At 73.5% G+C, this 115,343-nt stretch carries 87 protein-coding genes and 1 pseudogene; 48 read left to right on the forward strand and 40 right to left on the reverse strand.

What is annotated here, in order from left to right:
- The 4 genes from ACGFYQ_RS07645 to ACGFYQ_RS07660 all read right to left on the reverse strand — a co-directional run.
- On the reverse strand, positions 1 to 1,073 hold a 1,073-nt coding region (locus tag ACGFYQ_RS07645; protein WP_393741028.1), incomplete at its 3' end, for a DUF6777 domain-containing protein.
- Positions 1,074 to 1,543: 470 nt separating this feature from the next.
- Positions 1,544 to 2,800, reverse strand: coding sequence for a tryptophan 2,3-dioxygenase family protein (locus ACGFYQ_RS07650; protein ID WP_393741030.1), 1,257 nt, complete (start codon positions 2,798 to 2,800; stop codon positions 1,544 to 1,546).
- A gap of 450 nt (positions 2,801 to 3,250) precedes the next feature.
- A complete protein-coding gene (locus ACGFYQ_RS07655; RefSeq protein WP_393741032.1) occupies positions 3,251 to 3,808 on the reverse strand; it encodes a DUF4232 domain-containing protein in 558 nt (185 codons plus the stop codon).
- Between the two features lie 189 nt (positions 3,809 to 3,997).
- Entirely contained in the window at positions 3,998 to 4,432 is a 435-nt protein-coding gene (locus ACGFYQ_RS07660) for a hypothetical protein (RefSeq protein WP_393741034.1), read from the reverse strand.
- Positions 4,433 to 4,977: 545 nt separating this feature from the next.
- On the opposite strand from ACGFYQ_RS07660, the gene ACGFYQ_RS07665 reads away from it, so the two are divergent.
- Positions 4,978 to 5,718 carry a hypothetical protein gene (locus ACGFYQ_RS07665; RefSeq protein WP_393741036.1) on the forward strand — a complete coding sequence of 247 codons (741 nt, stop codon included), beginning with the start codon at positions 4,978 to 4,980 and terminating at the stop codon, positions 5,716 to 5,718.
- Between the two features lie 138 nt (positions 5,719 to 5,856).
- Here ACGFYQ_RS07665 and ACGFYQ_RS07670 read toward each other — a convergent pair whose 3' ends face one another.
- Positions 5,857 to 6,291: a hypothetical protein gene (locus tag ACGFYQ_RS07670; protein WP_393741038.1), complete on the reverse strand. Its 435-nt coding sequence runs from the start codon at positions 6,289 to 6,291 to the stop codon at positions 5,857 to 5,859.
- Positions 6,292 to 6,619: 328 nt separating this feature from the next.
- On the opposite strand from ACGFYQ_RS07670, the gene ACGFYQ_RS07675 reads away from it, so the two are divergent.
- The 4 genes from ACGFYQ_RS07675 to ACGFYQ_RS07690 all read left to right on the forward strand — a co-directional run bounded on the left by ACGFYQ_RS07675 (position 6,620) and on the right by ACGFYQ_RS07690 (position 17,138).
- Positions 6,620 to 8,950, forward strand: coding sequence for an MMPL family transporter (locus ACGFYQ_RS07675; RefSeq protein ID WP_393741040.1), 2,331 nt, complete (start codon positions 6,620 to 6,622; stop codon positions 8,948 to 8,950).
- Entirely contained in the window at positions 8,947 to 13,857 is a 4,911-nt protein-coding gene (locus ACGFYQ_RS07680) for a type I polyketide synthase (protein WP_393741042.1), read from the forward strand. Before ACGFYQ_RS07675 ends, ACGFYQ_RS07680 begins: the two co-directional genes overlap by 4 nt.
- Before the next feature lie 11 nt (positions 13,858 to 13,868).
- Positions 13,869 to 14,561 (forward strand): 4'-phosphopantetheinyl transferase family protein, encoded by a 693-nt coding sequence (locus ACGFYQ_RS07685; protein ID WP_393741044.1) that lies wholly within the window; start codon positions 13,869 to 13,871, stop codon positions 14,559 to 14,561.
- Positions 14,562 to 14,699: 138 nt separating this feature from the next.
- The gene (locus tag ACGFYQ_RS07690) at positions 14,700 to 17,138 is read left to right on the forward strand and encodes a SpoIIE family protein phosphatase (RefSeq protein WP_393741046.1); all 2,439 of its coding nucleotides are present in this window, start codon (positions 14,700 to 14,702) and stop codon (positions 17,136 to 17,138) included.
- A gap of 39 nt (positions 17,139 to 17,177) precedes the next feature.
- Here the strand turns inward: ACGFYQ_RS07690 and ACGFYQ_RS07695 are convergent, their stop codons facing one another.
- Positions 17,178 to 18,197, reverse strand: coding sequence for a serine/threonine-protein kinase (locus tag ACGFYQ_RS07695; RefSeq protein ID WP_393741048.1), 1,020 nt, complete (start codon positions 18,195 to 18,197; stop codon positions 17,178 to 17,180).
- Positions 18,198 to 18,601: 404 nt separating this feature from the next.
- On the opposite strand from ACGFYQ_RS07695, the gene ACGFYQ_RS07700 reads away from it, so the two are divergent.
- Complete coding sequence (locus ACGFYQ_RS07700) at positions 18,602 to 19,036, forward strand: hypothetical protein (protein WP_393741050.1); 435 nt, start codon at positions 18,602 to 18,604, stop codon at positions 19,034 to 19,036.
- 338 nt (positions 19,037 to 19,374) lie between these two features.
- Positions 19,375 to 19,887, forward strand: a complete 513-nt coding sequence (locus ACGFYQ_RS07705) for a hypothetical protein (protein ID WP_393741052.1) — start codon at positions 19,375 to 19,377, stop codon at positions 19,885 to 19,887.
- Here ACGFYQ_RS07705 and galK read toward each other — a convergent pair.
- On the reverse strand, positions 19,866 to 21,155 hold the full coding sequence (galK, locus tag ACGFYQ_RS07710; protein ID WP_393741054.1) for a galactokinase: 1,290 nt from the start codon (positions 21,153 to 21,155) through the stop codon (positions 19,866 to 19,868). The genes ACGFYQ_RS07705 and galK overlap by 22 nt on opposite strands.
- Entirely contained in the window at positions 21,152 to 22,195 is a 1,044-nt protein-coding gene (gene galT, locus ACGFYQ_RS07715) for a galactose-1-phosphate uridylyltransferase (protein ID WP_393741056.1), read from the reverse strand. Before galT ends, galK begins: the two co-directional genes overlap by 4 nt.
- A 137-nt stretch (positions 22,196 to 22,332) precedes the next feature.
- Between galT and ACGFYQ_RS07720 the strand changes: the two genes are divergently transcribed.
- From ACGFYQ_RS07720 to ACGFYQ_RS07740, 5 genes are all read left to right on the forward strand, one after another.
- Positions 22,333 to 23,142, forward strand: a complete 810-nt coding sequence (locus ACGFYQ_RS07720) for a DeoR/GlpR family DNA-binding transcription regulator (RefSeq protein ID WP_393741058.1) — start codon at positions 22,333 to 22,335, stop codon at positions 23,140 to 23,142.
- 231 nt (positions 23,143 to 23,373) lie between these two features.
- Entirely contained in the window at positions 23,374 to 24,033 is a 660-nt protein-coding gene (locus tag ACGFYQ_RS07725; protein ID WP_393741060.1) for a DUF2278 family protein, read from the forward strand.
- Between the two features lie 167 nt (positions 24,034 to 24,200).
- Positions 24,201 to 24,836 carry an ATP-binding cassette domain-containing protein gene (locus ACGFYQ_RS07730; protein ID WP_393741062.1) on the forward strand — a complete coding sequence of 212 codons (636 nt, stop codon included), beginning with the start codon at positions 24,201 to 24,203 and terminating at the stop codon, positions 24,834 to 24,836.
- On the forward strand, positions 24,833 to 25,699 hold the full coding sequence (locus tag ACGFYQ_RS07735) for a metal ABC transporter permease (RefSeq protein WP_393741064.1): 867 nt from the start codon (positions 24,833 to 24,835) through the stop codon (positions 25,697 to 25,699). The genes ACGFYQ_RS07730 and ACGFYQ_RS07735 overlap by 4 nt, the downstream gene beginning before the upstream one ends.
- Positions 25,657 to 26,454 (forward strand): ABC transporter substrate-binding protein, encoded by a 798-nt coding sequence (locus tag ACGFYQ_RS07740; RefSeq protein ID WP_393741066.1) that lies wholly within the window; start codon positions 25,657 to 25,659, stop codon positions 26,452 to 26,454. The genes ACGFYQ_RS07735 and ACGFYQ_RS07740 overlap by 43 nt, the downstream gene beginning before the upstream one ends.
- 55 nt (positions 26,455 to 26,509) lie before the next feature.
- Here ACGFYQ_RS07740 and ACGFYQ_RS07745 read toward each other — a convergent pair whose 3' ends face one another.
- Both ACGFYQ_RS07745 and ACGFYQ_RS07750 read right to left on the reverse strand, forming a co-directional pair.
- Positions 26,510 to 28,294, reverse strand: coding sequence for a class I adenylate-forming enzyme family protein (locus ACGFYQ_RS07745; RefSeq protein ID WP_393741068.1), 1,785 nt, complete (start codon positions 28,292 to 28,294; stop codon positions 26,510 to 26,512).
- A complete protein-coding gene (locus tag ACGFYQ_RS07750; protein ID WP_393741070.1) occupies positions 28,291 to 30,072 on the reverse strand; it encodes a CoA transferase in 1,782 nt (593 codons plus the stop codon). Before ACGFYQ_RS07750 ends, ACGFYQ_RS07745 begins: the two co-directional genes overlap by 4 nt.
- A gap of 154 nt (positions 30,073 to 30,226) precedes the next feature.
- On the opposite strand from ACGFYQ_RS07750, the gene ACGFYQ_RS07755 reads away from it, so the two are divergent.
- Complete coding sequence (locus ACGFYQ_RS07755) at positions 30,227 to 31,453, forward strand: acyl-CoA dehydrogenase family protein (RefSeq protein WP_393741072.1); 1,227 nt, start codon at positions 30,227 to 30,229, stop codon at positions 31,451 to 31,453.
- Here the strand turns inward: ACGFYQ_RS07755 and ACGFYQ_RS07760 are convergent.
- Both ACGFYQ_RS07760 and ACGFYQ_RS07765 read right to left on the reverse strand, forming a co-directional pair.
- On the reverse strand, positions 31,440 to 32,585 hold the full coding sequence (locus ACGFYQ_RS07760; RefSeq protein WP_393741074.1) for a sugar ABC transporter permease: 1,146 nt from the start codon (positions 32,583 to 32,585) through the stop codon (positions 31,440 to 31,442). The two genes, ACGFYQ_RS07755 and ACGFYQ_RS07760, sit on opposite strands and share 14 nt — an antisense overlap.
- Positions 32,582 to 33,841, reverse strand: coding sequence for an MFS transporter (locus ACGFYQ_RS07765; protein ID WP_393741076.1), 1,260 nt, complete (start codon positions 33,839 to 33,841; stop codon positions 32,582 to 32,584). Before ACGFYQ_RS07765 ends, ACGFYQ_RS07760 begins: the two co-directional genes overlap by 4 nt.
- A 174-nt stretch (positions 33,842 to 34,015) precedes the next feature.
- Here ACGFYQ_RS07765 and ACGFYQ_RS07770 point away from each other — a divergent pair, with 174 nt between their 5' ends.
- Together ACGFYQ_RS07770 and ACGFYQ_RS07775 are read left to right on the forward strand one after the other, a co-directional pair.
- The gene (locus ACGFYQ_RS07770) at positions 34,016 to 34,699 is read left to right on the forward strand and encodes a hypothetical protein (protein ID WP_393741078.1); all 684 of its coding nucleotides are present in this window, start codon (positions 34,016 to 34,018) and stop codon (positions 34,697 to 34,699) included.
- 150 nt (positions 34,700 to 34,849) lie between these two features.
- Positions 34,850 to 35,446 (forward strand): sigma-70 family RNA polymerase sigma factor, encoded by a 597-nt coding sequence (locus tag ACGFYQ_RS07775; RefSeq protein ID WP_393741080.1) that lies wholly within the window; start codon positions 34,850 to 34,852, stop codon positions 35,444 to 35,446.
- An 80-nt stretch (positions 35,447 to 35,526) separates the two neighbouring features.
- Here the strand turns inward: ACGFYQ_RS07775 and ACGFYQ_RS07780 are convergent, their stop codons facing one another.
- Positions 35,527 to 36,717: an acyltransferase family protein gene (locus tag ACGFYQ_RS07780; protein WP_393741082.1), complete on the reverse strand. Its 1,191-nt coding sequence runs from the start codon at positions 36,715 to 36,717 to the stop codon at positions 35,527 to 35,529.
- 380 nt (positions 36,718 to 37,097) lie between these two features.
- Between ACGFYQ_RS07780 and ACGFYQ_RS07785 the strand changes: the two genes are divergently transcribed.
- The 3 genes from ACGFYQ_RS07785 to ACGFYQ_RS07795 all read left to right on the forward strand — a co-directional run bounded on the left by ACGFYQ_RS07785 (position 37,098) and on the right by ACGFYQ_RS07795 (position 40,198).
- Positions 37,098 to 37,799, forward strand: coding sequence for a DUF4142 domain-containing protein (locus tag ACGFYQ_RS07785; protein ID WP_393741084.1), 702 nt, complete (start codon positions 37,098 to 37,100; stop codon positions 37,797 to 37,799).
- 14 nt (positions 37,800 to 37,813) lie between these two features.
- Entirely contained in the window at positions 37,814 to 39,208 is a 1,395-nt protein-coding gene (locus ACGFYQ_RS07790; RefSeq protein WP_393741086.1) for a DUF1996 domain-containing protein, read from the forward strand.
- A gap of 156 nt (positions 39,209 to 39,364) precedes the next feature.
- Complete coding sequence (locus ACGFYQ_RS07795; RefSeq protein ID WP_393741088.1) at positions 39,365 to 40,198, forward strand: RNA polymerase sigma factor; 834 nt, start codon at positions 39,365 to 39,367, stop codon at positions 40,196 to 40,198.
- Between the two features lie 75 nt (positions 40,199 to 40,273).
- Here ACGFYQ_RS07795 and ACGFYQ_RS07800 read toward each other — a convergent pair whose 3' ends face one another.
- On the reverse strand, positions 40,274 to 41,530 hold the full coding sequence (locus ACGFYQ_RS07800) for a PucR family transcriptional regulator (RefSeq protein ID WP_393741090.1): 1,257 nt from the start codon (positions 41,528 to 41,530) through the stop codon (positions 40,274 to 40,276).
- Between the two features lie 455 nt (positions 41,531 to 41,985).
- Between ACGFYQ_RS07800 and ACGFYQ_RS07805 the strand changes: the two genes are divergently transcribed.
- The 5 genes from ACGFYQ_RS07805 to ACGFYQ_RS07825 all read left to right on the forward strand — a co-directional run bounded on the left by ACGFYQ_RS07805 (position 41,986) and on the right by ACGFYQ_RS07825 (position 47,801).
- Entirely contained in the window at positions 41,986 to 42,867 is an 882-nt protein-coding gene (locus tag ACGFYQ_RS07805) for a hypothetical protein (protein WP_393741092.1), read from the forward strand.
- A 29-nt stretch (positions 42,868 to 42,896) separates the two neighbouring features.
- Entirely contained in the window at positions 42,897 to 44,312 is a 1,416-nt protein-coding gene (locus tag ACGFYQ_RS07810; protein ID WP_393741094.1) for an NADH-ubiquinone oxidoreductase-F iron-sulfur binding region domain-containing protein, read from the forward strand.
- A 152-nt stretch (positions 44,313 to 44,464) separates the two neighbouring features.
- Entirely contained in the window at positions 44,465 to 45,445 is a 981-nt protein-coding gene (locus ACGFYQ_RS07815) for an SCO0930 family lipoprotein (protein ID WP_393742107.1), read from the forward strand.
- 144 nt (positions 45,446 to 45,589) lie between these two features.
- Positions 45,590 to 46,060 (forward strand): hypothetical protein, encoded by a 471-nt coding sequence (locus tag ACGFYQ_RS07820; protein WP_393741096.1) that lies wholly within the window; start codon positions 45,590 to 45,592, stop codon positions 46,058 to 46,060.
- A 166-nt stretch (positions 46,061 to 46,226) separates the two neighbouring features.
- Positions 46,227 to 47,801, forward strand: a complete 1,575-nt coding sequence (locus ACGFYQ_RS07825) for an alpha/beta fold hydrolase (protein ID WP_393741098.1) — start codon at positions 46,227 to 46,229, stop codon at positions 47,799 to 47,801.
- 3 nt (positions 47,802 to 47,804) lie between these two features.
- On the opposite strand, the gene ACGFYQ_RS07830 is transcribed toward ACGFYQ_RS07825, so the two are convergent.
- The 3 genes from ACGFYQ_RS07830 to ACGFYQ_RS07840 all read right to left on the reverse strand — a co-directional run bounded on the left by ACGFYQ_RS07830 (position 47,805) and on the right by ACGFYQ_RS07840 (position 50,363).
- On the reverse strand, positions 47,805 to 48,257 hold the full coding sequence (locus ACGFYQ_RS07830; protein WP_393741100.1) for an SRPBCC family protein: 453 nt from the start codon (positions 48,255 to 48,257) through the stop codon (positions 47,805 to 47,807).
- Positions 48,258 to 48,286: 29 nt separating this feature from the next.
- A complete protein-coding gene (locus tag ACGFYQ_RS07835) occupies positions 48,287 to 49,615 on the reverse strand; it encodes an MFS transporter (RefSeq protein WP_393741102.1) in 1,329 nt (442 codons plus the stop codon).
- 121 nt (positions 49,616 to 49,736) lie between these two features.
- Positions 49,737 to 50,363: a hypothetical protein gene (locus ACGFYQ_RS07840; protein ID WP_393741104.1), complete on the reverse strand. Its 627-nt coding sequence runs from the start codon at positions 50,361 to 50,363 to the stop codon at positions 49,737 to 49,739.
- 135 nt (positions 50,364 to 50,498) lie between these two features.
- Between ACGFYQ_RS07840 and ACGFYQ_RS07845 the strand changes: the two genes are divergently transcribed.
- Positions 50,499 to 51,176, forward strand: coding sequence for a response regulator transcription factor (locus ACGFYQ_RS07845; RefSeq protein ID WP_393741106.1), 678 nt, complete (start codon positions 50,499 to 50,501; stop codon positions 51,174 to 51,176).
- Between the two features lie 61 nt (positions 51,177 to 51,237).
- On the forward strand, positions 51,238 to 52,605 hold the full coding sequence (locus tag ACGFYQ_RS07850) for a sensor histidine kinase (protein WP_393742109.1): 1,368 nt from the start codon (positions 51,238 to 51,240) through the stop codon (positions 52,603 to 52,605).
- A 5-nt stretch (positions 52,606 to 52,610) separates the two neighbouring features.
- On the opposite strand, the gene ACGFYQ_RS07855 is transcribed toward ACGFYQ_RS07850, so the two are convergent.
- Positions 52,611 to 53,024 (reverse strand): PaaI family thioesterase, encoded by a 414-nt coding sequence (locus ACGFYQ_RS07855; protein WP_393741108.1) that lies wholly within the window; start codon positions 53,022 to 53,024, stop codon positions 52,611 to 52,613.
- A gap of 66 nt (positions 53,025 to 53,090) precedes the next feature.
- On the reverse strand, positions 53,091 to 55,112 hold the full coding sequence (locus ACGFYQ_RS07860) for an FAD-dependent oxidoreductase (protein WP_393741110.1): 2,022 nt from the start codon (positions 55,110 to 55,112) through the stop codon (positions 53,091 to 53,093).
- Between the two features lie 175 nt (positions 55,113 to 55,287).
- Between ACGFYQ_RS07860 and ACGFYQ_RS07865 the strand changes: the two genes are divergently transcribed.
- The gene (locus ACGFYQ_RS07865; protein ID WP_393741112.1) at positions 55,288 to 56,730 is read left to right on the forward strand and encodes an alpha/beta fold hydrolase; all 1,443 of its coding nucleotides are present in this window, start codon (positions 55,288 to 55,290) and stop codon (positions 56,728 to 56,730) included.
- Here the strand turns inward: ACGFYQ_RS07865 and ACGFYQ_RS07870 are convergent.
- The 7 genes from ACGFYQ_RS07870 to ACGFYQ_RS07900 form a co-directional block, all read right to left on the reverse strand.
- Entirely contained in the window at positions 56,705 to 59,728 is a 3,024-nt protein-coding gene (locus ACGFYQ_RS07870; protein WP_393741114.1) for an alpha-mannosidase, read from the reverse strand. The genes ACGFYQ_RS07865 and ACGFYQ_RS07870 overlap by 26 nt on opposite strands.
- Before the next feature lie 77 nt (positions 59,729 to 59,805).
- Positions 59,806 to 60,576: a carbohydrate ABC transporter permease gene (locus ACGFYQ_RS07875; RefSeq protein ID WP_393742111.1), complete on the reverse strand. Its 771-nt coding sequence runs from the start codon at positions 60,574 to 60,576 to the stop codon at positions 59,806 to 59,808.
- Positions 60,577 to 60,623: 47 nt separating this feature from the next.
- A complete protein-coding gene (locus ACGFYQ_RS07880) occupies positions 60,624 to 61,517 on the reverse strand; it encodes a carbohydrate ABC transporter permease (RefSeq protein ID WP_393742113.1) in 894 nt (297 codons plus the stop codon).
- 122 nt (positions 61,518 to 61,639) lie between these two features.
- Positions 61,640 to 62,974, reverse strand: coding sequence for an ABC transporter substrate-binding protein (locus ACGFYQ_RS07885; protein ID WP_393741116.1), 1,335 nt, complete (start codon positions 62,972 to 62,974; stop codon positions 61,640 to 61,642).
- Between the two features lie 318 nt (positions 62,975 to 63,292).
- On the reverse strand, positions 63,293 to 63,658 hold the full coding sequence (locus tag ACGFYQ_RS07890; protein ID WP_393741118.1) for a hypothetical protein: 366 nt from the start codon (positions 63,656 to 63,658) through the stop codon (positions 63,293 to 63,295).
- A gap of 122 nt (positions 63,659 to 63,780) precedes the next feature.
- Positions 63,781 to 64,722, reverse strand: coding sequence for a serine/threonine dehydratase (locus ACGFYQ_RS07895; protein ID WP_393741120.1), 942 nt, complete (start codon positions 64,720 to 64,722; stop codon positions 63,781 to 63,783).
- A gap of 15 nt (positions 64,723 to 64,737) precedes the next feature.
- On the reverse strand, positions 64,738 to 65,388 hold the full coding sequence (locus ACGFYQ_RS07900) for a TetR/AcrR family transcriptional regulator (protein ID WP_393741122.1): 651 nt from the start codon (positions 65,386 to 65,388) through the stop codon (positions 64,738 to 64,740).
- A gap of 161 nt (positions 65,389 to 65,549) precedes the next feature.
- On the opposite strand from ACGFYQ_RS07900, the gene ACGFYQ_RS07905 reads away from it, so the two are divergent.
- The 6 genes from ACGFYQ_RS07905 (at position 65,550) to ACGFYQ_RS07930 (ending at position 74,808) form a co-directional block, all read left to right on the forward strand.
- Positions 65,550 to 67,238 (forward strand): ricin-type beta-trefoil lectin domain protein, encoded by a 1,689-nt coding sequence (locus ACGFYQ_RS07905; RefSeq protein WP_393741124.1) that lies wholly within the window; start codon positions 65,550 to 65,552, stop codon positions 67,236 to 67,238.
- Between the two features lie 640 nt (positions 67,239 to 67,878).
- On the forward strand, positions 67,879 to 70,239 hold the full coding sequence (locus ACGFYQ_RS07910; RefSeq protein WP_393741126.1) for an alpha-N-acetylglucosaminidase: 2,361 nt from the start codon (positions 67,879 to 67,881) through the stop codon (positions 70,237 to 70,239).
- A 221-nt stretch (positions 70,240 to 70,460) separates the two neighbouring features.
- Entirely contained in the window at positions 70,461 to 70,814 is a 354-nt protein-coding gene (locus tag ACGFYQ_RS07915; protein WP_393741128.1) for a hypothetical protein, read from the forward strand.
- Positions 70,807 to 71,841, forward strand: a complete 1,035-nt coding sequence (locus tag ACGFYQ_RS07920; RefSeq protein ID WP_393741130.1) for a polyprenyl synthetase family protein — start codon at positions 70,807 to 70,809, stop codon at positions 71,839 to 71,841. Before ACGFYQ_RS07915 ends, ACGFYQ_RS07920 begins: the two co-directional genes overlap by 8 nt.
- A 132-nt stretch (positions 71,842 to 71,973) precedes the next feature.
- Entirely contained in the window at positions 71,974 to 73,155 is a 1,182-nt protein-coding gene (locus ACGFYQ_RS07925; protein WP_393741132.1) for an oxygenase MpaB family protein, read from the forward strand.
- Between the two features lie 72 nt (positions 73,156 to 73,227).
- A complete protein-coding gene (locus ACGFYQ_RS07930) occupies positions 73,228 to 74,808 on the forward strand; it encodes a molybdopterin-dependent oxidoreductase (protein WP_393741134.1) in 1,581 nt (526 codons plus the stop codon).
- Positions 74,809 to 74,956: 148 nt separating this feature from the next.
- On the opposite strand, the gene ACGFYQ_RS07935 is transcribed toward ACGFYQ_RS07930, so the two are convergent.
- From ACGFYQ_RS07935 to ACGFYQ_RS07945, 3 genes are all read right to left on the reverse strand, one after another.
- A complete protein-coding gene (locus ACGFYQ_RS07935) occupies positions 74,957 to 76,222 on the reverse strand; it encodes a cytochrome P450 (RefSeq protein WP_393741136.1) in 1,266 nt (421 codons plus the stop codon).
- Positions 76,223 to 76,304: 82 nt separating this feature from the next.
- Entirely contained in the window at positions 76,305 to 77,588 is a 1,284-nt protein-coding gene (locus tag ACGFYQ_RS07940; RefSeq protein ID WP_393741138.1) for a putative Ig domain-containing protein, read from the reverse strand.
- 89 nt (positions 77,589 to 77,677) lie between these two features.
- On the reverse strand, positions 77,678 to 78,571 hold the full coding sequence (locus ACGFYQ_RS07945; protein ID WP_393741140.1) for a LysR family transcriptional regulator: 894 nt from the start codon (positions 78,569 to 78,571) through the stop codon (positions 77,678 to 77,680).
- Positions 78,572 to 79,075: 504 nt separating this feature from the next.
- Between ACGFYQ_RS07945 and ACGFYQ_RS07950 the strand changes: the two genes are divergently transcribed.
- From ACGFYQ_RS07950 to ACGFYQ_RS07995, 10 genes are read left to right on the forward strand one after another with little or no spacing between them, the layout of a single operon-like run.
- Positions 79,076 to 86,644 carry an SDR family NAD(P)-dependent oxidoreductase gene (locus ACGFYQ_RS07950; protein ID WP_393741142.1) on the forward strand — a complete coding sequence of 2,523 codons (7,569 nt, stop codon included), beginning with the start codon at positions 79,076 to 79,078 and terminating at the stop codon, positions 86,642 to 86,644.
- Positions 86,637 to 91,361, forward strand: coding sequence for a beta-ketoacyl synthase N-terminal-like domain-containing protein (locus ACGFYQ_RS07955; RefSeq protein WP_393741144.1), 4,725 nt, complete (start codon positions 86,637 to 86,639; stop codon positions 91,359 to 91,361). The genes ACGFYQ_RS07950 and ACGFYQ_RS07955 overlap by 8 nt, the downstream gene beginning before the upstream one ends.
- The gene (locus ACGFYQ_RS07960) at positions 91,351 to 91,677 is read left to right on the forward strand and encodes an acyl carrier protein (RefSeq protein WP_393741146.1); all 327 of its coding nucleotides are present in this window, start codon (positions 91,351 to 91,353) and stop codon (positions 91,675 to 91,677) included. The genes ACGFYQ_RS07955 and ACGFYQ_RS07960 overlap by 11 nt, the downstream gene beginning before the upstream one ends.
- A 7-nt stretch (positions 91,678 to 91,684) precedes the next feature.
- Positions 91,685 to 92,533 carry an alpha/beta fold hydrolase gene (locus tag ACGFYQ_RS07965; protein WP_393741148.1) on the forward strand — a complete coding sequence of 283 codons (849 nt, stop codon included), beginning with the start codon at positions 91,685 to 91,687 and terminating at the stop codon, positions 92,531 to 92,533.
- On the forward strand, positions 92,530 to 93,690 hold the full coding sequence (locus ACGFYQ_RS07970) for a glycosyltransferase (RefSeq protein ID WP_393741150.1): 1,161 nt from the start codon (positions 92,530 to 92,532) through the stop codon (positions 93,688 to 93,690). The genes ACGFYQ_RS07965 and ACGFYQ_RS07970 overlap by 4 nt, the downstream gene beginning before the upstream one ends.
- A complete protein-coding gene (locus ACGFYQ_RS07975; RefSeq protein WP_393741152.1) occupies positions 93,687 to 95,546 on the forward strand; it encodes a methyltransferase domain-containing protein in 1,860 nt (619 codons plus the stop codon). Before ACGFYQ_RS07970 ends, ACGFYQ_RS07975 begins: the two co-directional genes overlap by 4 nt.
- A complete protein-coding gene (locus tag ACGFYQ_RS07980) occupies positions 95,543 to 96,649 on the forward strand; it encodes a galactokinase (protein WP_393741154.1) in 1,107 nt (368 codons plus the stop codon). Before ACGFYQ_RS07975 ends, ACGFYQ_RS07980 begins: the two co-directional genes overlap by 4 nt.
- A gap of 23 nt (positions 96,650 to 96,672) precedes the next feature.
- Complete coding sequence (locus ACGFYQ_RS07985; RefSeq protein WP_393741156.1) at positions 96,673 to 97,935, forward strand: alkaline phosphatase family protein; 1,263 nt, start codon at positions 96,673 to 96,675, stop codon at positions 97,933 to 97,935.
- Positions 97,936 to 97,987: 52 nt separating this feature from the next.
- Positions 97,988 to 99,229, forward strand: a complete 1,242-nt coding sequence (locus ACGFYQ_RS07990) for an MFS transporter (RefSeq protein ID WP_393741158.1) — start codon at positions 97,988 to 97,990, stop codon at positions 99,227 to 99,229.
- 9 nt (positions 99,230 to 99,238) lie between these two features.
- The gene (locus ACGFYQ_RS07995) at positions 99,239 to 100,162 is read left to right on the forward strand and encodes an SDR family oxidoreductase (protein WP_393741160.1); all 924 of its coding nucleotides are present in this window, start codon (positions 99,239 to 99,241) and stop codon (positions 100,160 to 100,162) included.
- Positions 100,163 to 100,200: 38 nt separating this feature from the next.
- On the opposite strand, the gene ACGFYQ_RS08000 is transcribed toward ACGFYQ_RS07995, so the two are convergent.
- The 3 genes from ACGFYQ_RS08000 to ACGFYQ_RS08010 all read right to left on the reverse strand — a co-directional run bounded on the left by ACGFYQ_RS08000 (position 100,201) and on the right by ACGFYQ_RS08010 (position 103,343).
- Complete coding sequence (locus ACGFYQ_RS08000; RefSeq protein ID WP_393741162.1) at positions 100,201 to 101,589, reverse strand: (2,3-dihydroxybenzoyl)adenylate synthase; 1,389 nt, start codon at positions 101,587 to 101,589, stop codon at positions 100,201 to 100,203.
- A 171-nt stretch (positions 101,590 to 101,760) separates the two neighbouring features.
- On the reverse strand, positions 101,761 to 102,495 hold the full coding sequence (locus tag ACGFYQ_RS08005; RefSeq protein WP_393741164.1) for a class I SAM-dependent methyltransferase: 735 nt from the start codon (positions 102,493 to 102,495) through the stop codon (positions 101,761 to 101,763).
- A 77-nt stretch (positions 102,496 to 102,572) separates the two neighbouring features.
- Positions 102,573 to 103,343 (reverse strand): TetR/AcrR family transcriptional regulator, encoded by a 771-nt coding sequence (locus ACGFYQ_RS08010; RefSeq protein WP_393741166.1) that lies wholly within the window; start codon positions 103,341 to 103,343, stop codon positions 102,573 to 102,575.
- 43 nt (positions 103,344 to 103,386) lie between these two features.
- Between ACGFYQ_RS08010 and ACGFYQ_RS08015 the strand changes: the two are divergent.
- A pseudogene (locus ACGFYQ_RS08015) lies at positions 103,387 to 103,611 on the forward strand (hypothetical protein); the annotation flags it as partial.
- Between the two features lie 244 nt (positions 103,612 to 103,855).
- On the opposite strand, the gene ACGFYQ_RS08020 reads toward ACGFYQ_RS08015, so the two are convergent.
- Positions 103,856 to 104,899: an enoyl-CoA hydratase/isomerase family protein gene (locus ACGFYQ_RS08020; RefSeq protein ID WP_393741168.1), complete on the reverse strand. Its 1,044-nt coding sequence runs from the start codon at positions 104,897 to 104,899 to the stop codon at positions 103,856 to 103,858.
- 25 nt (positions 104,900 to 104,924) lie between these two features.
- Between ACGFYQ_RS08020 and ACGFYQ_RS08025 the strand changes: the two genes are divergently transcribed.
- On the forward strand, positions 104,925 to 105,494 hold the full coding sequence (locus tag ACGFYQ_RS08025; protein WP_393741170.1) for a dihydrofolate reductase family protein: 570 nt from the start codon (positions 104,925 to 104,927) through the stop codon (positions 105,492 to 105,494).
- Here ACGFYQ_RS08025 and ACGFYQ_RS08030 read toward each other — a convergent pair.
- Positions 105,479 to 106,243, reverse strand: coding sequence for an AraC family transcriptional regulator (locus ACGFYQ_RS08030; protein ID WP_393741172.1), 765 nt, complete (start codon positions 106,241 to 106,243; stop codon positions 105,479 to 105,481). The two genes, ACGFYQ_RS08025 and ACGFYQ_RS08030, sit on opposite strands and share 16 nt — an antisense overlap.
- 54 nt (positions 106,244 to 106,297) lie before the next feature.
- On the opposite strand from ACGFYQ_RS08030, the gene ACGFYQ_RS08035 reads away from it, so the two are divergent.
- Positions 106,298 to 107,500 (forward strand): MFS transporter, encoded by a 1,203-nt coding sequence (locus ACGFYQ_RS08035; RefSeq protein WP_393741174.1) that lies wholly within the window; start codon positions 106,298 to 106,300, stop codon positions 107,498 to 107,500.
- A gap of 22 nt (positions 107,501 to 107,522) precedes the next feature.
- Here ACGFYQ_RS08035 and ACGFYQ_RS08040 read toward each other — a convergent pair whose 3' ends face one another.
- A complete protein-coding gene (locus tag ACGFYQ_RS08040) occupies positions 107,523 to 107,975 on the reverse strand; it encodes a DUF6434 domain-containing protein (protein WP_393741176.1) in 453 nt (150 codons plus the stop codon).
- Positions 107,976 to 108,141: 166 nt separating this feature from the next.
- On the opposite strand from ACGFYQ_RS08040, the gene ACGFYQ_RS08045 reads away from it, so the two are divergent.
- Positions 108,142 to 108,723, forward strand: a complete 582-nt coding sequence (locus tag ACGFYQ_RS08045) for an isochorismatase family protein (protein ID WP_393741178.1) — start codon at positions 108,142 to 108,144, stop codon at positions 108,721 to 108,723.
- Here the strand turns inward: ACGFYQ_RS08045 and ACGFYQ_RS08050 are convergent.
- Both ACGFYQ_RS08050 and ACGFYQ_RS08055 read right to left on the reverse strand, forming a co-directional pair.
- Positions 108,701 to 109,168: an ATP-binding protein gene (locus tag ACGFYQ_RS08050; RefSeq protein ID WP_393741180.1), complete on the reverse strand. Its 468-nt coding sequence runs from the start codon at positions 109,166 to 109,168 to the stop codon at positions 108,701 to 108,703. The genes ACGFYQ_RS08045 and ACGFYQ_RS08050 overlap by 23 nt on opposite strands.
- Before the next feature lie 83 nt (positions 109,169 to 109,251).
- Positions 109,252 to 109,623: an STAS domain-containing protein gene (locus ACGFYQ_RS08055; protein WP_393741182.1), complete on the reverse strand. Its 372-nt coding sequence runs from the start codon at positions 109,621 to 109,623 to the stop codon at positions 109,252 to 109,254.
- A gap of 159 nt (positions 109,624 to 109,782) precedes the next feature.
- Between ACGFYQ_RS08055 and ACGFYQ_RS08060 the strand changes: the two genes are divergently transcribed.
- Both ACGFYQ_RS08060 and ACGFYQ_RS08065 read left to right on the forward strand, forming a co-directional pair.
- Entirely contained in the window at positions 109,783 to 109,962 is a 180-nt protein-coding gene (locus ACGFYQ_RS08060) for a CsbD family protein (protein WP_393741184.1), read from the forward strand.
- Positions 109,963 to 110,190: 228 nt separating this feature from the next.
- Complete coding sequence (locus ACGFYQ_RS08065) at positions 110,191 to 111,081, forward strand: BTAD domain-containing putative transcriptional regulator (protein ID WP_393741186.1); 891 nt, start codon at positions 110,191 to 110,193, stop codon at positions 111,079 to 111,081.
- A gap of 25 nt (positions 111,082 to 111,106) precedes the next feature.
- Here ACGFYQ_RS08065 and ACGFYQ_RS08070 read toward each other — a convergent pair whose 3' ends face one another.
- The 3 genes from ACGFYQ_RS08070 to ACGFYQ_RS08080 are packed head-to-tail and all read right to left on the reverse strand — an operon-like array spanning position 111,107 to position 115,097.
- Positions 111,107 to 111,694 carry a flavin reductase family protein gene (locus ACGFYQ_RS08070; protein WP_393741188.1) on the reverse strand — a complete coding sequence of 196 codons (588 nt, stop codon included), beginning with the start codon at positions 111,692 to 111,694 and terminating at the stop codon, positions 111,107 to 111,109.
- Between the two features lie 5 nt (positions 111,695 to 111,699).
- On the reverse strand, positions 111,700 to 113,817 hold the full coding sequence (locus ACGFYQ_RS08075) for a tetratricopeptide repeat protein (RefSeq protein ID WP_393741190.1): 2,118 nt from the start codon (positions 113,815 to 113,817) through the stop codon (positions 111,700 to 111,702).
- 59 nt (positions 113,818 to 113,876) lie between these two features.
- Entirely contained in the window at positions 113,877 to 115,097 is a 1,221-nt protein-coding gene (locus ACGFYQ_RS08080) for a hypothetical protein (protein ID WP_393741192.1), read from the reverse strand.
- Positions 115,098 to 115,343 lie beyond the last annotated feature (246 nt).

Here is a 115,343-nt window from a genome sequence, read left to right on the forward strand (position 1 = left end):
TCGTTCGGCTTGACCGGCTTGACGGGCTTGTCGACCGTGCCCTCCTCCGGCTCCTTGACCGTGTTGTCGGGCTTATCGGGCTTGTCACCCGTGTTCTCGTTCGGCTTGTCGCCCGTGTTCTGGTTCGGCTTGTCGCCCGTGTTCTCGTTCGGCTTGTCGCCCGTGTTCTCATCCGGCTTGACGGGCTTGACCGGCTTGTCGACCGTGCCCTCGCGCGGCTTCTCAACCGTGCCCTTCTCCGGCTCCTTGACCGGGGGCTTCTCCACCGATCCGTCATGCGGCGGGGGCAGGACCGGGTACGGCGAGTCGGGCTTCTGGCCCTTGGGGGGTGGGACCTCGTGGTCGTGCTTGCCCTGCACGTCTCCGCTCGGGCGCTCGTACCATCCCTTGCGGTCGTGGTCGAACATCGTGACGGTCTTCACCGGCTTCTCGGCGGGCTTGACCGCGACGAGGTCGGAGGACTGGAACGACGACCACTCCTTGCCGCTGTACGTCTGCTTGCCCTTGACGGCGACGGGCGGGGCCAGGGGGTTGCCACAGGCGCACCGGACGCGAGGTACGCCTCGGTCGTCGACGAGGACGGGCGTGCCGGCCTGCAGGACCGCCTGGTAGCTGGTGGCCGCCGCGTCCTTGTACCCGTGGTTGGTGACCCGGGTGTCCCAGACCAGCCGTACGGGCGTCAGCGACCGCAGATAGGCGGCGATGTCGGGCTGCCCGATTTTCAGGGGATCGGCGAACGCCTTCCCCTTGTCCGTGTGCTGGGTGAGGAACTTGATCTGCTTCTCGACGTCGCAGCTCGCGACGTTCCGCGTGCCCCCGTACAACCCCGGGTACGCACCCTGGACCTCGAGGGTGCGCGCGTCGCTCGTGCCGCCCTTCGACTTGCCGAGGGTTGCGGGCGTGACCTCGGCGTCCTGGGACTCCGTGGCCGTCGAGGGGGTGAACGGATCGGGGCCGGCCGCCGCGGTGGCCTCGAGGAAGACCTCTCCGCCGGCTGCCTTGTTCCCGCCCATGACGGTGAAGGCGAGGACCACCGCCGTCGCCATGACCACCGCGCTGCTGGCACTCAGCACGGTCCTGCGCGACCGCCACCCGTGAGCTGACCCTCCGCCGGGCCGGCTCGGCTCACCCGGCTCACTCGACCCGCCGCTGCCGGACGGCGGACCAGGGGGAGGTCCCGGCGGGGGCGGAGGCCCTGGTGGCGGTGGCCCCGGCGGCGGAGGGTGCTCGTTCGTCGGCCGTTCGGAGAGCGGACCGGACGGAGGGCCGGTGGGGCGCTCGCCCGGAGGAGGTAGTGAACTCACGACACTCTCCCCCCGAGGTAGGACATCGGGAAAATGGTGGCTATGCGCATCTGCTCGCTCCTGACTGCCATTATGGCCTCCACGTCGTGGGGGCGTGAATGATGGAAATTCCACTCCCGCGAAAAAAGCTGAAGAAACGGCCGGACCCGGGGGCCCGCCCCTTCAAGAGTTGACGCGGGTGGGACCACTTGTTGAGCGGTGAGCCCATGTCTTGAGTAAGCCGCCGGCATCGCATCACGTCACGTCGCGACTTTTCGGGACTTGACAACGCACCCGGGCCGCTGAGCGGTGCCGGAATCAGCGGGTCGGTCGGCCGACGCGTCCGATGTGGTCGACGGGCTCGTGCCCAGCTGCCAGAACAGCCGGTTCCCCAGGCATTCCGTCAGGTACGGAACGCCATCGGTGTAACCCGAACCGTGCGCACTGCCGAGCATGCGCGCGGCAAGACTGCGGTGGGCCGACTTCCATCGCTGGTGCCTGCTTTCCAACCGGACGAGCGCCGCGTCGAGGCGACGCCACTCCGCCCGCCCCAGACCTCCCTCACCACGGAGGTCGAGATACGCCCGGGCAACGCTGTCATGGCCGGCATCCTGCACCTCGGCCCGCACGGCGGGCACGCTCGTGAAGGCCGCCGAGTGCAGGCGTGGGACGGGCGGAACACCGCACAGGCTCTCGAACCGTTTGTATTGTTCGGACTGGATGGCGCTGGCGCCTTGGGTGTACTGCCGGAAACCGGAGAAGTGTTCCGCCCGCATCGTGGCGACTATGCGGAACAGTGCGGCGGCGCGCTCGAACAAGGCAACCGCATGGTCTATTCGCTCCGCCCCTCCCTCCAGGTCTCCTGCACGCAATGCCCCGATGGCTGATCTCATGTCTGCCGCTATCGCGGTGAAGAGCATTTCGTGGGTCTGGAGGACGCGGATGAAGAAGTACTCGTCATGCAGTACGTAGACGGGCTGGACGGTGACGTCGAACCAGCGCCAGGCGTCCGTCGCCGGTGGCCGGGGGAGGTGATCGACGAGATCTTCCAGGTGGGCGGAGGGTGTGTGCGCCACCCGTGACGGCAGGTCGCCGGCGTCCGACCGGCCGAGGCCCATCGCCACGAACCGCACGGCATGCCGCAACCGCGTGCCCAGCGTCGCCGGATCCGGCCGGCCCCGGCTCGGCCCCTCACGGGACCCGCGTGCCGCCTCGATCTCGAAGCGAACGACGTCGGACATGAGCATGGTGGACATCCGGTCCGCACTCAGCCCGGAATTCCGTTCGTCCATGAGGAGCTCCAGGACGGGCAGCGCAAGATAGGTCCGGTTCCAGATACGCCCCTCGTGCTTGTCGAGCATGCAGTCGAGAAAGGCGTTGAGGAACGGGCGGTCTGTGGCATGCCGATGCCGGACATCGCTCAATCGGGCCAGCATCGGCTCCGGCAGGAAGTGCTTTCCTGTCCGCCGCACGTGCTCCGTGAGGGACCGGGCCAGGGAGATTCCGTCGGATTCCACAGGTACCTGATCGGCGGGCTCCCAGCGCCTGACCCGGCGAAGGGTGGACGTACGAGATCCGCACGCCTCACGGAGCGAGCACACGCAGCCTCTGGTCGTTTCCCGCGGGCACCGGACCGTGCTGTTCTTGGAAGTCATCGCGACCCGCCTCTCCCATGTCGTTGTGCGGCAGTTCGGCGCGGAAGCGCTTTCCCGGCCGACGGTCGGCCTCACGCGGTCCGAGTGAGGGACTGGGTTCCACTAGGCATGATCGAGAGACCGCACGTCATGTCTCGGGAATTCGTGTCTTGACAGGAGCGAGTGCGCTGCACGAACCGGCCGCTCCGCCGGTGCCGGAGCAAGAACATCGGGCCTCCGCCACCCACAAGTGGGTGGCGGAGGCCCGATGTCACGCAGGAGCCGGACGCACCAACGGCGTCCGGACGCCCGGGGGACCGTACGGGAACCGGGTCAGGAACCGCTGCCGCGGAAGGCCGTGGCGCGCACAGTGGTGCCGCAGAGCGCGAACTCCCCGCCGTCGTCAGGGGCCAGTTGGAGCCCGCCCCCTCCCACGCCCAGCACGATCGAGGGTGCGACGGTCGGCTCGGCGCCGGAAGCGCAGTACCCGTCGGCCTCACCGAGCACCGGGGTGAAGGTGAGCTGAGTCGAGGCCCGGCCGCCGACCGCCAGCGTCACGGCGCGCGCCTGGCCCTGCCGGACCACGTTCAGGGGCTTGTTGCGGTCCGGCGATCCCTGACCGGCGAGGGCCACGGTGGGGAACCCCTTCAGGACGCACGCCTTCGGACCGTCGTTGATCACGGTGATCCGTACCTGGCTGCCGCCGATCCGCTGCGCGCTGTTCGCGATGAGTTGCCTGCTCGCACAGGGCGGGGCGGGCGCCCGGCGCCCGGCCGTCTCCTGCGCCACGGCGCCCGGACTTCCGGCCAGTACAAGGCCGCAGGTCACGGCCCCCGTCACTAGCCAAAGGGACGGGGCCCGGGCCGCGCCGCCTCGCGTGGTGCCCTTCATGGGGTCTCCTCACGGTTCGCAGGACGCCCGATCACCCCGGCCGCGCACCTCGCTCCCCGTCGGCCGCATCCTCTACCCCACCGTCGCACCACCCCCGGCCGACGGCACGCGTAACGCTCTGACCTGCGTACGGCCGCAGACGCCGGAGAGCCTGTGGGCCTCTCCGGCGTCTGCGGTGTGGGGCGGGGCTCACTTACCGAGCTTTGCCTTCAGCTCCGCCTTGAGCTGCTTCTTGATCACCTGCTTGTCGACCTTGCTCACGGTGCCGCCCGTACCCGTGCCATTACCGCCCACGGAGGTGGCGTCGCCGGTGTTGACGGCGTCGGCACTCGCGTTGCCGCCGGTGGCCGCACCGGTCGTGATCGTGCACTTGCCCTTGCAGATCCCGACACCGGAGTTGGCGTTTCCGCCGGTGGCGGTACCACCGACCGTGGTGTTCTCGGCGTTGGCGTCACCGCCGGTACCGATGCCGTCGGCGCTGTCACTGGGGGCGAGGGTGACGGCCTGCTGCGGAACGGCGGCCGGTGCGGCCATCGCGGTCGCCGGCAGTGCGATACCGCCACCCACCAGCGCCAGGGAAGCTCCGGCCAGAACAACACGACGGGTCGAGAAACGCTCGAACATGGGAATTCTCCATTCGATGTAAAAGAGGCTCTGAGTACCGTCCCGCAGAACAGGCCGGGAACAATTCTTTCGACTTCACGTTCTCCGGGAATTCCCCGGTGAGGACGTACTTCAAATAAACCCTGTGAGAGCGCGTGCGTCACGCCACTCGAATACGTGGCTTGACGTCGAGAATCGATCTTGGTAAAAGCTGCCGCCGTACCGGTGGTGCGAGCCGTACGGCACCCGGCGCGCCCTTCGGCTGTATGGGCCGCCGCGCCCGCGGTATCGGATCGGGAGTCGTCAGGCGCACCGGAACCGAACCTGTTCCGGAGCGGTTGACGAGTCCTGAAAGAAGCTCAAGAAGAAGACCGGGAAGGGGAGAACACGCCGCACTTCGCCAGATCCTGCTCACAGCATGATCCACACGATAACGTCCACATCGAAATAGGCCCCGGAGCGTCCCCCGGCGTATGCATACAACCGGACGCATCCGACCGGCAGCCTCAGCGCCCGCCCGCTTGGCCACAGGCGGAGACTTCACACAAGAATCCCGGAGAATTCCGATGAACGAGCGTTCCTGGACCCGTCGTATCGTGCTGGCCGCGGCTTCCGTGACACTGGCCGGCGGCGTGGCCCTGCCGACGACCGCGATGGCCGCACCGGCAGTCCCGCTGTACGGCTACGGCAGCATCGACACCGCCGCGGGCAACGGCGCCCCCGGCGTGTGCGAGGGCCTCTGTCACGGCAGCACCAATACCTCCGCGGGCAACGGCGCCTCCGGCGTGTGCCGGGGCCTCTGCCACGACAGCACGAATACCGCCGTGGGCAACGACGCCTCCGGCGTGTGCGAGGGCCTGTGCGGCGGCAGCACCAACACCACCGTGGGGGCCGGCGCGTTCAACGAGTGCGCGGGCCTCTGTGGCACCAGCACCAACACCGCTGTGGGTGAGGGCGCCTCCAACGAGTGCAGCGGCCTTTGCTACGGGAGTGTCAACACCGCCTGGGGCGATGACGTTCTGAGCGCCGGCAGATCCGCATCCGTGACCTCGGTCGGACAAGGCGCGCGGGCCAAGGGCGCCAAGGACACGAACGGTGGCGCCAGCGCTGTCAGCGGTAACGCCAACGCCGAGAACACCACCGTCGGCGGTACCGCCACTTCCGGCTCCGCCAACTCCGGCGTCGGCACCTGCATCGGCAGGTGCACGATCGTCACGGGTGACGCGACGAGCGGCGCCGCCAGCGCCGACGCCACCAACACCGGCGATGCGATTGCCGTGAGCGGTGACGCGACGGCCACGAGCTAGGCCGGAAACGCCCCGGGAGAAACGCGGCAAGCGTCAGCACGACACAGACGCCGGAGAGGCTGTGAGCCTCTCCGGCGTCTGCTGTGTGGGGCGGCTCGCCGGGATCCGCTCCCTCGGGGCCTGCGGGGCCGTCGGCCCTCACTTGCCGAGTTTCGCCTTCAGCTCGTCCTTGACCTGGTTCTTGATCACCTTCTTGTCGACCTTGCTCACGGTGCCGCCCTTACCCGTGCCGTCACCGCCCACGGAGGTGGCGTCGCCGGTGTTGACGGCGTCAGCGCTGGCGTTGCCGCCGGTGGCCGCACCGGTGGTGATCGTGCACTTGCCCTTGCAGATACCGACACCGGAGTTGGCGTCGCCACCGGTGGCCTCACCACCGACCGTGGTGTTCTCGGCGTTGGCGTCACCACCCGTACCGATGCCGTCGGCGCTGTCGCTGGGGGCGAGGGTGACGGCGTGCTGCGGAACGGCGGCCGGCGCGGCCATCGCGGTCGCCGGCAGTGCGATACCGCCACCCACCAGCGCCAGGGAAGCTCCGGCCAGAACAACACGACGAGTCGAGAACAGCTTGTGCATGGGAATTCTCCATTCGATGTAAATAAGGGGGGTGTATTCCCTCCGGGATTCCCCGGTGAGGGCGTACTTCAAATAAACCCTGCGGGGCGACGTGCGTCACGACACTCGAATACGTGGCTTGACGCCGAAAATCGATCTTGGTAGAGGCGCGGAACGGGGCCGTCCTCGACCCCCAAGCTGTCTCGTCGGCCTGTCAAGTAACGAATAGCAGGGGCTACGGCCTCATCCCTCCTCCCGGCACGGTGGAAATCGACCGTCCTGCACAAGAGCAGGAGCGAACCGCCATCCGGATTCAGAGGAAGCCATGTCCCGTCGCTCAGGGGTCTCCGTGACCCGTCGACCCCGACTCGTCCTACTCGCCGCGCTCGTATTCCTTCTGCTGGCCGCTGTGTTCGGTGCGGAAGCGACCGGCCGGCTGAAGACGCAGGGATACGACGATCCGCGATCCGAGTCCAGCCGTGCCGCCCAGGTGGCGGCCGAGCGCCTGGGGGCGCCCCCCAACCTGGTCGTCGTCGCGCGGGCCCGCGACGGTTCCGTCGACGCCCCGAAGGCCCGGGACGCGGGCGAGGGCCTGACCAAGCGCCTCGCCGCCCAGCCGCATGTGAGCGCCGTGACCTCGTACTGGACCGGCGACGCGGCGGAGCTGCGCAGCCGGGACGGCCACGCGGCCATGGTGGTCGCGCACGTGGACGGCGAAGGGGAAGAGCTCGGAGCGCGGGTCAAGCGGCTGCGCGAGGAGCTGACCACCCCGACCGCATCCGAGTCGGCCCTGACCTTGCACGTGGGAGGGACGGCGCTCGTCGACGCCGAGCTCCAGGACATCTCGGAGTCCGACCTGAAGCGGGCCGAGTCCGTCGTCCTGCCGGGAACCCTGATCCTGCTGGTCCTGGTGTTCGGCAGTGTGGTGGCCGCTGCGCTGCCCCTCCTGATCGGGGTGCTGGCCATCGCCGGGACGATGCTGGTCCTGAGCGTTCTCGGCGCTGTCACCGATGTGTCCGTGTTCGCGCTGAACCTCACCACGGCGCTCGGCCTCGGGCTGGGCATCGACTACGGACTGCTGATCGTTTCGCGGTTCCGTGAGGAGCTCGCCAAGGGACTCAGGCCGCGCAACGCCGCCATACGGACCGTGCGCACCGCGGGCCACACGATCCTCTTCAGTGCCGCGACGGTTTCGGCCGCGCTCGCGACGCTTCTGGTGTTCCCTCCGTACTTCCTGCGCTCCTTCGCCTACGCGGGCATCGCCGTGGTGGCGATCGCGGCGGTGAGCGCCCTGACCGTACTGCCGGCTCTGCTCACGCTGCTCGGGAAGCGGGTGAACGCCTGGCCCGTGCCGTGGCGCCGCCGGGCCCACGCCGGCTCGGGGTCGCGCTTCTGGGAGAGGCTGGCGCGGATCGTCGTACGCCGCCCGCTGATCGCGGCGCTGCCGGTGATCGGCCTGCTGGTGGTGCTCGCCGCGCCGTTCGCGCACGCCGGTTTCGCCACCCCCGACGACCGGGCGCTGCCGGTGAGCTCGTCCAGCCGTCAGACCGGAGACCTGGTGCGCGGCGCGTTCGACATGAAGGGCTCCAGCGCCCTCACGGTCGTCGTCACGGGTAAGACGTCCCCGTCGGCGCAGGCGGACTACGCCCGTCGGCTGTCCGCGCTCCCGCAGGTCGCCCAGGTCGTGGGGCCCGGCGGCGGCTTCCGGTCCGGCGAGAAGGCGGTGCTCTCCGGTGCTGCCGGCTCCATGGCCAAGCCCGTCGGCGCCGGCCCGGTCCAGCTCTCCGTGGTGCCGCTGGTCGAACCCCAGTCGCGCGCCGCCCAGCAGCTCGTGCACGACATCCGCGCGACTCCCGCCCCGGCGGGCACCGACGTCCTCGTCGGCGGACAGAGCGCGGTACTGGTCGACGCCAAGGACACGGTGGGAGACCGGATTCCGCTGGCGCTCTGCCTGATCACCCTCACCACCTTCGCGCTGCTGTTCGGATTCACGCGCAGCCTGCTCCTGCCGCTGAAGGCCATCGCGCTGAACGCCCTGAGCCTGGCGGCCGTCCTCGGAGCCATGGTGTGGATCTTCCAGATGGGCCATCTGCACCACCTGCTCGACTTCACGCCCGGACCCCTCAGTACGACCATGCCGGTGCTGCTGTTCTGCATCGTCTTCGGGCTCTCGGTGGACTACGAGGTGTTCGTCCTCGCGCGCATCAAGGAGGCGTACGACGCCGGGCAGGACAACGCCGACTCGATCGTCACGGGCCTCGCCCGCACGGGCGGCATCGTCACGACCGCCGGCGCCCTGCTCGCGTTCACCCTCCTGAGCTTCGGCACCTCCCAGGTCTCGCTCCTGCAGTTCTTCGGGATCGGCGCGGGCCTCGGCGTCCTCCTCGACGCGACGCTCGTACGGGGCGTGCTCGTACCGGCGCTCATGCGCCTGGCGGGTGGCCTGAACTGGTGGGCACCGCGGCTGCCGAGACGCAAGGTGCCGCACCCCGCGACGCGTCCGCCGCCGGCCGACGCCAGGAGGTACCCGGCCGCACCGCCGTCCGTACCCCCGCCCCCGCGCGCCGCTGACCACCAGGGCGCACGCCCCGTCCCCGCCACCCCCGTCCCCGCCACCCCCGTCCCCGCCGCCCCGGTCGCCGTCGGCCCAGGGCACCACGACAAGGAAGACCCGTCATGACTGAGATCGCCATCACCGGACTCGGCTGCCGCTTTCCCGGCGCCCCCGACATCCACGCCTACTGGAAGCTCCTGATGAGCGGGGAACGGCAGTTCTCCGACGTCCCGGCGGAACGCTGGAACCACGAGACCTTCCACGACCCCGGCAACCGGTCCGCCACCCATGCCGCGTACACCGACCAGGTCGCCTTCCTGGACGACGTGGACCGCTTCGACGCCCTGCACTACGGGGTGCCGCCCTCCCGCGCCCAGGCCATGGACCCGCAGCACCGGCTGATGCTCGACGTCGCCCGCGAGGCCCTCGACGACGCGGGGCTGGGCCGCGGCGACTTCGACCGGGAGAACACCGGGGTCTTCGTCGGAATGTCGGTGTCCGACTACAAGGACCTCATGACGACCCCGCTCCGGGCCATCGCCCTGGCCGAACTGGCCGAAGGGGCGCACGCGGCGGACCACCGCGGCGGCCAGGACTCCGCCAAGGAGCAGGCGGGCCAGCTCGGCACCCTCCATTCCTTCACCCTGCCCGGGAGCCTGCTCAACATGGCGTCCGGCACCATCAGCCGGCAGTTCGACCTCGGCGGCCCCAGCTTCGTCGTCGACGCCGCGTGTTCCGGCTCGCTGGTCGCCCTCGACCAGGCGATCGCCCAACTGCGCCAAGGCACCTGCCGGATCGCCGTCGTGGGCGGGGTGTACCTCAACCTCACCCCCGACACCCTGGTCGGCTTCTCCAGGCTCCGCGCGCTGTCCGCCACCGGGGTGTGCCGCCCGTTCGACGAGGGTGCCGACGGCTTCGTCCTCGGCGAGGGGGCCGGCGCCGTCGTCATACGGCCGCTCGCCGACGCGCTCGCCGACGGCGACCGCGTCTACGCGGTGATCAAGGGCATCGGCTCGGCCAACGACGGCGCGTCTCCCGGACCGCTGGCTCCCACCCCCGAAGGCCAGCTGCGCGCCATGCGCCGGGCCTACGACGACGCGGGGGTTCCCCCCTCCTCCGTGGGCTTCCTCGAGGCCCACGGCACCGGCACCGCCGTCGGCGACCGTGCCGAGGTGGAGGCGCTGCGCCGACTCCGCACCGAGTACCCCGACGACGACCCCGCCCTGTGCTACCTCGCCTCGGGCAAGGCCCTCATCGGGCACTCCCTGTCCGCGGCGGGCATCGCGGGACTGATCAAGACGTCCCTGGTCGTCCACCACCGCACGATCGTGCCGCAGCCGGAGACCACGTCTCATCCCGACCTGGGCGTCTCCGCCGCGGGCCTGCGCTTCGCCGACACCGCGCGGCCCTTCCCGAGCGGGGGCACCCCGCGGCGTGCCGCCGTCAGCTCGTTCGGTTTCGGCGGCACGAACGTCCACGTGGTGCTGGAGGAGCAGCCCGCCCCGGCCCCCGGCGGCACCCCGGTACGCGCCGAAGGCACCGGACCTCAGCTCGTCCTGCTCTCGGCAGGCAACCCCGAGCTGCTGGACCGGCACATCGGCGAGGTACTCGACACGCTGGACCGCGCACCCCGGCCGCCGATCGGAGCACTGGCCCATACCCTGGGCGCGCGTCAGCCGCTGACGGCCCGGCTCGCGATCGTCGCCGCCGACACGGACGAATTCGTCCAGCGGCTGCGCCACGCCCGTCGGCAGCTCGCCGACGGCGCCAGGGGCGACCTCGGCGACGGCGCCTTCGCCGCCGACGCCCCCCTGCCGGCCGAGCAGCGCCGCACCGCCTTCGTGTTCCCCGGTCAGGGCAGTCAGCGGCCGGGCATGATGCGGGACCTCCACGAGAGGTTCACCGGCTTCCGGGCAACCGTCGACGCCCTCAGCGCCGTGGCCCGCCGGGGCACCGGCTTCGACCTCGCCGATCTGCTGTACGGCGAGGCCGCGACCGCCCATGGCGACGCCGGGGAGCCCGGGCAGCGGCTCGCCGCCACCGATGTGTGCCAGCCCCTGCTCGGTACCGTCCAGATCGCCGCCACCCGTCTCCTCGCCGACTGCGGGGTCGCTCCCGACCTCACCCTCGGCCACAGCCTCGGCGAGTTCGCCGCGGCCGCGGCGGCCGGAGCGCTCACCGACGAGGACACGATCCGGCTGCTGGTCCACCGGGGCGCGGCCCTCCGGCAGGCCGACACCGGCCTCCGGGGCGGGATGCTCGCCGTACAGAGCGACAAGGACACCTGCCGCCGGCTCATCGACGGCATCGACGACGTGTGGCTCGCCTGCTTCAACCAGCCGCGGCAGGTCGTGGTCAGTGGCACACCGCGAGGGCTCGCCGCCATGAAGCAGGCCTGCGCCGAGGCCGGGATCGTCACGGTGGCGCTCGAGGTGTCCAATGCCTTCCACTCGCCGCGGCTGGCCTGCGCCGACGAGACCATGCGCGCGGACCTCGCCGACCGCCGTATCAGCAGCCCCGTCGTGCCGTTCGTCTCGTCCGTGGACGCGGCGGTCTGCACCGACCCCGACCGTCTGCGCGAGCTGTGGGCCCGTCACGCGTCCGCGCCGGTCCACTTCGGCGATGCGGTCCGCACCGCCTACGACCAGGGGGCCCGCGTCTTCCTCCAGGTGACCGGCGGCAACTCGCTCCTCACCTCGGTCCGCCGCAACCTCCCCGGCCACGACGACGTTCTCGTCGTCCCCGCCGGAGGGGCGGAGCCCGACGGCGGACGTGGCTTCGTCCGGGCCCTCGCCCGGCTCGCGGTCCTGGGCGCGCCGGTCGACCCGCGCGCGCTCGTTCCCGAGGAGGACCGCCGTCTGCTGGACCTGCCGGTGGCGAAGCTCGGCACCCAGTCCTACTGGGTGCCGGGCAGGCGCCCCGCGAAGAAGAACGCCTCCGCCGCACCCCTCCCGCCCCAGTCCGTACCGCTCAAGGAGACCTCGATGAACCACCCGACGAACCAGCCGCCCAACGACCCGATGAACGAACTGCTCCAGCTGGTTCAGCAGCAGGTGGCGCTGCTCAGCCGCCTGAGCGAGAGGCTTCCTGGGCAGGGCTCCGCCCCCCAGAGCGTCGCCGCTCAGACCCCCGCCGCAGAGATCACCGCGCCGTCGACGTCCCGAACCGCGCCTGTGCCCGTCTCCCCGGCCGTCCCTGCCGTCCCTGCCGTCCCGGCCGTCCCTGCCGTCCCTGCCGACGATGACCCCGCCACCCCTGCCACCCCCGCTCCCCCCGCCGACTCGCCCGCCTCTCGCGCCCCGGCCGACGAGGAGCCTTCACCGACCCCGGCCGTCGACGAGGTCACCGACGCCGTGCTCGCGCATGTGGCCCGGATCAGCGCGTTCCCGGTGGGGCATCTGCGCGACGACCAGCTGCTGATCGACGATCTCGGTTTCGACTCGCTGATGCTGACCGACCTGTTCACCTCCCTGATGCGCCAGTGGCCGCAGTGGACGTTCGACGAAAGGGCTGCTGACCGGCCGACCGTCGGGAGAATCGCCGCGATGATCGCGAGCGGCTCCGCGGACGCCGCACCGGCACCCGTCCCCGGACAGCGCGCCGGCCACGGCGACGACACCCCGGCATCGACGCCCGCCGACCTGCCCACGGTCCCGCCGTCTGCCGCCCCGCGTACGGCACCGTCCGCCGATCCGCGTACGGACCTGTCGTCCGCCGATCCGCGTACGCACCTGTCGTCCGTCGGCCCGCGCACGGACCGGTCCGCGCCGGCCGTCTCCGTCACCACCCGGCTGCCCGCGGAGCACACGCGGATCGAGTGCTTCCCGGAGGTCACCGCCCTCGACGAGCGCGTCGCCTCGCTCGCCGCGATGGGGCTGCCCAATCCGTACTTCCTCGTCCACGAGGGCGGCATCACGGATACGACCGTCATCGACGGCCGGGAACTCCTCTCCTTCTCCAGCTACAACTACCTGGGCATGGCGACGCACCCTCAGGTGAACGAGGCGGCCAAGGAGGCGATCGAACGCTACGGCACGTCGGTGTCCGCCAGCCGGCTGCTGTCCGGCAACCGTCCGCTCCACCTGGAACTCGAGACGGAACTCGCCGACCTGCTCGGTTGCGAAGCCTCGCTCACCCTGGCCAACGGGCACGCCACCAACGTCACCGTGATCGGGCACCTCGTCGGACCCGGGGACCTCGTCATCCACGACTCCCTCGCCCACGACAGCATCCTGCAAGGGTGCAAGCTGTCCGGCGCCACCCGGCGGCCCTTCCCCCACAACGACGCGGCCGCCCTCGACGCCGTACTCGAACAGGTCCGCGACCAGTACCGGCGGGTACTCGTCGTCATCGAGGGCGTGTACAGCATGGACGGCGACATCGCCGACCTACCCGCCTTCATCGAGGTCAAGCGCCGGCACGGCGCGCTGCTGATGATCGACGAGGCGCACAGCATCGGAACGATCGGCGCGACGGGGCGCGGCATCGGCGAGCACTTCGGCGCCGACCGCTCAGACGTCGACCTGTGGTCGGGCACGCTGTCCAAGGCACTGGCGAGCTGCGGTGGCTACGTCGCCGGGACCCGCTCGGTCGTCGAGTACCTGCGCTACACCGTTCCGGGCTTCATCTTCAGCGCCGGTATGCCACCGGCCGACACCGCCGCGTCCCTGGCCGCCCTGCGACTGCTGCGTGCCGAGCCGCAGCGCGTGGCGCGTCTTTCGGAGAACGCCGCGCTGTTCGTCCGCCTCGCGCGCGAAGCGGGCATCGACATCGGCGACAGTCACGACACGGCGATCGTGCCGTGCGTCGTCGGGGACTCGCTGAAGACCCTACGACTGGCGGAGGCCCTGTTCCAGCAGGGCATCAGCGTCAACCCCATCCTGTACCCCGCCGTACCCGAGGAAATGGCCCGGCTGCGCTTCTTCGTCACCTGTGACCACACGCCCGACCAGATCCGTCACGCGGTGAACGTGCTGGAGCGTGAGCTGCGGCAGCTGGACACGGCCCACGCGGACACGGCCCGTGCCGCGTGACCCCCGCCGCCATGGACAGCACCTTCCCGTCGATCGCGCCGGGCCACATCCACCGATGGGGCGGAGCCGGCCTCATCGTGGCCCGGCGCTCCGACCTCGATCAGGCACCGCTCCTCACACCGGCCGAGCAGCGCGTGGTCCGCGCGCTGCCGGCCTGGCGGCAGGCCGAGTGGCTGGCCGGCCGTGTGCTCGCCAAGCGCCTGGTCAGCGAAGTCGTCGCCGCGCCGGCGAGCGACGTGGAGATCCTCCCGCGGGACGACGGCAGCCCGCACGTCGTCGTCGGCGGCAGCCCGATGCCCGCGGTGAACGTCTCCATCAGCCATACCACCCGCCACGTCGCCGCGGCCCTCGCACCGGAATCGGTCGGAGTGGACCTGTGCGAGACCGTCTCCGCCGCCGCGGTACGCCGTGTCGCGGACCACGCCCTCTCGCCCGGGGAGCTCTCCCTCATCGGTACGGACCGGCCCGAGGTCATGGCCGGCGCCTGGGCGCTGAAGGAAGCCGCGGTGAAGGCCGACCGGAGCAGCATCTTCGGCGACGCTGCGCGCCGCATCGCGATCCTCGGGCTTCGGCCTCCCGTACTCGGCGGCCGGCGCCGCGCGATGGTGTGGCAGGCGGGAGACGTCGTGCTCGCCCTTGTCCTCGCGCACCCGGCCACGCCACCGGGCCTCCCGGGGGCCCTGTCCCGCGGTCCGGCCGGCTGAGCGGCTCTCCGCCCCCCGTGGCAGCACTGCGTTGGTGCTCCTTGCCCCGCCGGATCATGCTTGTCAGTGGAGCCCCCTGGCCGTGCAGGTTCCCGTGGGACAGCGGGCAAGGAACTAGCGAGGGCGAGATGAGCGGCGATGGAGCGACTTCCCACCTCTCCTGGTGAACGGCCGGAGGAGACGAACGCCTCCCACGAGTCGGCGTACACGGCCACGGCCACCATCAGCGAGCAGGGCATCGTGACCGAGTGGAGCGAGGATGCCCGCCGATTGCTCGGCTACCTGCCCTCCGAGGTCGTGGGGATGTCCGCCGCCCAGCTTCTCGCCGATGGCGTCGACGACGCGGCGCCGCGGATCGCGCCGGGGCAGGAGCGGTGGAGCGGCACGGTGGCGCTGCGGCACCGGGACGGCCGGCGGCTGGAGCGGGGGCTGCTCGCGCACCGCTGGACGTCCACCGGCGGCACCGCCAAGTGGTTCGTGGTGTCCGCCGTGGCGGTGGCGGGTGAGCCCGGCGCGCCCTGGGGCGAACGGCTGAACGAGTGGGCGTTCACGCAGTCCCCCTGTTTCCTGGCGGTCTTCGACGAGGATGTGCGGCTGGTGCGGGCGAACGCAGGCATGGAGCACACGCTGTCCCTCACGGAGGCCGAGATGCGCGGGCTGCGTCTGCCGGAAATCGCGCCGGATCCCGTGAGCGACGAGACCGAGCGGAAGATGCGCCTGGCGTTGGAGACCGGTGAGCCGCAGTACCTGGATGCCTTCATCCGCCCCACGGGTGCGAGCGCGGAGTACGGCTGGGCGACCTCGCTGGCCCCCTTGCGGGACCCGGACGGCCGGGTGCGCGCCGTGTGCCTGGCCGCGCACGACAGGACCGGGATCGAGGTCGAGCGGCAGCAGCTGCTCCTGTCGAACGTCTCCGGCGCCCGCATCGGCACCACCATGGACATGGCCCGCACCGCGGAGGAACTGGCCGACGCCACCGTCCCCCGGCTCGCCGACTTCGCGGTCGTCGACATGCTGGAACCTCCCCCGCGCGTCGACGAGCCGTCCTCCGGCCCGCTGACGGGGCCGGTCACCGTGCGCCGTACCGCTGTGCGGTCGGTCCTCGAGGGAAGCCCGGAGTCCCGGATCGCGGTCGGGGAGACAGCCGTCCATCCGGCGCTGTCACCTCCCGTCGAGTCTCTGGCCGCGGGCCGTGGCGCCGTGTACGGGACAGCCGACCCGGCCGTCGCCCGATGGGTGGCCGAGGACCCCGGGGCCACCTGGATCAGCGAGAGCGGGACCCACTCGATGATGATGGTGCCGCTGCGTGCCGGCGGCATCACTCTCGGCTTGGCGGTCTTCGGCCGTCACCAGCGTGGGGAGCCCTTCCAGCCGGAGGACCTGTGGCTGGCCGAGGAGCTCACGACCAGAGCGGCCGTCAGCATCCACAACGCGCGCCGGTTCACCCGGGAGCACACCACCACCATGACGCTGCAGCGCAGCCTGCTCCCGCAGACGCTGCCCCATCAGACGGCACTCGAGATCGCCTCCCGCTATCTGCCCGCCGGTACCGACGCGGGCGTGGGCGGCGACTGGTTCGACGTGATCCCGCTGTCCGGCGCGCGGGTGGCCCTGGTCGTGGGCGATGTCGTCGGCCACGGCATCCGTGCCGCCGCCACCATGGGCCGGCTGCGCACCGCGGTCCGCACCCTGGCCGACGTCGACCTGCCGCCCGACGAGCTGCTCACCCACCTCGACGACCTCATCATCCACCTGTCCGCCGACGAGGCCGACCGGGACGGCGCGGGGGAAACCGCCGGGGGCATCGGCACCACCTGCCTGTACGTGGTCTACGACCCGGTCACCCGCAGCTGCACCGTGGCCCGGGCCGGCCATCCCCCGCCCGCCGTGGTCTCCCCTGAGGGCTCCGTGTACCTCCTCGATGTCCCGCCCGGCCCGCCGCTGGGCCTGGGGGGCCTGCCCTTCGAGACCGTCGAGGTCGAGCTTCCCGAGGACAGCATCCTCGCCCTGTACACCGATGGTCTGCTGCAGCCCCGCGACCACGACATCGACGACGCCCTGGACAGCATGTTCGTGGCCCTCAGCCAGCCCGCCTCCACGCTGGAAACGGTCTGTGACCGCGTACTGACAGCTCTGCTGACTCACCCTCCGGATGACGACGTCGCCCTGCTCGTCGCCCGGACCCGGGCCCTCCATTCCGACAAGGTCGTCGTCCTGGACCTGTCCTCCGACCCCTCCGTCGTCGCCCAAGCCCGACGGCACGCCACCGACCAACTGACGGCCTGGGGGCTGGAGGAGGCCTCCTTCGTCACCGAACTCCTGGTCAGCGAGCTGGTCACGAATGCCATCCGCTACGGCCAGCCACCCATCCAACTGCGGCTGATCCACGAGGACAGCACCCTGATCTGCGAAGTCTCCGACGCGAGCAATACCGCCCCGCACATGCGGCGTGCCCGGATCTTCGACGAGGGAGGGCGGGGTCTGCTGCTGGTCGCCCAGCTCGCCCAGCGCTGGGGCACCCGGCACGCCCCCATCGGCAAGACCATCTGGGCCGAGCAGTCCCTCGTCGGGTACTGAGGCCGGCAGCGTCGGGTACCGAGGCCGGCAGCCTTGGGTCTACGGGCCGCCCGGCGGGCCGCGGAAGACCGGCAGGGCCCACACCGGAGGCTCCGGAGGCGGCTCGAAGGTCTGCGAGTTCCCGGGAGACCGGGGATCCAGGGGGGAGGCGGGATCAACGCCCTCGCCGACGCCGCTCCCGGTGGCGGCGCGCAGGGCCGTCACGAATTCCAGGCAGGAGTCGTACCGGTCCTCGGGCACCTTCGCCAGGGCCTTTGCCAGGACGTCGGCGGCGGCGGGCGGGACCTCCGGCCGCCTCTCGGTCAGCGGAGGCGGCGGATCGTACTGATGCGCCCACAGCAGCGCCGCCGGGTCTCCGTCGCGCTCGAAGGGCGGACCGCCGGCGAGGGTTTCGTACACGACGCAGGCGAGGCTGTAGAGATCGCACCTGCCGTCCACCGGCCGGCCGGAGATCTGCTCCGGCGCCATGTAGTCGAGCGTGCCGACGAACTCGCCCGCGGTGGTGAACCCGGTGAGCGACAGCGCCTTCTTCGTCAGCCCGAAGTCCGTGAGATAGACGTGTTCGGGGTGCTCGCTGTCGGTACCCGCGGCGACCAGGATGTTGGCGGGTTTGACGTCCCGGTGCACCAGATCGTGCTCATGGGCCGCGTCGAGGGCGGATGCCACCTGGGCGGCTATGCGCAGGGCGGTCGGAACGGGGAGCGGGCCCTCCTGGTCCAGCAAGGCCCGCAGGTCCGGACCTGGGACGTAACGCATGGCGATGTACAGGACGCCGTCGGTCTCACCGGCTTCGAAGATCGGCACGATGTGCGGGTGGTCGATCGACGCGGCCACCCGCGATTCGTGGGTGAAGCGGCGTCGGAAGGTGTCGTCGCGGGCGCGCTCGGGGGCGATCAGCTTGAGCGCGACCGTACGGTCCAGGCGCAGGTCCTTCGCACAGTAGACGACGGCCATGCCACCGCGGCCGAGCATGCGCTCGACCTGGTAGCCCGCGATCTGCTTCCCGATCAGGCCGGAGGCCCGGCCCATGTACTCGCTCAGGTTCGATGCCGTGCCCATCAGGCGCCCCCGCACCCGGCCGGCCGGCCCGGAGACGGCTCGGCGCCGCTGCGGCGCCCGTGGGTGAAGGTGCCGATCATGCCGACCCCGTCCTCGACAGTGGCGGCTCGGACGCGCCGTCGACGCGACAGGCCGCCTTCCCTTCCTGAAAGTCTATCCAGTGATCCACACGAGTGCCCCTTCGCAACGACCTGTACATGCACGACCACGTCCGGCGAAATACCCGGAAAAACACGTCATCCGGCACGGCGACAGGGTTTACCAAGATCGATTTTCGGCGTCAAGCCACGTATTCGAGTGTCGTGACGCACGTCCCCACGCAGGGTTTATTTGAAGTACGCCCTCACCGGGGAATCCCGGAGGGAATACACCCCCCCCTTTTTTGCACCGAATGGAGAATTCCCATGCACAAGCTGTTCTCGACCCGTCGTGTTGTTCTGGCCGGAGCGTCCCTGGCGCTGGTGGGTGGCGGTATCGCGCTGCCGGCGACCGCGATGGCCGCACCGACCGCCGTTCCGCAGCAGACCGTCACCCTCGCCCCCAGTGACAGCGCCGACGGCCTCGGTACCGGCGGTGACGCCGACGCCGGGAACACGACGGTCGGTGGCACCGCCACCGGTGGCCGCGCCAACTCCGGTGTCGGCATCTGCAAGGGCGGGTGCGACATCACCACGGGTGCGGCCACCGGCGGCAACGCCAGCGCCGACGCCGTCAACACCGGCGACGCCACCTCCGTGGGCGGTGACGGCACGGGCACGGGCGGCACCGTGAGCCAGGTCGTCAAGCAGGTGATCAAGAACCAGCTCAAGGCGGACCTGAAGGCGAAGCTCGCCAACTGAGGGCCGGCAGCCCCACAGGTCCCCGAGGACCGGATCCCGGCAAACCGCCGCCCCACACAACAGACGCCGGAGAGGCCCACAGCCTCCCCGGCGCCTCTGCCGTTCACGCAAGGAATCAGAGGTCCCCCCTCCTGGAGCCCGGGTGACGGAGCTTCGACGCGGTGCGGCTGACACCAGCCCGTCAGCCCTGTCCTGACCGCACCCCGATGACCGGCGAGGTGTGAGGCCCTCTGGTCTTCACGCGTAGATGTCGGGCACCATCGCTGTGCTCGACGCACCACCTGCACCGTCCCCATCCCGGTCCCCCGAACCGGCGGTCACCCGCAGGAGGCCCTTCCGTGAAGACCCGTTCCGTCCTCACCGCTCTCGCCCTCGTCCTCGGCGCGCTCTTCGCACCCGGATTCGGCGCACTCGTCGCCACGACCGGTGCCCACGCCGCCACCACCAAGATCAGCCATGCGACCGCGACCTCGATGTTCCGGCAGGTCGGCATCACGTGGTCGTCGTCCGGCAACTGTTCCGACCGGAACAACCCGACGTGTACGTCCTTCGAGCAGCTCAACCTCGCCACCGCGCAAGGCGCGCAGACCCTCAAGCGCGCCACCGGCTGCGCCCTCAACATCACCGGCGGCACCGAGACCGGACACGCGAGCGGCACGTACTCGCACTGGAACGGCTACAAGCTCGACTACGCGAAGGGAACGTGCGTCACCAACTACATCAAGAACACCTTCACTTACATCGGTGTGCGCGGCGACGGAGCGCCGATGTGGCGGTCCGGCTCCGGGAACGTCTACGCCGACGAAGGCAGCCACTGGGACGTCCTCTACTACAACTGCGGCGGCTGCTGACGGCTTTCGGGCTTGAGGCGCCGGGCGCCCGCGGAGGGCGTGGCGGCGAGGATGCGTGGGGGGCGGTGGCCGGCGGCGGTGAACGCGGCCGTGACGGAGCCGCCCACCGTGCTCTCCCGGCCGGCCCGCACCAGGGCGATGACGGAGCCGCCGAAGCCGCCGCCCGTCATCCGGGCGCCGAGCGCCCCGGCGTCCAGCGCCGCGGTCACGGCGAGGTCGGTCTCCGGGCAGGAGACGCGATAGTCGTCGCGGAGCGAGGCGTGGCCCTCGGTGAGGATCGGGCCGAGCGCCGCCGCGTTTCCTTCCCGCAGCCGGGAGACGGCTTCACCGACCCGGGCGTTCTCGGTCACCACATGGCGGACCAGGGGGGCGAGCTCCGCCGGCAACGCGTCCAGGGCTCGCGGGAGTTCCCCGGCGGGCAGGTCGCGCAGGGCGGGCAGGCCGAGCAGGGCGGCCGCGCGTTCGCAGCCCGCGCGCAGGGCGGCGTACGCCCCGTCGCCGAGGTCGTGGCTGACCCGGGTGTCGATCACCAACAACCGCAGACCCTGGCCCCGCACGTCGAAGGGCACGTGCCGGTGGCGCTCCGGGCTCCGGGCGTCGAGGTGGAGGGCGGCCCCGGCGGTGCAGCAGACGGAAGCCATCTGGTCCATGATCCCGCAGGGGACGCCGACGAAGGCGTTCTCCGCGCGCTGCGCGATCCGGGCCAGTTCGGGCCCGGGCAGGCGCAGCCCGTACAACTCGTCGTACGCGACGGCCACCGCGCACTCCAGGGCGGCGGAGGAGGAGAGTCCGGCGCCGGTGGGCACCGTGCTGTCGAAGTGAAGGTCCGCGCCCCCGACGGGGTGTCCCGCCTCGGCGAGTGCCCAGACCACGCCGGCCGGGTAGCCGGCCCAGCCCGGTACGGTGCCGGGGGCCAGCGCGGCCACGGCCAGGTCGGTGATCCGGCCGTCACCTTGAGCGCTGTGCAGCCGCAGCCGTCCGTCCGTACGGCTCCGGGCGGCGAGCAGGGTGCTCTGCGGGAGGGCCATCGGGAGGGCGAACCCGTCGTTGTAGTCGGTGTGTTCGCCGATCAGGTTGACCCGGCCCGGCGCCGCCCAGACCCCGTCCGGGGAGCCGCCGAAGAGCCGCCGGAAGGCATCCGCGACCTGGTCCGCCGCCCGGTTGTCGTCGTCACGCCGGTCCGAGTCACACCGCTCCGAGTCACACCGGTCCGACCGGTCCGAGGGGTCCGATTGGTGCGAGGGGTCCGACTGGTCCGTCCGGTTCACGACAGGGCCTCCCGAAGTCGTCGCGCGGCCGCCTCGGGGGCCACGTCGTTGATGAACGCTTCCGTCCCGGACTCCGTCCCGGCGAGGAACTTCAGCTTGTCGGCGGTCCTGCGGACGGTGAACAGTTCCAGGTGCAGGGCCAGTTCCGCGCCATCGGTGCGGGGCGCCTGGTGCCAGGCGGAGATGTACGGCGTGGGAGCCGCCGGCTGCCCGGGTACGGGGAAGAGCCGGTCGAAGCGGCGCAGCAGGTCCAGGTAGATGCCGGGGAACTCGGCCCGCTCGGCCTCGGTGAGGCGGGTCAGGTCGGGGACGCGGCGGTGCGGGTAGAGGTGCACCTCGTACGGCCAGCGGGCGGCGTACGGCACGAAGGCGGTCCAGTGCTCCCCGGCCGTCACCACGCGCTCGGTGGCGGCCCGGGCGCCCGCCAGCAGGTCCTCGAAGAGGTTGCGGCCGGTGGCGGCGCGGTGGGCGGCCGCGGCGGCGGTCATCTTGGCGGTGCGGGGCGTGGCGAAGGGAAAGGCGTAGATCTGGCCGTGCGGGTGGGCGAGCGTCACCCCGATCTCGATCCCCCGGTTCTCGAAGCAGTACACCTGCTCGACGCCCGGGAGGGCGGAGAGCTCCGCGGTGCGGTCGGTCCACGCGTCCAGGACCAGGCGGGCGGCGGCCGGGGTCAGGTCGGCGAAGCGGGCCTCGTGGTCCGGGGTGAAGCACACGACCTCGCAGCGGCCGGCCGCGCCCGCGAGGGAGGGGAAGCGGTTCTCGAAGACGGCCACCTCGTAGTCGGCTGCGGGGATCTCGCCGAGCCGGCCGTCCCGGGAGGGGCAGAGCGGGCACTCGCCGGCCGGCGGGTGGTAGGTGCGGCCCTGCCGGTGGGAGGCGATCGTGATCCAGTCGCCGGTCGCCTCGTCCCGCCGCGGTTCCGGGTGGCTGTGCACGCGGTCCAGCGGGCGCAGGTCGGGCGCCTCGCGTACGGCGCGCTCGTCGGCGTCGAAGTAGATCAGTTCGCGGCCGTCCGCGAGTTTCGTGAGCGTTTTCTTCACCCGCCAAGAATAAACAGACCCCAACACCAATCACCAGTTCCTTGTTGATCCACCCACACACTTCCTCACACTTCAACAACATTGCTGTGCTATCTTGCTGCCTTCTGACCGGATTCGCCGATACCCGGGAGTCGACCGTGGCCGAACAGGCTGCCCAGCTGGCCCACCAGCGTCGTGCGCTCATCCTGGACGCGGTCCGGCGCGACGGCGCGGTAAGGGTGGCTGACCTGGTCGGGCAGCTCGGCGTCTCGGACATGACGATCCGCCGGGACCTGGACGCCCTCGCCCGGCGCGGCGCCGTGGAGAAGGTCTACGGCGGTGCCGTCGCCGCGGCCGGGGCCAGCGGCCACGAGCCAGGATTCGACGCCAAATCCGATCTGGAGGGTGCCGCCAAGGCCGCCATCGCGGAGACGGCCGCGGCCCTGGTGAAGCCGGGCAGCGTGGTCGCGGTCTCGGGCGGCACCACCGCGCACGCGGTCGCCGCCCGGCTGCTCGGCGTCCCTCGGCTCACGATCGTCACCAACTCCCTTCCGGTGGCGGAGCTGGTCCGGGCCGCCGGCCGCGATCCGGGAGCCGGGGCCCCGACCCTGTTGCTGACGGGCGGCTCCCCCACCCCCTCGGCCGCGCTGGTCGGCCCGCTCGCCGACCTGGTGATCGGTTCCCTTCACGTGGACCTGCTCGTCCTCGGCGCGCACGGGGTGGCGGAGGAGGCCGGCCTGACCACCCCGAATCTCATGGAGGCACAGACCAACCGGGCCCTGGTCGCCTCGGCACGACGGGTCGCCGTCGTCGCCGACCACAGCAAGTGGGGCGTGGTCGGGCTCAGCGGTTTCGCCGCACTGGACCGGGCCGACTGGTTCGTCACCGACGCCGGAATGCCCGCCCCGGCCCGCGCCGTCCTCGCGGAGAGGGTGGGCGAACTCCTCGTCGCCGGCGAGGAACACTGAGCCGCCCGCCCGGGCCGGTCCCCGGGAGCCGCCGCTCAGGCGTCTCCCAGCCCCCAGTACGGTCGCGCCCACGTGCGGAAATCAACGGGGAGGAACGGTCATGGAGTTGACGCGAGCCCGTTCACACCGCATCTCTGTCTGACGGAGCGATAGCGGCGGCCCGGCAACCCCTGCATCCGCATGGCCGAGCCCTGATGGCCGCCCGCCCGGGCCGGTGATTCACTGAGTGGCATGCCATTCGACCACTACGGCGTGCTGGCCGGGACTCTGCGGCAGCACTTCCGCGACACGCCTGACACGCAGGGAGCGTGGTTCCACGTCAACCTCCGGGTCGAAGCACCGGACGGCCGGTACAAGTGCGCCGTCGACGTGGACAGCCACGACTCCGCGACCGGTGTGCGGTGGAAGGTCCTCACCGTGGACGCCTCGGCGCTCGGTCCGGTGGCCGCGCTGACTCCCGGGTACCACGAGCTCGCCCGTACGGATGGGTCCGGCGCGCTCGACTACATCCGGCATCCGGCCCTGCGGGACCACCCGCTCCGGCCGCCGCTGCCGCTGCCCCGTCGGCTGCTGGACCTCCTCGACCGGCTGCCCAAGCCGTCCCGGCACTGGGAATCGGGGTCCAACCTCGACGCCGCCCGCGCCCTGGAGCCGATCCTCGTCGTCGGACGGCCGATCCTGGTCTTCGGCGAGCCGTTCACCGCCGGCCTGGGCATGCACAACATCCACCAGAACCAGGGCGACCCGTACGGCAGCGACTGGTGGGAGGAGAACGGCATCTGGCAGGACGGTGCGACGCTGACCCGCCGCCCCGACGGCCGGTACGACGTGTTCCTGAACAAGTTCTCCACCCAGAAGGACCACACGGACTCCGACGGCCATCCCGCCTGAGCGAGCGGGAGTCGTCAGTCGTCAGATCCCGTCAGGGTCCGCATGCGGCGCCCGTCCGAAACGGTTTCCCCTCGGCGGGAACCCGAGGCCCCCGGCATCCGACTACTGCCGCGTGGGAGGCGGAGCCCCGTCATCCCGCGCGGCAGCGGACGATCGAGGGGCGTGTGATGGGCGGGCTGGATGTGCGCATGCGGGAGGTCGCCTGCCGGCACGGCCGGGTGGAGGCCGTCGCCGACGTGGATCTGGAGATCGCCGCCGGCGAGCGCGTGGCGCTGACCGGGACCAACGGCTCCGGCAAGACCACGCTGCTGCGTGCCGTCCTCGGCCTGCACCGCCAGGTGACCGGCTCGATCCTGGTCGGCGGCCGGGACACCCGCTCGCCGGCCGAGTGGGCGTGGCGGCGCCGGGCCTGCGCCTGGATCCCGCAGAAGCCGGCCGCCGGCCGCTTCCCGCTCCTCGGCGCCGAACTGCTGGCCGCCGGTGGCGCTCCGGCGGAGGCGGCCGAAGCCGCGGACCGGCTCGGGGTGGGTCCGCTCACCGGGCGGCCCCTGCACACCCTCTCCGGTGGCCAGTTGCAGCGCATGTACCTGGCCCGGGCGATCGGCTGCGTGGCCGCCGGCGCCCAGGTGCTCCTGGCCGACGAACCCACCGCCGCCCTCGACTTCGACGGCCAGTCGGAGGCCGCGGACGTCCTCACCTCCCTGCCGGTGACCCTCGTCGTGGTCACGCACGACCGCGCGCTGGCGGAACGCTGCGACCGCGTACTGGAGATGGCCGCGGGCCGGCTGCGGGAGGTCCGGTGACCCTGGCCACCGCCGATCTCGGCACGCTCCTCCAGCTGCTGCCCGTACAGCGGGCCGGACTGTCCCTGCTGCTGGCCGCGATCGGCCTGCCGGTCATCGGGGTGGTCATCGTCGGGCTCGACATCATGCCGGTCCGGTTCGCGATGATGCACGTTGCGCTGCTGGGCATCGCCGTCGGCCTGCTCACCGGACTCGACCCCATGCTGTGCGCGCTGGTGGCCTGCGCCCTGGCCGGTGCGGGCGTCGCACCGCTCGCCCGCACCCCGGACGGGCTGTCGGGTGCGATGGGCCTGCTGATGAGCCTGGCCATCGCCGCCGCGCTGCTCGTCCTGGCCGTGTCGGGGGTCAATGCCTCCGGCGCCTTCGCCCTGTTGTGGGGGTCGATCCTGTCCGTCGCCGCCGCCGACCTCGTCGTGCTGGGCGTACTGGCCGTCGTCGTACCGGCCCTGTTCTGGTGGCGGCGGCGCGAGATCGCGCTGCTGCTGTACGACCGCGAGCTCGCCCAGTGCTCCGGCGTCCCGGTGCGGGCGCTGACCGCGGCGCTCCTGGTCCTGGTCGCCGTCGCGGTCGCCGGGGCGATCAAACTCACCGGCGCCCTGCTCGTCGACGCCCTGACCCTGCTGCCCGCACTCGCCGCGCGCCGCCTGGGCAGCTCGCTGAAGTCGATCACCCTCTGGGCGGTCGGCATCGGTGTCGCGGTGAATCTGACGGGGTTCCTGCTGGCCCTGTGGCTGGACTGGCCGCCGGGCCCGGTCCTCGTCCTGACGGCGGGGGTACTGGTCCTCGCCGTCCATCTCATACCCGAACGGAGAATCAGCTCATGGCGCGCACCCGCGGCCGTATCCCTTCCCTCCTCGCACTGAGCGCGGCGCTCTTCCTGGCCGCCGGTTGCGGGAACGACGCCTCGTCCGAGGACGGCAAGCCCCAACACGACGGGAAGCCGGTCGTGGTCGTCACCACCACCTGGGAGGGCGCCTTCGCGAAGGCGGCCGGCGCCGAGGACATCAAGGTCATCGTGCCGCAGTCCGTCCATCACGCCCCGGACTACGACCCGAAGCCCTCGGACCTCGCCGCCGTGGCCGAGGCCGACTTCGTGCTGTACGCGCCCTTCGAGCCGTACGCCGCGAAGATCAAGGAGGCGGCCGGCTCCAAGGCCAAGCTGGTCGAGGTGAACCTCGACAACGACCCCGACAAGGTGAACGCCGAAGTCGCCAAGCTGGGCGGGCTGTTCGGCACCGAGGACGCGGCCGCCCGGTGGAAGACCGGTTTCGCCACCGAGTACGCGCAGCTGAACAAGGAACTCCAGGCCGCCTGGCCCGGCGGGAAGAGCCCCTCCGTGGTGACCCAGGTCTTCACCGCGTGGTCGGCGAAGCTGTCGGGCGCCACCGCCGTGGGCACGTACGGGCCCGAGGCCGTGACCCCGGCGCAGCTCGCCGAGCTCTCCGCGAAGAAGCCCGCGCTCGTGCTGGACAACGCGCACATGTCCACAGGCACGGTCCTGCCCGACTCGGGCGCCAGGCAGGTGAAGATCGTCAACTACCCGGGCGAGGACCTCGACCTGCTGCCGGTCTACCGCAATGCGGCGGCCGAGCTGAAGAAGGCCATGGGAACCTCCTGAGCGGACGGCACCACGGGAAAGGGGCCCGGCGGCGTGGAGCCGCCGGGCCCCGCCGTCATCCCGCCTGTGCGAGCGGGACCGCGGCGCCCGCGCCGTTCCGCGACTGCGGCGGGCTCTCGGCCGCGCCAGCCGCCGGCCGCTCGGTCAGGCGCTCGGTCAGGCGCTCGGTCACATCATCCGTCCGACTCTCCGTCACGTCACTCGTCCGGCTTTCCGCCAAGCGCTCGCGCAGCGCCGCCCGGTCCGGTTTGCCGGCCGCCGTCAGCGGCAGCTCTGCGAGTACGAGGAGACGCTCGGGGTGTTTGCGCCGCTCCAGCCCGCGCCCGCTCAGGTGGTCGCCGAGCGAGGCGAGGGTGGGCGGCCGCCCGCCGCGCGCCACCACACAGGCCGCCAGCCGCTCCCCCATCAGCGGGTCGGGGACGCCGACGCAGACCACGTCCCGGACCCGGGGGTGCGCGGTGAGCTCGCGCTCCACCTCGGCGGGGCTGATGTTGGCGCCGCCGCGGATGACGATGTCCTTGAGGCGGCCGACGACGTGCAGGACGCTGTCGGTGTCGAGGAAGCCGAGGTCGCCGGTGCGGACCCAGCCGTCGGGCGTCCGGTACCGGGCGTCCAGGTCGGGGGCGCCCACGTAGCACAGCGGGGTCATGGGGCCGCGCGAGATGATCTCCCCGATGTCCCCGTCGGGCAGCGGTTCGTGGGTGTCGGGGTCGGCGATGCGGATCTCGGCGACCCGGGGGTCCGGGTGGCCCGCGACCACGCCCGAGCCGTCGGTGGGCGGGACCGTATGGCCGAGCCCGGTATGGCAGTTGACCCCGTCGGCGGATCCGTAGAGGTTCACGACCGGACAGCCGAACGCCTGCGCCGCGCCCGCGGCCGTGGTCTCGTCGAGCGGCGCACCGCCGAGGATGAGCGCGGTGGGCGCGGGCAGCTTCTCGCCCGTCTCGTCGAGGCGTTCGAGCATCATGCGGACCATGGTGGGAACGCCGAGGACGTGGGTCGGCTCGTGTGCGCGTACGGCCGCGATCGCCGCCTCCGCGGTGAAGCGTTCGAGCAGGACGAGGGTCCCGCCGTGCCGGGCGAGCGTGACGGCGGTGCCGTTGGAACCGAAGGCGGAGGCCAGCGGTACGAGGAAGAGGCAGCGCGGCGGGGTCCGGTCCGGGATGAGGGAGGCGAGGAAGTTCCCCCGCCCGCCGGCCAGCGCGTTGTGCGAGTACGCGATCATCTTCGGCTCGGCCTCCGAACCGGACGAGACGAGGATGCGTGCCGCGCTGTCGGGGTCGGGCCGGGCCGGGACGAATCCGCTGGGGTCGGAGCGCAGCAGGCGCGCCAGCGGAATCGTTCCTTCAGGTGCGGTGCCCGGGCCCGCGGCGACGACGTGGCGGAGCGCCGGCAGCGCTCCCGCGAGGGTCGCCAGTGCCGCCGCGTGCCGGAATCCGCGGTGCTCGGTCGCGGCGATGACGGCGACCGCCTCGGCCCGGCGCAGCAGGCACTCGGCCTCCAGGGTGCCCCGGCCGACGGGGAACGGGAGCGCGATCGCCCCGAGGGCGGCCAGCGCCAGATCGGCGATGACGGCGTTGCGGTTGTCGGGGAGCTGTACGCCGACCACGTCGCCCGGGCGGATGCCGAGGTCTCCGAGGCCGGTGGCCAGACATCGCACCTTGCGGTCCAGCGCGGTGTAGCAGAGCGCGCCCTTGGCGTCGAGGACGGCGGTCCGGTGCAGGTCGGCGATCTGCCGGGCCCGGAAGAGGCTGTAGAGATCGAGGTCCGGGCAGGTGCCGTCGACCACCCAGGACCGGCGGAGTCCGGCGGGCAACAGGTCGTGCAGTTCGACAGTCACGCGAAGCTCCAGGGGTCGGGAACTGCGGGGGCGCCGTGCGCGTCGCGGCTGATCGAGCCGGCGAAACGCGGGTCGCGGTGCAGGTCGGAGAGGTCGGTGGTGACGGCGGTCGCGGTCAGTCCGTGGTCGCGCAGCTGCCGCAGGGCTTCGCCGGTGGTCAGCGCGCGCAGGTCGTACGCGGCGACCGCGGCGGCGCATGCGTCGGTGGGGGCGATCCAGCCGTCGGCCGTCGGCAGCGGCTGCCGGAACCCGGCCGGTCTGCGCGGGTTCCCGCCCCGGGCCGCCCGGCGCAGGGCGGGGCCGGTCAGCGTGTCGGCGGCGCCGAGCAGGGAGGAGTCCACCCGTACGCCGCGGCCGGTGCGCTCACGCAGCAGCAGCCCTGCGAGTACCGCCTCGGCGCCGAGCAGCCCGCCGAGTACGTCGAGCAGGGTCATCAGCGAAGGCGCCGCGGGCTCGCCTTCCGGGCGGACGGCTTCGCCGACGCCGGTGCGCGCCTGGACCATGAAGTCGGTACCCATCGGGGCGTCGTGGAGCCGGCCGGCCCAGCCGCTGGTGTAGGCGTGGACGAGCGCCGGGTTGACCTGTGCGAGGTCGTCGGCGTCGAGGCCGAGTTCGGCGGCCTTGCCCGGCGCCCAGTTGTGCAGGAACACGTCGGCCTGCGCCGCCATCTCCCGCAGCCGGGCCCGGTCCGCCTCCCCCTTGATGTCGATCTCGACGGCCTGTTTGCCGCGGTTGAGGGCGAGCCAGCGGGCCGAGGTTCCGGAACAGGCCGGGGGCATGCCCCGCAGCGGGTCCCCGCCCGGCGGCTCGATCCGGATCACCTCGGCACCGAGCAGTCCCAGCAGGTGGGCGGCGAGCGGTGCCTGGATGCGGCGGCCGGCCTCCAGCACGGTGAGCCCGGCCAGCGGCCGGCCGGGGGGCGGCGGGCCCGGCCTGCCGAGCACGGGCCCGGAGCCCAGCGGGGTCAGGGACCAGGGGGCGGCGCCGTCGTGTTCGCCGGCCCGTTCGGCGAGCGTGCGCAGCGCGCACACCTGGGCTCCGGAGCGGGCCGCTGCCTGGCGGATCCGTGCCCAGCCGTGGGCGCGCGTCACCGTGTGCAGGGCCGCCGGGAAGGGGGCGCAGGCCGTGGCGTAGCGGAACTGGAAGGGCCGCCAGCCCTTGCGCATCGCCTCGGCGGGTGCCTCCAGGGCCCGCCAGAAGGCGGCCCAGGCACCCGGATCGAGGGTCTCCAGCTCGAAGAGAACGCCCTCGGCGGAGGTGAACGGGGGTCCGCCTGCGGCGAGTTCGGCGGCCTCCCCTTCGTCGGCTCCGGCCGCGGCGAGGTACTGGGACACCGTGAGCAGTCCGGCCCGGTCCGCGCTGGTGGTCACCTGCGCGGCGGCCCCGCCCCGGGCCTGGCCCACCAGTTCCGCGAGCAACCCCTGCACCGTCAGGACGGCGGTGGCCGTGGCCGCGAAGTCGGCGGCCAGGCCGCGCGGACTGCCGTCCCTGCGGCCGTGTACGGCCATGATGCCGGTCGCGGCCTGCACCGTGGCCTCGTCGGCGAGTCCGCTCGCGGGAGCGGCCCACGTGGCGATCGCGTGAGCCGGCGCGAAGTCCCCGCCCGCGAGGGTGATGCTGCCCGCCGCGGCGCCATCGCCCCGGCCGGGGTGGTCCGTTCGTGCGCCGAGCATGCGCAGGTGGTCGGTGACGACGCTCGTGATCTGCGGGGGCCCCGCGGTGTCGAAGCGCAGTGTGTCGAGCGGCCGGACCGTCTGCGTGGTTGCTGGTGACGCCATGCCTCTCCTCTCCTGGCGCGGCGGTGGCCGTCGCCCGGGTCTTACGGAACGCGGGGAACCCGGGAGCCTGCGCACCCGACCAGTTCCACGGACAGAGAGTCGGACAGCCGTTCCCACGAGTTCCCGGGAATGGGCGGAAACGAGGAGGAGAGCAATGACAGGACCGGACCCGGCCCCCGTCACCGGGCACCCACAAACCACCTTTGCAAAAGGGGAATTGAGGACCAGGGTCGACCAGTTCGTCCGTACCCGGGTGATCCCGCAGGAGTCGGTACTGGACGCGGGCGGCCCCGAGGCCGCCGCCGCTCTGGCCGAACTGCGCCGCCAGGCCCGGCGCGAGGGGCTCTGGGCGCTGCCTCTCCCCACGGAACTGGGCGGCGGCGGGCTGCCCTTCGGGGCGTACGCCGAGCTGGCCGAGGCCGAGGGGGCCAGTGATCACGGCCCCGCCGCGCTGGGGTCCGCGTCCCTGCTCGATGTCACGATGCTGGCGCGGCACGGGGGGACGCGGGTCCGCGAGGAGTATCTGAAGCCCCTGGTCGCCGGGGAGCTGCGTACCTGCTACGCCATGACCGAGCCGGACGTGCCGGGCACCGACCCCTTCCTGACCGGCACCCGGGCGGAGCACCGGCCGGACGGCAGCTGGGTCGTCACCGGCCGCAAATGGTTCACCTCCGGCGCGGCGGGCGCCGACCTGGTGACCGTCATGGCCCGCACGGACGGAGCCACCGGAGACCGCGAGGGGCTGTCCCTGCTGCTCGTGCCCACCCGCTCCCCCGGCTTCCGGGTGGTCCGCGAACTCCCCGTGCTCGGCGCCGCGGGCCAGTACGAGATCGCGCTCGACCGGGTCCCGGTGCCCGCGGACCACCTCCTCGGCGAGCCCGGCAGCGCCCTGTCCCTCGCGGGCGAGCGGCTCCAGCTCGGCCGTACGCTGCGCTGTCTGCGCTGGCTCGGCCAGGCCCAGCGCGCCTTCGACCTCATGTGTGAACGGGCCGCCACCCACCGCGGATCGCGTGGACCGCTGGCCGACCACCAACTGGTCCAGCAGCACGTCTTCGACGCGCTGCTCGCGCTGCGGACCACCCGGCCGCTCGTCCACGAGGCGGTGGCCCTGATCGGCTCCGGGCAGGACGCGCGCACGGAGGTGGGGCTGGCCAAGGTCGCCGCCGCCCGCATGCTCCAGCGGGTCGCGGACTCCGCCATCCAGGTGTACGGCGCCGCCGGGCTCGGGCCGGACACCCCGCTGCCGGCGCTCTTCCGTACCGGCCGGGCGGCCCGCATCCTCGACGGACCGGACGAGCTCCACATCACCTCTGTGGCCCGCCGCGTCCTGCGCGAGTACGGCGGCCGGGAGCCCGCCGGGCCAGGTCCTACACGCGGGTGATGTCGACGACTTCATCCAGCGCGGCCAGCCCGAGCGCCAGGAAGAAGTCGCCCCAGACGAGTTCGTGCCGGACCGCCAGCTCTTTCCCGGCGTCGTAGCAGCCGTCCAGCAGCATCCCGGCCGGGCGGCCGATCCCTGGACCGGTCCCGGGACTGGGCCCGATCCCTGGACCAGTCCCGGGACCGGTGAGATGGGCACGCACGAGGTGACGCAGGATCGCCGCGGCCTGGTGCGCGTACGCCGCCGCCCGCAGGCCGGGCACCCGCGCGAGCTTCAGCAGGGCGACCGCGGTGATCGCGGCGGCCGAGGTGTCGAGGGGCCCGTCCGGCCGGCACGCGTCGGCGGGAGGTACGAGCGGTCCGGCCGATCCCCCTCCCTGTACCAGGAGTTGATCTGCCGCCCCGTCGAGCCGGACCCGGCCGGTCCTCGCGACCTCCGGGCGCAGCAGGGCGTCGGCGACCGCGAGGAGCAGCCAGGCCGCTCCCCGGCTCCAGCCCGGCGGCGGATCCGCACAGGGCTGCCAGCCCGCCGCCTCGTCGAAGCGCCAGGCGGGCCGCGGCGATCGGTGCGGCGTCCCGCCCTCGCCGAGGCACAGGTCGAGGTGCCGGTGCAGATGGGCCGCTGCCGCGGCCACCCCTTGCGGTCCGGCGCCGGCCAGGAGCGGAACCGTACCGGGAACGCCGTCCACGCGGGCCAGCAGGCGCGGCCCGCCCAGCGCGCTCCCCCAGGGCAGCAGTCCGAGGCCCGGATCGCAGGCCGACAGGCAGGCACGGGCGGCTCGCTCGCGCAGGGCGGCGGCTTCGGCGTCGTCCCCGGCAGGGGCGGTCCCGTACCAGAGGATCAGCCCGCGGGTGGCGGTGTCGGCGTCCGCCCACGGTGCCAGCCGGGCCGTGCACGCGGCGGCCGCCCGCCGGTCGGCCGCATCACCGGTGCACCGCGCGCGCAGCCACAGCAGACCGGCCCAGAATCCGCCCGTCCACGAACCGCGGCCGGTCGTCGTCCACCGCCCGTCGCCCGGCCCGGCGTACAAGGGGAAGCGCGTGCCCACTTCGGCCGCGGTCACCCCGACGCGCTCGATGACGGCGGCCAGCGCGCGGCCGGCCCAGTCCTCGTCGGACGTCGCGGCGCTCACGCCGCCTCCTCCCGCCGACCCCGGCGGCCCCGTCGGCCCCGCCCGTCCCGCCCGTCCCGCCCGTCCCGCTGGTCCCGTACGGCCCAGACGAACGCGACCGTTCCCGCCGCCGCGAACTCCGCCGCCACCAGCAGCCAGCCGGACCCGTAGCGTTCGCTCTGCGCGAGCAGGCCGAACAGGGGCGGCCCCACGGCGAATCCGGCGAAGAAGCCGGCCGCGACCAGCGCCGAGTCCTGTCCGGCCCGGCCGGGCGCGGCCCGCTGCATGACGAGCACCATCGAGACGGCGTTGCCGGACACGGCGAACACACCGACGGCGACCGCGCCGGCCCACACCAGCGGACTCGCGACGAGAGCGGCTCCCAGCAGGGCCGCCGCCCCGAGCGCTCCGCACGCGAGCCATCCCGGCAGCCACTCGGCGCGCCCGGGCCGGGCCGCCTTCGACCAGCCGACCCGGCCCGCGATCCCCGCCATGCCCAGGACGGCGACCAGAGCGCCCGCCGTCGTCGGGCCCATGCCGAGGCGCTGCGCGCCGAACAGGGCGAGGTAGGTGTTCACGGAGGCGATCCCGGCGCCGAGGAACAGCGAGAAGGCCGCCAGCCAGGCCACCATTCCGCGCGGAACGAACGATGTACGGGGGCCCGCGGGGGCCGGCGGAGGGTCGGCCGGCAGTGCGCGCAGGGCCCACAGCCCGGCGAGCAGGGCCGCGCCGGCGCCCGTCCACACGGCGCCCCGCCAGCCGATCCCGCCCGCGAGCGCCGCCAGCGGCAATCCGGCGGCGAAGGCGCCCAGTTGGACACCGGACTGCTTGAGTCCCGTCACCGCGCCCCGCCGCGCGGGCGCAACGGCGCGCAGGACGGCCTTGTTGGTGGCCGGGTTGGCCAGCGCCTGCGGTACGCCGCCCAGCGCGACGGCGCCCAGCAGCACACCGGTGCCGGGCGCGGCGCCGATCAGGGCGAGCGCCACCGCGGAGACCAGCAGGAGGACCACCAGGGAACGGCGCGGACCGATGCGGTCCACGATCCGGCCGCCCACCGGGGACAGTACGGCGGCGGTCCCGAAGCCGATCGTGGTCGTCAGCCCCAGCACGGCGGGCGACACCCCCAACTCGTCGACCAGGCGCGGCCCGAGTGCCCCGAGCAGGAACAACTGCAGCATGGAGAACGCCATGGCGCAGGTGAGGAGCCCGGTCAGCCACCGGCCCGCCCCGCCGTCCGTCGTCCCCGCCGACGACACGGTCGCCGTCCCCTCCGCCACCACAGAAGTCTCCGTTCCCCGGACGTTGAACCCTTCGACCGGCCGGGTAGGCAGTCGGGTGGAGTGGCGGATCGGTTCCCTCGCCGCCGTTGTGCCCTGCGCCACACGGGAAGTTGTCCGGAAGTGCGCACCTCGGTGCGCGGCTCGGAAAGCTGGTGCGAGGATGAGCCCGCAATGACGCCAGGCCACTTGTTCCGAGCCGTACGGGCTGCGATGTTCGCAGCCGTCTGCGTGCTGCTCACGGCCACCGGCCACATCCTCATGTCGGGTACGGCGGTGCCCTGGTGGGCGCTGTCCGCCGCGTTCGCCGCCACGGCGGCGACGGCCTGGGCGCTGGCGGACCGGGAGCGCGGGCCGCTCGCCGTCACCGCGGCGGCCGTCGCCGTCCAGGCGGCGCTGCACGCCGGGTTCTCCCTGGCCCAGTCCCTCGCCCCGCCTCCGCTGCCGCCCGTCACCACCGTGCCGCCCGTGATGGCCGTGCCGGAGGCGGCCGCCCACGTACACCACGCCGCGCACGAGATGGCGCACACCCTGTCCACCCCGACGGCCGGGCCGGTGCCCGATGTCGGCCATGGGGCGGCCGGCATGTCACCGGGCGGGATGCTGACCGCCCACCTGCTGGCCGCCGTGCTGTGCGGCCTGTGGCTCGCGTACGGAGAGCGGGCCGTCTTCCGCGTCGTGCGCGCCGTCGCCGGATGGCTCTGGACCCCTCTGCGCCTGCTCCTGCGCCCGGCGGTGACCGCGCACCGGCCGCGCCTCCGCGTACGCCGTCCGCACCGGCGCCGCGCGCCGCGGCGGCTCTTCCTCGTCCACGCCATCACCTCACGGGGTCCGCCGACGGGGACCGCTGTCCTCTGACAGCCGGTTCCCCGAGCACGCGTCGGCGGCTGCGTTCCGCACGCGCCTCGCGCCTCGGGCATCGGCCATGCCCTCCGGCAGGCCGTACCCCCCTCACCGGCCCCGCTTCGGGCGGCGCCGGACACCCCTTGCCCGTAAGGACCTGTGGCGATGACTCCTGCCCTGACCACCCAGCACCGTCCCGTCGGCGAAAGGCCGGCCCGGCACACGCCCGGCTCGGACGAGGCCGTGACCCGACTGGCACTCGCCGCCCGCGACGGAGATCCCGCGAAGGCCGACCGCTTCGTCCGCGCGCTCCACCGCGACGTCTGGCGGTACGTGGCCTACCTCAGTGCCGACACCCAGGCCGCCGACGACCTGACCCAGGACGTGTTCCTCCGGGCGCTCGCCGGGCTCCACCGGTTCGAAGGCCGTTCCTCGGCACGCACCTGGCTCCTGTCCATCGCCCGGCGCACCGTCGTGGACAGCCTGCGCCACGCCGCCGCCCGGCCCAGACTCTCGGACCGGGACGACTGGCAGACGGCCGCCGAGCAGGCCCAGCCGTACGGCGTCCCCGGCTTCGAGGACGGCATCGCCCTGGCGGAGCTGCTGGAGGCGATACCGTCCGAACGCCGGGAGGCCTTCGTGCTCACCCAGCTCCTCGGCCTCCCCTACGCCGAGGCGGCCACGGCCATCGGCTGCCCGATCGGCACCGTCCGCTCCCGCGTGGCCCGCGCCCGTACGTCCCTGATGGCGTCGGTCGGCTGATCTCCGGGGAGTGCCTGCGGGAGGGGCGGCGGAGCCCCTCCCGCGGGCGGGAACGGGTGGGCTGTCCGGGAGACCGTGGTCTAGCGGATGGAGGGGATGCGTTCCGCCTCGGGTGCGGAGGGCTGTGCGGGGAGCCGGGAGAGAGCGGGCCGGACGGGGGTGCCCGACCGGATGTCCTGGACTCCGCGGCGCAGGCTGTCGCGCAGCACGCGGCCCAGCGGTCGTTCGACGAGCCGGTGGATGATCCACGCGAACGCCAGCATGAAGGCGGTCACGCCGAGGACCAGCGGGACGGGCGCCACCCGGTCCCGGAAGTGGTGGATGATCGTCAGCCCGGCCATCATGTGGATCAGGTAGAACGGGTAGGTGACCGCGCCCGCGTGGGGCAGCCAGCGCCACCGGATGCCGTCGAAGAGGCCCAGTGCCATGGCCGCCATGACGAGGAAGCCGAGCGTGATGATCACGTGCGCGGGCCAGGCCGGTGTCCGCTCGGTGACGCCCCGGCCGAGGCTGGACAGCATGCGGGAGTGTACGTAGTGCTGCGCGAGCAGGAACTGGACGCCGACGATCGCCCAGGTGACGGCACTCGGCCGGAACCGGCGCATCAGGTAGAAGGCGATGCCGGCGATGAAGTACGGCGAGTAGGGCGTGATCGCGAAGAAGGACAGCACACCGTTGTCGGCGGTGGGGGCCACGACGGCGGCGACGGTCCAGAGCCCGCAGAAGAGCACGCAGTTGCGGTAGGTCACGCCGCGGATGACGACGGCCGAGAAGAGCACGTAGAACTTGAGCTCGGCGAAGAGGGTCCAGTAGGCGTCGTCGATGTGGGGGACCCCGACGCCGCCCTGGAGCATCGAGAGGTTCACCACGACGTCACTGAACGCCTTGACCGGTCTCACCTCCGGCCAGGTGAACAGGACGAGGGAGGTGAAGGCGACGCCCGTCCAGTAGGCGGGGAACAGCCGGGCGACCCGGGACACCGCGAAGTCCCCCACGGTGCGGCCCCAGGCGCTCATGCAGATGACGAAGCCACTGACCAGGAAGAACACTTCGACGCCCAGCCAACCGTAGACGGCGAGCCTGCTGGCGACCGGGAAGACGCGCGCGGTCGGTTCGCCCCAGGCGCTCTCGAGCACCACGTAGTGGTAGAAGACCACGGCGAGCGCGGCAAGGATCCGCACTCCGTCGAGGGCCGCCAGGCGCCCGCCGGTCTCGCCGCCCCGGCTCCGGCCGCTCAGCTGCGGCCCGCTGTCGGAACTGCGCGCGCTCATCCCTGGACCGCCCCTCACGTGGACGGCTGTCCGATTACCGCCGTCAGATCAGCGGAACTGTACAGCTCACTCACAGGAACGCTCTGGGGAGTGCTTGCCGCCGATCCCGTCAGGGACCGCTCAACCGAAGGCGGCTTTCGGTAATTTCGCCGCAAGCCGCCGCTTGGGGGGCCTACGAAGCGAACACCTGCGGGCGCGGCAAGATATCAGCCCTCCGGGGGCTTGCCCGGATGTTTATCCAATAGTGATGGTCCTCCCGCCGGGGCACCACCCGTGCCACTAGCGTCCCGTGACACCCCGGGAATGCGGGTGTGCACCGCACGGCACGTGCGGACCCTCCGGCCCCGCTACCCCTCCCGGCCTCGGACCAAGGAGGCACTGTGCTGTCATTCCGGCGGCGACCCCTCAGCAGCTATTCGGTCGCCACGAGATACACGGTCGGAACCGGCTTCGTCATCACCGCTCTCGCCCTCACGTTGATCGCGCTGCTGATCCCCGTGGACAAGTTCGGCGGCCGGGCCGCGGCCGCGGCCGGGCAGCCCGTCGGCGAGGACGACGGCGCCGGGATCCTGAGTACGGCGTACGGACCGCTGACCCCCGCGGACCGGGACTTCGTGCGCAAGGTACGGCTCGCCGGCCTGTGGGAGCTGCCCGCCGGGCGGCAGGCCCAGCAGCGCGGGACGCGCCCGGCGATACGGACGGCCGGGGAGCACCTGGTCGAGGGCCACGCCGACCTGGACCGGCAGGTCATCCAGGCCGGCCAGGCCCTCGGGATCGACCTGCCCAACCAGCCCTCCGAGCAGCAGCGGGGATGGCTGGACCAGCTGACCCGAGCTCAGGGAGACGAGTACGAACGGCTGTTCATCCAGCTGCTGCGCCGAGCGCACGGAAAGGTGTTCGCGCTGGTGGCCCAGATACGGGCGCAGACCAGGAACTCCAAGGTCCGTGCCCTGGCCACATCCGCCAACACCACGGTCCTGGACCACATCACGGTCCTCGAGGACAGCGGGCTGGTCGACTTCGACGCGCTCGCCGTCACCGACAAGACCCCTGCTCCGTCCGATGTCCGACCGACGAAGTGAAGTGAAGTGATCGCATGAGTGAAAAGGGCCATAAACGCCCCCGTTTGTCGAACAAGCTCCTGGCCGTGGTCTCCGCCCTGGTACTGGGCGGCGGCGGGGTCGCCGTCGTGGCCGGCAACGCGAACGCCGGCCAGGACGGCGCCCGGGCCGGCGACCGCGCGGCGCAGGTGGTCGCCACCATCGACTGCCCCGACGTGGGTGACAAACTCACCGCCGTACCCGACCAGGCCCGGACCGAGGTCGACGAGAGCCTCGCCCAGCTGGACGTCCAGGTGGCCGACGCCTACCGGCGCCTCGCCGCCGGAGAGGCCGGGGGCGAGGCCCTCCTCGGCGAGCTCAAGGTGCAGCGCGAGGGGACCATCACCCGCATGTCCGACGCGATAGCCCGCTCCGCGGCCCGCCCCGAGGAGCTCAAGTCCCTGAGCGGGTGCGAGATGAAGCAGGCCTCCGCCCAGGACGACGCGGCGGCCGAGCCGGCCGCGGCCGCGCAATCGGCGGACGCGGGCGCCCGGAGCATCGGCGGCAAGGGCGGTCCGGCGCGGAGCGACTTCGTCGACATCACCAAGATCCGGCCGAACGTCCGCAACCCCGGGGCGTCGGCCGGAGCGTCCACGGGGTCGTTCAGCTCGCAGTGCGGACGCAACGAGAACGGCCACTTCAACCCCGACAACGTGATCGTCGCCCCCGGAGTCTCCAACGGCGCCCACCACATGCACGACTACGTGGGCAACAAGTCGACCGACGCCTTCTCCACCAACGACAGTCTCGCCAAGGCCGGTACCACCTGCGGCAACGGCGACCTGTCCAGCTACTACTGGCCGGTGCTGCGGCTGCGCGACGGCAAGGCCGAGAAGGACGCGAAGGCACCCGGCGGAGGCCAGGACGCGAACGTCGGCACGATCCTGCGGCCGAAGCAGGTGACGATCACCTTCAAGGGCAGTCCCGTGGGCAAGGTCAAGGCAATGCCCCGCTTCCTGCGCATCATCACCGGCGACGCCAAGGCCTTCGCCAACGGCAACGCGAACGCCAACGCCTCGTGGAGCTGCACGGGCTTCGAGAACCGCCAGTTGAAGGACAAGTACCCGGTCTGCCCCAAGGGCAGCGACGTGGTGCGCACCTTCACCTTCCAGAGCTGCTGGGACGGCCGGAACACCGACAGCGCCAACCACCGCACCCACGTGGCCTTCCCGGACAAGAGCGGCCGCTGCCCGAAGGGCTTCACCGCCATTCCGCAGCTGGTGCAGCGGATCACGTACGGGATCGCGCCGGGGGCCCGGTTCGCCGTGGACAGCTTCCCCGAACAGCTGCACAAGCCGGTGACCGACCACGACGACTTCATCAACGTGATGCCGGACCGGCTGATGGCCAACGCGGTGGGCTGCATCAACGGCGGGCGCACCTGCCGCTGACGCCGCGCGCGCACGGATCCTCTCCCCCAGCTCCCGGACGAGGCGCTCCCTCCCCACGCGCGGCGCCCCGCCCGGGACAGGTGTTGGCCCGAAGCCGACTTCGGGCCAACACCGCACACCTGTGCCCAGCCGGGTCCCGACCCAACGAGGAGTGCCATGTCCGGCTCCATGTCCGGCTCTCGTGAATCCGCGGACGGTCCGCACCACCCGGGCGGCGGCAAGGCGCCGCCGCCCTCCGACGGGGAACTCACCCGGCGGCTCCGAGGGGGCTTGGGCTCGGGCGCCCCGGACGCGGCCGTGTGCGATCTCCTCTACCGGCGCCACCGGCGGGCCGCCCTCGCGTACGCGCGCACCTGCTGCCGCACCCCGCAGGACGCGGAGGACCTCGTATCGGAGGCCTTCCTGCGGACCTTGCAGGCCGTCCGCTCCGGCGCCGGGCCGCGCGGCCCCTGGCGCGCGTACTTACTGGCCGTCGTCCGGCACACGGCCATGCAGTGGAGTGACGGTGCCGAAAGGACCCTGCTGACAGCGGAGTTCGACTCCTGGTGCCAGCAGACGCCCGCCGGCGGCGATCCGCAGCGCCGGCTGCTGGCCGGTGAGGACCGCAGGCTCATCGCCCGGTCCTTCCACACGCTGCCAGCGCGCTGGCAGGCCGTCCTGTGGCACACGCTCGTCGAGGAGGACTCGCCCCACGAGGTCGCCGCGCTGCTGGGCATCACCCCCAGCGCGGTGACCTCGCTGGCCTTCCGGGCCAGGGAGGGGCTGCGCGAGGCGTTCCTCCTGGCCCATCTGGACACCGCGGCCGACGCCCGGTGCGACCACTACAGCCACATGCTCGGCTCGGCTGTCCGGCGCAGCCGTACGCACCAGCCCCGCGGCCTGGCCCGGCATCTGGCGGCGTGCGAGCCCTGCGCCCGGGCGTACGAGGAGCTGCTGGATCTCAACTCCACGATGCGGGGGCCGGTGTCCGCCGCTCCCGCCGCCGTGTAGGTACGTCCGTCCCGGCGACCGTACAACCGGCCCGGCCCCCGTGCGGACGGGGCCGGGCCGGACTGCCGTGGCTGCTCACAGGCCGTTGACGCGAGCCATCCGCCCGACGACCACGGGCGTGAAGTCCGCCGTGACCACGCGTGCCGTGCGGCGCCCCACCCGCGAGTGCTGACGCCGTACCTGGGCCATCAGCCGGCGGCTGCGCAGGGCCATCTCCAGTTCGAACCGGGTACGGGGGTCCCGCAGGCCGGGCCCGAAGAGCTTCTCCAGCTGCCGCATGCGGTACCGCACGGTCTGCGGATGCACACTCAGGGCCTTGGCCGCCTCGGGGGCGCCGCCGCCCTCCAGCCAGGCGAGCAGGGTCACCTCCAGCCGCTCGCTCTGGCGCGGGGTCAGATCCGCCAGCGGCCGGAGCCAGCGGGCGGCCAGCGCGTGGGCCAGCGGCTCGTCCTGGAGGAGCAGCAGGGTCGAGAGGTGGTCGTCCACGAAGACCGCGCGGGCGTCCAGACCGGCGCGGGTGGGTGTCAGCGCGAGCAGGCGCAGCGCCCAGCGCAGCGAGGACGCGGTGTCCCGGAGCGGGACCGCGTGGCCGACGGCTGTGAAGCGGCCGCGCAGCGGGAGTTCGAGCGGGGCCCGGGTGTCGGGATCGGGGCTCGGGACCAGCAGGCACGGGCGGCCCGCGAACATGCCGGCGAGGGAGTCGTCCAGGACGGTCGCCAGCTGCTGGGCCTCCCCGGGCGTGGCCGGCACGATGGCCCGTACGGCCACCGGGAGGGGCCAGCCGGCCGCCTCCGCGAGCTCGGCGAGGGAGCTCTCCGAGGGGGCCCGGTCATCGGTGAGCGCCTTGAAGAGGTCCTGGCGCGCCCGGTCGCCGCCGGGCCGGACCGGCTGACCGCCGTGGGGACCGCTGTGCTGCCCGCCGCGCTGCCCGCCGTGCTGTCTGCCCTCCGCCCCGACATCACTCGCGCGCTCGTGCTGTTCCTCGCTCGCACACACGCCTCCGTCCGGTCCGGGTTCCAAGTCGACCGGCTGCTGGCCGTGTTGCTCCTGCTGCCGGCCCTGGTGCCGGCCCTCGTGCTGCTCCGGTTCCTTGCCCGAGTGGCCGGCGCGGGTGTCGCGGTAGCCGAGAGCGGTGAGAAGAGCCTCTTCCACGCACTGTCTGAGCAATTCGTCGTCGATGGCATCGTTGTCATCGATAAGAGTGGAAAATCCCGGAATTCCATGCAGAAGCTCCTCCACTATCTCGCCGGCCAGCGCGGGGAGTTCCCTGCGCAGGACGCGGGTCCACTCGCCTCGGGGGCGGGACCAGATGCGGTTCAGAAGTTCGCACATCGTTTCCTCGTTCGTGCCGGGGTGAGGCCTGTCCGGTGGCTGAGCGACAAGCCCGCCGAGGTTGCCTCTCTCGCCAACAGCCCTGCGAAGCAAGAGAGTTGCGGTCCTCGTACTCCCTCCTGGAGGGGTCCGGCCACCTACGGTCCCGTGGTTTTGCCGTGATTTTGCCGTTGGGGACGCGTAGCTGGCGGGCGGTGCGGTGGCCTGTCGAAACCTCCGCTGGAGGGGAATCTTCCGGGCTTGTTCGATGCGCCGTAGACGCGGTGCGAGAAATTATCACGTTTCGATAAATCCTGTGGAGGCGCCGTGCAGCTCCACGATGCTTCTGCACTCCGGCCCCACGCTCCTCGGCCGGCGCAGGAATTCACAGCGCTGCCGGGCTCGACCGACAACAACCCCCGGGTGCCGAGCGCCAGGTGACACGTGCTCGGAGCCCAGGCGCACAGGAGATCTGGATGCCCCTGCCCCAGCCGCACATACGCCGCTCGCACCGGGCGCGCCGCAGGAGTCGTCATCCGGCGACGGCCCCGGCCGTCGCCGCGGCCGTCGTCTCCGTCATCGTGGTGGCCCGCGCGGGCGCCCTGACCCATGTATGGGACTTCCTCGATTTCGGGGCGGGCGTGCTCTCGCTCGTCTCGCTCACCGCCACCGTCCTGTGGGGGCTGCTGGCCACCGACCGGGTGCTTCTCGGGCCGGGCCACCGGCTGCTCGCCCAAGGCGCCCACCGTGGCCTGGCCGTGGCCGGGCTGTCCTTCCTGGCCCTGCACATCTGGGTCAAGGTCGCCGAGCAGCAGGCGTCGGCGGCCGCGGCGGTCCTGCCGTTCGCGGACGGCGACCGGCCGGTCCTCATCGGACTCGGCACGCTCGCCGGTTACCTCTTCGTGTCCGTCGCCGTGTCCGGCGCGGTGCGCAGCGTTTTCGCCACCAAGAGCCGCTCGCTGTGGTGGCGGGCCCTGCACTTCGGCGCCTATCCGGCCTGGGGCGCGTCCCTCGTGCACGGGCTGAAGTCGGGCCGCTCGGGCGGCGTCTGGGTGACCGCGGCCTACGCGCTCTGCCTGATCGGTGTCGCCGGCGTCCTCCTGCTCCGCGTCAAGTCGCGGGCGCAGGAGGCGCGTTCCCGTCCGGCGGCCGCCGTCCCGGGCCCGCCTCAACGTCCGCGTCTGCGGTCGGGCCCGCGTCCGAGCGCGGTGGGCGGGGCGCGTCCGCTGGTGTCCGCGGGGCCGGCCCCGCTGTCCCGGCCCGCCCCCCGGCCGTACGCCGCGTCCACACCGGGCGGGGCCGGAGGGAGACGGCAGTTGTACGGTGAACAGCCCGCCGGCGCGGAGCGGTGGCTGTGAACGGCAGTCCGCGCCCCAGCCTCGGCTGTGTGGGCGCCCCCAGGCTGCTGGCGGGACTCGATCAGCTCCCGCGGCTCGACCGCGCGGCCCATCTGGCCGCGCACGGCACGCTGCCCCGGTACCGTCCGGACGAGCTCGTCGCCCTCGCGGAGGACATCGACCTGCGGGGCCGCGGCGGAGCGGGCTTTCCGTTCGCGCGGAAGCTGCGGGCGGTCACCCGGTCGGCCCGGGTGCGGGACGCGCCCACCGCCGTCGTCGTCAACGGCAGTGAGGGCGAGCCGAGTTGCCTCAAGGACAAGGCCCTCCTGCTGCACGCCCCGCATCTGGTGCTCGACGGGGCGCTGCTGGCCGCCGCCGCGCTCGGCGCCGAGGACATCGTGGTGGCCGTCACCCGGGAGGACGTGGAGCAGTCGGTACGGGACGCCGTCGCCGAACGCGGCCCGGCCGGCCGCCGGGTGCGTGTGACGCGGCTTCCCGAGCGCTTCGTGACCGGGGAGGGGACCGCCATGGTCAGCGGGCTCAACGGCGGTGCCACGCTGCCGTCCGGGCAGAAGGTGCGGACCAGCGAGAGAGGCCTGGGCGGCGTGCCCACCCTGCTGTCGAACACCGAGACCTTCGCCCAACTCGGCCTGGCCGCACGGCTGGGCGCACGGGAGTACCGCGGTACCGGCCTGCCGGCCGAGCCGGGCACCGTGCTGCTGACCGTCGCCGGGTCCACGGTGGTCGAGGCACCGACCGGCACGTCCCTGGCGTACGTCCTGGAACTGTGCGGTACCGATCCCGGCCAGGGTGTCCTGGTCGGCGGCTACCACGGCAGATGGCTGGACCCGGTGTCCGCGCGTTCCGCGCAGGTGTCCCGGCAGTCCCTGGCGTCCTTCGGCGCGGTGCTGGGGGCTGGGGCGGTGCTGCCGCTGCCGGAGGACACCTGCCCGGCCGGCGAAGTGGCGCGGGTGACCCGGTGGATGGCGAAGGAGACGGCGGGCCAGTGCGGGCCCTGCGTACGCGGGCTGCCCGCGCTCGCCGACGTACTGGACGACGCCGTCCGGGGAGGGGGCAGCGCCGCCCTGGAAACGGTGGAGGCACGGCTGACGGCGGTCCGGGGGCGTGGTGCGTGCAGCCATCCCGACGGCACCTCGCACTTCGTGGCCTCGGCGCTCGCCGCCTTCCCCGACGAGTTCCACGACCACGCCCTGGGCGGCGGATGCGGCCGGCGGGTGCTGGGAGCGCTGCCACTGCCGCGGGACGAGAGCCCGGAGCGGCTGGTCGTGGACTGGACCCTGTGCAAGGGGCACGGCCTGTGCGTGGACGTCCTTCCCGAGGTCGTACGGCTCGACGCGGACGGCTACCCGGCGAAGGCGTCCATGCCGGTGCCGGCCCGGCTGCGGCCGAAGGCGCTGCGCGCGGTACGGCGCTGCCCGGCCCTCGCGCTGCGCATCCAGGAATGAGGCGCTGCACGTCCGCGGACCGCTCGCGGGTTCAACCTTGGCGCGATCTGACAAATTCCAACCCTCATCCGCTTTCCCCGCCCCGGGCCCCGTATGAATTACGGAGGGAAGAACGGAAACGCGGGACCGAACCTGAAGGAGAGATCGTGAAGATGCGTCGTGAGATATTCGCCGGGTCGGCGGTCGCGGTACTGCTGCTTACGGCCGGATGCGGCCTCGGCGATAATTCCCCGGGCAAGGGGAATTCGGTGCAGCCGGTGAGTGACAGCAAGAAGATCGGGTCCGCCTACGGCGCCGACGGCTCGTACGGATCGGATGCGGATTCGGGAGCCGACGCGGGGTACGGAAGCGGTTCCGGCGCCAACCCGGCGGGCGGGGCCGGGAAGAACAGCCCTGCCGGGGAGCTGAAGGTGGCGGAGGTCCCGAACGTGGGCGGCGCGGTCACCGACGGCGGGGGCTTCACGCTCTACCGGTTCGACAAGGACACCGCGAAGCCCCCCAAGTCCAACTGCGAGGGGGACTGCGCCACGGCGTGGCCGCCCGTGGCCGCGGACGACGCCACGGCGGGCGCCGGGATCGAAACGGGCCTGCTCGGCTCGGTCGCCCGCGCCGACGGCACCCGGCAGCTGACCCTCGCGGGCTGGCCGGTGTACCGCTACGCGAAGGACGCCAAGGCGGGCGACGCGCTCGGTGAGGGCGTCGGCGGCACCTGGCACGTGCTGGGAGCCGACGGAAAGCCGGCCGCCGCCGCGAAGAAGGCACCGGAGCAGGGCGAAGAACTGTCCATCACGAAGAACGTCATGCTCGGCGACATCATTGCGGACGGGGAGGGCCGGACGCTGTACCGATTCGACAAGGACAGTGCCTGGCCGATGAAAATCGGTTGCCTCGATGCCTGCCTGGACACCTGGAAGCCCGCCAAGCCCGTCGACAAGACGAAGGTGTCGGGAATTGCGGCCGAACTGATCGGCTCGGTGAAGCGTCCCGACGGTTCGGAACAATTGACGATCGACTGCTGGCCGGTTTATACGTTCACCGGTGACAAGGCGCCCGGCGATGTCCTCGGGCACAACAAGCAGGGCCTCTGGTTCGCCGTGACCGACAAGGGAAAGAAGGCGAAGATGGCGAGCTAGCCGCGGCCCGCAACGACCCGTGGTGCCCGGGCGCCTCCCCCGCCCGGGCACCACGACCGCGCCCCGGTCGGCCGGTGAGCAAGTGAGCTGATGAGTCCCTGAGCAAGTGAGCCGATGAGTCCGTGATCCAGTGAGGAAGAAGCCATGCCGCTGTCGACCGCCCGCCCGCACCGCCGGGTTCTCCGCGCCCTCGCGCCGGCCGCCGCCGCGGTGTGCGCCGTGCTGCTGACCGGGGGCTGCGGCGGAAGCCCGGCGGCGCAGGGGACGCACAGCGCGCACGTCACCCACATCACCCCCGAGAAGGAGACGGGAGCGCCGACCGCGTCGATCGAGGAGATCGCAGCGGCCGCCGGCTGCACGGCCCATGTCGACGTCCAGGCAGACGAGTTGCGCGAGGGCGGCTGCGAGACCGGGCAGGGCGCCTACCGCATCGCCACGTTCACCGCCGACGAGGGGCAGCGCTCCTGGCTGGCCGAGTCGCGGATGTACGGCGGCACCTACCTGGTGGGGAGCCGCTGGGTGGTCACCGGTCCGTCGGAGGATGCGCTGGCCGCCCTGCGCGGCCACATCGGGGGCACCATCGAGATCGGCACGGCGCACAGCGGCCACCACTGACCAGGTGTGCTCCCCACGGACAACACCTACGGCGTGTCGGCCAGTTGTCCGGATATCGGCTCGTTCGCGAGGCGCACAAGGCCTGACCTTCGGGATGATTCGCCTCCTCCGCGCGTGCAACAGGGTGAGGGGGTAAACGACTTCACCGAACGCTAGGACGGCCACCGTGCGCCTGAAACGCCTCGCACCGCTGCTCGCCACCGCGGGTCTCATCGCCACCACCGTGCCCTTGCTGGCCGCGACCCAGGCCGCCGCCGCCCCGGAGGCGGAGTATCTCAAGCAGAAGCCCGCCTGGCACCGGTGCGCCGACGACCGGCCGGCCTCGTACGAATGCGCCACCCTGAAGCTCCCGCTCGACTACAAGCGCCCCCAAGGCCCCACGATCGACCTCGCGATATCCCGGGTGAAGAGCGAGAACCCCGCCAAGCGACACGGCGTCATGCTCCTCAACCCGGGCGGTCCGGGCGGTTCCGGGCTCGATCTCCCGTTGATGGTGGGCGAGTTGATGCCCAAGGACGTACGGGACCAGTTCGACCTCGTCGGCTTCGATCCGCGCGGCGTCGGTGCCAGCAGCCCGATCAGCTGCGGACTGACCGACACCGAGCAGAACTTCGAACGGCCGTACCGGCCCGAGAGCTTCGCCTCGGACGTGACGTGGGCGCGTACGGTCGCGGACAAGTGCCGCGAGAAGGCCGGCGACGTGCTCCCGTACATCACCACCCGCAACACGGCGCGCGACATGGACGCGATCCGCGCGGTGCTGGGCGAGCGGAAGATCTCGTACCTGGGCTACTCGTACGGGACCTACCTCGGCGCGGTGTACTCGCAGATGTTCCCGGAGCGGACCGACCGCTTCGTGCTGGACAGCGGCGTGGACCCGCAGCGGATCTGGCGCGGCATGATCCAGGTGTGGGCGACCGAGGCCGAGCCCGCCTACGCGCGGTGGACGGGATGGGCGGCCGAGCGCTCGGCCCAGTACGGGCTCGGCGACACCCCGAAGGCGGTGTCCGACACCTTCTGGGCGCTGGTGGAGCGCGCCGACCGGGAGCCGTTCGACTTCGAGGGGCAGAAGGTCACCGGAGACCTCATCCGCACCGCGCGCGGGGCGTTCTTCTACCCGGCGCAGGCCACTCCCCTGGTCGTGGCCCTCAAGGCCGCGGCCGAGGGCAAGCCGCAGCCCGCGGGCACGGACCCGGCGGAGCTGAAGCGGATGCTTTCGGGCGGCCGGGCGGCCGAACCCGCGTCGGACAACGGCATCTCCGTCTTCTGGGCCGTGGCCTGCGGGGACACGGGCAGCTGGCCCCGCTACACCGAGCAGTACGAGCGGGACGCGGCGAGGGACAAGGCGAAGTACCCGCTGTACGGGGACATGGCCTCCAACATCAAGCCGTGCGCCTTCTGGAACCGGCCGGCCGAGGCGGCCACGCCGATGAACAAGAAGGCCAACGTGCTGACGGTGCAGAACGAGTGGGACTCGCAGACCCCGCTCACCAGCGGCCAGGGCCTGCACCGGGCGCTGAAGGGCTCGCGGATGGTGCTGGCGGCCGGTGGTGAGGGGCACGCCGTGTACCTCGTCGACCCCGCCTCCTGCGTCAACGGACCGGTCAACACGTACCTGGCGACCGGCCGGCTGCCCGCCGAGGACGTGACCTGCCAGAGCCCGCCGGCCGCTGCCGAGCGGCGGGTGTCCCCGACCCCGTCGAAGCCGCTGCCGTTCCCGTCCGGCCCGGCGCGGTTCTGACCGCTACCGCCTGAGGGACGCCTCCGCGGCCGCCTTGATCCGGCGGCCGAAGGCGGGGGCGTCCTTGCGCGCCGCGCTCACCGCGAAACCGACGAGCAGCTTGCCGAGGCCGTGGCCTTCGAGGGTGTTGAAGATACGGACCCGGGTGCGGTCGCCGGGGAGGGCTTCGAGGTCGTAGCCGCCCTCCGCGGTGACCAGGTTGCGGCTCTGCTCCGTCCAGCGGATCCGGTGCGGCGGGTCGAAGCCGACGATGCGGAACTCGCGGCCGGTCTTCATCCCGGCGTCCTTGACCGTGCTGCGGAAGACCGTACCGAGCGCGGTGGGGCCGTCGGGGGTCTTGGTGATCTCCTGGACGCGCGGGCTGAACTCGGGGTCGTTGCGTCCGTCGGCGAGGTAGGCGAAGACCTCCTCGACCGGCCGGTCGATCTCGACGCTCGCCTCGAACTGTCCGGACATGTCCGCTCCTCGCTGCTCCGGCCTGTCCTTCACGATCCCAGACGCCCCTCCGGGTCGCACCTCACGTTCGGCTTCCGGGTGGCCCGGGGCACCGCGCCGCCCGTGCCGGCAGCGCCGCCGCGGGCGGCGCGCAGGGGCGTCAGCAGCCCGACGCCGACGATCAGCAGGCAGAAGACCCCGCCGGCCAGGCCGGCCACCGCGACCCCGTGGCGGGCGGCCAGCACCGTGAGCACGGCCGCGCCCACCGGGCCCGAGGCGTTGTGCACCGTCCAGAAGGCGGAGGTGACCCGGCCGAGCAGGTGGTCGGGGGTCACCTCCTGGCGCAGGGTCATGCTGGACACCCCGCCCAGGGTCATCCCGAACATGAACACGGCGGCCAGCACGGCGATCACCGGCACACTGCGGCTGACGCCGATCCCCGCCACCGCGACGCCGGTCAACGCGACGGAGGCGAGCCAGCAGGGTCCGAAGCCGAGGATCCGGCGCAGCCTCCCGGCGCCGAGGGCCGCGGCGACCACGCCGACCCCGCTGACGGCGATCACGTAGCCGACGGTGGCGGCGTCCCGGTGCAGGTCGCTGCGGACGTGGAAGATCAGCAGGTCGACGGCGCCCATGGTGACGAAGGTCAGCAGGGTGAGCAGCACCGTCAGCGGACGCAGCAGTACGTGCGTCCACAGGAAGCGGAAGCCCACGACGAAGACTTCCCGCAGCACCCCCGCCCGCGGTCCCGCCGGGTCCGCGCCGCGGTCGGCGGGCCGCCGGAACCTCACCCACCCCAGGCTGGCGGCGGAGACGAGGAAGGTCGCCCCGTCCACGCCCAGCGCCCAGTCCGGGCCCACCGCGGCCGTGATGAACCCGGCCGCGACCGGCCCGAGGAGGGTCCCGATCGCGAAGGTGCCCATCAGCCGACCGTTGGCGGCGGTGAGGTCCTCCGTCCGCACCAGGTTCGGCACGGCCGTCACGTAGGCCACGTCGAACAGCATCTTCAGTACGGTGGCCAGCGCGGTCAGTACGTACAGCAGCCAGATCCGCGGCCCGCCGGCCCACCACACGATCGGCACGGCGCCGAGCAGCACCGCCCGTGTCAGATCACAGACGATCATCAGCCGTCGGCGGTCCACCCGGTCCACCACGTATCCGGCGAACAGCCCCGTGACGATGGCGGTGACCCCGGAGACGACGGTGATCAGGCCCAGCTGCACGACGGACCCGGTGGCTTCGAGGACCAGCAGCGGAAGCGCGAGCAGCGAGATGGACCCGCCGAGGACGGACAGCGCCTGGCCGAGCCAGAAGACGTTGAAGTCCCTGTTCCGCCCCAGCGGGCGCTGCTCGCGGGTAAAGCCCCCCGGATCAGACAATCTGAACGAACTCCCGTTCCGCACTCGGCGCGTGTGTGGCGTGCGACGGAAAGGACGTCGACACCGGGACGCTATGCGACGCGATCCCGGTGTGTCCTGCAATTATTCTGCCGGCCTGCCCCTACCGGCGGGCGGTGAGGGTGGTGTTGCCGGTGACCGTGCCGTCGGTGCCGGACACGGTCACCGCGTGGCGCACTCCGTCCGGTCCGATCACCACGGCCAGCCACGCGCTGCCGCCGCCCTCCTGGGCGACCACGCGCACGCTCTCGACCTTGCCGCCCTCCACCGCGCCGGCCGCCTTCTCGGCGGCCTGGCCGATGGCCAGCGACGGCAGCGGCAGCGGCGCCGCCTTCGCGGAGTCTCCGGGGGCGCCGGGGACACCGTGGCCGCCGCCCTTGCCACCGCGCTCCTTGAGGGCGCCGAGTTCCTTCGGGCCCAGCCCCTTCATGTCGAAGCGCATCCGCTCCCGCTTCTCACCGGCATCACCGGGGCCGCGCTTGCCCTCACTCTCGTGGCCCGGCCCGGCCCACGCGGCGTGCGGGCCCCCGAACGCCCTCGCCCGGTCGTCGTGGTGCTCGGCCACGGCCACGGCCACGGCTCCCCCGCCGACGATGACCGCGGCCGCGCCCAGCGCCGCCCAGCGGGCGCCCTTGCTCCTGGGCACCAGGCGGCCCAGGGGCACGCGCTTGCGAACGCCGGGTCCGGGGGCGTTCTCGGGCTGCTCGGACGGCGGGACGGACTCAGACATACCGGCACTCCTCATGCACAACCGGGCACCGCACCCGGATCGTTCCCGAGCATGCCGAGCGGATGCTGAAGCCCACCTGAAGCCACCTGAAGACCTCTTCAGCCGACCGCGGGCCGGGCCTGAGACCCTGTCGGCATGCGCGTACTGGTGGTGGAGGACGAACGGCGACTGGCCGTGGCCCTGCAGCGGGGACTTCAATCGGAGGGGTTCTCGGTGGACGTGGCCCACGACGGGCCGCAGGGCCTGTGGATGGCCACCGAGCACGACTACGACCTGATCGTGCTCGACATCATGCTGCCCGGCCTGAACGGCTACCGGGTGTGCGCGCGGCTGCGCGCCGCCGGCAACGAGTCGGGCATCCTGATGCTCACGGCGAAGGACGGCGAGTACGACGAGGCGGAGGCGCTGGACACCGGCGCCGACGACTTCCTGTCCAAGCCCTTCTCCTACCTCGTCCTGGTCGCCCGGCTGCGCGCCCTGGGGCGGCGTACGGGCCGGCGCGGCCCGCAGACCATGCGGTTCGGCGACCTGTCGCTGGACCCCGCCCGGCACTCCTGCGCCCGCGGCGACACCGAGATACGGCTGACCGCACGGGAGTTCGCGGTCCTGGAGTACCTGGCCCGGCGCCCCGGCGAGGTGATACCCAAACGGGAGATCCTGGAACAGGTGTGGGACAGCGCCTTCGCCGGGGATCCCAACGTGGTCGAGGTCCACGTCAGCGCCGTACGCCGCAAGATAGACACGCCGTTCGGCCGCACCGCCCTGGAGACCGTGCGCGGTGCCGGCTACCGCCTGGCGGCCGACGGTGGCTGAGACCCGGCTTCCCCACCCGGCCCGTCGGCGAGGTCCGCGCGGCGTCCTGCGGTGGCCGCCGCTGCGGCGGCTGTGGCCCACGACCGTCCGCGCCCGCGCCACCGTGGGCGCCGTGGTGGTGGTCGCGGCGGCCCTGGCCCTGGCCTCCTTCGCCCTGCTCGGGCTGCTGGAGGCCGAACTGCTCCGCAACGCCGAGCGCGACGCCGCACGGCAGGCCGAGACCGTCGCCCAGCTCGCGGCCACCGGAGATCTCGAACGGATGCGGCCGCCGCTGCACGGCGTCGACTTCGTCCAGGTGGTGAACGCCCGCGGGCGGGTACTGCGCGCGACCCCGAACCTGGCCGCGGCTCCCTCGATCGCCCCCGTCAAACCCCTGCGGCCCGGTACGGCCTTCCACACCTGGCGGATCGGCACGCTCGGCGGCGAGCACCGCCAGCGGGTCGTCCAGGTCACCACCGACACCCCGCAGGGCATGGTCACCGTCTTCGTGGGGACCTCGCTGCGCGATGTGGACGCCGCCGACGACACCACCACCGCCGCCCTGGCGGTCGGCGGCCCGCTGCTGCTCGCCACCGTCGCCCTCGTCACCTGGCGGGTCACCGGGCGGGCGCTCGGTCCGGTCGAGGCGATCCGCGCCGAGGTCGCCGAGATCACCGACCGGGACCTGCACCGCAGGGTCCCCGTACCGCCCACCCGCGACGAGGTCGCCCGGCTGGCGCAGACGATGAACACCACCCTGGACCGGCTGGAGTCCGCCGGGAACCGCCAGCGCGAGTTCATCGCCGACGCCTCCCACGAACTGCGCAGCCCGATCACCGTGCTGCGCACCCAGCTGGAGGTGGCCCTGGCCGTCCGGGACCCGGAGCTGTGGCCGGAGCTGATCAGCGGGGCGCTGGAGGACATCGAACGGCTTCAGCGGCTCGCCTCCGACCTCCTGCTGCTCGCCCGCATCGACGCCGCCCGGCCCGTCGCGGCGGTCCGGCTGGACTTGGGCTCCGTGGTGGGCGGCGCGGTGGGATCACGCCTGGGAGACCGTGTACCCGTAGGCACCGAGCTGGCGTCCGGGGTCGAGGTGGAGGGCAGCGAGCTGTGGCTGACCCGGGTGGTCACCAACCTGCTCGACAACGCCCAGCGGTACGCCGTCGGGCGGGTGGACGTCGTGCTGCGCACCACCGGCGGACCGCACGGACGGACCGCCGTGCTGGAGGTCGTCGACGACGGGCCCGGCATCCCGCCCGGCGACCGGGAGCGGGTCTTCGAGCGCTTCACCCGGCTCGACGACGCCCGCAGCCGCGACCACGGCGGAGCAGGCCTCGGCCTCGCCATCGCCCGGGACCTGACCACCCACCACGGCGGCACCCTCACCGCCGAGGAGTCCGCGCGCGGGGCCCGGCTGGTGGTCCGGCTGCCGGTCGCGGCCCGTGGCTGAGGGGCTCAGCCGAGCAGGGCGTACACGGTGGAGGCCGTGGCCGACGGCTCGGCGGCGCCCTCGGGGGTCATGGTGATGTCGGCGAAGGCCATCCGCCGGCCGAGCTTGGTGACCCGTACGTGGATCAGCACGTCGGCGCCGGTCACCGGACGCTGGAAGCTCGTCGACTGCTGAACGGTGGTCATCGGCCCGTACGCCCCGCGCGCGGCGGAGACCGCGATGACGGTGGCGGTGTCGGCGGCCGCCATCAGGGCCTGTCCGGAGAGGCCGCCGCCGTCGCGCGCCAGGGTGTCGGACCACGGCAGCCGCAGGACGGCGTGCCGGTCGCCGGTCTCCTGGACGGTGAGGCCGAGGGCGAGCACCCAGGGGGCGAAGTTGTCGGCGAGGACCTTGTCTGCGTCTGCGGGTGAGAACGTCACCGGGAGATTGTGGCGGTCTGGCGGGACCGCCACAATCCCTTTCGGTCAGACGATGTCGGAGCGGGTTCAGAGGGTGGCGGCCAGCTCCGTGCCCTGGCGGATGGCCCGCTTGGCGTCGAGTTCGGCGGCCACGTCGGCGCCGCCGATCAGGTGCGCCTCGACGCCGGCCGCGCGCAGCGCCTCGTACAGGTCGCGGCGCGGCTCCTGGCCGGTGCACAGGACCACCGTGTCGGCGGGTACGAGGCGCTGCTCGCCGCCGACGGTGATGTGCAGGCCCTCGTCGTCGATCCGGTCGTACGTCGCCCCCGCGACGGAGACCACCCCGCGGTGCTTGAGCTCCGCGCGGTGGATCCACCCGGTGGTGGTGCCGAGACCGGCGCCGACCTTGGTCTCCTTGCGCTGGAGCAGGTGGACCTGGCGCGGCGGCGCGGGGCGCTCGGGCTTGGCGAGCCCGCCGGGGCCGGTGTACGCGGTGTCGACGCCCCAGTGGCGGAAGTACACCTCGGGGTCCTGGGAGGCACCCTCGCCGCTGTCGGTGAGGAACTCGGCGACGTCGAAGCCGATGCCGCCGGCGCCGACGACGGCGACGCGCTCGCCGACGGGGGCGCCGTCGCGCAGCACGTCGAGGTAGGTGACGACGTTCTCCCCGTCCACGCCCTCGATGTCGGGGGTGCGGGGGGTGACGCCGGTGGCGACGACGACCTCGTCGTAGCCCTGGAGGGTCGCCACGTCGGCGCGGGTGTTCAGCCGGACGTCGATGGCGTGGGCGGCGAGCTGGGTGCCGTAGTAGCGGATGGTCTCCTCGAACTCCTCCTTGCCCGGGATGCGGCGGGCGATGTCGAGCTGGCCGCCGATGTGGCCGGAGGCCTCGAAGAGGGTGACGGCGTGGCCGCGTCCGGCGGCGGAGACCGCGCAGGCCAGGCCGGCCGGGCCGGCGCCGACGACGGCGACGCGCTTCTTGAGCCGGGTGGGGGCGAGGACCAGCTCGGTCTCGTGGCAGGCGCGAGGGTTGACCAGGCAGCTGGTGATCTTGCCGCTGAAGGTGTGGTCGAGGCAGGCCTGGTTGCAGCCGATGCAGGTGTTGATGGTCTCGGAGCGGCCGGCCGCGGCCTTGGCGACGAAGTCGGCGTCGGCGAGGAAGGGGCGGGCGAGGGAGACCAGGTCGGCGCGCCCGTCGGCGAGCAGCTCCTCGGCGATCTCGGGGGTGTTGATGCGGTTGCTGGTGACGAGGGGGACGGAGACCGCGCCCATCAGCCGCTTGGTGACCCAGGTGTAGGCGCCGCGCGGGACGGAGGTCGCGATGGTGGGGATGCGGGCCTCGTGCCAGCCGATGCCGGTGTTGATGATGGTGGCGCCGGCCGCCTCGATCTCCTTGGCGAGGTGGACGACCTCGTCGAGGGTGGAGCCGCCGGGGATTAGGTCCAGCATGGAGAGGCGGTAGATCAGGATGAAGTCCTCGCCGACGGCCTCGCGGGTGCGGCGGACGATCTCCAGCGGGAAGCGGACGCGGTTCTCGTACGCGCCGCCCCAGCGGTCGGTGCGCTTGTTGGTCGCGGCGGCGATGAACTCGTTGACCAGGTAGCCCTCGGAGCCCATGATCTCGACGCCGTCGTAGCCCGCGAGCTTGGCGAGGCGGGCGGCGCGGACGAAGTCCTCGACCGTCCGCTCGACCTCGATGTCGGTGAGCTCGTTGGGGACGAAGGGGCTGATCGGGGCCTGGAGGGGGCTGGGGGCGACCAGGTCCTTGTGGTAGGCGTAGCGGCCGAAGTGGAGGATCTGCATCGCGATCTTCCCGCCCTCGGCGTGCACCGCCTCGGTGATCACCCGGTGCTCGGCGGCCTCGTCCTCGGTGGTGAGGCGGGAGCCGCCCTCGAAGGGGCGGCCGGCGTCGTTGGGGGCGATGCCGCCGGTGACGATCAGGCCGGCGCCGCCGCGGGCGCGCTCGGCGTAGAAGGCGGCGAGGCGCTCGAAGCCGCCCTCGTGCTCTTCGAGGCCGGTGTGCATCGACCCCATGATCACGCGGTTCGGCAGGGTGGTGAAACCGAGGTCCAGGGGGCTCAGCAGGTGCGGGTACCGGCTCTGGGACATGGGGGGCGCCTCCTCGCGCGGGGGTGATGTCCCCTGTTCTAGCGAGGGCGGCCCGGTTTTGCAACTAGGTGCAAAACCGGGTGGGGGCGGTCCGGCCGGGGAATCCCCGGCGCCAGGGGCCCGGCCCCCGGCCGCCTGTGGCGGAGTTCACGCCGCCGCCCGTACTGTCGGCCGGATGACGGAGCAGCACACCCTGACGGCGAACGGCGTCCGGCTGGCGTACGAGGTGGCCGGGCCCGCGCACGGCGACCCGCTCGTCCTGCTGCCCGCGCTGGGCGAGACCGCCGGCGACTGGGCCCCGGTACGGGACGTGCTCGCCCGGGACCGGCGGGTGTACGCCCTGGACCTGCGCGGGCACGGGCGCAGCGAACGGACGGCGAGGTACTCGCTGGAGCTGATGCGGGACGACGTACTGGGCTTCCTGGACGCCCTCGGACTCGACCGGGTGGACCTGGCCGGGCACTCGATGGGCGGCGTCGTGGCGTACCTGGCCGCGCAGGAGCAGCCGCACCGGGTGGTCCGGCTCGTCCTGGAGGACGTACCGGCCCCCTTCCCGCGCGAGGCGGTCGCACCCGAGCGGCCCGAGGGCGAGCTGGACTTCGACTGGGCGATGGTCCTCGCGGTACGGGCCCAGCTGGACCGGCCGGACCCCGCCTGGCCGGCGGGGCTGGGCCGGATCACGGCCCCGACCCTGGTGGTGGCGGGCGGCCCCGCCAGCCATGTCCCGCAGGACGGCATCGCCGAACTGGTCCGCCGGATCCCGGACGCCCGGATGACGACGGTCCCGGTCGGCCACCTGGTCCACGCGGCCGCGCCGCGGGAGTTCACCGAAGTGGTGTCGGCCTTCCTCGAAGACCGGGCCGACAGCGAACTCGCCCGCCGCTGGCTGGCCGAGGACGGCATCACGCAGACCGGACCGGGCCTGTGGATCGACGACGATTCCCCCGGCGCGCCGCAGACGGCGGCCGACATCGCCGACGACTGGGGGTGGCAGGTGTTCCGGGACGAACGGCTCCCCCTGGCCGACCGGCTGAGGGTCGCCTTCGGCCTGATGGACCTGCTCGGCAGCGACACACGGGTGACCGGTCAGCTCCACATGGCACACCTCGGGGAGGACGGCCCGCTCCCCGCCGCCGTCCTGTGGAACGGCTTCCGGCGGCGGCTGGAGGCGGTACGGGAGTCCGCGGCCGTCGCCGACTGCCTCTGGCTCGACTGGTTCGAGGACCGCCGGACCGCGGGGACCGCCTTCGCCGAGGTACTCGGCGACGACATCGGCCGGCTGCCCGGGCGGGAGCTGCCCGGGGATCCCGGCCGGGATCCGCTGGTGCGCCGCGCCCGGCGGGTGCTGGAGGTCTCCGGCCCGGTGCCCTGGCCGGCCAAGGCCGCCGCCTACGAGACGGCGGCCCTGGTCCCCGTACTGCACCCGGCTCTCTTCCGGGCCCTGCTGGCGAGCCACCACGACCTGTACGGAGATCTCGAACCGGCTCCGGCGCTGGCCCTGTTGGAACGGCTCCGGATCCCCGCGGACACCGAGCACCTGGCCGCGCTGCAGGGCGCGCTGCGGGCCGGGCGGCGGCACGCCTACCGCGGGGTCAGTGGCGGCTCAGACGGACCGTGACGATCTGGAACGGGCGCAGGGTCAGGGGGATCCCGCCGTCCGGGGTGGGGGTGGCGACCGCCGTGCCCTCCAGGGGGCGTTCGAGCAGGTCGCTCTCGACCGCCGCCGTGATCGGGAAGTCCGCCCTGAGCGTGGCCGTGGCACGGCCGCCGCGGGACTCGTAGAGGCGGACGATCACGTCGCCGCCGCGGTCCTCGGCGAGCTTGACCGCCTCGACGACCACCGCCTCGTCGTCCACCGCCACCAGCGGGGCGACCGGGCCCGCGCCCGGCACCACGCGCTCGGGCAGGTTCAGCGCGTGGCCCTCGCGCACCGCGTCCCCGATCCCGGCGCCGGGCGCGAGCGCGAACCGCAGGGTGTGGGAGCCCTGGTCGGTCTCCGGGTCGGGATAGCGCGGGGCGCGCAGGAGCGAGAGCCGGATGGTGGTGGTCTGGCCTCCGTCGGCCCGCACGTCGCGGGTCACGTCGTGCCCGTACGTGGATTCGTTGAGCAGCGCGACCCCCCAGCCGGGCTCCTCCGCGTGGATCCAGCGGTGGGCGCAGATCTCGAACTTGGCGGCCTCCCAGGAGGTGTTGGTGTGGGTGGCCCGGTAGACGTGCCCGAACTGCGTCTCGGAGGCGGTCCGTTCGGCCTTCACGTCCAGCGGGAAGGCGGCCTTGAGGAACTTCTCGGTCTCGTGCCAGTCCACGTCCGTGACGATGTCGAGCGTCTTGGCTCCGGCCCGCAAGGTGAGGGACTGGACCGCTTTCGAGCGGCCGAAGGAGCGGGTGACCCGGACGGTGACGGCCGACGGGCCGCTCTCGGCGACCTCCAGCGCGTCCAGCTGCACGAGGTCCGTGACCTTGTTGCGGTAGAACGCGTCGATGTCCCAGGCGTCCCACATGTTCGGGAAGTCGGGGTGGATCTGGAGCAGGTTCGCCGCGGCTCCCGGCGCGAGCGACTCACGGCGCTCTTCCAGGTCGTAGGCGGAGACGACCAGCCCCCGGCCGTCGATCTCCACCAGCAGCCGGCCGTTGGCCAGGACGTGCCCGCCGCCGTGCCGCTCCTCGACCGTGGCGGGCTGCCCCGCCTCGGCCGGGCGGCCCGCGCCGCCGGCCGGGATGCCGCGCCGGGTGTGCGGGGCGCAGTTGAAGACGAGTTGCTCCGTGCCCTCCCCCGCGAGCGCCCGCTGCGCGGTCAGGGTGATCCCCTGGAGCTCCTCGCGCACCGCCCGGTACGTCTCGCGGGCCTCGCGGTGCACCCAGGCGATGGACGAGCCGGGCAGGATGTCGTGGAACTGGTGCAGCAGCACCGTCTTCCAGATCCGCTCCAGGTCCTCGTACGGGTACCCGTACCCCGGCACCTTCACCGCGGCGGTGGCGGCCCACAACTCGGCCTCGCGCAGCAGTGATTCACTGTGCCGGTTGCCCTGCTTGGTCTTGGCCTGGGAGGTGTAGGTGCCGCGGTGCAGCTCCAGGTAGAGCTCACCGGCCCAGACGGGCGCGTCCCGGTACTCGGCGTGCGCCTTCTCGAAGAAGGCGTCCGGCCGCTCGATCTCGACCCGCGGGGAGCCTTCGAGGTCCCGCTGGCGCTTGGCGCGGGCGAGGTGCTCGCGGGTGGGGCCGCCACCGCCGTCGCCCCAGCCGAAGGGGGTCAGCGACCGCGTACCGCGGCCCTTCTCACGGTAGTTGCGGGCGGCGTGGGCCAGCTGGGCGCCGCCGAGGTCCGAGTTGTAGGTGTCGACGGGCGGGAAGTGCGTGAAGACGCGGGTGCCGTCGATGCCCTCCCACCAGAAGGTGTGGTGCGGGAACGCGTTGACCTGGGACCAGCAGATCTTCTGGGTCAGGAACCACTTGGAGCCGGAGAGCTTGACGATCTGCGGCATCGCGGCGGTGTAGCCGAACGAGTCGGGGAGCCAGACGTTGTGGGTCTCGATGCCGAACTCGTCGAGGAAGAACTTCTTGCCGTAGAGGAACTGGCGGGCCATGGCCTCGCCGCCGACCATGTTGGTGTCGGACTCCACCCACATGCCGCCGACCGGCACGAACTGCCCGTCCGCGATCTTCTTCTTGATCCGCTCGAAGAGCTCGGGCCGGTACGTCTTGATCCAGTCGAGCTGCTGCGCCTGCGACATGGCGAAGACGAACTCGGGGTGCTCGTCCATCAGGTTGACCATGTTGGACGAGGTGCGCGCGACCTTGCGCACCGTCTCGCGCAGCGGCCACAGCCACGCGGAGTCGATGTGGGCGTGGCCGACCGCGCTGATCCGGTGCGCGGAGGCGTGGGCGGGGGCAGCGAGCACGGCCGCCAGACACGCTCGGGCGGCGGCCGCCGTGCCGGCCACGTCGCCGAGGTCCACGGCGTCCAGTGCCGCCTCGACGGCGCGCAGGATCTCGTACCGGCGGGCGTCCGCGGTGTCGAGCTGCGTCATGAGGTCGTGGAGCACTTCGAGGTCCTGGACCAGTTCCCAGACCTCGGTCTCGAAGACGGTGAGTTCCATCCGGGCGAGCCGGTAGAGGGGCTGGTCGCCGCTGGTCAGCCGGTCGCCCTCGGACGTGGCCGAGTGGTCGACCAGGACCGGGTTGGAGGCGGCCTCGACGTACCACTCGACGCGCTCGCCGCCCGCGGCACGGTCGGCGACGCGCACCCAGTCGTTGTAGGGGTTGAGCGCCTTGATCTCGCCGCCGTCGGACCGGTGGACCAGCCCCTCGCACTGGAATCCGGGCATCATCCGGTCGAAGCCGAGGTCGAGGACGGCCTCCACCGTACGGCCGGCCCAGTCGGCCGGGACGGTGCCGGTGACCTTGAACCAGGTGGTGCCCCAGGCCGGGCCCCACGTGTCGCCGATCGCGCAGGGCTCGTACGTAGCCGCCAGACCCTCGGCCACGGGGACGGGCTCACCCGGGGCCTCCCAGCGCTCGACGCTCAACGGGACCGGGTGGGTGTGGACGGCGGGCTTGATGCGCTCCTTGAGGACCCGGCGGAGGCGGTGTTCGGTGATGCTGCGGTCGTCGTGCATGACGGCTGCTCCAGGGGAGGTGTGGTCATTACGGGCGGTGCACGGGGCTGGGGGGCGGCTCGGGGGGTGACGGCGGCTCAGGTCTTGACGGCTCCCTCGCCCACGCCTTTGAAGAAGAAACGCTGGAGGGCGAAGAAGAGGAGCATCATCGGGATGAGCGCGGCCATCGCGCCGGCGGCGATGAGCCGCTGGTCGTTGACGGTGGTGGCGCCGGCCAGGGTCTTCAGGCCGAGCTGGAGCGTGTAGTTGTCGCTGTTGGTCAGGACCAGCAGGGGCCAGAGGAAGTCGTCCCAGGCACCCATGAAGCTGGTGATGCAGACGACGGCCAGGGCGCCCTTGGCGGCGGGGAGGAACACCCGGGTGAAGCGGGTCCATTCGCCCGCGCCGTCCAGCACCGCGGCTTCCTCCACCTCCTTGGGTACGGACAGGAAGGCCGCTCGCATGATCATGACGTTGAGGACGGAGACCGCCCCGGGCAGCCAGACACCGATGAGCGTGTCGACCAGGCCCATCTCGCGGACCGTGAGGAACATCGAGATCATCACCGATTCGAAGGGGAACATCAGGGACGCCACCAGGACGGTGAAGACGGCCTTGCGGCCCTTCCAGCCGGCCCGGGAGAGGGCGTACCCGCCCATCGAGGCGAACAGCGTGTTCGACGTGATGGCGAGGACGGCCACGATCAGGGTGTTGCCCACGTACTGGAGGAGCGGGAAGGACTCGGCGACCCGGACGTAGTTGTCGAGGGTGGGCTGCGAGGGCAGCACGCCGTCGTACACGTTCTCCGTGCGGCCGCGGATCGAGGTCAGGAACTGCCACACGATCGGGCCCAGCATGACCACGAGCATCAGCGTCAGCGTGGCGTACCGGCCCGCCGGTCCGATCCAGCGGCGCCTCACCGCTCGTCCCCCTTCGACAGACGGCGTCCCAGCAGGCTGAAGACCAGCGTCAGGAGGAACAGCAGGATGGAGATCGCGGAGGCGTAGCCCGTCTCGCCCGCGAAACCGAGGCCGACCTGCCGGATGAGGAAGGGCAGGGTGCGGGCGCCGCCGCCGGGGCCTCCGCTCTCGCCGCCGAGGATGTAGATCTCGGTGAAGACGCGCAGCGCCGAGATGGCGGAGAGGGTGCCGACCAGCAGCATCATCGGCTTCACCTGGGGGACCGTGATGCTGAAGAAGCGGCGGACGGGGCCGGCGCCGTCGAGAGCGGCCGCCTCGTAGAGGGAGGCGGAGACGTTCCCGAGGGCCGCCAGGTAGAAGACCATGTAGTAGCCGAGGCCCTTCCACACGGTCACGATCATCGCGGAGACCAGCAGCATGGTGCTGTCGGTCAGGAACGGGACCGGCTCCGAGACGACGCGCAGCTTCAGGAAGACGGTGTTGACGAGGCCGTCGCTGCGCAGCACCCACTGCCAGATCAGGCCGACGACGACGGCGGAGGCGATCACCGGGGTGTAGAAGGCGGAGCGGAAGAACCCGATGCCGGGGACCTCGGTCCGCACGAGGACCGCGAGGGCCAGCGGCAGGAAGACCAGGCAGGGCACGACGACGACGAGGTACAGGACGCTGTTGCCGGTCGCGACCCAGAAGTCGGGGTCGGCGACGGCGCGGGTGTAGTTGTCGAAGCCTACGAAGGTGCCGCCGCGCAGGATCTGGGAGTCGGTGAGGGAGAGGATGACGGTGTTGACGAACGGCCAGAGGCTGAACAGCGTCACCATCACCAGGCCGGGGGCGAGGAACAGGTAGGGGGTCCACCACGCGCGGTGGGGCAGGCCGGTGTCGGTCTCCATGGCCGCCTGGGCCTTCCGCAGCTGCCTGCGGCTCGGGCTCCCGGTGCGGTTCGGGCTCCCGGTGCCGGTCCCGCTGTCGTCCGCGCTCACGCTCTCGCTCACACCCACGCTGGTCGCGCGGGTCACTTGCGGGCCGCGTCGGCGAGCAGCTTGTTGGCCTCCTCCTGGGCCTTCTTCACCGCCGTTCGGGCGTCCTGTTCGCCCTTGATGGCCTTCTGCATCTCGCGTACGACGGCGTCGCCGACCTGGTTGGTCCACTGGACGGGGGTGTTGGCGTCGAGTTCGGCCGTCTTCAGCTGCTCGGCGCCGACCGCGCGCGCGAGGGTCTCCGCGTCCTTGCCGTCGCCCTTGTCCGCGAAGTACGGGTCGGCGAGGCCGCGGGCGTTCGACGGGTAGATGGTGGCCTTCTTGGAGAACTCCACCTGGTTGGGGCCGTTGGTGACCCATTTGGCGAACTCGGTCGCCGCGTCGAGGTGCTTGGTGTCCTTCTTGATGCCGAGGCACTGGGCGTAGATGCCGATGTGGCCGAGCTTGCCCGTGACGGCGCCGGCGACCTGGGTGCCCGCGTAGACCTGGGGCGCGTTCTGCTTGATGTCCTTGACGAAGCCCGGGGAACCGGGGCCGAAGACGAGCTTTCCGCCGCCGTAGAGCTGGTTGATGTCGTCGGACTTGAGGAGGGACTCCTTGGGCATGGCGCCCTTGGCGTAGAGGTCCTTCATCCGCTCCACCCACGCGACGGCCGTGTCGGTGTCGAAGGTGAACCGTTCCCGCTTCTCGTCCAGGATGGGGACTCCCATCTTCTGCCAGTCGCCGGGGAGCCGGCCCTTGGGGTCGGCCATGAAGGCGGAGTACCGGCCGCCGGACGAGGCGGCGATCTTCTCGGCGTGGTCGAAGAACTGCTCCACGCTGGTGGGCGGCTTGGCCGGGTCCAGGCCGGCCTTCTCGAAGAGCTCCTTGTTGTACGTGAGGATCTCCGGGGTCACGTACCAGGGGTACGCGTACACGCCGTCGCCCCTGCCCGGCAGCTTGAACTGCTCCCAGGCGCCCGGGACGTACTCTCCGGCCACCGCGCCGTCCAGCTTGGCGACGTCGGCGAGCATGCCCCGGTCGCCGAGGAGCTGGAAGGAGTCGGTGGAGAGGTTGACCACGTCCGGGAGGGCTCCGGCCTGGGCGTCGGCGACGAGCTTCTCGTTGTAGCCGTCGCCCGGGACGTCCTCCCATCTGACCTTCACCTCGGGGTACTTCTTCTCGAAGCCGTCGATCACGCCCTGCACGTACGCCGTGAACGTGGGCTTCAACTGGAGCGTGCGGAAGGTGATCTCACCGGCCACCCTGCCCGACTTCTCGGCTTCCTGGATCTCCCCGGAGCCGCCGCTCATGCCGCACGCGGCGGTCGAGAGGAGGACGCCCGCCGCCAACGCGGCAACGGCGATACGGGTCGGGTTCGCACGGGTCATCGTCGCCGCCTTCGCAGAAGTCCGGCCTCATTGCCGGAGGCGGTGCCCACGGTCGTCCGAAATCAAGACCTCGTCAATGAGGCAGCGGTCCCATTGGCCGGTGACGCCCGTGCACCTCGCGGCACGACAAGGCATCAGGCCCCCGGAGAAGCCATCACCACGACCACAACGACCTGCACTGATGCGCTTTAGTTCCAAGGCATTTGACGAGGGTATCGATTCGATAACGAAGCTGGCCCTCCATCACGATGTGACTTCTTATCGATGGTTCGCGAAGGGCGTGCACTAATGCGCTTTACCCCGCACTCCGCTAAACCCCTACTTCATCGGGTACTCGGCCTTCTCGGCGAGCTTGCCGTCCTTGAAGCAGAAGCGGAGCACGGTCTCCTTGCCGTCCTTGGGGTCGCCGCTGGAGATGTACCAGGAGCAGGTGCTGCCCTCGGGCTCGGCCGGGCCGCCCTCCTTGAGGGCGCCCTTGACGAAGGAGTCGCCCGACGGGAGCTTGGCGCGGACCTCGCCCTCCGCGTCACCGGTCCTCACCGCCTCGTAGACCTTGGGGTCGACCAGGGTCTTGTCGGCCACGTCGAGCACCTTCCCCATGCCGAAGACCGCCACCACGGCGAGGCCGATGCCCAGCACCAGCGCCACCCCGCAGCCGATCAGACAACCCTTGCGCTGTGCCACGCCCGTTCCTCCGTGTCGAGTCGTACCGTGTCCGGCGGTGTTCGCCGGACACTTCGACCTTCGCAAAGGGCGCGGGCCGCGGGCTGTCCTCCAAAGTCGTCGGCCGACGCGACGATCGTCGCTCAGACCCCGGGGGCCACCAGGTCCGCAGGGTCGGTGTTGGCCCCGCAGAGGATGACGGCGACCCGCTCGCCCAGCGGCCCCGACGCGCCGCGCAGCGCCGCCAGGGCGGTGGCGGCGCCCGCCTCGACCACGATCCGGTGCTCCTCCCAGAGCGCGCGCCGGGCGGCCGTGATCGCCCCGTCCGGGACGAGGACCGACCGCACGGTCTCGTCCCGCGCGGCGGCCAGCGCGTCCGCGGAGACCCGGGTGGCCCCGAGGGAGTCGGCGGCCACGGAGTCCACGGCGACGTCCACGGGGCGGCCCGCCGCCAGGGCCGCGTTCAGGGCCCGGCAGTTCTCCGGCTCGGCGGCGACCACCCGTACGCCGTGTTCGCGGGCGGCGGTGGCGACCCCGGCGAACAGTCCCCCGCCGCCGACGGCGACGACCACGGTGTCCAGCCCGGGCAGGGCGGCCCGGATCTCGTCGAGCAGGGTCCCCGCGCCCGCCGCGATGAGCGGGTGGTCGTAGGCGTGGCTGCTCAGGGCTCCGCTCGCGGCGGCGAACTCCTCGCAGGCGGCCAGCGCTTCGGCGTACCGGTCGCCGACGAGGCGCACCTCCGCCCCGTACCCGCGCAGCCGGTCCACCTTCACCCGGGGGGCGTTGGCGGGCAGGAACACGGTCGCGGGCACGGACTGCGCGCGGGCCGCCCAGGCGCAGGCGAGCCCCGCGTTGCCGCCGGAGGCGATGGTGACGCCGGCGGCCGGGAGGGAGCCGGCATCGCGGTGGGCGGCGAGGAAGTTGCGCGCGCCGCGGGCCTTGAAGGAGCCGGTGTGCTGGAGGTGTTCCAGCGCGTACCAGACGCCCTGGGCCGCCGGGGCCACGGCGACGGGCCGTACCGCTCCGGCGATCCGGTCGGCGGCGGCGCGTACGGCGGCGTAGTCGAGCTGCTGTGCCGGTTGCATGGTCTGTCTCCCCGTTCAGGCGGTGGGCGTGGCGGGCCGGGCGGCCTCGATCAGCTGGCGCAGGGCGCCGTAGTACACCTCGTGGTCCGTCAGCGGCGGCAGTACGTCGGCCAGCCCGCCCGCGAGCACCGGGAACTCGGCCGGGTCCAGGGCGGCCAGGGCCGCACGGGAGGCGGCGGTGGCCCCGGCCGGGTCCCGGTGGTCCACGAAGGCCGCGCTGCCCAGGGTGAGCAGGTACATGCGGCGGTAGACGGTCATCGCCTCGGCGGCTGTCATCCCGGCGGCCACGCTGTCGGCGAGCGCGGGCTCCACGAGCCGGGCAAGCAGCTGCCGCCCGAGCCAGGGGCGGCCGCCGCGCAGGACCAGCAGCCCTGGGTGGGCGGTGAGCAGCCGGTACAGCGCGCCGAACCGCTGCTCGGCGGCGTCCGCCCAGTCCGTTCCGGCGGGGACGTCGGGCAGCTGCGCGGCCAGGTGCTCGGTGCAGAGGTCCAGCAGTCCGGCGAGGTCGGTGCAGCGGCGCTGGACGGTGGCGTGGGAGACGTCGAGCCGGTCGGCGAGGGCCCGGAAGCTCAGGGCCGCGGGCCCTTCCTCGTCGAGGATGCGCAGGGCGGCGACGGCGATCGTCTCGGGGGTGGCCCGGTCCAGGGCGGCTGATCTCCTCGGCATGGGATACACCGTAACATACGCCGTATCACACGCTCGGTACGCCATCGACTGCGGCCATATTGCTGGTCATTGGCAGATAACCATCGACTTATGTTGACAGCCGGTAATCGCCTCGCTGCACTGGGCGCACGACTGCCCCACGTCCACGTCAAGGAGACTCCGTGCCGCCTCGCCTGCGTGCCTCGCTCCCCTGTCTGACCGCGGCCGCCCTGTTCGCCCTGGCGCTCTCCCCCGCCCCGGCGGGGGCCGAGCCCACCGCGACCTCGGACACCCCGCTCGCGCTCACCCCGCCCATGGGCTGGAACAACTGGGCGCACTACATGTGCGACATCGACGAGGCCAAGGTCGTCGCGAACGCCGACGCGCTCGTGTCCACCGGCCTCGCCGCCAAGGGCTACGACACGGTGACCGTCGACGACTGCTGGATGACCAAGAGCCGCGACGCGCACGGCGCGCTGGTCGTCGACAGGGGGAAGTTCCCGCACGGCATGGCCTGGCTCGGCGACTACCTGCACGCCAAGGGACTGAAGTTCGGCATCTACCAGGACGCCGGCTCCCTCACCTGCGAGAAGTACCCGGGAAGCGGCGCCCCGCAAGGCGGCGGCGAGGACCACTACGCGCAGGACGCCCGGCAGTTCGCCTCCTGGAACGTCGACTACGTCAAGATGGACGGCTGCAACCTGTGGGTCCCCGAGGGCAGGACGAAGGAACAGGCGTACCGGGACGCGTACAACGGCGTCGCCGCGGCCCTGCGCGCGAGCGGCCGGGACATGGTGCTGTCGGCCTCCGCGCCCGCCTACTTCCAGCAGGGTGAATGGGGCGGCTCCGACTGGCACAAGGTCCTCGGCTGGGTCGGCGAGACCGGCCAGCTGTGGCGCGAGGGCCGCGACATCCAGGTCTACAAGCCCGCCGCCCCGAGCACCTCCCGGTGGAGTTCCGTGATGGGCAACTACGGGTACAACCGCTGGCTGGGCCGGTACGCGGGCCCCGGCAACTGGAACGACCCCGACTTCCTGATCGCGGGCGCGCCCGGGCTGACGGCGGCCGAGAGCCGCAGCCAGGTGGCGCTGTGGGCCATGATGGCGGCCCCGTTCATCCTGTCCTCCGAGGTCTCGAAGCTGACCCCGGAGGGACTCGCGGCCCTCGGGAACACCCGGATGATCGAGCTGGACCAGGACCCCATGGGCCGTCAGGGCGCGGTGGTCTCCTCCAACGCCACCTTCGAGATCCTGGTCCGGCCGCTCGCGAACGGCGACCGCGCGGTGGCCGTGCTCAACCGCTCGGGCAACGCCCGGGACATCAACGTGCCGCTGGACGAGATCGGGCTGCCGTCCTGCACGGCCGACGCGCGGGAGCTGTGGAGCGGGGAACGCCGGGCGGTCTCCGAGGCGTTGACCGGGAGGCTCGCCGCCCATGACACGACCGTCTGGCGGCTCACCCCGCGCGGCTGCGCCCGGGCCGTGCCGACCGGACAGATCGTCGGCGACGGAGTCAAGTGCGCCGACGGGGCCAACACCACGGGTGTCGGCGCGGTCGTCATGGGGGCGTGTACCGGAGCCCCCGACCAGCGGTGGACCGTGGGCGAGGACGCGAGCCTGCGGCTGGCCGGCGACTGCCTGTCGGCGGGCGAGGACGGCTTGGTGGAGCTGGCGGACTGCGCGCCCGCGGAAGCCGGGCAGCCGGGCCAGAGCTGGGCGCACCGCCGCGACGGGGCCCTCGTGGAGAAGGCGAGCGGGCTGTGCCTGACGGCCCCGGCCACGGCCGCCACCCCGGACGCTCAGGCCGGGCGACTGCGGCTGACCCCTTGCGGCGACCACCGGGTCGACCAGGCCTGGGCCCTGCCGGTCTGACGGCGCCCGGATGACGAACCCGACCCCGAACCGGACACCGATGCCGATGCCCTTGCCTGAGCCCCTGCCGGAGCCACCGCCGGCACGCCTGCCGATGCCCGTGCCCGTGCCCGGGCCCACGCCCGTGCCCGAACCGGTGCGGCTGCCGGACTCATCGCCCATGCCGACGCAGGCGCCGGACGCCGTGCCGGTGCCCGCGCCCATGCGACGGCCTTGCGTCGCGCCAGCGCCTGTGCGGGCGCCCGTGCCCGTACCGGACCTCACCCCCGAGCCCGGGCCTGACCCCGCACCAGCGCCAGCACAGGCGACCCTGCCCGTACCAGACCTCACCCCCGAGCCCGGGCCTGACCCCGCACCAGCGCCAGCACAGGCGACCCTGCCCGTACCAGACCTCACCCCCGAGCCAGAGCCTGACCCCGCACCAGCGCCAGCGCAGGCGACCCTGCCCGTACCAGACCTCACCCCCGAGCCAGAGCCTGACCCCGCACCAGCACCAGCGCAGGCGACCCTGCCCGTACCAGACCTCACCCCCGAGCCAGAGCCTGACCCCGCACCAGCACCAGCACCAGCACCAGTGCAGGCGACCCTGCCCGTACCAGACCTCACCCCCGAGCCAGAGCCTGACCCCGCACCAGCACCTGTGCTGGCGCCCGGGCCGGGGGCGCGGCGGGGGCGGCGGGGGCCGGTCCCCCGCCCGGTCGCCCTCGCCGCCCTGCCCGCGGCGCTGCTCGCCCTGCTCTGCGCGGCGCCCGCGCCCGGAGCGACCGCCCCGGGCGCGGGGCCGCCCGTACAGGCCGACGTACGGGCCGACGCGCGGGAAGGCGCCCACGCGGCCGGGCACGGCAAGCCCGGCCGACCCGTACGCGGCGGCGTACAGCCGGCGGCTCCGCGCCCCCGGACCTTCGACGTCGCGCCCGCGCGGGCCGCCCTGCAGCGGCTGCTGCCGCGCCACGCCGGGCAGTTCACCCTCGTGCCCGACACGGCGGCCGCCGCCGACGCCTTCACCGTCTCCGGAACCGCGGGCGCGGTCACCGTGCGCGGCAGCACCGGCGCCACCCTGCTCACCGGGGTGGGCTGGTACCTCCAGCACGTCGCCGGCGCCGACATCGGCTGGCCCGGCGACAGCATCGGCATGCTCCCCGCCGAACTGCCGGGCGTCCCGGAGCCGGTGACCCGCAGCGCGCTCGTACCGCACCGGTACGCGCTCAACGACACCGACGACGGGTACTCCGGCCCGTACCGCTCCTTCGAGGAGCACCAGCGGCAGATCGACGTGCTCGCCCTGCACGGCATCAACGAGGTGTTCGTGCAGGTCGGCGCCGAGTACCCGTACTACCGGGCGCTCCAGGGCTTCGGCTACTCCGCCGAGGAGCTGCGCCGGTGGATCCCCGGCCCCGGGCACCAGAGCTGGTGGCTGCTGCAGAACCTGAGCGGCTTCGGCGGCCCGGTCCCGGAGCGGCTGATGCGCGAGCGCGCCGAGCTGGGCCGCCGGGTAGCGGACCAGTTGCGCGGGCTCGGCATGACCCCGGTGCTGCCCGGCTACTTCGGCACCGTGCCGCCGGAGTTCGCCGCCCGCAACCCGGACGCGGCCACCGTGCCGCAGGGCGACTGGGCGGGCTTCGACCGGCCGGACTGGCTGGACCCGGCCTCACCGGCGTTCGGGAAGCTGGCCGCCGCGTACTACGCCGAGCAGCGCGCGGTGTTCGGGGACAGCACGATGTACCGGATGAGCCCGCTGCACGAGGGCGGCCAGACCGGTTCGGTGGACGTGAAGTCCGCCGCGGGGGCCATCCAGGCCGCTCTGCACGCCGCCCATCCGGGCGCGCTGTGGGCGGTGCTGGGCTGGCAGGACGACCCGACGGCGGAACTCCTGGCGGGGGTGGACACCTCGAAGCTGCTGATCCTGGACGGGCTGTCGGACCGGTACAACCGGCTGGACCGCGAGACCCGTTGGGGCGGCGCCCCCTACGCGATGGGCACCATCTACAACTTCGGCGGGCACACCACGATCGGGGCGAACACCTCGGTGTGGATCGAGCGGTTCGGCCCCTGGCGTGCCAAGAGCAACAGCGCGCTGACCGGGATCGCCTATCTGCCGGAGGCCACCGGGACCAATCCGGCCGCCTTCGACCTCTTCACCGACCTGGCCTGGGAGCCGGATCCGATCGACCAGCGCCGGTGGTTCGCCGACTTCGCGGCCCGCCGCTACGGCCGGCCGGACGCCGAGGCCGCGGCGGCGTGGGAGGAGCTGCGCAAGGGGCCGTACAGCACTTCGTCGGGGCTGTGGTCGGAATCGCAGGACAGCCTGTTCACCGCCCGGCCGAGCCTGACCGCGGCGGGATCGGCGTACTGGAGCCCCAAGTCCCAGCGCTACCCGGCCGGTTCGGTCCGCCGGGCCCTGGACCACCTGCTCAAGGTGGATCCGCGGCTGCGCGCCTCCAGTGCCTACCGCTTCGACCTGGTGGACACCGCCCGGCAGGCGCTCGCCAACCACTCGCGGGTACTGCTGCCGAAGATCAAGGCGGCGTACGACGCCGGGAACCTGACCCTCTTCCGCGAGCTGACCGACGAATGGCGTGACGGGGAACGAAAGTTGGACGCGGTCACCGGCAGCGACCCGAACTTCCTGCTCGGCCGCTGGCTCGACCGGGCCCGCGCGTCGGGCGCCGACCGGGCCGAGCAGGACCGGTACGAGTACGACGCCCGTTCGGTCCTCAGCGTGTGGGGGCCGCGCGGGACCAGCGAGGGCGGATTCCTGCACGACTACGCGAACCGTGAATGGAGCGGCCTGATCTCGGAGTTGTACGCCCGCAGGTGGGAGGCGTACTTCGATGCGCTGGAGGAGGCGCTGGCCGGCCGGACCGCACCGCGCGAGATCGACTGGCACGCCTTCGAGGAGGAGTGGGCCCGGCGGACCACGCGGCATCCGGTCCGGCCGACCGGGGACCCGTACACCCTGGCGGCCGAGATCGCGTCGGCGCTGCCCGCGGCGGCGAACTGACGTACACCACTCCCGCGGTGACGATCACCTCGTACGGTGATCGTCACCCTCCCGTGGGAATCTCCGTACTCGTGCGGGGGAGAACCGACCCCGTGGATCGCCTCGCGGGAGCGGCACTCGGTTCACTGGCCCGGAAACGATCAGGGGCGGCCACCGGAGCGATCCGGCGGTCGCCCCTTCCGATGCCATGACGGCAGGACGCGACCAGGAGTGCACCGAGCATGTCCCAGACCGAACACGAGCAGTCCGAGCGGGAGCGGCCCCAGCAGGACCGGCCGCAGCAGGAGCGGTCCACGAACGCCGCCCCGGCCGCCGCCCCGCTGGAGCTGCTGACGCTGCTCGCCGCCGGGGTGGCCGATCTGGCCCTCGACCAGCTGCGGCAGACCGCCGACCGGGCGCAGCACGTGATGCGCCGCTCCGACCTGAAAGAGCTGCTCACCGACGGGGTGGTGGAGCTGCGCAAGCGCGGGGAACTGGCCACCCGCCGGGCGGGCGTGGGCGCCGAGAACTACCTGGAGACCATGGCCCGTCGGGCCGCGGAGCGCGTCGCCGCCGAAGGCCGCTCCTGTGCATGACCACACCGGCTTCAAGGAGCGCATCGACGAGGTGCTGGTCCGGCTGGCCGACGAGGAGGAGCAGGCGCTCCTCGGCCTGCACGCCGAACTCTTCCCGCTGTCCGAGCAGTTACGCCGCTCACTGGCGCGCGGAAAGCGCATCCGGGCCGCGTTCCTGTACTGGGGGTGGCGGGCGGCGGGCCAGCCCGACTGCGAGGGGGTGATCCGGGCCGCGGCCGCGATGGAACTCGTGCACGCGGCGGCCTGCACCCATGACGACATCATCGACGACAGCCGGATGCGGCACGGGCAGCTCACCGCGCACGCCGCGTTCGCCGCGGCCGGGCAGCGTTCCACCGCCCTCGCGATGATCCTCGGCGATCTGCTGATGGGATACGCGGGCCACGTCTTCACCTCCTGCGGGCTGCCCGGGGCCTACCTCGCCCGGACCGTACCGCTCTGGTCCACGCTGCTCCGAGAGACGATGGCGGGCGAGTTCCTGGAGGTACTGCGCACCGACGCGAAGCCGGCCCGGGAGCCGCAGGTGGCGGAGTCGCTGGAGGTCGCCCGCTACAAAACGGCCAAGTACACCGTGGAGCGGCCGCTGCACCTGGGCGCCACCCTCGGCGGCGGCGACCGCGCCCTGCTGGACGCCTTCTCCGCCTACGGGCTCCCGCTCGGCGAGGCCTTCCAGCTGCGCGACGACCTGCTGGGCACCTTCGGCGACCCGGCCACGACCGGCAAGTCGAACCTGGACGACCTGCGGGACGCCAAACCCACGGCGCTGCTCGCGCTGACGACGGCGGCGGCCGACCCGGACGACCTGCGACTGCTCGCCAAACTGGTCGGCAACCCGGAGCTGTGCGCGGAAGAGGCCGCCTCCGTCCGCGAGTTGATGGAACGGTGCGGAGCCCGGCAGCAGGTCGAGGACATGATCCGGGAGCGCATCGTCCGGGCCACCGGCGCGCTGGACACCGTACCGATGCCCGCAGAGGCGCGGTCCGCGCTGCACGACCTGGCAGGCACCGCGGCCCAGCGGTCGCTGTAGCCGACGCGGCTGACGCCGTCGTCACCGCCACCGCCACCGCCACCGCCACCGCCACCGCCACCGCCACCGCCACCGCCACCGCCACCGGCCGGACGGTCCCCGCACCCGAAGAACACGAGAAGGACGACCGAAGTGAACACCACCAAGAGCGCCTCGCCGAAGACCCGTTACGACGATGCCGCACTCGACGCCCTGCGCACCCAGGGGGATCCGCTCGCCGACGAGACCGTCGCCGAGATGTTCCGCCGCAAGGAGGTCGGCGACCTCAACACCCTGATGCGGTTCTTCACCACCGCCGGGGACAAGCTGCCCGAGCAGCTCCCGGAGTCCGCGCGCGCCTATTTCGAGGCGACCGCCATGCCGCCGAGCTGGGTGGACTGGGACGTCATGGAGCAGGCCCGGCTGTTCTTCATGGACAACGCGGCCCACATCAACACCGGCCTGTCCTTCGCGGCGATGCCCGCGACCTACGCCATTCCCCGGCTCTCCAGGCTGCTCTCCTCGACGCACTCCCTCGCGTACCCCTCGCGGCGGATGGCCAACACCGGACAGTTCGTCACCTACCTCATGCAGACCAACTCCTTCGCGGAGGGCAGCAAGTTCATCCCGGCCGCGCAGAAGGTGCGGCTGCTGCACGCCGCGGTCCGCCACCACCTTCGCCACGGCGGCCACTGGGACATCGAGGAGGACGGACTGCCCATCTGCCAGGAGGACATGATCGGAGGGCAGATCTGCTTCTCGCTCCTGGTGCTCGACGCCATGCACCAGCTCGGCATCCACATGAGCGAAGAGGGCGCGGAGGCCTACTTCTACGCCTGGCGGGTCGTGGGTTACATGCTGGGCTGCGACATGTCGGCGGTGCCGGAGAACCTCACCGAGGCCCGCGACTACCTCGATCTCTACCTCCTGCGCAACCTCGGCCCCTCGCCCGAGGGGGTCCGCCTCAACGGCCAGCTGATGCGGATGTACGAGGACGTGGTACCCGGCACGTTCTTCGACCCGATGGTGCCCGCCACCGTCCGCTACCTCGTCGGCGACACCATCGGCGACTGGCTGGAGATCCCGCGCACCCCCTGGGACACGGCCGCCAAGGCCGTGCCCGTGTTCCTGGGCCTGCTGGAGACGATCGAGGACAGCAGCCCGTACGCGGAATGGGCGCTCGACAAGGCGGGCTCGCTGCTCTCCGGCCTCGAACTGTCCGCGCTGACCCGGGGCCGGGTCATGCACCACGCCATCCCGGAGGAGCTGAAGGACGAGTACGGGGTGAAGCCGCCGCGCACCGGGCGCTGGGTGCCGCCGGCACCGGTGCACTGACCGGCGCCGCCGGCCCGGCAAAGGTGCGCGGCACGGTGCGCGGCTCCGGCGGGGTCGGGTCACACTGACCGTGTGACAGGAGACCAGAGGCGTCGGCGTCGGGTGCTCGGAGCGGTCAGCGGGGTGGTGGCCGCCGCCGCGGGGCTGGCCCTGGCCGAGCTGGCCGCGGCCGTCGTCCGGCCCGAGTCCTCCCCGGTCACGGCGGTCGGGGCGGCCGTGATCGACCGTACGCCCGCGGCCCTCAAGGAGTGGGCGATCCAGCAGTTCGGCACCGCGGACAAGCTGGTGCTGACGCTCGGCATCGTCGCCGTCCTGGGCGTGGTCGCCGTCGCGGCCGGGATGCTCGCCGTCCGCCGTCTCCCCGCCGGGATGGCCGTCGCCGCCTGTTTCGGGTTGCTGGGGGCGGCGGCCGCGCTCAGCCGGCCGGCGGCGTCCTGGCGGGACGCGCTGCCGTCGCTGGTGGCCGGGGCGGCCGCGGCCGGAGTGCTGTACCTGCTGGTCACGGCGGTGAGACGGCCCCGGCCGGCCGGGACTCCGCCCGGCGGCGCCTGGGCGATGGACCGCCGGGGCTTCGGCCGGCTGGTCACCGCCACCCTGGCGGTCTCCGCCGTGGCCGCATTCGCCGGACGGCGCCTCGGCGCCCACGGCTCCGCCGGAGCGACCGCCTCCCGGGCCCGCTTCCGTCTCCCCCGGCCCGCCGTGCCCGCGCCGCCGGTGCCCGCCGGAGCGGATCTCCGGGTGCCCGGAGTCGGCCCCTTCGTCACCCCCAACCGGGACTTCTACCGCGTGGACACCGCCCTGGTCGTACCGCGCGTGGACTCGGACACCTGGCGGCTGCGCATCCACGGGGAAGGGGTGGGCAGGCCGCTGACCCTCGATCTGCGGGAGCTGCTCGCCCGCCCCCTGGTCGAGCACGACATCACCCTCTGTTGTGTGTCCAACGAGGTCGGGGGCCCGTACGCGGGCAACGCCCGCTGGCTCGGCGTCCGTCTCGCCGACCTGCTCCGCGAGGCCGGGGTCCGGCCGCCGTCCCAGGGCGGTCCGGCCGACCAGCTGGTGTCGCGCTCGGTGGACGGCATGACGATCGGCACGCCCGTCGAGACCGTCATGGACGGCCGGGACGCGCTGCTGGCCGTCGGGATGAACGGTGAACCGCTGCCCTTCGCGCACGGCTTCCCGGTCCGGATGGTCGTACCGGGCCTGTACGGGTACGTCTCCGCCTGCAAATGGCTCACCGAGCTGCGCCTGACCACGTTCGCCGCGTACGACGCGTACTGGGTGCGCCGGTCCTGGGCGGCGATGGGCCCGGTCAAGACGCAGTCGCGGATCGACACCCCGCGCCCGTCCGCGACGCTCGTGCCGGGCCCGGTGGCGGTCGCCGGCGTCGCGTGGGCGCAGCACCGCGGGATCACGCGGGTGGAGGTACGGGTGGACGGCGGCCCCTGGCAGGAGGCTCGGCTGGGGGCCTCGGACGGCGACGACACCTGGCGCCAGTGGGTGTGGCCGTGGCAGGCGACGGCCGGCCGGCACACCCTGGAGGTCCGCGCCACGGACCGCACCGGCATTCCCCAGACGGGGGAACGCACCGGAACCCTGCCCGACGGGGCGACCGGCTGGCACGCGGTGACGGTACGCGTCGGGGCGGGTGTGTGAGCCGTGGAGCTGACCGGTACACCGTTCCTCGTCACACTGATCGCCGTCACCGCTCGCCGTGCTCGTCGCGCTGCGGCGGGTCCCACTCGAAGCTCGCCGACCAGGTCACTCTGGGCCGGCTGAGCACGGAGCTCTCGCCGCCGGCCTCCTAGGAATCGGCCAGGCGGACCGGCAGGGACTGGACGTTGTTGCTGATGAAGCTGCGCTGATACGGGAGTCCGGCCTCGGGGACCGCGAGACGGAGGTCGGGGAAGCGGGTGAAGAGGCGCTCCAGCGCGATCGTGGCCTCCAGCCGGGCGAGCGGGGCGCCCATGCAGTAGTGGGCGCCGTGGCCGAAGGAGAGGTTGCGGGCGGCCGTGGGACGGGTGATGTCGAAGCGGTCGGCGTCCGGGCCGTGGAAGGCCTCGTCGCGTCCGGCCGCGGTGTATCCGGCGAGCACCGGGGTGCCCTGCGGGATCACGGTGCCGTCGACGGTCAGGTCGCGCGTGGGGTAGCGGAAGGGGAACCAGCTGACCGGGCCGTCCCAGCGCAGGGTCTCGTCCACCACGTCCGACCAGGTGGCCTTGCCGTCCAGGACCAGGGCGAGCTGGTCGCGGTGGGCGCACAGGGCGCGGACGGCGTTGGTGATGAGGTTGAGCGTGGTCTCGTGGCCCGCGACGAGCATCAGCCGCATGGTGCCGATGAGTTCGGCCTCGCTGAGCCGGTCTCCGTCGTCCTCGCGGGCGGCGATCAGGGCGCTGGTGAGGTCCTCGCCTGGGGTCTCCCGCCGGGCGGCCGCGATGGTGCCGATCAGGGCGACGAGCTCCTGGAGGGCGGCCATCTTCTCGGCCGGGGTGATGTCGGTCGCGATGATGACCGTGTTGGTCAGGTGGTGCAGTCGGCCCCGGTGCTCGGGGTCCACGCCGAGCAGCTCGCAGATGACGTTCATCGGGAGCGGGAGCGCGAAGTGCGCGTACAGGTCGGCGACCCCGTCCGGGGCTTCGGCCGCGGCCCGGCCGAGGTCGTCGAGGAGCTCGGCGGTCAGCTCCTCGACGCGCGGCCGCAGCCGTTCGACCTGGCGGGCCGTGAAGGCCTTGCCGACCAGGGAGCGGAGGCGGCGGTGGTCGGCGTCGTCGGCGGTGTGCATGCCCTGGGCGTTGGCGAAGACCCGCAGCGGCCAGTCCGGGGGGATGGTGCCGTCGTGCAGGGACGGGAAGTGCCGCGCGTCCTTGGCCACGTCGGGGTGGGCGAGGAACTCCTTCAGCGCGTCGTGCCCGAGGACGACCGCCCCGGGCACTCCCCCGGGCAGTACGACCTCCGCCACGGCGCCCCGGGCGCGCAGCCTGGCGTTGAGGGCGTGCGGGCAGCCGCCGGCGGGGTCGATCACGTGCGGGGTGTCCGAGGCGTGCGGGACGGATGAAGTGTGGGACGACAAGCCGGATCTCCTGACCTGATGAACGGTGCTCGGTCAACAGTGCGACCTGGGGGGCGGGTTGTACAAGCCCGCCCCGCCGGTCTCAGAACCAGTTGACGGTCAGCGCGAAGACCGTACCGGCGGTGGCCCCGGCGGAGTCGGTGGAGGTGGCGGTGACCTGGACCGTGCCGCTGCCCCAGGGCTTGCCGGTGACCCGTCCAGTGGCACTGTCGAGCGTCAGTCCCCACGGCAGGCCGGTGGCCGCGTACCGGACGGGGGGCTTTCCGCCGGTGGCCCTGAGCTGGATGGTGCAGGACTGGTTGAACTTGCAGGTCTGCGGGCCGGGGTTGGGGAGCTTCAGATCCCCGGGAGTGGGAGTCGGGGTCGGGGTCGGGGTCGGAGTCGGGGTCGGAGTCGGCGTCGGCGTGGTGCCGCAGCCCGGCGTGGCCTCCGGCGGCAGGGGCACCCGCCAGATCTGGGTGTCGTTCTCCGACCCGACGAGCAGGCTCGCGCAGTCGGCGTACGTCACCGTCTCGCCCTGCGACTGGGCGGGCAGGGCGACGTCCGCGAGCTTGACCCCCGAGGTGTCGTACACGGAGGCCGTGTTGGCTCCGAGCGGCCCGCCGCTGCGCAGGGTGTACGAGGCTCCCGTCGGCGAGAACGCCCCGTCGGTGGCGAACACCGGGCCCGGCCGGACCGCGGTGAGGGTGTTGACCTGTCCGGTCAGCGGCGGCAGCGGCGCCTGGTACAACTGGCCGGCCGCGCCGATGACCTTGCTCGCGATGTGGAGCCGTCCGGTGACGGGGTCGGCGAGCAGGGATTCGGCGTCGTGCCTGCCGTCGGCGTAGGCGAACCGGTACGTCACCGGCGCCACCGTGGCGTCGGCGAGCTGCGCGGGCTCGGCGAAGCTGTGCACGGTGATCTCCGCGCGGCCGCTGAAGTTGTCCCCGATGTCGCCGACCAGGATCGTGGGACCGCCCGCGGCGTCCTTGCCGATCGCCAGTCCCTCCCAGTCGGTGTTGCCGACGCCGGAGACGGTGAACGTGGCCGCGAGCCGGCCGGTGGCGGTGGTGCAGTCGATCGCGAAGACCTGGTTGGTGTTCCCGCTGTCGTTGACGGCGTAGAAGACGCCCGGGTGGCGGCGGCTCATGGCGAGGCCGCTGAGTTCGGCCAGGCCGCCGGGGAGGGTGCACTTCTTCTCCGGCGCCAGGGAGCCGACGGCCGAGGAGGCCGGAACGACCGAGGGGGCTGGCGCGACCGAGGAGGGCGTGGCCGAGGAGGCGGGCGAGGCGGTGGCGCTGGCCATCCAGGCCACCGCGGGCAGGAGCGTGGCGAGGGCCGCGGTCGCGAGGGCGGCGGCCCGTGGGGTTGTCAGGAGTCGGGACATGCACACCATGTGATGTCACGTCAGTTCGTGGTACCAGACCCCATCACCTCCCGTTCGAGCATCGTTCAATGCCGAGCCGGCATGTCTGGTCAGCGCACCGGTTCCCGTACGGGCGCCGTGCGGCCCGCGTGCGCGATGAACGCGCGGGCCGCGCGGCTCAGCGGCCGCCGGGCGTGCGCGATGCCCACCGGGCGCAGCAGGGGCGGCGTGAAGGAGCGGATCTCCGCCCTGCTGCCGAAGGCCCTCGCCACCACGTCGCGGTACCAGATGAGGGAGCCGCGGCCGTCGGTCACGCCGGTGACCCAGGCCAGGCGTTCGTCGACCTCCAGGGAGGGCACGGGCCGCACGCCCAGACAGCTGAACATGGCCTCCATCTCGGTGCGCCGGCCGGTTCCGGGGGTGGGCAGCACCATCGGCAGTCCGTCGAGCATGCGAAACGGCAGCGGGTCGGGCAGCCGGGAGCCGATCGGCGAGATCAGCACCACCTCGCGCTCCTGGATGTGGTGGGTGGAGAGCTCCTTGTCGACGGGCAGGTCGACGAGGGCCAACTCGGAGCGCCCCTGGTTGAGTTCCTGGACCAGCGCCTCCCGGCTGTCGTGCTGCTGGATCCTGACGTCCACGCCGGGATGCTTCTCGGTGAAGGCCGTGACCAGGTCGGTGGCCAGGTCGAGGGCGAGGGTGGGCGTGGTGACGAGGGTCAGGACCGCCCGGGTGTCCTTGCCGTGGGGGGTCCCGATGTCGTCGATGGCCTCGACCGCGTTGAGCACGGTGCGGGCCAGCCGGACGACCCGGGCTCCCTCCGGTGTGAGATCCACCCCCCTTCCCCGGCGGGCGAGAAGTTCGACACCGAGGTCGCGTTCCATGGCCTGCACGGCCCGGGACAGCGCGGACTGGGCGACGAAGACGGCGGCGGCCGCTCCGGTGATGGACCGGCAGTCGGCGACGGCGACGAGGTAGCGGAGTTGCGCGAGCGTGGGGGTCATGACCGGACGGTAACCGCGCGAGGTTGCACCCGTAAGGGCCGCCGGGTGAACAACTGCCCGACCGGGAAAGGGCGTTTATGCCGGGTCGGCGGCAAGACATGCCGGTGCGGCATGTACCCGGGGGCGTGTCGTACGCCGGCCCGCGCGCCGGGGGTGGTCCGCCCGGCGGGAATCACCGCAGGCCACCGGCGCGGGGAGCGCGTTCAGCGGGTCGGTCCGGGGCGCGTTCCGAGTGGGCCGAACGCGCCGCGGGTGCGAAACGACGCACTCCGCATGCCTGTTGACAGTGCACGGCTGCCCCCGCACGATGCATCCCGGTGTCGGGCCGTTTGACCACTGTTCAAGCCCACCGCACCGGCGGCGGACCGCCCGCCGCCGGTGCGGAACGCCGTGAGCGCCGCCGCAGACTAACCACCCGTACCGCGGGGCCCATCGCCCGCCGCACTCCCCCGTTCTTCCGCTCTGTACTGAGCCATGTCACACAGCACTGGAAGAGGAGCGCCCGTGACCCCCCAGCCTCCGCAGTCCGCCACCCGCGACCTGGTCGTCGCGGTGAGCCCGTTCGAGGAGCCCCACCCCCGGATCGTGACCGCCGCCGAGCGCGCCGGGGCCCTCGGGCTGCTCGACCTCGGCCGGGACCCGGACGCCGCCCGCCGCGCCTTCACGGAACTGGCCCGCCGGCTCGGCGGCGACCGCCGCTACGGTGTGCGGGTGCCCGCGGGCTGCCCGCTCGGGCCCGAGGAGCTGCCGGCCGCGGTGGACACCGTGCTGCTCGCGGACCCCGCGTCGCACACCCCGGAGCGGCTGGCCGACTGGGCGGCCGCCGCCGGCCGGCCCCGGGTGTGGGCCGAGGTCACCAGCCCGGCGGAGGCCGCGGGCGCCGTGGCCGCCGGGGCGGCCGCACTCGTCGCCAAGGGCCACGAGGCCGGCGGCCGGGTGGGCACGGCCACCACCTTCGTGCTGCTCCAGCAGCTGCTCGCGGACCCCGCGGCCGGGGTGCCCGTACTGGCCCAGGGCGGGATCGGGCCGCACACGGCGGCCGCGGCCGTCGCCGGCGGGGCCGCCGGGGTCCTGCTCGACGTCCAACTCGCCCTGACGGCCGAGGGCGAGGCGGCCCTGCCCGCCGAAGTGGCGGCGGCACTGCGGGCGATGGACGGCTCCGAGACCCGGCTGGCCGACGGGCACCGGGTGTTCGCGCGTCCGGACCTGACCCCGCCCGAGGGACCGGTGCCCGCCCTGCTGGGCGCCCGGGACCTGCGGGCGCAACTGCTTCCCGTCGGACAGGATGGGGCCTCGGCCGCCCGGCTGGCCGCACGCCACCGGAGCACGGGCGGGGTGCTCCAGGCCGTACGGGCGGCCGTCGCCGGGCATCTGGCGGCCGCCGTACGGGCCCGTCCCCTCGGGCGGACTCCGGGGCGGCCACTGCCCGTCGCCCAGGGCCCCATGACCCGGGTGAGCGACCAGGCGGCCTTCGCCGAGGCGGTGGCCGCCGAGGGCGGGGTCCCGTACCTGGCGCTCGCCGTGATGGAGGGCCCGGACGTACGCCGGCTCCTGGCCGACTGCGCCGAGCGGCTCGGGGAACGCCCCTGGGGCGTGGGCCTGCTCGGCTTCGCCCCGGCGGCGCTGCGGCGGGAGCAGCTGGCGGCCGTGGCCGAGGCGCGACCGCCGTACGCGATCATCGCCGGCGGCACCCCGGCGCAGGCCGCGCCCCTGGAGGCGGCCGGGATCCGGACCCATCTGCACGTGCCCTCGCCGGGGCTGCTGGAGCGGTATCTCGCCGAGGGGGCACGCCGGTTCGTGTTCGAGGGACTGGAGTGCGGCGGGCACGTCGGGCCGCGCGCCTCGTTCCCGCTGTGGGAGGAGCAGATCGAACGGCTGCTGTCCTGCTCCGAACCGGAGGCCCTGGACGTCCTGTTCGCGGGCGGGATCCACGACGAGCGCTCCGCCGCCATGGCGGCGGCGGCCGCCGCCCCGCTGGCCGAGCGGGGCGCGCGGATCGGGGTGCTGATGGGCACCGCGTACCTGTTCACCGAGGAGGCCGTGGCGGCGGGCGCGGTCCTGCCCGGGTTCCAGCGGGCGGCCGTGGAGTGCGCGGACACCGTACTGCTGCGGACCGCGCCCGGCCACGCCACCCGCTGCGCGCCCACCCCGTACGCCGAGACCTTCGAAGCGACTCGGCGCCGGCTCACGCGGAGCGGCGCCGAGCCGCGCGAGGTGTGGGAGGAGCTGGAACGGCTCAACCTGGGGCGGCTGCGGATCGCCAGCAAGGGGCTGCGGCGGGCCGCCGACGGCTCCGACCTGGAGCCCGTGGAGGTGGAACAGCAGTACGCCGAGGGGTTGTTCATGCTCGGACAGGCCGCCACCCTGCGCACGGAGACGACCACGGTCGCCGCGCTGCACGCGCAGGTCACCGACGGGGCCACCGCGCTGCTGGAACGCCGGGCCCGGGACGTCGCCGCCCCGGCGGAGCCACCGGCGGGCGATCCGCTCGACATCGCCATCGTCGGGATGGCCTGCGCCTACCCCGGCGCGCCCGACCTCGCCGCCTACTGGGCGCGGATCCTGGCCGGCGCGGACGCGGTGACCGAGGTGCCGGCCGAGCGCTGGGACCCGGAGCTCTACTACGACGCCGACCCGGCCCGGGCCGGCGAGCGCACCCCCTCCCGCTGGGGCGGCTTCCTCGGCCCGGTGCCCTTCGACGCCCTCGCGCACGGCATCCCGCCCGCCTCCCTGGCCGGGATCGAGCCGGTGCAGCTGCTGGCCCTGGAGATCTCCGCGCGGGCCCTCGGGGACGCGGGCTACGGCAAGGAGCGGGAGTTCGACCGCGCCCGGACCTCGGTGGTCTTCGGCGCGGAGGCCGGTACCGAACTGGCGGGCGCGTACGGGCTGCGCGCACTGATCCCCGCCTATCTGGGCGGCCTCCCTCCCGCCTTGGACGAACAGCTGCCGCGCCTCACCGAGGACTCCTTCCCCGGCATCCTCGCCAACGTGATCGCGGGCCGGGTCGCCAACCGGCTCGACCTCGGCGGCGCGAACTGCACGGTCGACGCCGCCTGTGCTTCCTCCCTCGCCGCTCTGGACCTCGCCTGCCGCCAACTCCGCGACGGAGACAGCGACATGGTCGTCTGCGGGGGCGCCGACGTGCACAACGGCATCAACGACTACCTGATGTTCTCCTCCGTCCGCGCCCTGTCGCCCGGCGGCCGCTGCCGGCCCTTCGACGCGGCGGCCGACGGGATCGCGCTCGGCGAGGGCGTGGGCGCGCTGGTGCTGAAGCGGCTCGCGGACGCGGAGCGGGACGGCGACCGGGTGTACGCGGTGGTCAAGGCGGTCGGCGCGTCCAGCGACGGCCGGTCCCTGGGTCTGACCGCGCCCCGGCCGGAAGGCCAGCGGCGGGCGCTGGAACGGGCCTACGCGCGGGCCGGCGTCTCCCCGGGCGAGGTGGGGCTGGTCGAGGCGCACGGCACCGGCACGGTGGTCGGCGACAGTACCGAACTGGCGGTGCTGAGCGAGCTGTTCACCGCGTCGGGAGCCGCCGCCGGCTCGTGTGCGCTGGGCTCCGTGAAATCGCAGCTCGGCCACACCAAGTGCGCGGCGGGGCTCGCCGGGCTGATCAAGGCGGCCCGTGCGGTCCACGCGGGCGTCCGTCCGCCGACCCTGCACATCACCTCGCCGAACCCGGCCTGGCAGGCCGAGACCAGCCCCTTCTCCTTCGATACCGAGGCCCGGCCCTGGGCGGTGCCCCCGGAGCGGCGGATCGCCGGGGTGAGCGCCTTCGGCTTCGGCGGCACCAACTACCACGCGGTGCTCGCCGGTTATGAGGGCTCCGAGGAGCCACGCCACGGCCTGGAGGAGTGGCCGGCCGAGCTGTTCTGCTTCCGCGGCGAGGACCGGCGGGCGGCGGGCAGGGCGATGGCGCGGCTCGCGGCCCGGCTGGTGGAGAACGACGCGGCGGGGCGGCCGTGGGCGCTGCGCGACCTCGCGGCGGAGGCCGCCGCCGGCTCCGGCCCGGTCCGGGTGGCCGTCGTCGCCGCCGACCTGGACGAACTGGCGGCCCGGCTGGAGCGGGCCCGGGCCTTCACTCCGGGCACGGGGGTCCACGTACGGGAGGAGTCGGCGGATCCGGGGCGCGTCGCGTTCCTGTTCCCCGGGCAGGGCAGCCAGCGCACGGGAATGCTGGGTGAGTTGTTCATGGCGTTCCCCGCGCTGCGCGGGCTCCTGGACGCGGCGCCGGCGTCCGTGGTCTCGGCGGTGTTCCCTCCGACGGCGTTCACCGCCGAGGGGCGGGCCGCGCAGCGGGCGGCGGTCACCGACACCCGGGTGGCCCAGCCGGCCCTCGGGCTGGCCGGAGCTGCGGCCCACCTGCTGCTCACCGGGCTCGGCGTACGGCCCGACAGCGTGGCCGGGCACTCGTACGGGGAGCTCACCGCGCTGTGGGCCGCGGGGGCCTACGACACGGCGGACCTGCTGCGGCTGAGCGCGCGCCGGGCCGGGGCGATCGTGGCCGCCGCCGGGGAGGATCCGGGGTCGATGGCGGCGGTGTCGGCCGCGCCGGAGGAGGTGCGGGAGATCGCCGCGCGCGCCGGGTGCGTGGTGGCGAACCACAACGCCCCCCGGCAGTGCGTGATCTCGGGCCCGACGGCGGCCGTCTCCGCGGCGGTGTCGGCGCTGCGCGAGGCGGGCCTGTCGGCCGAACCGCTGCCGGTGGCCTGCGCGTTCCACAGCGAGGTGGTGGCGGGGGCGACGACCGCGCTCGCGGCGGAACTGGCGGCGACGGCGGTGTCCGCACCGCGCGTTCCCGTCTGGTCGAACACGACGGCGGGCCCGTATCCGGCCACCGCCGAGGAGGTACGTGGCCTTGCCGCACGCCAGCTCGCGGAGCCGGTCCGCTTCGTGGAGCAGGTGGAGGCCATGTACGCGGCCGGTGTGCGGACCTTCGTGGAGGCGGGGCCCGGCCGGGTCCTGTCCGGTCTGACCGGCCGGATCCTGCGCGACCGGCCGCACACGGTCGTCCCGCTGGACGTGCCGGGCGAGCACGGCCTGGTCCGGCTGGTCACGGCGCTGGCGGAACTGGCGGCGGCGGGCGTGCCGGTGGCGCCGGAGGCGCTGTTCCGCGGCCGGACCTCCGCCCTCCCGGACCGGGCGCCGGGGCGCCCGGGCTGGCTGGTGGACGGCCACCTGGTGCGCACCGCCGACGGCACCCCGGTGGCAGGAGGCCTCCAACCGCCCCGCCGATTGCCTCCGGCGGAGGCCGCGGGTCTGCCTCCGGCTTCGGCCGCCGGGGTCAGCGCTGCCGCCGGGGGCGGGGCCGCCGCGCCCGGTGCCGGGGCCGGTGCTGGCGCCGGTTCGGGTCCGGCTTCGGTTCCGCCCGCCAGTGCCCACGGCCGGGCCGGTACCGGTGGCGGCGCCGGCGCCGGTTGGGGTCCGGCGCCGGTTCCGCCCGCCAGTGCCCACGGCGGGGCCGGTACCGGTGCCGGTACCAGTGGCGGGGCCGGCGCCGCTGCCAGTGCCGGTTCACGTCCGGCTCCGGCTCCGGGTCCGGTTCCGGCCGCCGGTGCGGGTGCCGGTGCCGGGTCACGTCCGGCTCCGGTTCTTCCGACCGCCGACCGGCGTGACGAGGCGGTGCTGGAGTACCTCCGAGGCACCCGCGAACTGGTCGAGGCGCAGCGGGCCGTCTTGCTGGGCTACCTCGGCACCGTGGCGCCCGCTCCGTGGCAGAGCCGGGCCGCGGGCGAGCAACTGACGCCCCTCGCCGCACCGGCACCGGCTCCCGCCTTCGGCGGCGGACCCCTGCCCGGGGACACGTCGACCCTGCCCACCCCCTGGGCGCTGGCGGAGACCCCCGGCATACCCAACGGCTCGGGACCCGCCCCCTGGGCACCGGCCGGCACCAGCGACCCCATCCGGCCGGGAGCGTGGCCGGGCACCCCTGCCGACGGCCAGGCCCCGGTCGGCACCGCCGGAATGCCCGGCGGCTCCGGGCACACCCCCTGGGCACCAGCCGGCACCCACGCCCCGAGCCGGCCAGGAGCGTGGCCGGGCACCCCTGCCGACGGCCAGGCCCCGGTCGGCACCCCCGGCATACCCGGCGGCTCGGGACCCGCCCCCTGGGCACCAGCCGGCACCGGCGACCCGAGCCGGCCAGGCACCCCTGCCGACGGCCAGGTCCCGGTCGGCACCCCCGGCATACCCAACGGCTCGGGACCCGCCCCCTGGGCACCAGCCGGCACCCACGCCCCGAGCCGGCCAGGAGCGGGGCCGGGGGGCCAGGCCGACGGCCTGGTTCCCGTGGGCGCGGGCGCCGGCACTCCGCGGGCAGGCGGGGCGCGCTCCGCCGAGGAGGTCATGGACGTCGTCCTGGAGATCGTGCACACGCGGACCGGGTACCCCCGGGACATGCTCGACCCCGGGCTGGACCTGGAGGCGGACCTGTCCATCGACTCCATCAAGCGGGTCGAGATCATCGGCGCCCTGGCCGACCGCATCGGTCTGCCCCGGGACGCGGGCGGATCCGCCGAGTCCGCGGTCGAGGAGCTGTCCCGGATCAAGACCCTGCGCGGGATCGTGGACTGGGTCACCTCCCACGCGGCGCCGACCGAGCCGTCACCCGACCCCGGCCCCGGCCCCGACCCGATGCCCGCCCCCGCCCCGTCCCCGGCCCCCGTCCGCCGGCTTCGGGTGGACCTGCTGCCCGTACCGGCGGCCGACGGTGACCCGGAGACCCTCCGCGGCCTGCGGATCGGGGTCGTCGAGGACGGCCAGGGCGTCGCGCTCGCCCTGGGCGCGGCCCTCGGCACGCGGGGCGCCGAGGTGAAGGTCCTGTCCGAGGCCGAGGCCGGGTTCGACGGCATCGTCGATCTGTCCGCACTGCGGTCGGGGGTCGAGCCCCTGCTCCCCGGGGCCTTCCCGGCGCTGCGGCGCACCCTGACCGGCGGGGTGCGGCGGCTGCTCCTCGTCACCGCGCCCGGCACCCCCGGCGCCGGCCTGCACGGTTTCGCCCGTAGCGCGGCCCTCGAATTCCCCGGCACGCTGATCCGCGCGGTGGACATCCACCCCAAGGAGGACCCGGAGCGGATCGCCGCGCAGCTGCTCGCCGAGCTGAGCTGCCCGTCGGCCGACGGCCCCGCCTCCGTCGGGTACACGGCGGAGGGAACCCGCGTCACCCGCGGCCCGGTGTCCGCGCCGCTCGCCCCGGCCGCAGACGGGCCGGACGGGCCGCCCCTCGGCCCCGGCTCCGTGGTCCTGCTCACGGGCGGGGCCCGCGGGATCACCGCCCGCACCGCCCTGGCCCTGGCCCGCACCACCGGCTGCCACGTCGAGCTGGTCGGCCGTACGCCCGAACCGGCCCCCGGAGGCGATGAGTTCAGCCAGGCCCACGACCGGGTGGCCCTGCGCGCCGCGCTGATCGCCACGGGACTCCGTACGCCCGCCGAGATCGAGGCGGCGGCCTCACGGATCCTCGCCGAGCGCGAGGTGCGGGCCACGCTGGCCGCCCTCGCCACGGCGGCGGCCTCCGTCCGCTACCACTGCGCCGACGTCACCGACGCCGGAGCCGTACAGGCCGTCGTGGCCGATGTGCGCGCCCGGCACGGCCGGCTGGACGGCATCGTGCACGGCGCCGGCGTCCTGCGCGACGGCCTGCTGCGCGACAAGCAACCGGCCGACTTCGCCGAGGTGTTCACCACCAAGGTGGCCGGCGCCCGCCACCTGGCCGCCGCGGCCGCCGAGCACGGCGCGGCGCCCGCGCCCCGCTTCCTGGCCCTGTTCGGCAGTGTCGCCGGGGTGTACGGAAACCGCGGCCAGTGCGACTACGCCGCGGCCAACGACGCCCTCGACGGCCTGGCGCACACCTGGGCGGAGTCGTTCCCGGGCCGGGTGCTGGCCGTGGACTGGGGCCCCTGGGCGGCGGAGGCGGGCGGGATGGTCACGCCGGAGCTGGAGCGCGCGTACGCCCGCCGCGGTATCCCGCTCATCGGCGCCGAGGCGGGCACCGCCGCGTTCCTCGCCGAACTCGCGTACGGAACCGACGTACAGGTGGTCCTTATGGCGGAGGAGGGCCGCGGCGATGAGTGAGCGGCAGCGGCGCGGTCCGCGGCCGACGGACGCGGCGATCGTCGGGATGGGCGCGGTGTTCCCCGGGGCCGCCGATCTGGCCGCCTACCGGAGCAATCTGGTCGCCGGTACGGACTCGATCGGCGACGTCCCGCCGGGGCGCTGGGATCCCGAGGTGTACTACGACCCCGACGGCGCCACCGGCCCCGCGTCCGGCGACCGGTTCTACTGCCGGCGCGGAGGCTTCGTCGACGGCCTGGCCGCCTTCGACCCGACCCGCTTCGGGATCATGCCGGCCGCCGTGGAGGGGGCCGAGCCGGATCAGATGCTGGCCCTGCACGCGACGGCCGAGGCCATCGCGGACGCGGGCGGCGAGGACCGGCTGCCGGCCGACCGCTCCCGGATCGGGGTGGTGCTGGGCCGCGGCGGGTTCATGGGGGTGGCCACCGCCCGACTGGACCAACGGGTGCGTACCGCCCACCAGTTGGCGCAGACACTGCGGGAACTGGCGCCGGAGCTCGGGGAGCGGCGGATCGCGGAGGTGCGGTCGGCCTTCCAGGACGCGCTGGGGCCGGAGCGGCCGGACGCGTCGATCGGCCTGGTACCGAGCTTCACCGCCGCCCGGACCGCGAACCGGCTGGACTTCCGCGGCCCCGCCTACACCCTGGACGCGGCCTGCGCCTCCTCGCTGCTCGCGGTGGACCAGGCGGTGGGGCTGCTGGCGGGCGGACGCTGCGACGCGGTGGTCGCGGGCGCCGTGCACCACTGCCACATCGCGACGCTGTGGAGCGTGTTCACGCAGCTGCGGGCGCTGAGCCCCAGTGAGCGGATCCGGCCCTTCGACCGGCGGGCCGACGGGACCCTGCTCTCCGAGGGCACCGGGGTGGTACTGCTGAAGCGGCTGGCGGACGCGGAGCGGGACGGCGACCGCGTCTACGCGGTGATCCGGGGGACGGGTGTGGCCGGGGACGGCCGGGCGGCGAGCCTGATGAGCCCCCTGGTCGCGGGCCAGGTACGGGCACTGGAGCGGGCCTGGCGGGAGGCCGGCCTGGATCCCCGGGCGCCGGGCGCGCTGGGGCTGCTGGAGGCCCACGGCACCGGGACGCCCGTGGGGGACGCGGCCGAACTCGACACCCTGGCCCAGGTGTTCGGACCGGCTGAGGGCTCCGGCCCGGGGGTCGGCTTCGGCTCCGTCAAGTCGATGCTCGGGCACACCATGCAGGCCTCCGGCATGGCCGGGCTGATCAAGGCCGCGCTGGCGGTGTACGAGGGGGTGCTGCCGCCGACGCTGCACCTGGAGGAGCCGCACCGGGACCTGGCCCGGACCCGGATGCGGCCGGTGACGGCGGCGGAGCCGTGGGAGCGCGGGCCGGAGCCCCGCCGCGCGGGCGTCAACGCGTTCGGCTTCGGCGGGATCAACGCGCACGTGGTGCTGGAGGAGTCTCCGGCGGCCGCGCGCCCGGCGGCGCCGGCCCGCCGGTTCCTGCCGCTGGGCGGCTCGGCCGTGCCGCTGGGGGCCGTGGGGGCGGCCGCGCGGGGCGACGTACTCCTGCTGGGCGCGGACAGTCCTGCGGAGCTGTCGGCCCGGCTGGCGACGGGCTCGCCGGTGTCCGGCGGCGAAGGGCCCTGCCGGCTCGCGGTGTTCGGGCCGACACCGCAGCGGCTCGCACTGGCCGCGAAGGTGGTGGCGCGCGGCCGGGCCTGGCGGGGGCGCGGGGACGTGTGGTTCACACCGGAACCGCTGGGCGGCCGGGTGGCGTTCCTCTTCCCGGGCCTGGAGCCGGAGTTCGCCCCCGTGCTGGACGACGTGGCGGACCGGCTCGGGACGGCCCGGCCCCGGCTCACCCGGGGCGCGTCCCTGGTGGAACGGGCCCTGGACGCGATCGCGACGGGCCGCTTCTTCGCCCGGGTCATGCCCGCGCTCGGCGTCGAGGCCGATGTGCTGGCGGGCCACAGCCTGGGCGAGTGGGCGGCGATGGTCGCCGCCGGAATGTATCCGCAGGAAGCGGCCGACACCTTCCTGGACGGGCTGCGGCCGTCGGACCTGCTGGTCCCCGATCTCGTGTACGCGGCGCTGGGCTGCGGTGCGCACCGGGCGGAGGCGGCACTGCACGGCCTGGACCGGGTGGTGGTCAGCCACGACAACTGCCCTCACCAGTCGGTGATATGCGGGGAGCCGGACCAAGTCGCCGCCGCGGTCGACAGGTTGCGCGCCGACGGGGTGCTCGGCCAGGAACTGCCGTTCCGTTCGGGCTTCCACACCCCGATGTGGGAGCCGTACCTGGGCCAGGTCCGCGCCGCCTTCGGCCGGCTGCCGCTGCGGCCCGGATCCCTGCCGGTCTGGTCGGCCACCACCTGCGCGCCGTTCCCCGGCGGGGCGCGGGACGTACGGGACCTGGTGGTCCGCCACCTCCTGGAGCCGGTCCGCTTCCGCGAACTGACGCTGCGGCTGTACGAGGAGGAGGGCGTGCGCGGCTTCGTCACGCTGGGCCCGGGCAGCCTGCCGGGCTTCGTGGAGGACACCCTGCGCGAACGCCCCCACCTCTCGGTGTCCACCTCCTCCCCCCGGCTCCCGGGCCTGGCGGCGCTGGAGCGCACCTGCGCGGCTCTCTGGGCCGAGGGACACGCACCGCGCTGGGACCTGCTGTCGGACGCGGCCGGGTCGGCGTCGGCGCGGCCGGGGCCCGGTGCCGTCACGGGCCCCGCCCCCGCGCCGACCGGGGCGGGGCGAACCGTGACCTTGGAGCTGGGTTCGCCCCTGGTCCGCCTGGGCGAAGCAGCGCGGGGCTCCCTGCGCGGCCTGTGGCCCACGCCGCCACCAGCTCCGCCTGTCCTGCCTGCCGCGCCTGTCCCGCCTGTCCCGCCCGTCCCGCCTGCCGCGCCTGCCGCGCCTGTCCCGCCTGCCCACGGCGAGCCCGTCAGCCCCCGCCCGGTGCTGCTTTCCGCGCTGGACACCGTCCTGGCCGACACCCGCTCGGCGGCGCGTACGGTCACCGAGGCCTGGTCGGCCGTACCGCGGCCAGGCCCCGGGGGGCCCACGGACACCGTGGGCGGGCCCGGTGCGGGGCAGCGCCCCAACGGTTCGGGAGGGACCGCGGGGAAGGACACCCTGCGCTGCTCGCTCGCCGCGCTGCCCTACGTACGGGACCACTGCGTGTACCTCCAGCCGGACGGCTGGCCGGAGGAGTCCGACCGGTTCCCCGTCGTGCCCATGACCACCATGCTGGAGCTGGCCGCCGAGGCCGCGCTGCGCTACGCCCCGCCCGGTCTCGCCGTCATCGGCTACGAGGACGTACGGGCCCTGCGCTGGCTGGCCGTCGAACCGGCGCTCGACGTCGAGGTCACCGTCCGCGGCGACGGGCCCGGCCGGTCGCGTGTCGTCCTCGGGGAGTTCGCCTCGGTGGTCGTACTGCTCGGCGAGCGGTACGGGCAGCCGCCCGCGCCCGACACCACGCCCCTGCGCGACCCCGGCCCGGCCCCCGTCAGCGCCGAGGCGCTCTACCGCGACCGGTGGATGTTCCACGGCCCGCGTTTCGCAGGGGTGCACGAGGTGCGGACCGTCGGCCAGGACGGCATCCAGGGCGTGCTGCGGGCGCTCCCCGACCCGGGGGCGCTGCTCGACGCCGCGGGTCAGCTGTTCGGTCACTGGATGCAGCTGCGTCTCCCGGTGGACCGGCTGGTGTTCCCGGCCACCGTCGACCGCGTCCGCTTCTCCGGCCCCCCGCCGGCCCCGGGCGAGCTGGTCGACGCGACGGCCCGGATCCGGGAGGTACGGGACGTCACCGTGCGCGGTGACCTCGAACTGCGTCGTACCACGGGCGAGGTGTGGGCCCGGATCGAGGGCTGGACGTACCGCCGGTTCGGCGCCGACGAGCGGGTCTGGCCGATGAAGTTCACCCCGGAGGTGTGCGGCATCGGCGAGCCCCGGCCCGAGGGCTGGTGCCTGGCCCGCCGCCGCTGGACCGACCCCGCCTCGCAGGAGCTGGTGATGCGCCGCTACCTCGGCGCCGCAGAACGGGCCGCGTACGAACGGCTGTCGCCGCGGGCCCGGGCGCCCTGGCTGCTGGGCCGGATCGCCGCCAAGGACGCGCTGCGCGGGCTGCTGTGGGACGCCGGGGCCGGGCCGGTGTTCCCGGTGGAGGTGCCTGTCGGCAACGATCCCGCGGGCCGGCCCGTGGCCGAGGGCCCGCTCACCCGCGGCTACCGGTTGTCGATCGCCCACAAGGACCGGATCGCGGTCGCCCTCGCCCACCCTTCCGACGCGGTCGGCATCGACGTGGAGCCGGTGACCGCCGACCCGGACGCGCTGGTCCGCATCGCCCTCGGACCGGAGGAACTCCGCCTCGCCGAGCGGCTGGCCGCCTGCGAGGGCACCGGCCTGCCGGCCGCGCTCACCGCCCTGTGGTGCGCGAAGGAGGCCGCCGCCAAGGCGGCGGGCAGCGGGCTCGGCGGCCGGCCGCGCGACTGGCGGGTGTCCGGTGACCCGGACACCGGCGCGCTGCTGGTGCGTTCCCCCGACGGGCATCCGTACCCGGTCCGCACCACCCGTGTCCCCACCGATCCGTCCACCGATCCGTCCGCCTGTCCGCCCGTCGATCAGCCCTCCGACCGGCCCGCCGATCGGCCCGCCGATCGGCCCGCCCTCACGCCGCTCGACCACGTCGTCGCCTGGACCGCCCACGGCGCGGCGCCGTCCCCCGTCCCCTTCCACCTCACGGAGACCCGTCATGGCACCTGACATCCTCGCCGAGATCACCGGAATGCTCGTGGAGATCGTCGGCGACGAGTACCTGCTCGCGGAGGAGGTCACGATGAAGACGACGTTCAACGAGGACCTCGCCCTGGAGAGCATCGAGTTCGTCGCCCTCGCCGAGCTGCTCCACCACCGCTACGGCGCCGAGGTGGACCTGATGGGCTTCCTGGCGGAGAAGGACATGGACGCCATCCTGGCCATGTCGGTCGGTGAACTCGTCACCCACATCGGCCGGATCACGCACGCCTCCCTCGCCCGGACGGCAGCCTCCCCGGCCGCCCCGGCCGCTTCCGCCGGCTGAGCCCGCCATGGCCGTCGTCCCCGCCAACTCCCTGCGCTTCCACGTCCAACGGCTCCCGGCCACCGCCGGGGCCGCCCGCCCCGACCGGCCCGTGGTGGTCTTCCTGCACGGCCTGGTCGTCGACAACCTGTCCTCTTTCTACTGTCCCCTGGCCGTGCCGGTGGCCCGGTCCGGGCACGAGGCCGTCCTCTACGACCTGCGCGGCCACGGCCGTACCGAACGGCCCCCGACCGGCTACGACGGACGCACCGCCGTACGGGACCTCTTCGCGCTGCTCGGCGCGCTGGACCTCGGGCAGCGCCCGGTGCACCTGGTCGGCAACAGCTACGGCGGGACCCTCGCGGTGCACGCCGCCCTGGCCCGGCCCGACCTCGTCGCCGGTCTCACCCTCCTCGAACCCCCGCTCGGCGGCGCCTGGGTGGAGAACATGGTCGACACCCTGTCGGCCGCCGCGCTCAGCCTGGAGGACAGCCCGGTGCCCGCCGAGCTGCTCACCCTGCGCCTGCGCAAGGCCGCTCATCTCACCGCCATCGCCGACGACCTGCTCAACCGCACCTCGCTCATCGACGACATCGCCGCGAGCCGCACCTTCACCGCGGCCGACTTCGCGCGACTGCGCTGCCCGGTGCTGGTCGTCTGCGGAGAGCACTCCGAACTGGTGCCGGGCGCCCGGGAACTGGTCCGCCACGCGCCGCACGGCACGCTGCGGATCCTGCCGGGTCTCGGCCACGACGTCCTCAAGGAGAGCAGCGGGGCCCTGCGGGAGACCGTGCTCGCCCATCTCGACGCGACGGCCGCGACAGCCGCGACATCGGCGGTGGCGGCGGTGCCGCGGGCGGGAGCGCTGGTCCCATGAGGGTGCTCTTCACGGTGCCGCCGCTGGCGGGGCACGTCAATCCGACCGTGGCCGTCGGGGCCGAACTGGCCGCCCGCGGACATGAGGTCGCCTGGACCGGACCGGCCGCGGTGCTGGCCCGGCTGCTGCCGCCGTCGGCCCGGATCCTGCCCGCCGGCGAGGAGGCGGGCGGCGGCTACGCGACGCTGCACGAGCGCTGGCGCGATCTGCGCGGGGTGGGGGCGCTGCGGTTCCTGTGGGAGGAGGCGCTGGTGCCGCTGGCCCGGGCGATGGTCCCGGGGGTGACCCGGGCCGTCCACGAGTTCGTGCCCGACCTGCTGGTCGCCGACCAGCAGGCCCTGGCCGGGCCGCTGGTGGCCCGACGGCTCGGCCTCCCGTGGGCGACGTCCGCCAGTACCTCGGCCGAACTCACCCGCCCCTTCGCGGACTTCCCGAAGGTCGGGGAATGGGTGGCCGGGCAGATCTCCGGCCTGCTCGCGGAGTTCGGGCCGGAGGGACCGGACTGGGACCCGCGGTTCTCGGACCGGCTCGTACTGGTCTTCTCCACTCCCGAACTCGTGGGGGCGCGGGACTGCTTCCCGCCGCACTACGCCTTCGTCGGCCCGGCCTTCGGGGCCCGGCCTGCCGCCCCCGGATTCCCCTGGCAGCGCCTGGATCCGGCCCGGCGGCGGGTGCTGGTGTCGCTGGGCACCCTCAACCAGGAGGCCGGCGGCCGGTTCTACGCGGCGGTGCTGGGCGCCGCCGAACGCCTCGCCGAGGAGGTGCAGTTGGTACTGGCGGCACCGGCCGCGCTGGTCGGGTCCGCACCGGGACACCTGCTGCTGCAGGAGAGGGTCCCGCAGCTGGAGCTGCTGCCGCACCTGGACGCGGTGGTCTGCCACGGCGGCCACAACACCGTCTGCGAGGCCCTCGCGTACGGGCTGCCGCTGGTGGTCGCGCCGATCCGGGACGACCAGCCGATCGTGGCCCGGCAGGTCGTCGAGGCCGGGGCCGGGGTGCGGGTGCGGTTCGGCAGGACCCGGGCCGAGGAACTGCGCGACGCGCTCACGGCCGTGCTGGACGACCCCGGCCACCGCCGGTCCGCCCGGCGGATCCAGGCCTCATTCGCCGCGGCGGGCGGAGCCGCCGCCGCGGCCGACCGGTTGGAGAAGATATGACGCCACCCCCGATCACCCGGGTCCGGTGGACCTCCGCGGTGGTGCTGGCCGCGCTCGGCGCGGGCACCGTGCGGGCCGGCCGCCGGCTGCGGGCGATCCCCGTGCTGCCCGCGGTCCCGCCCGGCGCGGCCGGGGTGCCGCGGGCCGCCGGGTGGCGGCTCCTCACCGCCCGAGGGGTGGAGCCCGACGCGGTCACCTTCCTCGCCGCCTGCGCGCACGCCGACCGGGAGGGGCTGCGGGTACTGGACCTGCTGCCGGCCGACCTGGCCACCGAGCGGGCCCTGGGGCTGCTGCGTCTCGTCGACCCGGGCCGCTACCGCCAGGACCGGCTCGGCGAAGGGCGCGGCGCGGGATTCGCCGTGCTGGTCGCCGAGGAGGTGCTCGACCGGGCCGGGGTGGAACCGGGCGGGCCGCGCCCCGGTCCGGCGGAACTCCTCGCGCTCACCCGCCGTTTGAAGGAGTACGCCGCCGGGGCCACGGGCCTGGCCATCGCCCCCGCGCTGAGCTGCGGACCGCAGACCGAGGCGACCGGGCCCGCCCGGGCCGCCGAGCTGCGGGCCCAGGGGCTGCCGGCCGGGGCGCTGGCCGCGGCCCAGCTCTCCGGGCTGGCCCTGCTGGCGGGCGTCGCGCTGCGCCAGGGCCGGTGGGGCGTCGCCGCGGCCGGGCTGTACTGGCTCCAGCCGTACCTCGCCCTCGGCGGGCCCGGCTCCCCGCTGCGGCCCGCCGATCTGGCCGGGGCCACCGCCGCCCGGCCGCTGCGCTCCCTCGGCGCTGCCCTGCGTACGGCCGCGGCGGTCGCCCGTACCCGGTCCGGCGAACCGGACACCGACCGGGCCGCCGCGTACCAGGCGGACCTGGCGGCGGGCACCGGGCGCTTCCTCGAACCGCGCCGCCCGGACTGCCCGTGGTGCGGCTCCCCCCGGCTCACCGTCCGGGTCCGGGTGCCCGACCTGCTCCAGGGCAAGCCCGGCCGGTTCACCCTGGAGCAGTGCGGGGACTGCGGGCACGTCTTCCAGAATCCCCGGCTGAGCCCGCAGGGGCTGGAGTTCTACTACCGCGACTTCTACGACGGGCGCGGCGGCGAGGGCGCGGGCACGGTCTTCGGCCGGCTCGGCCCCGCCTACCGGGCGCGCGCCCGGATGCTGCTGCCGCACACGGAGCCCTCGTCCTGGCTCGACGTGGGCACCGGGCACGGCCACTTCTGCAACGCGGCGCGGGCCGTCTGGCCGCGGACCCGGTTCGACGGGCTCGACATGGGCGACGGGGTGCGTGCGGCCGAGCGCCGCGGCTGGGTGGGGACCGGGTACCAGGGCCAGTTCCCCGAGTTCGCGTCGAAGCTGGCGGGCCAGTACGAGGTGGTCAGCATGTACCACTACCTGGAGCACACCCGGGAGCCGCTGGCCGAACTGGACGCGGCGGCCGCCGTCCTCGCCCCCGGCGGGTACCTGACGATCGAGGTCCCCGACCCGGAGTCGCGCATGGCCCGGCTCCTCGGGCCGGCGTGGCTGCCGTGGTTCCAGCCGCAGCACCAGCACCTGGTGCCGGCCGCGAACCTGCGCGAGGCGCTGGCCGACCGGGGGTTCACCGTGCTCACCGAGGAGCACGGCCCGGCCCACCAGGGCAACGACTTCTTCGGCGCGGTGGCCCTCACCGCGACGCGGCTGGCCCCGGACCCGGACCGCCCGTGGGGCCCGCCGCCCACGCCCCGCGCCCGGGCCCGTGCCCACGCGGTACGGGCGGTGTCGCTCCCGTTCTTCGCCGGCGCGGCGGTGCTCGACGCCCTGCGCACGGCGGCCGCCCGCACCACGGACGGCGGCAACGCCTACCGCCTCCTGGCCCGCAAGGACGCCCGATGACGGCCCCCGAAGCCTCCGGTGCCCGCGCGACGGCAACGGCCCCGCCCGAGGCCGCCGGCTCGCGCACCGCACCAGGCGCCCCGGCCGACGCCACCCGCCCCGGCACCGCAGGAGCCACCGCCCCGGCCGGAGGCGACCTGGCCCGCCGAGCCATCACCGCTCCCGCCGGAGGCCGGCCCGGGGCCGCCGCCCCCACGGCCGACCCCGCCGGAGGCGACCTGGCCCGGCGGGCCACCGCCGATCCGCTCTTCCGCCTCGTCGCCTACGCCCTGGAGGCCGCGCACGGTCGGGCCCCGGTCGCCGTGTGGAGCGCCCCGTACGCCTTCCACCTGGGGTCCCCGGGACTGGTCGCGGCGGCGGGCTGGCCCACGGCCGCCGCGGCGGCACCCCGCACCGACGGCCTGGTGCGGCTCAGCTCGCTGGGCCACCCCGCGGACAGCTGCGATCTGCCGCTGACCCTGTCCGGGCCGCCGCCCGCGGCCCCCGCGTGGGCGGTCCGGCCGTACGCCGTGCTGCGGGCGCTGGCCCGGGCCGGCTTCGGCCGCGGCGGAACCGACCTGCACGTGCAGGGCTCGCTCACGGCGGCCGCCGGGCTGGCCACGGCGGAGCCCGCCGACTGCGCGGTGGCGCTCGCGGTGGCCGACGTGCACACGGAGCCGGGCGAACGGCCCGACCGCGCGCACCTGGCCCGGCTGCTGGCCGCCGCGCTGCCGGACGGGGACGGCGCCCTGCGGCGGGCGGTGCTCTTCGCCCGTCCCGGCGAGGCCCTGCTGCTGGGCGCCGGACCCCGACCGCAGCGGTACGTCCCCTTCGACCCGGCCGCCTCGGGAGCGCGGCTGGTGCTCGTCGCCGTACGCGGCGACCACGGGAGCGCGGACCGGGCGGCGGAGCTGGCGCGGGCCGTGGCCTGCGCCCGCCGGGCGGGGGCACTGAGCGCCTGGCCGCCCGGACCGGAGCCGGGGCGGAGCGTGCTGGTGCTGCTGCCCGAGGCCCGGCTGACGGCGGTGCGGGCCGCGGTCGCGGAGGAGTTCCGCCACCGCGGGCGGCCCGTACCGCGGTTCCTGAACATCGGCGTGGCCGGTGCGGCCCGGCGCGAGGAATGACACCACCTACGAGGAGGAAACCCATGCCCACTCCCTCACCCACGGCTCGCCCGAGACGGGGGACCCGCTGGTCCGCGCTCGTGGCCGGACTCGGCGCCCTCGGCCTGCTCGGCGCCTTCACCGTCGCCAACTCGCAGGCGGCGGAGAGCAGTTCCGCGACCGGGTCGGCTGCGGCACCGGCTGCGGCGGCGCTTCCGACCTATGACCACGTGGTCGTCGTCGTGTACGAGAACAAGCAGTACGGCGAGATCATCGGCAGCGCGAACGCCCCGTACATCAACCAGCTGGCGAACGCGGGCGCGAGCCTGACCGGCATGAAGGCGCTCACCCACCCCAGCCAGCCCAACTACTTCAACCTCTTCTCCGGCGCCACGCAGGGCATCACGGGCGACGGCTGCTACACCCCGCAGTCGATGACGGCGGCGAACCTCGGCCAGGAGCTGATCGCGGCCGGCAAGACCTTCGCGACGTACAACGAGGACCTGCCGAGCGAGGGCTCCACGGCCTGCACGAACGGCCAGTACGCGCAGAAGCACAACCCGTGGTTCGCCTTCAAGAACGTGCCGCTGAACACGGGCAAGACCTGGGCGCAGTTCCCGCAGAACAACTTCGCGGCCCTGCCGAACCTGTCCTTCGTCGTGCCCAACCAGTGCAACGACATGCACTCGTGCTCGGTCGGCACCGGAGACACCTGGACGAAGAACAACATCGACGCCTACGCCCAGTGGGCGAAGGCCAACAACAGTCTGCTGGTGCTGACATGGGACGAGGACAACTACCTCGGCTCGAATCAGATCGCCACCGTCTTCTACGGCGCGAACGTCAAGACGGGCAAGTACACCACCGCGTTCAACCACCACCACCTGCTGCGGACCTTCGAGGACCTCTTCGGCACGGCCACGCACGCGGGCAACGCGGCCAACGTCCAGCCGATCAGCGAGGTGTTCGGCGGCTCCACGCCGACTCCGACACCCACACCCACTCCGACCCCCACCCCGACCCCGACCCCCACGCCCACCCCGGGTGACCTGAAGCTCGCCGATCCGGGCCCGCAGACCTGCAAGTTCAACCAGTCCTGCACCATCCAGCTCAGCGCCACGGGCGGCAAGTCCCCGATCCGCTACGCGGCCACGGGCCTGCCCTGGGGCCTGACCGTCGACGCCGGCACCGGCCGTATCAGCGGCAAGCCGTGGGGCAGCGGCACCGTCCAGGTGACCGCCACCGCCACCGACTCCACGGGCGCGACCGTCACCGCCGCCTTCCCGCTCACCATCAACTGGTTCTAGACACCGCCGTTTCCGGACACCGCTGGTTCCGGACACCCCCGAGGAGGCATCCGTGTACCTGTCGACCAGCCGGGCCGCGGACATCGCCGGGCACGCTCCGGCCCGGGGCGGCCCCCTGCGGGCCGTCCCCGGCACGGTGTTCGCGCTCGGCCTGGTCAGTCTGCTCACGGACGTCTCGGCGGAGATGGTCACCGCCGTCCTGCCGCTGTACCTGGTGGCCGGGCTCGGAATGTCCCCGCTCGCGTTCGGCGCCCTGGACGGGCTCTACCAGGGCGCCACCGCGCTGCTCCGCCTCGCGGGCGGCCGGGCCGCGGACCGCACCCGCCGCCGCAAACTCGTGGCGGGCATCGGCTACGCGCTGTCCGCCGCGTGCAAGGCGGCCCTGCTCACCGTCGCCACCCCCTGGTCGGTGGCGGCGGTGCTCGGCGCCGACCGGGCCGGCAAGGGCCTGCGTACCGCCCCGCGCGACGCGCTGATCTCGCTGTCCTGCCCGCCGGAGGCACAGGGCCGCGCCTTCGGCGTGCACCGTGCGCTGGACACGGCGGGCGCGCTGCTGGGGCCGCTGGCCGCGTTCGGGGTGCTGTGGGCCGTGGTGGACGGGTACGCGGCCGTATTCACCGTGAGCTGCTGCGTCGCGGTGCTGGGGGTGGTCGTGCTGGTCCTGTTCGTACGGGAGGCCCCCGCGCCCGCCGTCCGCACCCCGCTGCCGGGCGTCGCCACGCTCGTACGGATCCCCGGGCTGCCGCGGCTCTGCGCGACCGCGGCCGTGCTCGGCCTGTTCACGGTCGGCGACGCCTTCCTCTACCTCCTGCTCCAGCGCCGGCTCGACCTGCCGGCCGCGTACTTCCCGCTGCTGCCCGTCGGCACGGCGGCGGTGTTCCTGCTGGCCGCGCTGCCCGCGGGGCGGCTCGCCGACCGGTTCGGCCGCGGCCGGGTCTTCCTCGGCGGGCACGTGCCGCTGCTCGGCGCCTGCCTGCTGCTCCTGGCCCCGGTCCCGGCCGGGCCGCCGCTCGTCGTCGGCGTCCTCGTACTGCTCGGCCTGTTCTACGCGGCCACCGACGGGGTGCTGATGGCCGCGGCCGGGCCGCTGCTCCCGGCCGGACTGCGCACCACCGGGCTCGCGGTGCTCCAGACGGCGCAGGCGCTGGCCCGGTTCGCGGGCTCCCTGCTCGTCGGGGCTGCCTGGACGCTGTGGGGGCCGGGCCCGGCCCTCTGCGCGGCGGCCGGGGGGCTGCTGCTGTCCCTGGCGGGGGTCGCCGTGTTCGGCGGGCCGCGGCAGGGGGAGGCGTCGTAGGGTCGGGCCATGGCGGAAGCACAGCGCACACTCGAAGGCAAGGTCGCCCTCGTGGCCGGGGCGACGCGGGGCGCGGGCCGGGGCATCGCGGTCCAGTTGGGCGCGCGGGGCGCGACCGTGTACGTGTCGGGGCGCAGCACCCGCGGGAAGCGGTCGGAGTACGACCGGCCCGAGACCATCGAGGAGACCGCCGAGCTGGTGACGGCCGCGGGCGGACGCGGGATCCCGGTGGTGGCCGACCATCTGGTGCCGGGCGAGGTCGAGGCCCTGGTCGGGCGGATCGACAGCGAGCAGGGGCGCCTCGACGTTCTGGTCAACGACGTCTGGGGCGGGGAGCTGCTCTTCGAGTGGGACAGCACGGTCTGGGAGCACGACCTGGACAAGGGGCTGCGGCTGCTGCGGCTGGCGGTGGAAACCCATGCCGTCACCAGCCACTTCGCGCTGCCGCTGCTGCTGCGCGAGCCGGGCGGGCTGGTGGTGGAGATGACGGACGGCACCGCCGAGTACAACGCGAGCCGCTACCGGGTGTCGTTCTTCTACGACATCGCCAAGTCCTCCGTCCTGCGCATGGCGTTCGCCCTCGGGCACGAGCTGGGCCCGCGCGGGGGAACGGCGGTGGCGCTGACACCGGGCTGGCTGCGCTCGGAGATGATGCTCGACGCCTTCGGTGTGAAGGAGGAGAACTGGCGGGACGCGCTGGCGGCGGTCCCCCACTTCTGCATCTCCGAGACCCCGTCGTACGTGGGCCGGGCGGTCGCGGCGCTGGCCGCCGACCCGGACGTGGCGCGCTGGAACGGCCGGTCCCTCTCCAGCGGGCAGCTCGCCCGGGTCTACGGCTTCACGGATCTCGACGGCAGCCGCCCGGACACCTGGCGGTACATGGTCGAGGTCCAGGACCCCGGCCGCCCGGCGAATGCCACCGGCTACCGCTAGTGCTGTGACCTGCCCGGGCCGGCGGCCGGCCCGGCCCGTCACGGGCCGGAGGGGTCTTCGTGGTCAGCCCGCCGCGGGGCGTCCTTGAGGCGGCCGGTCACCACCAGGTTGCCGTCCGGGGTGCGCCGCGCGAGGTCGCCGGTGCGGAAGTAGCCGTCGGTGGTGAAGGAGCGCGCGTTGTGGTCGGGCGCCCGGTAGTAGCCCCGCAGGGTGTAGGGACCGCGGGCGAGGAGTTCGCCGGGCTCCCCGTCGGGCAGGTCCTTGCCGTCGGCGTCGACGATGCGGATCTCGTCGTCGGGCGAGAGCGGGCGGCCCTGCGTGGTGAGCACCGTCTCGTCCGGATCGGCGGGCCGGGTGAGAGTGAGCGGCCCCTCAGCCGTGCCGAAGACCTGCTGGAGGCGACAGCCCCATTCGGGGCCCATCCGTTCGGCGGTCGCCCGGTGCAAGGGCGCGCCGCCGATCTGCACGAGCCGCAGACTGCTCACGTCGGCCTGGACCGTGGGACGTACGTCGAGCCAGAGCCGGGCGACGGCGGGCACCACCGACGTGATGGTGACCCGCTCCCGTCCGATGGCCGCAAGGCATTCGGCGGGGCCCTGACTCTCGACCAGGACGACGGTGCCGCCGACGGAGAGGGTGCCGACGATGCCGGGGCCGCCGAAGGCGAAGTTGAACCCGGCGGGCAGCGCGGCGAGGTACACGTCGTTCTCGGTGAGCGACACCAGCTCGGCGGCGGCCCGCGCCTGGTAGGCGTAGTCGTCGTGGGTGCGCGGAACGAGCGTGGGCGCCGCGGCGCCACCGCCGGAGAGCAGGAAGAACGCCACCTGGTCGGCGCGCTGCGCGAGGGCCGGCTCGGGCGCGGCGTCGATGGAGCCCAGCGGGCTGTACTGGCAGCCCGCCGGGTCGGTCGTGAGGCCGCCGTACGGGGACGGGGCGCCCGGCGCCTCAAGGGTGAACACCCGCCGCAGGAAGGGCCCTCGGGCCGCGATGTCCGCGGCCATGGCCGTGTGGTCGAAGCCCTCGTACGTCGAGGGACCGACGTAGCCGACGGCCTGGGTGACCCGCACGAGGTGGGACACCCCGGACGCGCGGTGCGGGACCGGGCAGAGCACGGGGACCACGCCGGCGCGCATCAGCGCGAACACGGTGATGACGAACTCGGGAACGTTCGGAAGCTGGACGACGACCCGTTGCCCGGGCCGCAGGCCGCGCAGCCGGAATCCGGCGGCCATGCGGTCCACGCGCCGGTTCAGGCCCGCGTACGTGATGCGGGTGCCGTCCTGCACGAGCGCGGTCCGCGGTCCGTACTGCAGGGCCCAGCCGCGCAGCAGGTTGTCCAGCGTGTTGCCACGCCAGTGCCCGGCCGCCCAGTAGCGGTCGACGAACTCCTCGGGCCAGGGTGTGCAGCCGTCGAGCATGGATGTCATGCGGTTCCTCTCGTGACCTGGGCAATCCCATCCGTCAACACCGCTGTACGCAATGTGCTTTCCGAACCATGGACGCCGAATTCCCTCAGCAGAAAGACCAATGAGCGCCGCTGACCAGGAGGAATGGTCGGGGCTCAAGCCAACTCGGCCTCGTGCCGTGGCGACCAGGACCTAGACGGCGTCCCGGCGGAAGAGGGCCGTCCAGAGGAAGGGTTCACCGAAGAGCGGGGATGTGGACGCTTCGTCGTGCATGCGGCGGAGTTCGACCTCCGTGAGGTCGGAGAAGATCCAGCGCAGCGACTCGGGCGTGTAGGCGAGTCCGCCGTCGAGCCGGGCCTGGCGGTAGAAGGCCGCGTCGGAGAGTTCGGAGCCCATCTCGCCTGCTGCGAAGCAGGTGAGCGCGAGGTGGCCGCCGGGGGCGAGGGCGCGGTCGAGGAGGGCGCGGTAGCTGATGCGGCGGTGGGGTGGCAGGTGGTGGAAGCAGCCGGAGTCGTAGATCAGGTCGTAGGGGCCGGTCAGCTCGGTGGCGGCGAGGGCGAAGGCGTCGCCGCAGTGGAAGCGGATGTCGGCCCCCGCCTCGCGGGCGCGGTCCCCGGCCCAGGCGATGGCCGCCGGTGACAGGTCGACGGCGTCCACCTCGAAGCCCAGGGAGGCGAGGTGGAGGGCGTTGCGGCCGGGCCCGCAGCCCAGGTCGAGGGCGCGCCCCGGGGTGATGAGGCCGCGGTCGAGGTACGAGACCAGGTTCTCGTCCGGCTTCGCCACGAAGAACGGCACCGGCTTCGAGCGGTCGGCGTAGAAGCCGTCCCACCAGGAGGCTCCGTCGGCCGTCCAGCGGTCGGCCTCCGAGGCGAACAGGCCGTCCAGGAGGCCGAGTACGTCGTCCACCGAGCGTATGTTCCGGTCCATGAAGTCCCCTTCCCCAAGAGGGAAATCATACGCCGGAACAGCATGAAAGGCCAGGTCAGAAGCCATATGAGACACCGTCAGGAAGCGCGCCGGACGTCGCGCTCCTCGATCAGGCGGGCCAGCCCGTCCAGGACGCAGCGGAGGCCGAAGGCCCAGACCGTCTCCGGGCTGTAGCCGCCGACCGCGCTGCCGACGCGGCCGGCGAGGGGGTAGCGCTCGGGGTCCATGGCCCGCTCCAGCAGCGGAGCGCTGACGGCCCACCACTCCTCGTCGCTCTGGCGGCTGTTGTGGTCGGCGGCGTCGGCCGCGGCCAGCGCGTTGGCGTGGACGAAGCCGAGGAGGTGGGTCAGCGCGGCGTCCATCTCGGTGTCGGTGAGCCCGATGCCGTCGAAGGCCGCCAGCTCGTGCTCGTACTTGGCGATCACGCCGGGGCCCAGCGGCGGACGGGTGGCCGGGAGGTCCGCGATCCAGGGGTGGCGGCCGAGCAGGTCGCGGTTGTCGTCGGCGACGCGGGTGACCTTCACCGGCCACGTCTCGCCGGGGCCCGCCTCCCGGCGGTCCATGTGCCGGTACGCCTCGTCCAGCATGAGGTCGAGCAACTCGGCCTTGCCGGGGACGTACGTGTAGAGGGTCATCGGCGTCACCCCGAGCCGCTGGGCCAGCGCCCGCATGGTCAGCGCGGCCAGCCCCTCCTCGTCGGCGAGGGCGATCGCGGCCCGCACCACGGCGTCCACGCTGAGCCCCTGCCGCGGGCCGCGCCGCCCGGGCTGCGGCTCCTGCCCGGGCTCGCGCCACAGCAGCTCCAGCGTGCGGACGGGATCACCCGCGCCGCTCCGGTCCTTCGCCATCTCCGGGCCCTCCGAGCACTCACCAGACAACTCACTACACCGGGACAAGCTCCTCGCCCTGCTGGACCGGCTCGTCGACAGCGGGAACTCGGTGATCGTCATCGAGCACCACCAGGCGGTGATGGCGCACGCCGACTGGCTGATCGACATCGGCCCGGGCGGCGGCCACGCCGGCGGCTAGGTCGTCTTCGAGGGCACCCCGGCCGCGCTGGTGGCCGGAGCGGACACGCTGACCGCCCGGCACCTGCGGGAGTACGTCGGCTCGTAGGGGGTGTCTTGCCGATCAGGCCGGATCAGGGAGCGGCGTCTGGTGCCGTGGATCGCAAGGCCGAGGATGGGGGTCCCCCCGGACGGAGTCTGGGGGAGAGTCGACGCGGTGGGGGCACCTCCCAGCGGTAGCTGGGGGACGTCGGCGACCGACGACAACGCGGCGAGGCGCGGTGCCGGACGCCGCGAGCCCGGCCTGATCGGCAAGACACCCCCCTAGGCCCTGTCGCCCGGCGCGGCCCGGGTCAGCCGAAGGTGAGGTCGCCGGAGCCGGGCGGGGCGAAGAAGCGCTCCACGTCCGCGTCGGCCACGTCCGCCAGGACGGACGGCGACCAGCGCGGCCTGCGGTCCTTGTCGACGACCTGGGCCCGGATGCCCTCCACCAGATCGGGGGAGGCCAGGGCCTTGCAGGAGACCCGGAACTCCTGGGCCAGCACCCGCTCCAGCGAGCCGAGGGCCGCGGCCCGGCGCAGGGCGGCGAGGGTGACCTTCAGCGCGGTCGGGGACTTGGCCAGGATCGTCTCGGCGGCCTCCTTGGCGGCCGGCTCGCCCTGGCCGAGCAGCCGGTCCACGATCTCCTCGACGGTGTCCGCGGCGTAGCAGTGGTCGATCCAGGCCCGCCGGTCGGCGAGGTCGCCTGGCGGGGGCGTGGCGGCGTACCGGGGCAGCACCTCGTGGACGGGGGCCGCGGCGAGCTCGGCGGTCAGCTCGGGGAGCCGCCCGGCGGGGACGAAGTGGTCGGCGAGTCCGCACAGCAGCGCGTCGGCGGCGCCCACGGCCGCGCCGGTGAGGGCGAGATGGGTGCCGAGCCGGCCGGGTGCGCGGCCGAGCAGCCAGGTCCCGCCGATGTCGGGGACGAAGCCGATGCCGGTCTCGGGCATGGCGACGCGGGAGCGCTCGGTGACGACGCGGACGCGGCCGTGGGCGGAGACGCCGACACCGCCGCCCATGACGATGCCGTCCATCAGGGCGATGTACGGCTTGGGGTAGCGGGCGATGCGGGCGTTCAGGCGGTACTCGTCGCGCCAGAAGTCCGCGGAGGCCGTGTTCCCGGCCTTGGCGTCGTCGTGGATGGCCCGGATGTCCCCGCCCGCGCACAGGCCGCGCTCACCGGCGCCGCGGATCAGGACCTGGTGGACGGCGGGGTCCCGCGCCCAGCCGGTGAGGGTCTCGTCGATCCGCAGCACCATGGGGTGGGTGAGGGCGTTGAGGGCCTCGGGGCGGTTGAGGGTGACCACCCCGGTCCGGCCCTCGATGTCGAACAGCACGGTGTCGTCTTCGGTCTTCACACCGGTCAGTATGTAGCGTGACCTCATGCGGAAGATCGTCCTCATGATGTCGGTCTCCCTCGACGGATACATCGAGGGACCCGAGCGGCAGATCGACTGGCACTTCGTCGACGACGAGCTGCACCAGTACTTCAACGACGAAGTCCGCACGATGGGCGGACTCCTGGCCGGCCGGGTCACGCACGAGCTGATGGCCGACTTCTGGCCGACCGCCGACACCGACCCCGCGATCACCGGGCCGATGGCCGAGTTCGCCGGCATCTGGCGGTCCATTCCGAAATACGTCTACTCGCGCACCCTGCCGCAGGGCGAGGCCGCCTGGAACTCCACGGTCGTCCGGGACGTCGTACCGGCGGAGGTCGCCGCGCTCAAGGCGGCCCCGGGCGGCGACCTGGCCCTGAGCGGGGCCGATCTCGCCGCCTCGTTCCTGCGCCACGACCTCGTGGACGCGTACCACATCTGCGTGCACCCGGTGCGGATCGGGCGCGGCAAGCCGCTGTTCCCGCCCGTCGACGCCGGCCCGGTGCCGCTGCGCCTGGAGGGCACGCGCGCCTTCGGCAACGGGGTCGTACTCCTGCGCTACGGCCGTCCGTAGGCCCCGGGCGTCTGTCCGAAGGCCTTGCGGAAGACGTCGATGAACGCACTCGCGGACGACCACCCGCAGCGGTGCGCGACCGCCGTCACCGGGGTGCCGACCGCCAGCAGCCGCAGTGCCCGGTGCAGCCGCAGCTGGGTGCGCCACTGCGGGAAGGTCATGCCCAGCTCGGCCCGGAACAGCCGGCTCAGCGTCCGCTCCCCCGCCCCGGCCCCCGCCTGCGCGGCGAGCGCGGCCAGCCCGCGCGGGTCCGCCGGATCGGCGTACAGCAGCGCGCACACCGCCGCGAGCCGCGGATCGGCCGGGGCGGGCAGGTGCAGCGGCTGGAGCGGCGAGGCCCGCAGCTGGTCGAGGAGTACCGCGAGCAGCCGGCGCCGCTCGGGGCCGGTGTCCTCGGGGGCGCGGGTGTAGGCCAGGATCAGCTCGCGCAGCAGCGGACCGACGGCGATCACGGCCGGCGCGTCCAGGGACAGCGGGTTGAGCCGGGTCGGCAGGCCCACCGAGTGCAGGTCGGTACGGCCGAAGGCGCGGTGTTCGTGCACCGTACCGGCCGGGATCCACAGGGCCCGGGTCGCGGGGGCCACCCAAGTGCCGGCGTCGGTGGTTATCGAGAGGACCCCGGATCCGGCGTAGGCGATCTGGTGGTCGTCGTGGCGGTGGGGATCGATCCCCGTGTCGGTGTCGAGCTCGCGGATGCTGGTCGCGGCCCGCGGCGTGTGACGGATGCCCTGCTGGCGGTTTTTCTGCATCACCAGGCAATTTATCGGAAGCGGGATGCCCCCGGCGAGGGCGATTCTCGATCGGTGAAGTCACCGATCAGAACAACTCCGGTCCGGCGCCGCACCGCGGCCCTCGCAGCGGGCCACTCGTGCGTGGACGTCTACCAGGGCGCCGTCGCCGCGCTCGTGCCCTTCCTCGTGGCGGAGCGCGCGTACGGGTACGCCGCCGCGTCCGGCATCGTGCTCGCCGCCTCGCTGCTCTCCTCCGTGGTCCAGCCGCTGTTCGGGATGCTGGCCGACCGCCGTCCGATGCCCTGGCTGATACCGCTGGCCACCGGCGCCGCCGGGCTCGGCATCGCCCTGGTCGGGCTGGACGCCGGGTACCCGGCCACGGTGGCCGCCGTGGCCCTGTCCGGGCTGGGCGTCGCCGCCTACCACCCGGCTGCCGCCCGGCTGGTGCGCGCCACGGTGGGCGGGGCCGGGCACACGGCGATGAGCTGGTTCGCGCTCGGCGGCAACATCGGCTTCGCCTGCGCGCCGCTGCTGGTGGTCGGCGCCCTGGCGGTGCCCGGGCCGGCCGGATGGTGGCTGCTGGCGCTCCCGGCGGCGCTGGGCGTCCTCCTCAACCGGCCGCCTGCCCGGGCCGGCGCGGCCGCCTCCGCCGCCCGGTCGGAGGAACCCCCCGCGCCCGCCCCGGAGGAGAACCGGCCCGCCTTCCTCCGCCTCTCCCTGGTGGTGATCGTCCGTTCTGTCGTCTTCGTCGGCCTGAGCACCTTCGTCGCCCTGTACGTACGCGAGCGCGGCGGCGGTGGAACCGCGGGCGCCGCCGCCCTGTTCGCCCTGTTCGCCGGCAGCGCGGGCGGGACCCTGCTCGGCGGCCGCCTCGCCGGCCGCTGGGGCCGGGTGGCCACCGTGCACCGCGCCTACGCCGCCGCCGTGCCCGCCGTCGCCGGGGTCCTCTTCCTGCCGCTGCCGCTGGTGTACCCGTGCGCGGCGCTGGCCGCCGCCGCCCTCTACGTGCCCTTCTCGCTCCAGGTCACCCTGGGCCAGGACTACCTCCCCACGCGGATGGGCACGGCCGGCGGGGTCACCCTCGGCCTGACCGTCAGCGTGGGCGGCCTCGCGAGTCCGCTGATCGGCGCAGCCGCGGACGCCACCTCCCTGCGCGTGGCCCTGCTGCCGCTCGCCGTCCTGCCGGTGCTCGCATGGGCGCTGGCCCGGCGGCTGCCGGAGCCGGTCTCCGCGCCGGCACCGGGGCCCGTACCGGAGTCGGAACCGGCCGCCTGAGCGGCCCGGCGGAGGGGCGAGGTCAGTCGCGGGGGCGGGCCCGGTGGGCCCGCCAGGCGGCCAGGGCCTCGGTGCGGGCGCTGTCGGGGTGGCGTGCGTGCCAGTCGCGCAGGAAGCGGTTGAACTCGAACTGGGCGGCGACCTCCTGGGGTTCGGCCGCCCGCGCGCGGGTGGCGTGCCAGTGGGCGACGGCCTCGGCGAGGGTCCGGCCCGCGCCCTGGGCCACGTACTCCCGCATGAAGGCGTCGAAGTGGAAGCCGGGCCCGACCTCCCGGACGAAGAACTCCCGGAGCACCTGGCTGCACCGCTGGCCCTGCGGGATCACGGTCGCGCGGTCGACGGGGGCGGCGAGCTGGCGGCCGCCCCTGCGGGCGGTGGGGGCCGGGGGCGGCGCGGGCTCGGCCGGCAGGCCGTCGAGGGCGGCGGTCAGCCGGGCCGTGACGGCGGCCTTCCCACCCCCCGCCGACAGGCCCATCTCGCGCGCGAGATGGGCTCAGCTCGGCCAGCGTCCAGTACCAGCGGGCCAGTTCCGCCCCGGCCAGCGCCGGGGTCAGGGCAGGCCGGGACTCCCCCGTATTCGTACTCATGTTCCCATTCTAGAGCCTTGCAGATTTGGCTGAATGCCCAATAATGTCGGGAAAATGACTGCTGACCCGAACCGCCTCGCCCTGGGCGAGGACACCGCCCTGGTCGTCATCGATCTGCAGAAGGGCATTCTGGACCTGCCGATCACCCGGCCCGCCGCCGAGATCCTCAAGAAGGGCATCGCGCTCGCGGAGGCGTTCCACGCCCGCAAGCTGCCCGTGGTCCTCGTCAAGGTGGCCTGGTCCCCCGACGGCGGCGACCTGCCCACCGCCAATGTGGACCGCCCGGGCCCGGCAGCCGCCCCGCCCGCCGCGTTCTCCGAGATCCCGGCCGACCTCGCGGCCCTCGCCGACGTGGTCGTCACCAAGCGCCACTGGGGCGCCTTCACTGGTACCGAGCTGGACCTCCAGCTGCGCCGGCGCGGCATCCACCGCATCGTCCTGGCGGGCATCTCCACCAGCGTCGGCGTCGAGTCCACCGCGCGTACGGCCTGGGAGCTCAGCTACGACCTGGTCTTCGTGGAGGACGCCACCGCCGACACGGACCCCGAGTCCCACGCCCACACCTTCGGCAAGATCTTCCCGCGCATCGGCAAGGTCAGCGCCACCGACGAGGTCATCGCGGCCCTGGATTCCTGACCGGATTCCTGACCGTCGCGGGGGCGGCCACTTCCAGCCAGACGCATTTGCCGTCCGGCTTCGGCTGGGAACCCCAGCTGCGCGCCAGCCGGTCCACGATCAGCAGCCCGTGCCCGCCGGGCTGCCCGGTCTGCGAGGCCGACCGCGCCCGCAGGGGGACCGGCGGCGCCGGGTTCCCGTCGGTCACCTCGATCCGCAGCCGCTCGTCGTCGCAGTCCAGCAGCAGCGCGCCCGGCCCGCCGCCGTGCAGGCAGGCGTTGGCGACCACCTCGGACACCAGGAGGAGCACGTCCTCGGCCGTGTCGCGGTCCTCCGGCGTGGCGGCCGGGAGCCAGTGCCAGGCGGCCAGCGCCCGACGGGCGAATTCGCGGCTGCGCGTCACGACATCGGTGGCCCCGTCCAGTACCAGGTACCAGGTCCGGTCGGGTGACCCCCGCTCCTCCATGACGCTCAGACTCCTCCGTGTCGACATGAGTGGCGCATCCGTACTCCGCGCGGCCACGTGCCCGCGCAGCCAGGTCCGCCGCGCTAGCCGGGCGGACGGCTCGCCCCGCCCAGTGCTTCGGCCACATCGGCGTGCACGGGGAAGACCCCGTCCGCGCCGGTGATGTGGAACATCCGGGCAACCGACCCGCGCAGCCCGGTCAGTTCCAGGCTGCCGCCGGCCTCCTGCGCCGAGAGCCTGCTGTGCAGCAGCACGTTCAGCCCGGTGGAATCGCAGAAGCCCAGCCCCGACAGGTCCACGACCAGCCGGCCACCCTGGGTGACCGCCGCGTCGAGGGCGTCGCGCAGGGGCTGCGCCGTGTCGTGGTCCAGTTCCCCGGCCAGCTCGAGGACGACGGCTCCGTCCACGGTCTGCACCGCGACGGTGAAGCGTTCGTTGTCCGCTCCCGGAATCATCCGGCATCACCCTTCCGTCCTGCTTCCTGCACCTTCCCAGAAGCCACGGAGATACGCCTCCGCCGCGCATGATGTGCGACGCGTGGGGCAGAGGCGGTGACGGAAGGCCAATCGAACCCGCGGTACCGCTCGTACCGCTGGTGAAAGGACATTCCCATCATGGACAAGGAACAGGCCAAGGCGAAGGCCAAGCAGACCAAGGGCAAGATCAAGCAAGCGGCCGGCGACGCGACGGACAACCCTCGCCTGCAGGCCGAGGGCACAGCGGAGAAGATGACCGGCAAGGTCCAGGAGACGGCCGCGAAGGCCGCCGAGCGAATGAAGCGCGACAAGCGCTGACCCGCCCTCCCCCTGATCGGCCGACGGCACCCCGGACGCACTGCGTCCGGGGTGCCGTCGCGTGACGGCCGGATTCTGTCCGCCGGCCCCGATTGGCCTGTTCCGGCTGGTGACACGCGGTCGGGTGACCCCGTATCCATGACGATGCGTACCCGGGGGGATCCGGCTCGCACGTCGACCGACAGGACAGGCGCCCTCGGGCGCCGACACGACATGGGGTGGCACGCGGTGTTAGCCAAACGGGCGAGATCCACGACGGCCTACGGTGTCCGACAGCACGCTCCCGACGCGGACCGCCCCAGGTACCTGATCCTGGGCCCGGTCGAGGTGCACCTCGCGGGCCGCGCGTGCACCCCCACGGCGCTCAAGCGCCGGGCCCTGCTCGCCCTCCTGCTGCTGCACGCCAACAAGGCCTTCTCCGCGGACACGCTGATCGAAGAGCTCTGGGACGGCCGGCCGCCCAGATCGGCGGTGGCGGCCCTGCAGATGTACGTATCGGGGCTGCGCCGGACGCTGGACCCCGGGCACAGTCAGGGCGGCCGGGACGCCCGGCAGCACCCCCTGCTCCGTACGGCCGGTTCCGGGTACCTGTTGCGCGTGGGACCGGGGGAACTGGACCTGGACGGCTTCCGCAAGACGGCCGCGCTCGGCCGCGGCCTGCTCGCCTCCGGGGACTGCAAGGGCGCGGGAGAGGCGTTCCGCGACGCGCTGGCGATGTGGCGCGGGTCTCCGCTGGGTGACCTGGGCCAGTCCGGGCTGCCCGCGCACTACGGCGTCCGGCTGGAGGAGGAGCGCCTGGCGCTGGTGCACGACCGGATCGGCGCGGACACCTGCCAGGGCCGCGCCCGGGAGGTGGTCGGCGAGCTGGAGGAGCTCTGCGCCCGCCATCCGCTGCGCGAGGCATTCCACGAACAGTTGATGCTCGCCCTGGCCGACACCGGCCGCCGGGCCGAGGCACTGGACGCGTACACCCGCGCGCGGCGCGCGGTCGTGGAGAGCATGGGCATCGAGCCCGGCCCGGCGCTCCAGGCGGCGCAGCGCGCGCTGCTGGGCGGCGGGCGGCCCGCGAACGCCGGGCACGAGCGATGTCTCCGCGGCCGGCGCCCGGACAGGGCCTGAGCCGCCTGCGGAACGGGCGGCTCCGTCAGCCCAGCCGCCAGTCGAGCCTCCGCCGGTAGTAGACGAGCGGCTCGCCCTCGCCGAGGACGCAGTTCCCCACCTCACCCACCAGGATCACGTGGTCGCCGTGGGGGAACACCGCGCCGGTCCGGCAGTTCAGGTACACGGGTACGCCGAGCAGCCGGGGCACCCGGTCGTCCCAGCTCCACGGCAGACCGGTGAACTTGTCCTCCGCGCCGCCGGCGAAGACCGCGGCGAGGTCGGCGTCCGCGGCGCCGAGCAGGTGGACTCCGAAAGCCGTGCCCGGGCGCGGGTCCAGCTCGCGGCAGGTCCGCGAGCTCCGCGCCAGCGCCACCAGCACGGAGGGGGGCCGCACGCTGTACGAGCAGACCGAGGACACGAGCAGTCCGCACGGCCGGCCGTCGGCCCGCCGTGCGGACACCACGGCGACCCCCGACACCAGGCGTGACATCGCCTCGGTGAACCGCTCCGCGAGCGGGCCCTGATCCGGCCGGGCCTGCTCATGCCGGGCCTGGTCCCGCGGGGCCGGGTCATGCGGGAGCTGGTCCTGCGGAGCCCGGTCACGCGGGGCCCGGCCCTGCCGGAGGGTCATCGGCCCTACCCGGCCGCGAGCAGGCAGGAGTCCCGGTGGCTGAGCGCGTCGGGGTCCTCGGTGGCGGCGAACACCGCGTCGAAGTCCGCCGCCGCCTCGGTGAAGCGGCCCGCCGCCTCGTGGACCACGGCCCGGTTGAAGCGGAACTCGGGGCGGTCCGCGAGCTCCACCGCGCGGTCGAAGTCCGCCGCCGCCGCGGCCAGATCACCCGCGGAGTAGGCGAGTTCGGCCTTGACGGCCCAGGCCTCGGCGAGCTTCGGATCGCTGCGCAACGCGGCCTCGACGGCCCGGGCCGCTTCCGCCGGCCGCCCGTCCTCGGCCAGCAGGCGCCCGTGCAGGCAGAGCAGGTGCGGGTGCTCGGGGGCCAGCGCAAGTCCGGCGGCCACGCTCTCCAGCGCCGCCTTCGCGTCCCCGAGGTCGTCCAGCACGCCGGCGCGGCCGAGCAGCGCCTCCACGTGCCCGGGGTCGAGCTCCAGGGTGCGGTCGAAGTCGGCGAGCGCGCCCTGGGTGTCACCCAGTTCCATCCGGGCGTCGCCCCGGTTGTAGTACGCCTCGGGGAAGGGCGGTTCGAGGCCGAGCGCCGTCTCGTAGTCGGCGATGGCCTCTTCGGTGCGGCCCAGCTTGCGCAGGATGTTGCCCCGGTTGAAGTAGTGGTCGGCGAAGTCGTTGTCCGCGTCCATGATCTCGGCGTAGTCCTCCAGGGCCGCCTCCAGACGGCCGCTCATGCCGTTGACCTGGGCCCGGTTGTAGCGCAGCCCGACCCGGTGCCAGGTCCGCTCGCCGAGGCCGAGTTCCCGGTCCAGCCTTTCCATGCCCTCGTCGAGCAGCCGGAGCGCCTCGTCGGGCCGCCCGGCCCGGACCTCCACCAGGGCGAGGCCGTTGCGGTTGAACACCGAGTAGAAGGCGCGCTCCTTGGGGTCGGGCAGCAGGTCCGCGATGGCGATGGCCTGGTTGACCCAGGCGCGGGCCTTGCGCTCGTCCCGGCGCTCCTCGGGGTAGTGGCGGGCGTAGAGCATCCCGATCTCGTAGGCGAGCTTCATGTGGTGCGCGGGGTCGGTGGTCGCCGTCCGCGCCTCCTCCTGGAGGACCGCCGACTCGTCGGGCCGGCCCGCGGCCGCCAGGCACACCCCGGTCTCCCGGATGAAGATCCACCACAGTCCGGGGCGCTCCGCCGGGTCCACGGCCCTTCGGCCCGCCTCGCCCAGTTCGGCGGCCGCGTGGTAGAAGCCCAGGTACTTGCACCGGTCGAGGGCCCACCGCAGGGCGTCCAGTCCCGCACCGCCGGCGTCGCTGCCGCGCATGAGGTGGTACGGCAGGGCGCCGAGCCGGAGCGAGGCTTCGCCCGCCTTCGCCCGCTCCGCCAGTTCCGCGGCCCGCCGGTCGTGCAGGGCTGCCCGCTCGGCGGGGGCCAGTTGCTCGTACGCGGCGAGGAGCCCGGGGTCGTCGTCGACTCCGTCGGCGTCGACGTACCGCCGGGCCGCCACGGGCCCGGCGGACGCGACGTCGGGGACGGGGTCGGGGACGGGACCGGGGGCCGGCCCGGTGATCCTGGTCGTGTACGCGTCGAGCGCGGCGGGCAGCGAGACGGAGAGGGTGCCCGGCGGATCGACCAGTTCCTCCGTACCGGAGCACACCACGATGGTGAGCAGGTCGGCCGGGATCCTCCGCACGGCGGCCGCCAGGAACTCCTGGTCGGTGGCGTCGGCGTGCTGGACGTTCTCCACGACCAGGGTCCGCGGTCCGTCGCCGAGATCGGCCAGCGCCGTGAGGAGGAAGTCGACCAGGCCGTGCGAGACCCGCAGGGAGTGCAGTCGTGCCGGGTAGCGGCTGACCTCGCCGGGGGCCGCCGACTGCTGTTCCAGGGCACGGGTGATCGCCGGTACCAGAGGCTTCAACTCCGGGGTGCTCTCCTGGAGTTCGATGTAGTGGCGGCCGGCGAGGGCGGGCCGGCGGCGGAGCGCTTCCGGGGCCACGGCCCGGAGCAGGGTGCCGGCGGCGGTGTACGGACCGCGCAAGCGCCGGTGCGCGTCCACGGCCGCGAGGAGGGGAGGCAGTTCGAGGCCGGCCCGCAGCCGGTCACGCTCCGAGCGCTGCGGAGCGGAGATCCAGTAGTGGCCGCTCATGGGCCTGCCTTTCACAGAGTGGCCGTCGGGAGTCCCGTCGGGGCGTTCCCTCGGGCGATTCAGGCGATGACGTGGTCGAGCCGGGACCGCCGGCTGCGCAGGCGCTCCCTGACGGCGATCCAGAGGGCGAGGCCGACCTGGGCGAAGGTCAGCAGCAGGAAGACCGAGGAGTCGAGCAGGAGGACCCAGTCCGCCCGGTGGCCCGCGGCGAAGCGGTCGAGCGAGGCGGTGATCATCTGCCAGAAGACCGGGCCGAGCCCGAGCAGGAACGTGCTCAGGCTGATCGTGTACCCGGCGAGGATCAGCCAGGAGTACCAGCGCGCCACCCGACGGTCCACGGGGTGCCACGCGTCCTCGTCGACCAGCAGGTGGGTCCGCCCCAGCAGCCGGTTGAACCGGTTGCGGAGCAGGCGTACGGACGTGGTGTGCAGGTCCACGCAGCCGAGCGCGGTGGTGATCAGCACGTACACGTCGGTGCGCAGATAGAGGAAGAACTGCCAGAGCAGCCGGATGACCGCGGCGAAGGCCACGGCCAGGCACACCCGGCCGACGAGCGCGGCCCCGCCGCCCGGCCCCATGGCGTCGGCCACCGTGATCAGCAGGCTGATCAGGACGACGTCGGCGACCATCCCGGCCAGGATGGGCAGATAGCGCTTGCGGCGCTCCACGGCGACCAGGCCGTCCAGGGAGGTCTCGACCACGAGGAAGTAGAAGCGGTACGACATCCGGGTCCGGGAGCGGATGCCGAGGCGGCGGCCGGCCAGCGCGTGGAACAGCTCGTGGACGGCGATCAGCGGGACGGCGACGATCAGCAGGACCACGTTGATCACCGCGTAGTAGTCGCTGAACAGCAGGTCCCGCGCGGTCGGTACGAGGCCGGGCTCCAGCAGCATGCGCAGCACCGCCCAGGCCGTGATCGCGCCGTAGCAGATCCAGGCCGCCGGTGAGAAGGCGGCCCGTCCGAGCCGCTGCCAGCGCACCGGCTCCGCCGCGACCGGTTCCTCGTCCGCCGCGCGGACGAAGCCGAGTTCGTACAGGGCCTCGACGACGTCGGCGACGTCGGCGCGCTCTCCGTACTCGGCCTCGTACCAGTCGGCGGCCTGCGCGGGTGTGGCCCCCTGCTGCAGGCGGCGTACCAGCTCGGCGCCGTCCGGCGGGAAGATCGCGTAGGAGTCGGTGTCCTGACGGCCGATGGTGACCTCGCCGCCGTCCTCCAGGTAGACCAGCGGGTGGAGCGCCAGCGGCGCGTCGTCGGAACTGCGGAGATCGTGGTCCGCCATGGCGCTGCTCCCTCTCTTCCTGCTCCCTCTCTTCCTGTTCTCCCGGGGCCCTTCCCGCCCCCGGGTGGCGCCGGGCCCCTGCCGTGGCCGGGGCACCGGCGCCGGACTCACCTGACGCGGGCTCAGGCGGGGTTCGGGTAGACCGAACAAGCGGAAGACGTGAGGCGGACGGGGCCGGCCTTACGAATCTGGATCTTCTTCATCTGTGCACCTCCTTCGCAGGATCGGGGGTTGTGCTCCCATCCT

The sequence above is a fragment of the Streptomyces sp. NPDC048258 genome, from assembly GCF_043201995.1.
Lineage (GTDB): Bacteria > Actinomycetota > Actinomycetes > Streptomycetales > Streptomycetaceae > Streptomyces.

Bases quoted from the DNA above. Each gene is read 5' to 3' on its own strand.
- ACGFYQ_RS07840 (WP_393741104.1), bottom strand. From the start codon at position 50,363: ATGTCTGAGTCCGTCCCGCCGTCCGAGCAGCCCGAGAACGCCCCCGGA.
- ACGFYQ_RS07875 (WP_393742111.1), bottom strand. From the start codon at position 60,576: ATGCTCGTGGTCATGCTGGGCCCGATCGTGTGGCAGTTCCTGACCTCG.
- ACGFYQ_RS07700 (WP_393741050.1), top strand. From the start codon at position 18,602: ATGCACAAGCTGTTCTCGACCCGTCGTGTTGTTCTGGCCGGAGCGTCC.
- ACGFYQ_RS08040 (WP_393741176.1), bottom strand. From the start codon at position 107,975: ATGGGCCTGTCGGCGGGGGGTGGGAAGGCCGCCGTCACGGCCCGGCTG.
- ACGFYQ_RS07830 (WP_393741100.1), bottom strand. From the start codon at position 48,257: ATGTCCGGACAGTTCGAGGCGAGCGTCGAGATCGACCGGCCGGTCGAG.
- ACGFYQ_RS07815 (WP_393742107.1), top strand. From the start codon at position 44,465: ATGCGTCGTGAGATATTCGCCGGGTCGGCGGTCGCGGTACTGCTGCTT.
- ACGFYQ_RS08005 (WP_393741164.1), bottom strand. From the start codon at position 102,495: ATGGACCGGAACATACGCTCGGTGGACGACGTACTCGGCCTCCTGGAC.
- ACGFYQ_RS07780 (WP_393741082.1), bottom strand. From the start codon at position 36,717: ATGAGCGCGCGCAGTTCCGACAGCGGGCCGCAGCTGAGCGGCCGGAGC.
- ACGFYQ_RS07885 (WP_393741116.1), bottom strand. From the start codon at position 62,974: ATGACCCGTGCGAACCCGACCCGTATCGCCGTTGCCGCGTTGGCGGCG.
- ACGFYQ_RS07695 (WP_393741048.1), bottom strand. From the start codon at position 18,197: ATGGGCACGGCATCGAACCTGAGCGAGTACATGGGCCGGGCCTCCGGC.
- ACGFYQ_RS07970 (WP_393741150.1), top strand. From the start codon at position 92,530: ATGAGGGTGCTCTTCACGGTGCCGCCGCTGGCGGGGCACGTCAATCCG.
- ACGFYQ_RS07790 (WP_393741086.1), top strand. From the start codon at position 37,814: ATGAGTGAAAAGGGCCATAAACGCCCCCGTTTGTCGAACAAGCTCCTG.
- ACGFYQ_RS07660 (WP_393741034.1), bottom strand. From the start codon at position 4,432: ATGTTCGAGCGTTTCTCGACCCGTCGTGTTGTTCTGGCCGGAGCTTCC.
- ACGFYQ_RS07820 (WP_393741096.1), top strand. From the start codon at position 45,590: ATGCCGCTGTCGACCGCCCGCCCGCACCGCCGGGTTCTCCGCGCCCTC.
- ACGFYQ_RS07750 (WP_393741070.1), bottom strand. From the start codon at position 30,072: ATGGCGTCACCAGCAACCACGCAGACGGTCCGGCCGCTCGACACACTG.
- ACGFYQ_RS07755 (WP_393741072.1), top strand. From the start codon at position 30,227: ATGACAGGACCGGACCCGGCCCCCGTCACCGGGCACCCACAAACCACC.
- ACGFYQ_RS07805 (WP_393741092.1), top strand. From the start codon at position 41,986: ATGCCCCTGCCCCAGCCGCACATACGCCGCTCGCACCGGGCGCGCCGC.
- ACGFYQ_RS07975 (WP_393741152.1), top strand. From the start codon at position 93,687: ATGACGCCACCCCCGATCACCCGGGTCCGGTGGACCTCCGCGGTGGTG.
- ACGFYQ_RS07845 (WP_393741106.1), top strand. From the start codon at position 50,499: ATGCGCGTACTGGTGGTGGAGGACGAACGGCGACTGGCCGTGGCCCTG.
- ACGFYQ_RS07725 (WP_393741060.1), top strand. From the start codon at position 23,374: ATGCCATTCGACCACTACGGCGTGCTGGCCGGGACTCTGCGGCAGCAC.
- ACGFYQ_RS08010 (WP_393741166.1), bottom strand. From the start codon at position 103,343: ATGGCGAAGGACCGGAGCGGCGCGGGTGATCCCGTCCGCACGCTGGAG.
- ACGFYQ_RS07730 (WP_393741062.1), top strand. From the start codon at position 24,201: ATGGGCGGGCTGGATGTGCGCATGCGGGAGGTCGCCTGCCGGCACGGC.
- ACGFYQ_RS07800 (WP_393741090.1), bottom strand. From the start codon at position 41,530: ATGTGCGAACTTCTGAACCGCATCTGGTCCCGCCCCCGAGGCGAGTGG.
- ACGFYQ_RS07880 (WP_393742113.1), bottom strand. From the start codon at position 61,517: ATGGAGACCGACACCGGCCTGCCCCACCGCGCGTGGTGGACCCCCTAC.
- ACGFYQ_RS07980 (WP_393741154.1), top strand. From the start codon at position 95,543: ATGACGGCCCCCGAAGCCTCCGGTGCCCGCGCGACGGCAACGGCCCCG.
- ACGFYQ_RS08000 (WP_393741162.1), bottom strand. From the start codon at position 101,589: ATGACATCCATGCTCGACGGCTGCACACCCTGGCCCGAGGAGTTCGTC.
- ACGFYQ_RS07740 (WP_393741066.1), top strand. From the start codon at position 25,657: ATGGCGCGCACCCGCGGCCGTATCCCTTCCCTCCTCGCACTGAGCGCG.
- ACGFYQ_RS08060 (WP_393741184.1), top strand. From the start codon at position 109,783: ATGGACAAGGAACAGGCCAAGGCGAAGGCCAAGCAGACCAAGGGCAAG.
- ACGFYQ_RS08080 (WP_393741192.1), bottom strand. From the start codon at position 115,097: ATGGCGGACCACGATCTCCGCAGTTCCGACGACGCGCCGCTGGCGCTC.
- ACGFYQ_RS08050 (WP_393741180.1), bottom strand. From the start codon at position 109,168: ATGGAGGAGCGGGGGTCACCCGACCGGACCTGGTACCTGGTACTGGAC.
- ACGFYQ_RS07860 (WP_393741110.1), bottom strand. From the start codon at position 55,112: ATGTCCCAGAGCCGGTACCCGCACCTGCTGAGCCCCCTGGACCTCGGT.
- ACGFYQ_RS08070 (WP_393741188.1), bottom strand. From the start codon at position 111,694: ATGACCCTCCGGCAGGGCCGGGCCCCGCGTGACCGGGCTCCGCAGGAC.
- ACGFYQ_RS07795 (WP_393741088.1), top strand. From the start codon at position 39,365: ATGTCCGGCTCCATGTCCGGCTCTCGTGAATCCGCGGACGGTCCGCAC.
- ACGFYQ_RS08025 (WP_393741170.1), top strand. From the start codon at position 104,925: ATGCGGAAGATCGTCCTCATGATGTCGGTCTCCCTCGACGGATACATC.
- ACGFYQ_RS07915 (WP_393741128.1), top strand. From the start codon at position 70,461: ATGTCCCAGACCGAACACGAGCAGTCCGAGCGGGAGCGGCCCCAGCAG.
- ACGFYQ_RS07690 (WP_393741046.1), top strand. From the start codon at position 14,700: ATGGAGCGACTTCCCACCTCTCCTGGTGAACGGCCGGAGGAGACGAAC.
- ACGFYQ_RS07900 (WP_393741122.1), bottom strand. From the start codon at position 65,388: ATGCCGAGGAGATCAGCCGCCCTGGACCGGGCCACCCCCGAGACGATC.
- ACGFYQ_RS07965 (WP_393741148.1), top strand. From the start codon at position 91,685: ATGGCCGTCGTCCCCGCCAACTCCCTGCGCTTCCACGTCCAACGGCTC.
- ACGFYQ_RS08045 (WP_393741178.1), top strand. From the start codon at position 108,142: ATGACTGCTGACCCGAACCGCCTCGCCCTGGGCGAGGACACCGCCCTG.
- ACGFYQ_RS08075 (WP_393741190.1), bottom strand. From the start codon at position 113,817: ATGAGCGGCCACTACTGGATCTCCGCTCCGCAGCGCTCGGAGCGTGAC.
- ACGFYQ_RS07680 (WP_393741042.1), top strand. From the start codon at position 8,947: ATGACTGAGATCGCCATCACCGGACTCGGCTGCCGCTTTCCCGGCGCC.
- ACGFYQ_RS07960 (WP_393741146.1), top strand. From the start codon at position 91,351: ATGGCACCTGACATCCTCGCCGAGATCACCGGAATGCTCGTGGAGATC.
- ACGFYQ_RS07945 (WP_393741140.1), bottom strand. From the start codon at position 78,571: ATGACCCCCACGCTCGCGCAACTCCGCTACCTCGTCGCCGTCGCCGAC.
- ACGFYQ_RS07895 (WP_393741120.1), bottom strand. From the start codon at position 64,722: ATGCAACCGGCACAGCAGCTCGACTACGCCGCCGTACGCGCCGCCGCC.
- ACGFYQ_RS07665 (WP_393741036.1), top strand. From the start codon at position 4,978: ATGAACGAGCGTTCCTGGACCCGTCGTATCGTGCTGGCCGCGGCTTCC.
- ACGFYQ_RS07775 (WP_393741080.1), top strand. From the start codon at position 34,850: ATGACTCCTGCCCTGACCACCCAGCACCGTCCCGTCGGCGAAAGGCCG.
- ACGFYQ_RS07685 (WP_393741044.1), top strand. From the start codon at position 13,869: ATGGACAGCACCTTCCCGTCGATCGCGCCGGGCCACATCCACCGATGG.
- ACGFYQ_RS07870 (WP_393741114.1), bottom strand. From the start codon at position 59,728: ATGCACGACGACCGCAGCATCACCGAACACCGCCTCCGCCGGGTCCTC.
- ACGFYQ_RS07955 (WP_393741144.1), top strand. From the start codon at position 86,637: ATGAGTGAGCGGCAGCGGCGCGGTCCGCGGCCGACGGACGCGGCGATC.
- ACGFYQ_RS07670 (WP_393741038.1), bottom strand. From the start codon at position 6,291: ATGCACAAGCTGTTCTCGACTCGTCGTGTTGTTCTGGCCGGAGCTTCC.
- ACGFYQ_RS08030 (WP_393741172.1), bottom strand. From the start codon at position 106,243: ATGCAGAAAAACCGCCAGCAGGGCATCCGTCACACGCCGCGGGCCGCG.
- ACGFYQ_RS07940 (WP_393741138.1), bottom strand. From the start codon at position 77,588: ATGTCCCGACTCCTGACAACCCCACGGGCCGCCGCCCTCGCGACCGCG.
- ACGFYQ_RS07995 (WP_393741160.1), top strand. From the start codon at position 99,239: ATGGCGGAAGCACAGCGCACACTCGAAGGCAAGGTCGCCCTCGTGGCC.
- ACGFYQ_RS07865 (WP_393741112.1), top strand. From the start codon at position 55,288: ATGACGGAGCAGCACACCCTGACGGCGAACGGCGTCCGGCTGGCGTAC.
- ACGFYQ_RS07770 (WP_393741078.1), top strand. From the start codon at position 34,016: ATGACGCCAGGCCACTTGTTCCGAGCCGTACGGGCTGCGATGTTCGCA.
- ACGFYQ_RS07985 (WP_393741156.1), top strand. From the start codon at position 96,673: ATGCCCACTCCCTCACCCACGGCTCGCCCGAGACGGGGGACCCGCTGG.
- ACGFYQ_RS08055 (WP_393741182.1), bottom strand. From the start codon at position 109,623: ATGATTCCGGGAGCGGACAACGAACGCTTCACCGTCGCGGTGCAGACC.
- ACGFYQ_RS07655 (WP_393741032.1), bottom strand. From the start codon at position 3,808: ATGAAGGGCACCACGCGAGGCGGCGCGGCCCGGGCCCCGTCCCTTTGG.